This window comes from Parabacteroides caecihominis (assembly GCF_023656785.1).
GTDB classification, from domain to species: domain Bacteria; phylum Bacteroidota; class Bacteroidia; order Bacteroidales; family Tannerellaceae; genus Parabacteroides; species Parabacteroides segnis.
This window is the reverse complement of record NZ_JAMOKS010000004.1, coordinates 57672-173014: the sequence shown is the minus strand read 5'-3', so window position 1 is coordinate 173014 and position 115343 is coordinate 57672. Positions and strand designations below refer to the sequence as shown.

Sequence of the window (115343 nt, the reverse complement as noted above, 5' to 3'; positions counted from 1 at the left end):
GTCTCTTTCATTGCCATCCGGCAGGGGCCGCACCAGGTTGCCCAAAAGTCAACGAAGACAACTTTGCCGCGGTAAGGTGTTGTGATTGCATTGAATAGTTCTTCGGATGGGATATCCGCAATGTTCACACGGTTGACGGTATAGCCGGATTTCTTTTTGTTTTCCTCTATCGTCAGTTTCAGTTTGTCATTCATTTTGATAAGTTCCTCTTTGAGTGCCGGATTCAATGTATTGGCCTTTGCCAACTCTTGTTCATCTAAAGGACGGAACTCGCTGATAGAAGCTGCCAGTTTTTGTGCGGCTAACATATCGAAAAGAAATCCTTTATCGGTTCCCATAATCCGGGCAATATCAGCTGTATTGTCTGGGAATTTTTCGTCTTTCTCTAGTTTGATCTCTTTTCCGGTAAAGTTAGTAAACTGAAGGCTTCTTAGTAAATAAGCCGCATTACCATTATAAATAAAGTAAGGATCATTGGACAACAGTTCCGGCAAGAAATTGAAATAATCCTGGGTAGCAATCGGCTTTACATAATTGGCCAGAACAGAATCTTTAGGGATTTTGTTCGTTTGCCGGTAAGCATATTCAATTGCTCTGTAACCAAGCAATTGATCAGCCAGTTCATGCTTTAGTTTCATGGCAATCAATTGACGATGTGCATCGCTGATTCCTGTCAGTTGATTTAGCTGATCGACGGCTTTCTGATATTTTTCAGTCCAATATGCTTTATATTGATCAACCGTCATTGTACTGATGTCTTTCATCATCTGATCATATTCTTCCTGACTTCTGACACTGAATGAGGGTTCTTCAACCGGATTATTGGCGAGGTCGTTGTTTATATCTGCCAATGCTCCGGTGAAATAGAACTTGTTTCCTAATGAAGGCTTGGAAGATTGTATCTTGGATTGTGCACGACAAATTTCCGGCATATTAATTTCAACAGAAGTTGTTTCTCCCGGTTTTATATAGAAACGGGTATGAACAACAGAGTTTCCGGATAATACCACATTTGAAATATGTAACAATGGAATTTCCAGTTTAAAACTTCCATCGGGTTTAACATTTATAGTGTTCTGGTCTGCACCGGCTGTGAGAATATTGAATACCCATATAGGCAGTTCTTCATCCATCCCCGGTTTGTAGCCAATAAATTTACCGTTTAGTGTGGCAATACCCGATTTCAGTTCCGGCTTTTCCAGGACAGGCGCTTTCTCCGGTTTCTTTACGTTGGGAAAGTCTACTGTGGGTGTCTTTCCATCCAATCGTATACCCCAGATCTTGAAAGCTCCTTTGTCGTTACCTTCGATAAAATCGATTGTCTTTGTATCCTTCGGAAGGGGAGGGAAAATCAAACGGAAAGAGGCCGTACCTGATTCCGGCATCCAGAATTCCTCATTAAGCGTGATACCGTCGCCGGCTTTGATCCGGTAACTTTTACCATTGGCTTCCAACGTCGTTTCATCAACGATCTTGATCCAATATTTGGGTCGGTAATAAGCATCGACATACATGATGGTGGCTGTATCGTTCAGAATAATTTTCTGAAATTCGAGCGTATTGGTGTTGCGTACTTCAAAAGCCGGTTGCTCCACTACGCGATCCTGAGCTTGCAAACCTGTGCAACAGAGGAATAGAATGAATGAACTGATAATGTGTTTCATACGTTTATTAATTTAGATTGTTAGTCTTTTATAAAACTATTGAATTCTTCCAGAAGATCATCTTCCCTATATCCTTCTTTGATTTTCAGGATAAGACCTTCCGGCGATATATAAACAAATGTAGGAAGGGATTTTACTCCGTAGTGTGCTGCTATACCGCTCGAGCCTAATCCATCAGACAATTGAAGCCAGTAATTGCTAACGGGACTTTTAGCAACTTCTTCTTTCCAGACGGATACAGGATCTACAGATACACTGATTACGATCACTTTTCCTTTGTATTGTTCTGCTATTTTTTCTAATTCGGGTAACGCTGCGACACAGGGACCGCAAGCCCGGCTCCAGAAATCAAGAAGAATATAACTTCCTCGATAATCGGAGAGGTGGTGGGTTTTGCCTTCAACATCTTTTAATTCGGCATCATAGATTTTATCTCCTGTCTTTACTGTTGACGAAATAGATAACAAGGATATTATTTCCTGTCCTAATTGAGATTGTTTCTGTTCATCAGTCAGTTTGCTATATACGGTAATAATGAAAGTCCGGACTTTAGACCTTTCAGTCTCTTTTAAATTGTTCAGTCCTGCCAAGCTCATGGAGTTGTCCGACATTGAAACAAGTTTGTTAAACTTCCCTTCTTTGTAGCATTTGGCTGCATTTCTTAATTCTTCCAGTCCTGCAAGTGTTATGGGATTTTTCAACATTAGTTGTAATTCTTTGTATAGGATGACTTCATCATGGATACTATTTATCTTTAGGCGCAATGAATCGAACTGCTGCCGGGGATTCGGATTTTTGCCATCAGCATTAGCAAGTATTTTCATGGCTTCGGCTGTCAAATCATGAATTTGCATTGCCTCTTTTTGAGTCGCTTCTCTGAAACGGTTTAATTCTATCTGTTCCGGGATTGGAATATCGCTTTCTGCTCTCCAGGTTTGTACATAAGGAGCTTTTCCGGTAATTTTAATGTTAGCTCCCGGTTTTACCCAAAACTGATAGCCGGTGCGGTTAACAGTGAGAAACATTTTGGTAATAGTGTCGACCTCCCTGGTAATTTTGAATTTACCATTTGCCATTGTAAAAAAGTCATCGACCTGCATTCTGGCTGTATTTCCTTTCATTTCCGCACAACTGAGAGTAATACTGTCCGGCATGTTCTGGATATCACCTTCGATTGTACATGTTTTTTGTCCATAAGCGGAAAAAACGGTTAAAAAAAATACCAATAATAATAGACTTGCTGTTCTCATGGATAACTTGATTTATAGTTGATGCCGGCAATGTACAAGTTTATTTGGATTTGATATACTGGAAAATACGAATATTTCGTAGACTGCAACATCTATTAACATGTTGCAGTCTACTCTTTGACTTTTGTAACATTTGTAATTAGATTACCGTCTCCGTTACCACCTGTCCGTCGAACAGGTTGATGATGCGTGAAGCATAGCCGGCATCATGCTGGCTGTGGGTTACCATGACGATGGTTGTTCCTTCCTTATTTAGTTCGTTGAGCAGGTTCATTACTTCTTGGCCGTTTTTACTGTCCAGGTTACCGGTTGGCTCATCGGCAAGGATTAATTTGGGGTTGGCTACTACGGCACGGGCTATGGCAACGCGCTGTTGCTGACCTCCGGATAACTGTTGAGGGAAATGTTTTTCGCGATGGACGATTGCCATACGTTCCATGGCCTCTTTCACTTTCTGTTTGCGTTCGGAAGCCGAAACACCCATATAAAGCAGGGGAAGTTCTATATTTTCATATACGTTCAATTCGTCGATCAGGTTGAAACTCTGGAATACGAAGCCGATAATCCCTTTACGCAATTTTGTACGTTGTGCTTCCGTATATTTGGAAACCTCTATCCCGTTCAGGTAATATTCGCCGGAAGTCGGGTTGTCCAGTAATCCCAGGATATTCAGCAGCGTAGACTTACCGCAACCGGAAGGCCCCATTATTGCTACAAACTCTCCCTCTTTAACTTCAATGTTCACCTTGTTCAAGGCCCAAGTTTCAACTTCCTCTGTACGGAAGATTTTTTCTAATGCTACTGTCTTAATCATGAGTATAAGAATTTTAATTTACTAATGAAAGAACAAAAGCTGTGCCAATATTGTAAGTGTTTGATTTATATTGTGTTGAAATTTTAGATTCTCTTCGGCGTTGTGCATATCCGCACAGATATAGTTCGGAAACGCACTTTTAGGGAACAAGTTGTTTACAAAATATCTTCATATAGATTATATAATCTTTTCCTGAGAAACAAGACTGCATATCTTTTCCTGGAAATCAAAGTATTAACCGGTATGGCGGTCGATTCTGAAATTTCTTTGAACGGAATGCCTTCCAGTTCCGTCAGTTCAAAGACGGCCCGTTGCTCGTCCGGCAATTCCAGTAATGCGTGTTCCAACTCTTCCCAGACGGTAGAACGGATATAATCCATTTCCGGCGATTGGTCTTCGTCGGGCATGAGTTCCGCCAGTTCTTTCAGGAAAGTGCCGTCTTCTTCGTTGGCGGAGAGATAGGGCATTTCTTCTTCCCGGTGTTTGCGGCTGCGGTCGATGATCTGGCTGCGGGCCACAGAATATAACCAGGCGGCGATCTGTTCGATCGGACTGTCCTCCTGGTCATATTTCATGAACTGGTAGAATACGTTTTGCAGGATATCTTCACTATCTTCTTTGGAGGACACACGCCTGGAAATAAAACCTTTCAGCTGTGCCTGGTATTTCCGGAAGATATCCGCAACCCGTGTGTTCTGCTCCGAAGCGGAGCGGTTTTGAACTATTTCTTTCATTGGGCATTATCACCTGAAGACGGCTCCTGTGTATTAAATCTGCCATTACGGAAATCAGCCATATGTCTGCGGATATGTTCCCGGCGCTCTTCCCAGGGCATATTTCTCATCTGCTCGTGGAAGCGGTTATGCTCTTCCCTGTTACCGAAGAAAAAGCCTCCGGGATGATGACCGAAAGGACCGAAATGTCCAAACCCTCTGAACCCTCCGAATAACAGCCGGCAAAGAACCATCAAACCAAGTGCCTGCCAGTAGTTGATGACCGACCAGCCGATAACAGCCGGTATCAGCCAGTTCCACAGATACATAACTCCCAGGCTGGCTAGTGCAAACAGCCCTATAAAAAATAAAATGATGAACGCTCCTCTGAATACTCCCGGATTTCTCATTGTTATTTAATTTAATATGTTTATTACTCTGTTATTAATTCAATTGCATGGGTTTTGCAGACATCGACACAGTTACCGCAGCCTACACAGCTTTCGGGATTGACCACCGTAGCATAGCTGCAACTACCGTTATTCACCATTTTCAAAACCTCTCTCCGGCATCTCTTTACACACTGTCCGCATCCACTACACTCATAAGCAAAGACTTGTAAAGATATGACTTCTTTTCTCTTTCTTCCGAACATTTTTCGTTTCCGTTTTAATAATTAAAAATCTATTAGTAAGACATGCCTTCTATTGTTGTAGACGATTGAGCCGGAAGAATATTTTAAATAGGAATATTTTTTTGATGTATATCCTGCATTAGTCAGTATATTTGTGCCGTTCAAAAGTAAAAAGTGATGAGCAATGTAAATAATGTATACTGGTTTATTTTCTTCAACGACCAGTTGCTGCTTCAGAAAAAAGGTGAAACATATACAATTCCTTATAATATCAATCCTCCTGTGCCGGTTAAGAATGTGCTGGAAGTCAATTTGTTGGAGGATATGCCGGCTTGTACGGCCTCTGTGGATACACCACTGGAAGAAACGGCTGAATACTTTCCGATGGGTTTGCGGGCATCCTACGATTACCTCGATCCTGTCTTACATAAAATAGCCGGAAAAGCGTATGAGTTGATTTATTGGGACCAGCACAGCCGCTTTTGTCCTTCATGCGGAACGAAAACTGTCATACAGACAACTATCTCCAAACAGTGTCCAAACTGTAAATATGAAATCTATCCGGTAGTCTCTCCGGCGATATTGGTACTGATCCGCAAAGGTGATGCTATCCTGCTAGTCCATGCCCGGAATTTCAGAGGTTCTTTCTATGGTCTGGTTGCCGGTTTCCTTGAAACGGGAGAAACGCTGGAAGAATGTGTAAGACGGGAAGTTATGGAGGAAACAGGATTGGAAATTAATAATATTACCTATTTCGGGAATCAGCCCTGGCCTTATCCGAGTAACCTGATGGTCGGGTTTATAGCCGACTATGTAAGCGGCACGATCCGTTTACAGGATGAGGAATTGAGCGAAGGCGCTTTCTTTAGTAAGGATAATCTGCCTGAGTTACCTCGTAAACTCAGCCTTGCGCGGAAGATGATCGACTGGTGGCTGGAACAGTAAAGTGTAAGATCGTATAATGGCATAATATGCTTATTGAGCATTATCATATTCATATTGTGCCGTGAAGTTTGATCTTGAACTGTATAATACCAGTTCGCTCGATTCGGATCGGATAAGGTTATAATTGCTATCGTATGTATTGATCACTTTTCTCAGGGCTTCACCGGTCGGGGAGAAAGTCACTGAACGGGTATTCAATCCGTCGATAAAAGAATGCTGTGTATAGTTGATTAACTGGTTGTTTGCCATATAATGACATTCCAGAATCAGTTTGCCGACCTTATCATACGAGTGGGTCGTATAGTTTTCCAATACTCCCGAAGTCCCGTAATGCTCTTTCCGGTCAAGCATATTGTTTTTGTATTTATATAATGTATACTCCGACTGGGATATCATCGGATAATAGGTGATTTTTTTCTCCAACTTGCCATCATTCGAATAGATATATACCTGTGTCTGAAGATTGATAAATCCTGTAGAGGTATTTTTGTTCGCATTAAAATTGGTAGTCATGACCAACTGCTTGTCTACATTATATTGATAAACATTGTAGCCGAGAGTGTCGATAATTGTTTCCCCTTCAAACAGACAGTTAGAAATCCTGGATAATTGACCCTCGTCATTATATTCGTAAATCTTGCCGGAATAAGCGGAGTCGCTGGCTGGCGAGGTCATCCGTTTTAGCCGGGCATTGTTAAGCGACAATCTTTGGGGGACATCGTCATTAACGAATGCCACTTCCGGATTCTCGTTAACCGGAAGTTTGTCGAGATCGGAAGAGTCGCAACTGGTAATCCCGCTTATGAAAAACAGGAGGCAGATTAGTAAAGTCCATATATGTGTAGTTGCGATCGTCATTGAGGGGATGGTTTATATTTATTGGGTATCTAATGCATCGAGCCATATATCCAGGCATAATTGAGGATAGAGATAGAAACTTTCCTCCAAAGTGCCGGTTGCTTTCATCTGTTCCGCAATCTGATCGGCAATAGCCGGTTTGGATGATACGAGAATATCACTGATGATGTTAGAGAAAAAGCTCAGTCTGCTTTTCAGGAATTTATCCATCAGCAGATAATAGATATGGGGTGAGGAAGAAAGGAGAAAGTTTTTAAAATCCTTATATTCTTCCGTTTCCATATAAGTGTACGGAGAAGTTATGTGATCCATTTCATCACATTTCTCCTGGAATAAGTCGAATTTCTCCTTAAATGTTCTTCTCTCGGATTTGGAGGATAATTTCATCCCCTGGTTAATCCTCAACCGCAGGTCGGGAGTCACCTTATACACATCCGGCTCCTGGAAGTCTTCGCTGTCGCAGGAGGTGAAGAATAGTAGTGCCAATGAGGCAAGCAAAAGTGCCAGTATCTGTAATTTAGTCATAATTGTCCGTCTTTTTTTGTATTATTTCTTAACCTTAAGACGCAATATTTCAAGGAAATGCTGCATCTTATCCGATTAATTTATTAATAGTCTTTAATTATAAAACGGACAAATTATGAAATACTGCATGACAAATAAAAAAAATTACACTTTAATACTGCGGATCACAGTTTGTTCGGTTTCGGCAAAGAGTTCGGCGAAGGGCTTAGCCTTCACTGGAATAGGGTCGTGGATGATGAGTTCGATACGGTTGCCGATTCCCAAAGGAAAGGAACCCCATTTTGTCATCTTCCATGAGTTGTTGATCGTGACCGGTACCATGTAGGCCGATGGTGCATATTTACAGAGGATTTTCAATCCGTTTTCGGCAAAAGGACGGGGCTTGCCTGTTTTGCTTCGTGTCCCTTCCGGGAAAATTACTGCCGAGCGTTTGTTTGTTTCAATATATTCGGCCATTACACGGATGGCTGTCAATGCCTGTTTCGGGTCTTTCCGGTCAATAAGGACGGAGCCGCCATGTCTAAGGTTGTACGAAATACTGGGAATACCTTTGCCCAGTTCGATTTTACTGATAAACTTGGGATGAACTTTGCGCATGAACCAGCAGATAGAGGTTATATCGTAGAGGCTCTGATGGTTCGAAGCAATTATCAGGGGCGAGTCGGTCGGGAGTTTCTCCAACCCGCTTATTTTGTATCTTGTTCCCAGAATATAGGTGTTGAAAACCAGGAAAAAACTCAAGACATCCACGCTCTTTTTATGTGCTTTGTAACCGAACAGGTTAAAGCATATCCACTGTACCACATGGAAGAACACCAGTGTAATCCCAAATAACAAATAATAGATGACTGAAAGCGGATACGAAATGATTTTTTCCATTTTATCCTTTAAATTGTATATTTATAAATTTGACTTTACCTTTATTAATAGGGTAACAAAAGTATAAAAAAATATTCTACTACTGTGATTACGGATAATTATTATAATATTTCTGAGTCCGCCAGCGTTGCGCATTTTTCCTTTTATAACGTGCACTGGGCATAAAAACCTGTTGTAACATATCGTCGAACGAGATGCCGGACGGCTTTCGGGCTTCAGCACGGATTCCCGGTGAGACCTGGAAAGATCCCAGCATTTTCACTTTGGGTAATGGCTTATTCATTCCGTATAACATGAATACGGCGGGAGGAAGGTCTTTCGGGTCCACTTTACGGTTAGGGTTATAGTCGGTATCTTTGGGACGAACGTATTCCGTGAAATCTTTTTGTATGGATTGTGCGGGTGATAGTTCGGGTGACATGATCATATTTGAAGCCGGTTCTTCCGTATTGATCAGCGTACCTGACCGGATAGCTTTCAACGCTTCGGGATTCAGTTCCAGCTTCTCCTTGCCGGAGAGTATATTCCGGAGCCATACCGAGTCCTTTTCTGTCCATTGGGCATATAGGTATCCCGTATTGCTCAGGCAGATTAATAGTAATGTAATTATTCGTTTACTCATCTAAAAAGTTCAACTTCCCGTACATATTCTATTTATTGAAATGTGCGGGAAGTCGAAATACTGCATCGTATTTGGGTTTATTTAGTTTCGATGACTTCTTTTACCTTTGCTTTCATTGCATCGCCACGCAGGTCACGGGAGATAATCGTACCATCGGGACCAAAAAGAATGATATGCGGAATGCCGTTGATACCATATAGTTTGGTCGGCTTATCACCGGCGTTCAGAATCTGCGGCCAGGTGATTTTAAGTTCTTCTATTGCCTTTTGGGTATTTTCAGGACTGTCCCATACGGCTACGCCCAACACTTCAAGACCTTTGTTTTTATATTGATTGTAGATTTCTGCCAATACCGGAGTTTCGGCACGGCACGGTCCGCACCAGCTTGCCCAGAAATCAACCAGGGTATATTTGCCTTTTCCTACATAGTCGGACAGGGATACTTTGTTACCGTCTTTCGTTTCGATGGTGAAATTGACGAAGGGTTTTCCTTCGGCTGTCTGCTCCAAAGCGTTGAAACGTTGTATCGTTTCCTGCATATTCGGTGTGTTGCGTACTACTTCGCTCAGTTGAGGCAGTTTGTTTTTTATCTCGTCCGGCGAAAGATAGCCGTCCATATAATTCAGTGCGATAGCACCGATCGGGTTATCCAGATTTCTGTTGAAGAAACCGTCGAGCATAGACAGGTAAGCCGGTTTCCATTCATTCTGGAAAAAGTTCTTTTGCAATTCCATGCGTTCGGCTTTATCCTCTGTCTGTTTCATAAATTCCTGTCGTTTGGTATCGATCACGGCAGACATACTGTCCTGTGCTGCAAAGAAACGGGCAATCTCATTGTTCAGAGGGCTTCCCGACGGAGTTACCGGTTTGCTGAGGTCGAGATTGATTGTTCCGTTTTCAAGAATGAAATTGACATAATATTCACGGCTGGCATCGATACGGCAGTAAGCTGCGGTGTCCATTTTTCCGGTAAAGGTGAACGTATTTCCTGTTACAACTGTGCTGTCTACATAGACGTTATTGTTGTTACGGTTATAGATATAGATCGTTTGTCCGTCCAGCGAGTTGTCGGGGATAGTACCGTTTATGGTATAAGTCGTTGCAGGCTTTTCCGAACAGGCGGTAAAAACCAGTAGTCCGGTTAACAAAGTGAGTAAAAAGTTTGTTTTCATATGCTTGATTATTAAAATATATATTCCGGTTAAATGGATATACGAAAGTAGGAAAGATTCTTTTATATCCGGCATAATTTCCCCCGTTGAATTAAAATATTAATTCTTTTTGGGAAGTGTTAATGTAATAGTAATCTTATCCAATTCTTCCCTTTAAATGTGATCAAATATTGATCGTGATGATTTGGAGTCTTGTGGCTGATTGTTAGTTTATTACAGTTTCCTCGTAGTTCCGTGTTTAGGGAACGCTAGTTTCCTGGGCGGGGAACTGCGGTTTCCTACCGAGGGAACGCGCGTTTCCTGCTAGGGAAACTACAGTTTCCTACATAGGAAACCGGAAGCGTTTACTCGGTCTTTATTACTTCTGCCGGATTGATACGGGCTGTTCGCAGTATATCGCGCAGTTGTTCATATTTTTTGATATCATAATCTTTTTACTCCGCTTTTACCGATTCCGCCGGATTTGCCAGTGCTGCTTCCTTTACCTGACGGAAGATGGAAAGGAGGACAATCACGCAAGTAATGAAGAATACGGCGATGAAAGGCCATATCGTCAGGTGGATGTGGTTGGCATATGTTTCCAGCCAGCGATTCATCAGGATATAGCCTATCGGTAAGGCAAACAGGTTGCTGATCACGACCAATATCAGGTATTCCCTGAAGAATAATTGCAGGATATGGTAAAAAGTCGCACCGTTCACTTTGCGGATGGCAATCTCTTTTTTACGTTGTTGGGCGGAGAGGCTGACCAGGGAGTAAATACCGAAAGTGGAGATCAGGATACAAAGGATTGCAATAATACTGAATACACTGAAAATGACTTTCTCCGGCTGGTTGAACTTATCCACTAAATCCGTTAGTGGAGTACATAAACTAGTGTCTGTCACTCCGCTTACGTTGAACTTTTTGGCTACCTGCTTGATATGTTCGGTTACTTCTTTTTTATGTCCCGGGAGATAACGGACATAGAAGTATTGAACAGGCGTATAATTCTTTGCATCTTTATCGGTATAAAGACGGAAAAAGATACTTAATACAGGAAATTGCATAGGAGCATAAATGTAATCGTTTATTATGCCCGATACTTTTTGGGTAGTTGCCGAATATTGTTTTTCATCATATCTGTAAATGCTTCTTTCCAATAAGTCTTTATAACCCAACTGACGGTAACCGGTTTCATTGACGAGATAAGAACCCGGATTACTCTCGTCCAGCCATTTTCCTTCTTTCAGGCCGATATGGAACAGTGAAAAGAATTCTTTACTGACTAGCATCAGGTTATCTTCCCGGAACGGATCAGTTTCGGCCGGATCAAATGATAAATGTATAATTTCTGTTCCATACCAGTCTCCTTGTTCCGTAAATACCGGAGAGTTTACTGCTGTGTAACAGACTTCTTGTATATAAGGATGGTTTCGTAACTCCGGTTCGAGAACTCTCAGGTCATTCTCGTATGCATTTTCGTATCCCATATCCATCTGAAGCACATTTTCATACTCTACACCTTTATCTTTGTTCAGAATAAAATGCAATTGCATGAAAAGAATAATAGATGTAATGAAGAACAGCGAACCGATAAATATCTGACCGGCTATTAATCCTCTTTTCAGAGCAACGGACTGAGTGCCAGGGCTGCAAAGTATCCTGCGGATCGGCAGATAAGTAATTATCCAGAATAATAGCGTACTGGCAAGGATTGCTGTTATCGCATTAAACACTAATGCCGATTGGTCGATATGGCGGGATACGCCTTCGTACATTCCGTAACGATTCCAGGTGGTGTAACTGTCATAATAGGGATAAATGACTTCAATCAGGCAGAATGCCAATAAATAAGCGATGAACATGGGGAGGAATAATTCCGTCCAGCCTTTTTGCATCATTTCTTTGGTAGAAGCCCCGATACAAAGGTATGTCCTGTTTTTATTCTTCTTCCGTTGCTGTTGTCCGATAAAAAGGACCAGCAGGTTCATAAGGGCACTCATGAAGGCCATTAGACCGGCGAGTGCCAGGATATGAATGTTCCGTATCCTGTTATCCAGTTCGGGATGGCAATATAAATGGACTTCCGAAGGTGTTCGCAGGTTTATTTTCCATTGGTCTACATGTTCGGTTCCATAAGGATCATCAGCATGGCTTTTATAGGCTGCCAGTTTTTCTTTTACCTTTTTGATATTAGAGTCCCGGTGTAAACGTACATATGTTTTATTTCGGTTTACGTGCGTCATCGGTTTTACCCGATCGATTAAAAGGAATTCGAAGATAAAGTCTGAATTATCCGGATAATCTTTGATCACTCCGACTATGGTAGGGCGATACTGCCCTGTTAAATCAAAGACTTTTCCGATACAATCGGTAGTTCCGAAAAATCTCATAGCCGTGCTTTGGGTGAGAACAACCGATTGGCCGTCGAGGACAGTCCCTTTGTATGTCCCGGCGACAAAGTCGGAACGGAACATTTCGAAAAAGGAATGATCGCAGACAAGCCCGTAAATATATTTGCTGCTATTATTTTCTTTTATCGTGAAATTGCAGTTTGCGAATTTGCATACTTGTTCGATCTCAGGCAATAGTTTTGTTAGTTCGGCCAGATCGTTCATATGTAACTGGTCCAGGTCGGCATCCGCTCCGGTTGCTTTTTTCACCAGTCCGGTGGTGGTCAGGCAATAAAGCCGGTCGCCGTTCGGATGAAAGTTATCGAAATGTGTTTCCCACCACAGCCAGTAACCGCCCAGGATAAAGGCCGTGAAGCCGATTGCCAGTCCGATAATGCTGACCAGTGATTGGGTTTTATATTTGGCAAATTCCCTGAAAGTGACTTTTAAATAATGACGTATCATAAGATTAATTTTTTATTCGCTTTTTATGACTTCGGCCGGATTCGTTTCAGACGCTTTCAGTGTCTGGTAAAGGACGGTACAGATAATCAAAGCGCTTGTTGCTAACAATACTATGGCATACATCCATAAACCGATACTGATGCGATAAGGATATTGTTCCAGCCATCCGTGCATAAACAACCAGGCTAGTGGAAGGGCAACCGCATTGGCAATGACTACGATTGTCAGATATTCTTTGAAGAACATGCTGATAATTGTTTTCGACGAGGCGCCCATCACCTTGCGTACGGCTACTTCTTTCCGACGTTGTGCAATGTTGCTGGATGAAACGGAATAGATTCCGAAGATCGAGATCAAAGTACAGAGTATGGCCAGCAGGGAGAAGAGTTGCAGGCTGGCATCCTCCGATTTGTTCAACTGGTTGAAAACATCTGTCATTGTCTGTATTTTGGGAGTTGTATCTCCTTCTTCCTTGTGCTTCTCAAAGACTGTCCGTATTGTTTTGATGGCAGCCTGTTCATTTTCGGGTTTCACACGGGCATAATAGCAGTAACTGTTCCATTTACTCCCGTCGAGCGTGATAATCGCCGGGAGTATAGGGTTACGGAGGCTGGCCGCCTGGAAGTCTTTGACGATGCCTACTATCTCCAGCTCTTTTTGTCCTCGTTTTCCGTCTCCGTAAATAACACCGTTCCATACGCTGATCTTTTTTCCGATCGGGTTGTCTATTCCCATGATCCGGGCGGCTTCTTCATTGATGACGGCTGTGTTACCCGGCGTGGTCCAGTCTTCCGGATCTGAGTCGCCTTCATTTATAAAATTACCTTTTAATAAGGTTATTTTGAATGCATCCAGAAATTTACCGCCTACCTTGATTACCTGGAAATTCGGATTGAAATCGTCCGGCTTTCCTTCCCAGTGTACTTCATTTTGTGTATGAGGTTCGTGGGTGATGGAGAAGATGCTACATTCTACAAACTCATCGATTATAGAAAGGGTTGCCAGTTCGTGGGTGATTCCGGACCGGTCATGGTAATCCATTGTGATATGAATCAGCCCCTCTTTCTGGAATCCCAGGTCCTTATGTTTCATTAATGAAATCTGTCGGAGCATGATGAAGGTGCTCATCAGGAAGAATACGCAAATACCGAGTTGAATAGTCATGCTGACCTTGCGGAACGAACCCTTCCGGTTAGCAGAAATACCTCCGGACAACATCAGTGAAGATGTTCGTATGAAACGCAGTAATAAGGGGAATGAGACAACTATCAATACCCCCCAACTGACTAAAGTGATTATAATCAAACTCGTATAAAAATCAGGGTCGGCTATCTTCGTATCGAAGGTTTTACAGAACAGCGAAGAAGTGAGTTCCAGCAGACAAAAGGCCAGAACAAAGGCTATGCTGGTTTGTAATGTGAGTTCGGTCAATAGCTGTATGATCAGCTCCCGTTTACCGGCACCGATCGAATTTCGGAGCCTTATCTCTTTTATGCGCTGGTAGATACGGTTTAGAAGGAGATTGATGAAATTGAAGAATACGCACAGTAATAGCAAAATGGTTGTTATGGCAAAAGTGCGGATATAGGATAAGTTGAACGATAATTCGCTTCCAAAAGTATGCCGCATATCTGTTAACGGAATCATCTTTACCGCAAGTGTATTCAGGTAGTTGTTTTTCTCCAGATAGGTTTGCAACTTTTTTCTGAATACATCTGCACTGGCTTTGTCTTCCAACAGCAGATAAATTTCATTTTCAAATTGACTCCATTGTCTGTCTTCCGATATCCTGTCCGTCATTTCAGTAGTGAACTTATCCAACTCGAAGACATCCTGTTTGAATGCGGAGTTAGCAGGTGCATCTTCCACTACCGCCACGATGGTGAGTGTTTCCCGGTATCCGTTTTTCATTACTTTCCCGATCGCATCTTCCGGGCTTTTGAAATATTTGAGAGCAAAAGATCGGGTTATGACAATTTCATCCAGCGAATGTAACAGATTTGTTTGCCGGCCGCTGAGAACTTTCCTGGGGAAAAGGGTAAAGAAGTTGTTGTCGATAAATATTTCTTCCGGGTCTTCCAGTATCTGATCGTTATATTTAAAGGTAGAACCGAAATTTCCGTATACCAGTGCCGTTTCTTTTATTTCCGGAAAATCTTGTTTGAGTTTACGGGCCAGAACGAGTGGTAATTTTCTCTCTTTTTTTCCGGTTTGTTTGTTGATGCCGTAGAGTGTGTACATTTGTTCGGACTTCGGATAAAAACCGTCGTACGAGGTTTCGTATTCCAGCCATTTCATCCCGTAGGTGAAACAGACGAGTCCGATGGCCAGTCCGATAACGCTGATAAGTGTTTGCAATTTGTATTTGATAAAATTGCGTGAAGCGATAGTGATATAGTGTCGTATCATGATTCTCTTTTAATGGTAATTTGTTTTGATCTTAATACAAAATATGTGCCAATGTTATAATGATATGATAACTAACGATTTGTAATTCGTTGTTTTTCTTTGGGTAAGTGCGTATACGCACAGTGATTGTTCGTATATGCACTTTTTATTCAGATTTTATCGATACAGCCGGATTCGCTTTTGCTGCTTTTAAAGTTTGGTAAAGAACAGTGCAAATGATCAGTATGCTTGTGAACAACAGGATGGTCAGATACATCCAGGCACTGATATTGATCCGGTATGGATATTGTTCCAGCCATCCGCGCATGAATAACCAGGCTAAAGGCAAAGCGATCAAATTGGCTACTATTACAATAGATACATATTCGCGAATAAACATGCCGATAATCGTTCGGGAGGATGCCCCCGTCACTTTCCGGATAGCTACTTCTTTCCGCCGTTGGGTGATATTGCTGGAGGATACGGAGTATAGTCCGAAGACCGAGATGAGTGTGCAAAGTATCGCCAGCAGTGAGAAAAGTTGCAGGCTGGCATCTTCCGACCGGCTTAACTCTTTCAAGACATCGTTGACCGTCGTTATTTCCGGTTGCTGGTCGTATGGGAAAGTATGTTTTTTGTAAACGTTCCGGATCGCTTTGATGGCGGTTTGTTCATCCCCCGGATTTACTTTGACATAGTAAAAGTAACTACGCCACTGGGAAGGATTTAATATAATGACAACAGGGAGAATCGGATTTCTCAGGCTGGTGGATTGGAAATTCTTTACTAAGCCGACTATTTCTACGTCCTGTTGTTCGTTGTTCCAAAAGCTGATCTTTTTCCCGATCGGATCTTGATATCCCATGATGCGTGCAGCCTCTTCGTTAATAAGTGCTTTGGAACCCACCAACCGTCTTCTTTTTCCTTTGGCCAGATCTGTGTCTTCAAGCTCCCGTCCTTTTAATAAAGGTATCTGGAATACGGACCGGAAGTTTTTACTGACTTCCAGCATATGAAAATTCACTTTAGTATCCGGGCTTTTTTCTTCCCACTCTACTTCTGTTAATGAATAAGGTTCGTGCATGATAGAGAAAAATGATGCAACCACCAGTTCTTTTACGATGGGAAGGGATGCGATCTCACGTGCGGTACCTTCTCTGTCATCATTCAGCATGGTAATCTGTATCAAGCCTTCTTTTTCGAATCCTAGATTTTTGTTTTTCATCAGAGAGGTTTGTTTAAGCAGGATGAAAGCGCACATCAGAAAAAATACGCAGATACCCAGTTGGATTGTCATCGCTATTTTGCGAAACCCGCTTTTCCGGTGAGGTGCAACACCACCGGATACCAGTAGTTGAGAGGTTCGGATAAACCGGAATGATATAGGGAGCGAGATCGAAAGAGTGATTATCCAACTGAATAATGAGATTTTGATCATATCGACATACAACTCTTTACTATCAATTGTCGTATGGAAAATATGCTTGAACAGGGGAAATGTAATTTCCATTAAACTCCAAGCAAATAAAGTAGCTATAAATATCATCAATGAATATTCCAGTAATAGCTGGCTGATCATTTCTTTTTTACTGGCTCCGATAGCGTTGCGCAGTTTCATTTCTTTGATTCGTATATAGGTCCGGTTGATTTGCAGATTGATAAAGTTGAAAAATACGCATAGAAGCAATAATAATCCGGTTATAGCAAAAGTTTGGATATAAGTAAGATTAAAGGACAATTCGCTGCCGAATGTATGCCGGACGGCTGTGACGGGTATCAGCTTCAAAAAGATGGTCTCATTGTATTTGTGGATAGAGGTGTAGTCTGTTATCTTTTTTTCGAATGCGTCGATATGCGTGTTTTTATCCAGCAACAGATATATTTTAGCATTCAGATACATCCACTGGTTTGCCTCCGGTATCTCTTGTTCTGCCATTCGTGCGTGTCGATCCAGTTCGAAGGCATCTCCTTTAAACTGGGAATTATCAGGTGTATCTTCCAACACGGAAACAATCCTGATATTTTTTTCGTAAGCACTGCTTATTATTTTATCCAGTGCTTTTTCGGGAGTGCCAAACAGTTTAACGGCAAAAGAACGGGTTATCGCGATGTCGCTTAATGATTGTAAGATATTGTCTTTTCTCCCGCAAATCACTTTTGGGGGGAAGAAGGAGAAGAAATTTTCGTCGATAAATACTTCGTCGGGATTCGATATACGTTTCTCGTTGTAGGAAAAATCAGATGCAAAATTCCCGTATATTTGTGTCGTTTCTATTACTTCCGGGAAATCCTGTTTTAATCTTCTTGCCAATATCAGGGGTAGTTCTTCCGTTTTCTTGCCGGTCTGTTTGTCTACCCCGTAGAGCATGTATATCTGTTTGGATTGCGGATAGAAGCCATCGTATGAGGTTTCATATTTCAGCCAGTTGATGCCGTATGCAAAACATACCAATCCGATAGCCAGACCGGCAATGCTGATGACGGTCTGCAATTTGTATTTGAAGAAATTACGTATGGCTATGATAAGATAGTGTTGCAACATGCCTGGTGAATGTTTATCAGTTATTTATTTCGTTATTCGCTTTTTATGACTTCGACCGGATGCAGAGTCAGATTTTGTTCTTTAAGCTGTATTTAATAACATCTCTGCCTCCTTGCCCGTTGGGAGACAAAGCTAATAAATACTCGCCGGATTTCTCTGTGGCTATTTTCCGTAAATTGCGGTCTGCTTGTAATACGGCTTGTTGTTTGCCGTCCCAATCGAATACGTAAATAACCGAATTACCGGTAAAGTTTGTCGATCCGTCGAACAGACAGAATACATATTGTTCTGAACTGCAAATGTCGATGAAACATTTCTTGCTCTGCTCTGCATCCAAGTATTTATTGGAAATATCGGGAACCGGTATGGTATAATAATCAGCAAAAGAAACCGATGCAGTCATATCACAATTCATATCGTAGAAGTTGACACAGTCGATAAATCGCAGGGCGGCGACGATCACTCCTTTTTCCTCGTTGAGTGTCAGGTCGCTGGCATACCCCTTTTGAAGGACTGTTGCCGGTATCGGAACCGTGATCTGAGGATAACCCGGAACAGCATATTGTCCGTTTGTTTTATTGGACGAAAAGAATACCTGTGGTTTGCGGGGATTGAACTGAACGGCATATAATTCCTTGGAAGTGATACAACAGTTCGTGCAAGCGTCTTCCAAGCCATAATCGGACATATACTCTAATTCCGCAGAAAGAGCCGGAGGTGTTTGATCCAGATCCATGCGTTTCAATTTACGTGAATCGTTGTCCCAGACAGATACCTTGTTTTTATTATTCTTGTTGATATAATCATATTTAGTAAAAGACGGATAGGCGATTATAAAAGTGTCTTTTTCTCTTTCTCCTATTCCGTGAAGCGATAAATCTTTTTTACTTCTTATTTGCAGAAGCGTGTCGCTATAATAGTCCATAAACGCGTAGTAATCGTTGGTAATCGCTACATCGTAATAGTTATGTATCCCTTGTCCGGCGAAAATAACTTCGCCGGATAGTTTGCCTGTAATATCCGTAGTCGCTTTATACGTTTTTACACTGTCTTTGCTGTTAGGGGTGGAACAGGCAAAGAATACGGAAAGACTGGTGAGTAGACATAGTAACTGTTTCATATTTGTCATGTATTTATTATTCGGAACGTATGATTTCTACCGGATTTGTACGGGCTGCCTTTCGTATTTGCCAGGTTAGCGTGAAGAACGAGATTCCACCGGTCAATAAAATTGCGATTGCAAATATCCACCAGGTTAGATTTACTTTATAGACAAAATGCTCCATATATAGAGTAATGGCCAGCCACGCCAATGGCAATGCAACCAGACAGGCCATCCCATATAATTTGCCATAATTGAAAAATAACATATTCCTGATCGTTGAAGCTGTAGCCCCGTTTATTTTCCGGATAGATATTTCATGGAACCTTTGTTGTATATCGAATAGGGAGAGGCTGAACAATCCCATAGATGAAATCAAGATGGCTATGGCTGCAAAGAAAGAAGCGATACGAACCAGCTGCTTGTCTTCATCATAGACAGATAATACCTCGTCTTTTAGAAATGAATAATGAAATTCATCTCCGCACGATTCGTGATACAGTTCTTGAATATAATTGATCGCCTCCTGTTTCTTATCCGGCTGGATACTGATCAAAAGACCTGATTGCGGAGATCCCTCATAATTAAAGAAAATGATCGGTTCGTATCCTTTGGATAAATGTCTTGTGCTGAAATCTTTGATGACTCCAATGATCTTGTATCTGGGAACAGGCTCCCCTTCCATTAATGAGCTGTAGAGAAGTAAATGATCCATGATAACCGGAGTTTTGTCGATATCGGAAATACCCAATTCTTTTTTGGCAGATTCATTGATAATGACGGATAAATCCAATTCATTATCAATGGAATCATTCCATAATCTACCTTCGATGGCTTCTATCCCCAGCATGCGGAAATAACTTTCATTACTCATCTTGCTACCGATCTTTTTCCTTTCTCCTCCGGGAATATGTCCCCAGTTATTTTGTCCCGGGTGGCTAATGGGGGAGGGACAAAAACTGTATTGTTTTATAAGCAAAGGATTATTTTTCAGATTTCTTGCCAGTTGAGTCGTTATCTGATTATATTTATTCCACATCCCCATATTACCTCCATTAGGGGCCTTGATGGGGGACACTTTTATGATATTTTCCGTTTGGTATCCCGGGTCGGTAGTCAACATGAAATTCAGTTGACGGATGGAGTAAATAGATATGACCGTTAAAGATAATGTTATTATATATTGTAAGCAAAGGAATATTTTTCTGGAAACAGTGGATGCACCGCTTCTCCCGATCATGTTTAATGATTGGACCGGAGCCGAATAATTGTACCTGATAAAAGGATATATAGCCGTGATGAATGGTAACAAAAGCAATATGCTTACAGAAACAACTAAATCAAATAACAGATATGAAGAACTCTGTATCATAAGATATGTTTCAGCTGCTGTAATTCCTATTTCTATGAATACCCATGCCAGAAGTAAAGCGACAGTGGTCATACATACATTTTCTGTGTATAGTTGAATGGCTACTTGCCGGATATTTGCCCCGAATACTTTTTTCATCCCGAATTCGCGTGCTCGTTTTTGGATTAGCACTGTATATACATTGATGAAATTGAATAATCCGATCAGCATGATTAACAGGGCGATTGCAGAAAGAATAAGTATGTGCATATAATTCCCTTGCAGGCGGTTGTCCTGGTATGTTATAACCTCTTGGTCGAAATATAACTCCTGTAACGGATAGAAACAGATACGTATGCGGTTGGGAAAATTAGCGACTTTCCGGAATGGTTTATATTTTTTATTAACCGAGGCGGCGGAATTGCCTTTATGTAATTTTACTAATGAATTTGGTACTTGATATTTTCTGTAGTTGGCTGATTCATTCGATATTAACAAGTCGAATGGCATTGAAAACCGGGTTGCCGGTTTTCCCATGACGGCAACAATAGTCACGATTTCTCCCATGGAAGTCGTTATTTGTTTACCGATTGGTTCTTCTTTCCCGAATAACAACTGTGCCAGATTTTCAGTGATAACGGCATCTTTAGGGTTATCCAGCAATTTGTTTTTGGATGATTTCAAGATGGGAATCGGCACTATTTTCAGATAGTTGGTATCTGTTGCTAAGGATGCGACATTATATATTTTGTTATTGAGTGTCACCGGATCTCCCGGTCTTAGGTATAATGTAGAACTAATTTCAACTGCCGGATCTTCCAGCGGATTAGGGGTGTATCCATATTCAGGTAACAGACCGAAAAATGTTTTCTGGTGAGATATCTCGTCTTCCATTACAGTGTAGCAGACTCTATCTACATCCGGAATAAAATGGTCGGTGGTCATTTCACTGTAGACATACCGGAATATCAATATACAGCAGGCCAGGCTGAGTGCCAGCCCCAGTATGTTGATTACCGTATAAAGCCGGAATCGTAGGAGAGTTCGTATGGCTAACAGGAGTACCTTCATTTCTTTTACTTGTTTTTATTCCGATTTAATAACTTCCGCCGGATTCTGATTGGCTGCCCTCCATATTCTCCAACCTGTACATAAGGTGATGAGTGCTGCTAATACCAGCCATATTGCCGGATAAATCCAGAAGTCAATGTTGGTCTGAAGTACATAACTTTCCACCCACGGTTTCATGATGAGGTAACCGGTCGGGAAAGCAATGGCAGAGGCGACCAGTAACAAAAGCATGTATTTCAGCAGGAAAGACTGCATGATATGAGGTGTTACTGCGCCGTTCACTTTACGGATGGCAATCTCTTTGCGGCGTTTCTCACAGTCGAGGGTGACGAGTGAGAAGACTCCGAACAAGGAGATCAATACACAGACCAGCGTCACGAAATCCAGCATCATCAGCAAAGCGTTTTCCGATTTCAGGAATTTCCCGTATTCTTCTTCCATATTATTGATCCGGCAATTTCTGACGTCCGGATTTAGCTTTCTCACTAATGCGTCCAGCCGTTGTTTGCAGTTAGTCCAGGTCCCTTCCTGATATTTGAACAGGATGGAACTGTCGTTAAATTCGGTTTTTTTCTTGAATACCATAAAGCCAGGCTTGCATGGTACTGTCGGAGGTGCAATATAGAAATCTTTAATGACACCGGAGATTATCCAGGGATTGTCGCCTCCGATTGTTTTCCCGATCGGGTGATCCATATTCAACTCTTTGATTCCGGCTTGGTTGATTAATATATGATCGCTGTTCCCATCAGCAGGGATCTCTCCTTCAAGAAGTTGGAATCCATAAAATTTGAAGTATGCCTGATTGCAGTCGAACTGTTCTAAGCTGACGGAAGCAGTGGAATCCTGGCGTCCATCCCATCTGTCTATTGTACTATAAGAACGGGCATAGCGGGGGAAGATGGCTGATATGCTATCGGGAAATATTTCGGTTATAAATGGGACTTTCGCCATTTCTTCTCTTAATCCGTCGATGGGCGGATATGTATTAATACAGGCCCGGTTTGTCCGTTCGAATCCAAAGTCAGCCTGGTTCAGATGGTGGATTTGTTTCATCAGGATTACCGAGCAGAAGATAAAACAGATACTGATCACGAATTGTGCTACCATGCTGACTTTCTGGAATATATTTTTGCTTTTGCTTCCGGTTGAACCTTTTAGCATGGCATTCAGTGTCTTTTGCCTGAAATAATAGATCGGGTATAAGGATAATAAGAAAGAAAGGGAGGCTACGATTGCGGCATATTTAATGGCAGCCAGGTAGATATCCATATTATCCAGTTTTATTTCTGATAACTCCCTGAATGTCGGCAATGCTAATTCTATCAGGATTAAACCGGTGAATAAAGCGAGCAATAAGGTGATCGAATATTCGACTCCAAATAAAACCATCTGGTTTTTATCTGACGATCCGCAAACTTTCCGTAAGGCAATTTCGCGGCTACGCATCCGGATCCGTGTAATAAATAGAGTCAGATAATTGAATAAGGCACATAATATGACCAATCCGCCTGCCGAGGCAAACAGGAGGATATGTTCGTATTTGACTGTTACCACCCGATTGGGACGGTCATAGCGCATGGAGGTAATAGGTGTCAGTACGATCTTATCGACAGAAAATGTTTGGTCGGGCTTCGTCTTATATTCATCGAGCTTTTTTCTGAATGCCTGAATATCGGTACCTTCCCGCAGTCTGATAAATGTTTGCCAGGCAGAGGCATTCCATTCTTTTCCGAAACTGTTTGATTCAAGAAAATCGAACGGCAGATTACTATGCGTATCCCAGGGCTTAACGACTGCACAGATGACCTTATCTCCATAGATATCTATTTCTTTTCCGATAGGATCTTCTGCGCCGAACAATTGTTTGGCAAACCGGTCGGTGATAGCCAGTTTATTGTTATTCTGTAGCATAAAATCCCGACTACCGCTGATTAGCTGAAAATCGAACATGTTTACTGTCGCAGAATCGACTCCGATCTTAAATGAAGTATATTCTTTTCCTTTATATTTGAATGCCATCCCCCAGGCTTGCATATTGCAGGCATCTTCCACTTCCGGAAATGTCGCTTTCAGGAAACCGGCTAACGGATAAGGCGTGATTTCCGATATGCCACTGCTGGACATATATGATTCAACGCGTACCTGATAAATCCGGTCGGCCCCCTTATGGAAGGTGTCGTAAGTCTGTTCGTATCGTATCCACAATGTTGACAGTGCAAAACAAGTAAAGCCGATAGCCAGTCCGATAATACTGATAATGGATTGTGATTTGTACTTTATCAGATTACGGAATGCGAGTTTGATATAGTGTTGTAACATGCTCATAATATAATCGTTGAATTTATTCGGATTTAATCACTTCTGCCGGATTCCTGCCTGCGGCTTTCCATATGCGCCAACTTATGCACAAGGTAATAATAAATATGAGACAGATCAAAAGAACCGGATAAATCCAGGCGCTTATCTCTGTTTGTATCACATAATTCTCCAGCCAGGGCTTCATGATGAGGTAACCGACAGGCAAGGCGATGCATGCTGCCAAGCAAAGCAGCAACATGTATTCCTTAAAGAACATGCGTATAATCATTCGGGCAGTAGCACCATTTACTTTGCGGACGGCTATTTCTCTCCGGCGTTGTTCGCAGTTGAGGGTTACCAGGGAGAAAATACCGAACACAGAGATGAGGATGCAGACTACCGTAACGAAGTCGAGCAACTTGATCAGGGCATTTTCCGATTGGAGGAATTTGTTATACTCTTCTTCGGCACTGTCTAATCTGTAGAAGGTAAACTCCGGGTGCTTTTCTTTGATCAATGCGTCGATCCGTCGTTTGCATTCCGGCCATTGTCCTTCATGAAATTTGAAAAGCAGCACTCCGCTGGAACTGATCGAATAATAGTATTCCTGAACGGTGAACACAATCGGTTTCACCGGTATAGTAGGCGATTCTTTACAGAAGTCGCGTATAACACCGATAACCTGTAAACGGGTTGAATCGAACTTTTGGAAATATTTGCCGATCGGGTCCCGCCATCCGAACTCCCGGACTGCTGCTTCGTTGATCATCACTTTGTCCTTTTGATCGTCGTCCTTTAGCATTTTACCACTCAGAAGTTTCAGGTTATAGTAATTGCATATTTGTTCGCCACTGGGAATAAGTTCCAAGCGTATTTCATTTGCTGATGCCGGTTTTTCATCCCATTCCTTCGTTGTCATATATTGTTTTCCTGTGAAAGGAATGAAAGCATTATGATTGCCCGGAAGAATTGTTGTAATCATAGGTCTTTGTTTCAGTTCTTCCCGCAGACTGGCTTCGGACGATTTGGTACTGAATACGAGAGATGCCCTTCCGGCCCGTTCCACGACACGGTCGGAATGTGAAAGGAAGTGTATCTGTTTAATCATTACGACCGTACAGAAGATAAATCCGATACTGATGATAAACTGGAATACCAGGAAGAACTTCTGGAAATAATTCTTTCCGTTCCCTTTCTCCGTCCCCTTGATTGCAGCGTTCAACGACTGGCGGCGGAAATATTGGATCGGGAATAAAGAGATAAAGAATGACAGTACTGCCACAAAAAGCGAATAAAAGATAGCTTCCAGGTAGATTCCGTTGGTGGCCGTATGGATTTCGGATAATTCCCGGAAAGTCGGTAATACCAGTTCGATCAGCAACATGCCGATGAAAATGGCGGCCAGCAAGGTCAGTAAATACTCTATGGAGAATAAACCCATCAGATGCTGGTCTGAGGAGCCGCACACTTTACGTAAGGCAATCTCTTTTCCGCGCATTCGTATCCGGCTGACGAACAATGTCAGATAGTTGAACAGCGAACAGAGGATAACCAGGCCGCCCGATAATGCAAACAGCAGGATATGATTGAATTTAACGGTCGCTTCCTCTATCGGATGATCGTAACGCAGCCGGGTGATCGGTGTCAATACAAAATGTTCCAGTAGCGTATGATCCTGTTTAATCGTATGTTCATATAGCTTTTTGCTGAAAGCCTTGATGTCTGTCCCTTCCCTGACTTTGATATAAGTAGACCAGTTGAAAGCGCCCCAATATGCATATTGATGATTGGCTTCTATTATATCGAAGGGGATATTGGTATGTGTTCCCCATGATTGGACGACTGCACAGACCGGTCTTTTCTCATTATAAATCATCAGTTCTTTTCCGATCGGATTCTCTTTACCGAATAGTTTTTCGGCAAGTTCTTCGGTGATAGCTATTTCTTTATTATCAGGTAACAGGAAATTGGTGTTTCCGCTTATCAACCGGACCGGAAATGTTTTCATCAGGGCGGAGTCCATATCTATTATACTGGATTGATGGGTAATTCCCTCATATTTGAATTCAGAATCGCCACCCCGTGTATTGCCGGCCTGTTCTATCTCAGGAAATGTTTCTTGCAGGTAAGCCGCCAGCGGGGAGGGGGTGACTGTCGATAAACCGTCTTTGCTGTTTTTGTCTTCGTTCCTGACAAGGAAGATACGTTCGGCTCCTTCACGGAAGTTGTCGTAAGTCATTTCATATCGTATCCATAATGTTGCCAGGGCAAAACAGGTAAATCCCATTGCCAGGCCGATGATGCTGACAATCGATTGTGTTTTGTATTTTAATAGGTTGCGTATAGCAATCAGTAAGTAATGTTTTAACATGGTTTCAATTGTAATTGTACATTGAAAAATACAAAAGATGTGCCAAATAGATAACTACTTGGTGGATATGTTGTTATCGGCTGTATGGTGTTGGAGTCTGTGTGTGTATCCGCACGAATTACGTTCGTTTGCGCACGGTGCTGTGCGGATGGTACGGAATAATTAACGTATTCTTCCTTCTACTTTGCCGTAGAAAATGTAAAGCGGATTGGTTATATTTTATAGTTTTGCGGTTTATAACTCTATAAGTATGCAGATACCCGTATCACGATATATCTTTTTAGTGGCGATTTCTCTGTTTGTTAGTCTTCATATGCAGGCTCAGTTTCTGGATTACGGCTCCGATCCGGCACGGTTCAAATGGAACATTGTCAAGTTGCCCCATTATAACCTGGTGTATCCGCAGGGTAATGATTCGATGGCTTATAACTACGCCCTTTATCTGGAAAATGCTTATCCACATTTGCAGAAGACGATCGGGACAGGGATGCAGAAGAAATTTCCGGTGATTCTCCATCCGGCCAATATGTCGTCCAACGGATTGGTATCATGGGCGCCACGCCGTATGGAACTGATCACGACGCCTTCCTCCAAACTCGATGGGGTGAGTTGGGACAAACATCTGGTGCTGCACGAGTCGCGGCATGTCCTCCAGACAAGCAAGGTGATGCGTGGCTGGTTCAAACCTTTATATTATATAATCGGTGAGCAGGCGGCGGGTGTTGCTGCCTTTTTCATGCCGAGCTGGTTCCTGGAAGGCGATGCAGTGGGAACCGAGACTTCCATGTCAAACGGCGGTAGAGGGCGGTTGCCGGAATTCAGTATGCCTTACCGTGCCCAGATGCTGGGAGAAGGAAAGAATTACTCGTTCGATAAATGGTATCTAGGTTCTTATAAAGATTATACGGGCGATTATTATGCATTGGGTTATAACCTGACTTCTTTTGCCCGCCACCGTTTCGGACCGGATATATGGGATAAGACGACCACCCGGTATGTGAACCGCTTCTTTGCGATTCCGATGTTCAGCAATGCCTTTAAACATAATGCCGGGATAAGTATCGACGGACTGTATAATGAGACGTTCGACTTTTTGCGCGACGAATGGAGGAAGATGGACACTGTCGCTGTTATTCCTGATTATCTTTCGCCGAAACCCGGAAAATATACTTCTTACCGTTATCCGCAGGCGGTGAACGACTCGACGGTTATTGCCGTTAAATCAGGTTTGCAGGATATCAATTCGCTGGTTTCGGTAACGAACGGAAAGGAAAAGCGATTGTGTTATCTCGGAACGATCAACAGCCGTTTGAACCTGGCCGGCAACAAGGTGTACTGGACAGAGATTGTTCCGGGCCTGCGTTGGACACATGAAAATTATTCCGTTATAAAACAATATGATTTAGAAACGGGAAAGGTGACGATGCTTACTCCCCGCGGGCGTTATCTGGCTCCGGCTATCGACAAGGACAACCGGACGGCAGCCGTTTCCCGTTTTACGGTAAGCGGTGAAAACCAGTTGGTGCTGGTCGACCTGGCAACGGGAAAGGAACAGCGTTATTTTACTGTTCCGGATAATGCCTTCATCAAAGAGCTAACTTACGATGATAATGGAATGATTACTGCCGTAGCCGTAACCGCTACCGGCATAAGTCTGCTGCAACTGGATACGCAGACCGGTGCATGGAGTGAATTGCTGGCAACCACTTCCGTAAATATTACCGCCCCGCTTTGGAGCAACGGCAAACTGTTTTTTGAATCGGGAGCCAACGGAACCAATAATATCTATTATCTGAATCCGTCGGATACGGCCACTTACCGGTTGACATCTGCCCGTTTCGGGGCTTTCGATCCGGCTTTTACTCCCGGTAAAGACAAACTGCTTTATTCGGATTACCAGGCAGATGGATATCGTATCGGTTCTTTGGCGGTGGATAGCCTGGAAGCAGAAAAGGCGGACTTGGGCGATCCTTATCATTCTTCGCTGGTTACTTCGCTGGTTGAACAGGAGCAGTTCAATCTGGATTCAGCCAAACTGACTCCTGTCGAGTTTAATCCGCGGCCTTACCGCAAAGGAGCGCATACGTTTAAGTTGCATAGTTGGGCCCCCTTCTATTATGATGTGGCGGAAGCGATGAATACGGGGGCTGACGATCTGAGTACGATCGTGAAACCGGGTGTTATGGTCCTTTCGCAAAATACGTTGAACACGGCTATCATGCAGGCAGGATGGTATTATCGTAAGGGTGAACATCATGGCAAATTATCATTTACCTATAAAGGTTGGTTTCCGGTCATCGATATCGCTGCCGATTATGGCGGTAAAGCATTCGATGTGACCTGGGTGACCAACGACAAGGATAAGGAAGTGGCACAGGCGGCAACCGTAAGACGCACCTTGCTGGAGGCTGAGGCGCGTGTCTACCTTCCTTTCAATCTTACCCGCAACCATTATATCCGGGGAATACAACCGGCGGTTGCCTATTATTTTACCAACGACAGGTATCAGCAATATGAAAGCCGTACATACAGCAATTTCCAGTATATCCTGCCGGAAGTATTGTTTTACAGTTACCGCCGGAAAGCCCAGCGTGATATCCTGCCCCGCTGGGGATATCAGTTGCGGTTGCAGTATCTCCAGTCTCCTTTCAATAAGGAAAACTACGGAAGCCTGTATGCCGGACGCCTGACGACTTATTGGCCGGGTATCCTGCGTAATCACGGATTGATGTTGCGTATGGGATACCAATACCAGAGTGTGGACAATAAAACCCTGTATTTACCCAAACATTTGATAGATAAGCCTCGCGGATATAATTTCATGTATCAGACCCGTCAGCAGATAGCCTTTAAGGCTGATTATGCTTTTTCAGTCTTTTCACCGGATCTCAGCCTCGGGCAACTGGCTTATATCCGCCGCCTGCGTGCCAACCTATTTTACGACCTGAACCGTAATCAGGCTGCCAAAGGCCGTGACTGGACAACACAAAGTTCATTCGGTACCGACCTGATTTTCGACTGGAATGTCTTCCGGATGAGTTTCCCGCTGACAACCGGCGTACGGTTGATACAACCGATCGATTATGGCAAGTTCCAGGTCGAGGCACTGTTTTCTATCACATTTTAGGAAATTAATAAGTGCTCATCTATCCGGTCTGTGTCATCAACGTACCATAGCGAAGTGATGTTATGGCCATATCTGACAAGGAGTGAAACAATGGCTATCACCAACAAAAGTTTTCTATTTTTTTTCCTTCATTCCTTCATGTCTGTATTTATATATTTGTAAATCAGCTAATAGAAGATGAAGGCGATGAAGACAATGAGGGTTGCCACATGATGAATTTCATATTTTATCGTCACGCAGCGAACGACGTGCGGATATAAGTTACCCCCAAAATCCATCCAATGTACCTGGTGGCATAGTGGTATAAAAGGTATATCCTATCTACTTACTGGTAGATATCTAAGAAGTAACAGATATACTTCTATACCCAAAGTCCCGTATTCTTTCTTGTTTGTCAGCTGTCAAACGCTTGTTCAGTATCTGTCGTACGCTTATTTGACAGCTGTCAAACAAGCGTACGACAGATGCAAATAAAGAAAAGAGTTCCGACTAAAGATTTAAATATTAGTAGGATACATGCTTGCGGCATACTACTTGCCCTCTTGTAGATAGGCAGATAAATCCCCTTTACCCATATTTGCGATGGGAAATTTGAATTATGGTAAGATATTGGATGCTAATCTTCATTGCCTTCATTTGTAATAGGCTTTTTATCAGTATTATACCATGTGAGATGAAGGAATGAAGGAAAAATATTAGAAAACTTTTATTAGGAGTAGTGCTCATGACGGAAGAACTGAACCATCCTGGTATCCTCATAGGCAGCTATTTATTTAACGGAAAATAAATAGCTGCCAAAGACTATCTTAACATGATCTTTTGAGTTCCGCTTAACCCATACTGGTCTGTAAAGCGTACTATAACAGTACCTTTATTATTCGTATGAATTGTATTTACATTAGAGGCAGATCGGATAAGCCTGCCATCCATCGTAAATAGATCTACTTTTCTGACTGTCTCAGAGAAAATAAGATTGTTGGAAACTAAATCGAAATAGACAGAAGTTTCCGGCTGTTTAGCTATTCTGTCATTGCCGGTTGCTTTCAGTGAGTTTAATTTCCATGCAGCAAAACCGTTATTTGCTGAAAGGACGTATAGGATAGGAGAATTATCTGCAGCTATTCCGATCTCTATATCTCCGGCTATGCTTGGTTTATTTCCTAAAACGGGAGAAGAAGCCCATAATGTTTTTGTATCTGGTTTGCCTGGCTCCAATGTGTAAACATCTACTTTGTTTTCATTTAAAACGGCCAGATAGTCCAATCCATCCTGAGTGAGAATATACCGGATAGCTGTACCTTCCAATGTGGATTGCGATTCACTTATTTGTTTCCCGTCACAATACAGGAACTTTCCTCCGTTTGCGTTCCAGTAAAACGATTTATCAGGTTTCACGGCCAGATGCCCTTTGCCGGATGAAGGGATTGTAAATTCTTCCTCCGTGTAAAAGCCATCCCATTTATTGGGAGCACCCATGCCAAACGTATAGACATAGTTTTCCGTTTCTGATTCAGTTGTTGCATATATTTGGGCTGTACCTTGATTCACACTGCCTGAGGCAAAGATGTTTCCTCCTAAAAATGCGGGACATTCAGAATCATAGGAAAAAGTAATGTCATTGAGACTTCCCTGATGTGTATTGTCCGGGAATGAAAAAGCATTCATGGTTTCTGTCTCTTCTACGACAAAAGTGGTCATTAGTATTCCATCTTCTGTAACAGTAGCATCATGCATTTCCCTACCCCAGATGCCGCTTATTGAAAGTTCCCCTTTTATGTGCCCTTTTTCGGCATCATATATGAATATATTTTTCCGGTATTCTCCGCTTGGTCCCCAGGTGTCTTCCCAATCTTTAGGCTGGTCCGGGTCGATATAAAGATTCTTGACAATATAAATGCACTTCTCTCCGCCCACTGTTCCATAAGCCATTCCTGTTGTTTTATCCTGGTCGGATTCAAGGTCTGAATAGAAACCGGGAAGATTGTTCCCTTCTATTGAATTTTCCCATAACAGAGTAAAATGATCGTTCGAGCGATTGGCTGGTGCGTCGTATAATCCCGTTACTTTAAATGCGGCAAAACCGTTGTTTGAAGATAAGCAATAAATATACAAGTCATTCTCTTTCCATTTGAAATCGATATCCCCCATGTTCCCGCTCAGATCACCTAAAGTAGGGCATTGGGCAACACAATTGAATGAATGTAAATTCCCCGGAAGCATGGAATAGATTTTAGTCACGATGCCATTGCCCGGAAAAATACCTGAGGCATTGCTATAGGAGTTTAAGAGGTAATAATACCGTCCGTTATGAGGATTTGTTCCTATATATCGGATTGTCTGGGAAAGGGTTAACTCCGGAGTCATGTTCTGTGTATTGCCGGCATAAGAGCCATCGGGTGTAAGCATATGCAATGCTTTGTGGCTCCCTTTTACTAAAATGCTGCCATCCGGGTTGACAGTGCAGTTGTAAAGTGTGTTATTGTCGGGAACTTGTCCGAAGTCGGTTGCTGAAGTAGAAATTGATCCGTCTTTCCCCAAAGCGAAATGACGGATATATACCGGTTTGTCCGGATTGGGATTTCCCAGGCCTTCTGTTGATCCGGCTATCCAGAGTTTGGCAGTCCCGTCAGCGATATTCCCGGCAATACTTAGTTTTTCCACACGTATGTCGGTCGTTTCAGGAAGCGAAGTAATAACAGGTGTTGCATTGAGTCCGTCCCACATACAGAAATCAAGGCTGTTTCCGATAACCGACAGACTTACGGTATATATTTTCCCCTCTGCGATTTCAATATCGGCAATCTTATGGATGGAACCTAATGTGGAGGAATTAACCGGGTCCATATTCAGCCTGCCTGCCCAGTCACCTGTTCCGGCATCATAATAATTGATAGCATTGCCGTCGGTATTGCTGCCTGTCGTTATAAAGACATACTCTTTGTCTCCGAATTTCCCATAAGCCAGCCCTCTGTTGAGGTTTTCCCCTAAGCCGTCAACTCCTGAAAAGTCTTTTGCCTTGTCTAACGTGTTTTGAACATGGGATATCTGCCAGATACTGGTGATATCAACAGTCGCATACGATGCGCTCCCCAAAAGGAGCGTTGCCATAATAAAAGTAATTTTCTTATTCATAAACGATAATAATTAGGTAAAATATGAAAGTATTTCAATAATCAGGAATCAGTAGAAGGGCATCGGCAAAGAATGGTCCGACCGATCGCTCTCCTACTAATTTTAGTTGAGTTTCAGAATCTTTATCCAGCCAGTAAGAACCCAAGAGAGCCCAGTCCCCTGCTTTCTCCGTTGGATTGACAGTTGCTGTATATATATTCCGGTTAGCCGTTATCTCAAAGGAAATACAGGAACTCATCTCTTCCGGACTCATGGGCGTACAGTAATAATAAACAGAATAATTCCCAGACTCCCTGATCACAGGAAAAAAGGAAAAGAAGCAATCGTTCGGGGCGGCCCATGAAAACATAAAGCTGTTTTTATAATGATCGCCAAAACGTTTGAACCAATTATCCGAGTATTTTATTTTATCGATATCTGTATCGTCTACGAGTATGTCTGGTTTTGAGCCATCCAGATAAGGGTCTTCCCTTAACTTTTCTCTCAGTTCTTTTGAACTTACTTTTTGTATGGCGCAACCTGTCTCTGCGGCGATGGATGCAGCCATGCCTGCAACTTGTCCGAGCATCATAAACACTGGTTCCATTCTTATGGAGCCATACGCTATATGTGATGCCGAAAGACAGACGGGAACCAGTAAATTCTGACATTCATTATACCGTGGAAAGAGGCTACGGTATGAAATAGGGTAGGGAGGGAAGCCATGGTATTGCACATCTCCTTCATTCTTTACCATTCCGTTCACGACTATTCTCCGGCAGTTATGAGAATCCATACCATAGGCAGCCAGTGCTATGCCGTCTTCTACAATTTCATTTCCCTGGCAATTATGTTGTGTCATTACATATTCACCTTTCAGCCTCCGGCCTTCCCTGATATATAGTTGGGGTGGAAAATTGTCATTGGCTGTGAATTCATCTTTTGCCCATCCCCATTCAGAGGCTTCTTTCCGTAATTTGGCCGGTACTTTTTCTTCATTTGCCAGGAAGTATAATAATCCTTTGATGTAAAGTTCGTGTTCATAGGCTATCTTTTTACGTTCTTCCGGACTGCCTTCTATATAAGAGTGATTCATGCCGATCAGGTCCGTAGAAAAAGGACCGTTGTTATTTATGTCGTATTTCTTATCCGGCATGTCCCGGTTGATCGAAAGTATCTCTCCCAATTTATATTCCTTTTTCTCCAGCATACGAAGGAGTAATTCATATTGATCCGGGTTATACGTTTCCGGTTTTTCAAAAGGACGCCGGAGTTGTTGGTCATTTGTCAGGCACAGCCGGTAATTGTATGCCTGTACACTACTGTCTCCTGTCCCTTTGGAAGCTAAAGGATGATCGCTGATTCCCCAGCACAATCCGGAAGGAGGATTTCCTTTCTCTTTATATGGATCGATACTGTCGGGAAACTGGTGCTTGTCAAGTAACTGAACCCCGTTTAATGTTTCGTTGTATATTGAATTATCCTCTCTGCCGACGGTATATGAAATACCTGCCGCAGCCATAAGATCTCCTTCATAAGAACAATCGATGAATTGCTTCGCTCTGATGGTGATGAATTCGGGAGTGCCTTCTTCTCCTATCCGTTGTAAACGGACGTATCTTATCCGTTTACCTGATTTCATAGCCGATATAAGCCGGTGGTTCTTTAAAACAGGAAATTCAGAACTGTCGATGTATTCGTCGAGTACCTTTTGAGCGACACTAGGCGGGAAAGACCATTGTTCGAATTTCTTATAATGTTGCCCTATTTTCCTGTAAAATAAGCGGGATAGACCTGTAATGGTATATTTATTGCCGATGTCCGTATAACCCAGTCCACCCGTAGTCATACCTCCCAGATGATCGGATGGCTCAATCAACAGTGCTGATTTTCCCATCTTTTCAACTGAATAGGCTGCTATGACGCCGGATGCGGTTCCTCCATATATACAGACATCCACTTCTGTTTGTTTATCCTGACAGGAAAAACAGAAAACCAGAAATAATATGGATACAATATAGTGTTTCATCGTATTTCAATATCCTGGATTTTGTTTTAATATCCCTTTATATTCAATGATATATTGGGTTGGTATCGGGAACAGTATCTGTTCCGGGCGTAAAACGCTGTTGGGCATCTTGCTGGCTACTTCATAAAATTTGCCGTGACGGACCAGATCCTGATAGCGGTGTCCTTCCAGATAAAATTCATGTGCACGCTCCATAAGTACTGCATCTCTGAATTCCTGCTGTGAAAGTCCGTTGGGTAAATTGGCCAGTCCCGTCCGTGGGCGTACTTTATTAAAATAGGCCCTTGCTTTATTGGTTGGCCCGTTCAGTTCGTTTTCTGCTTCAGCCATGGAAAGCCATACGTCTGCATATCGTTGACGCACAATGATATGGTTTGAGTTATGTCCGACCATTGCTGGATCTTCATCATATTTCATCGCAATAGCACCGATCATATTACTCCGGTTATATTGTTTCCCGTCTGTTCCAATATAAGATTGGGGTAATCCTGAAAGGCGACTGTCTGCCGGATCAAATGTGTCTATGAAAGACCATCTTACATAATAGACCCCCCATTTTGTCCCTTTCCAGGGATAAGATGAAGGAAGGGATATGGCATGCCAGGTGTTGCCGTTATTAGGGATACTCTGTTTACGCGGCACTCCGTAAATAACTTCCTTGTTCCGTTGATTATTAATGCTGAAAATACTTAAATAGTCATCTTGCAGTTCATAATAGTTCAGGTCGATGATCTCCTGCCCATACTTTGACACCTTTTCCCAGTCTTTTTCGATCATATAAAGCTGCATCAGGATCATATAAGCTATTCCTTTGTTCATGCGGCCGTATTCTTCCTCGGGTGATTGATCTTTCGGATGTTTCAAATAAGGTAATGCCTGGTTTATCTCCTCCTGGATAATTTTGATGTATTCTTCTTTGGAGGGACGGGGAGTATATTCCACGATATTAGGATTCAATACCAATTCATCCGGAACGATAGGGACCGTACCGAAATAAATATAAAAATGGTGTAGGAGATAGGCGCGTATCACTCTTGCTTCCGCAATATAGAGGTTCTTGACATCTTCGGAGATATTGTCGAGAGCCTGTAAACGGAGAACAAACGCGCGGCAAGTCGTGACTTCTTTGACTTTGGAAAATTTGTCAAGCAAGTCCATTTCAGGCCGTGCGAAATTATCCGGGGTATAGCGGTGCTCCATGAACCAATCCCATCCGTTGTTTCCTCCCAGAATGTCGGCAGCCATGTCACTGATCAGAAACGCACCTAATTGATTCCCATTAATCCATCCGCCATGGGGACCTTGCATGATTTCGTAAAGGGATGCCAGTGCCGCTTTACAATCATTCTCATTTTTAAAGAAATTCGATTCTTCCAGCTTTGAATATTCTTCCATCTCCAGTGTACAACTGAAACAGAAGAGGGATAATACTAACAGATAAATATTTTTCATATATAATAGATTTAATAGATGTAAAATCAATAACTGAATTGAAACCCTACGGAATAAGTCCGTTGATTGGGATAGGATGCTGCCCGGCTATCCGATTCAGGATCTAATCCTTTATAAGGTGTGATCAGGATCGGATTCTGTAAAGAGGCAAAAACCCTTAAACTTCCTTTCCGGAGGGGCAGCTTGTATCCGAAGTCGATGTTGCTAACCCTGGTGAACCAAGCCTTCTGCAGGTAGTAATCGCCAATGCCATATCCGCTGAACCTCTGTAAAGAGGAAGGAAGAGTTCCTTGCCTGTTATCGCTGTTCCAACGGTCTTTTACATCGACCATCTGATTCAAACCTTGTTCCAGGTTGGTGACATCTGTCAGCAATGAATAAGTCGCATTGGTCATCCATCGGTTGAAAACGCCGTACATACTGATATTCAGATCCAGGCTTTTGTATCTGAATGTGTTTGTCAAGCCTAATGTGAAAGGGGTATTGACTCCAATGCGTACCTTATCAGCGTTATCCAGGATACCGTCAGGCTTGCCGAGACGTTTGGGAATTCCGTTATCATCGAGCACCAGGTTACCGTTTTCATCTTTCAGGTAGCCATCGATGTCTTTGAATTTAATTGTTCCGGGAATAGCCCCGGTAGTATAAGGAAGAGTTTCCCCTTCCTGCACCAGTCCGTCGGATTGATGATACCATAATTCTCCGAAATATGCTTTTTCCGAATCATATATATCCGGCCGCCAGCTATCATCTCTTTTAAGCCATCTGTCCCGGTAGTAGGTGTAGGTCAAGTTGGTTTCCCATGAGAAGTTTTTACTTCGTATATTCTGGCTGTTCAATGTAAATTCAAATCCGTAGGTTTGCTTTTTTTGATCGAGATTAGCGGTGATACCGGTAGCTTCGCCTGTCGACAGAAGTGGTTTCCATCCTAAGATATCGGAGACTACCCGGTTGTAATAATCAAACGTACCCGACAATCTTCCCTGCCATAAGTCAAAGTCCAGTCCGAGATTGAAATCTGTTTGTGTCTCCCATTTTAAATCAGGATTCCCCAATCCGCCTAATTTGATGGAAGAAACGATCTGCTCTCCCCAGACAATAAGGTCACCGGGAATATAATAGTTTGAAAAGGCTGTTCCGATATTGTCATTTCCGGTTTGTCCATATCCGACACGCAGTTTCATTTGGTTAATAACGGAGCGCGTATCATCCATGAATTTTTCTTTTGCGATATCCCACCCGAGTGAGACGCCGGGAAAATATCCCCATTGGTGGTTTTTTGCGAAATTAGAGGAACCATCTACACGCAAGTTGGCTGTCAGGAAATATTTTTCATCATATGAATAATTGACTCGTCCGATATAAGCCAATGCTTCCGATTTGCTTCCGTATGAACCTATATTCGGCCGGTCGGCAGCTAACCCCAGATAGTTCCATGAGAAGTTATCAGAAGGGAAATTCCATCCGGTTGCACGGGTGCCCTGCCGGTTAGTCTGGATATACTCGGTTACAAACATGGCAGTGAGGTGATGTTTATCCACAAATGATTTGTGATAATTTGCTGTAAATTGGAACTGATAATCATTCTTTTCTCCGACAGCCTTGTCTGCACGGCCACGGGTCTTTTCCCCTACGATTGTTGTTGTGGGAATATATGAAAATCCCTGGCTTATGTATATATCCGTGCCTCCTCTGATTTTCAGGTCGAGTCCCGGGAGCAAATTATATGAGAAGTAGATATTCCCTATTATACGGTCATTCTTGGTTTTATTCGACATTTCAAGTATTGAAACCGGATTCGATAGAAAAGAAGCATATTGGTTGATCGTGTAGGTGCCATTGTTGTCTTTGACCTCAAGGTTAGGAGGAAACTGATAGGCTGTCCGCAACAGATCGGATGCTTCGGCAAATCCGTCCTGCAGAGGTACATTATCCATATTGGTGCGGTTGGCATGGAGGGTTATTCCCAGGGTCGCTTTATTACCAAACTTCTGGTCGATATTAATCTGGGCAGTGAACTTCTTATAATTATTGTTTTTTATCACTCCTTCCTGATTAAAATAGCCGAATGAGGCATAATACTTTGAAGACTGGCTTCCTCCCTGTATGTTTGCCCCGTAATTTTGAATCATGCCGACCCGGGATATTTCTTTAAACCAGTCAGTTCCTTGCCGTCCTTTCCATGTGTCAAAATCGTCCGCAAGATACCGGTCCCTGTATTCCGGCAATCCCGCATCGCCCCACTGCCTGTTGCCGTAAGGGACTATTTGGTTGTCGTACATGAAGCGTTCTTTTATTGCACGGTTCGTTTCAGACATAAAATCGGACGCATTCAATAAATCCGGAGTGTTGTAAGCATGTGACCATCCTATATTTGCCACTCCTTCTACACGCGGCTCGATGCTTGTTCCCCGTTTGGTGGTTATGAGGATAACACCTCCTGCCGCTTTAGATCCGTAGATGGAAGTGGCAGAGGCATCTTTCAGTATATCGATACTCAATATATCATTCGGGTTGATTGAGGCAAGTGCGGCATCCGTGTCTCCTGTGCTGTATTCTCCGGTGGATACATTCGAAAAGGAAGAAGTGATCGGGAATCCGTCGACGATAATCAACGGCTGACGGTTAGAGGCTCCTCCCCTGATCTGAAGATTCACCCTTCCTCCCGGTTGGGCGGAGGCCAACGTTGTGGTTAACCCTGCTGCTTTTCCTCCGAGAAATTGGGTGACGGTTGCTCCTCCTATAGGTGGTATGGTGTTCATTTTTACACTGGTATGGGAACCTGTGATTTCTTTTCTTTTCAATGTCCCGTATCCGATAACGACAACTTCCTCCAGTGTTTTCTGATCTTCCTTAAGAACGACTTTGATGTTTGTCTTATTCCGGACAGGGATCTCTTGGGAGATGTATCCCAAGTAAGATACAACTAAAACTGCATCAGGCCGGGTATTCAGTATGAATTCGCCATTCGCATTGGTTATCACTCCTTGTGTAGAACCTTTAACAGATACACTGGCTCCTATCAGAAGTTCTCCGGTCTCATCCGTTACAACTCCTGAAACCAATATTGTCTGTTTTTCTTCCAGGTGTTTCCGGGTGTTGAGAATGATATTTTTATTCTCAACCAGGTAATGGATGGGGGTATTTACAAGTGCGGAATGCAACAGGCTTTTTACATCGTCGGTTTTTAAAGGGACGGACGATAGCATCATTTTTATATCTATCTCTGTCTCATTATAAACAAATAAATAATCGGATTGTCTTTCAATCTGCTGAATCAGTTCGCCTAAAGTTATTTTACTTTTGGGCAATTGGATAGGTTGTGCACAGATGTTGGTGTGAATAAAAAGGAACGTCACTGCCAACAAATAGAAAAACAAACTAAAAGTGTTACAACGGGTTGATTTTTTCATCTTGTATTTTCTTTTTATGGTTTTTATTATCATTGTCAATAGATTATGTATGTATGGGTGTCTTCTTCTTTCGTGAAAGAGAACTGATAGTTTTTCTGCAATGTCAGGAGTATATGTTCGATGCCATCCTTATTCCTGAATTTGCCGGTACACATTTGTGCTCCTATCTGCGGATTTTTCAATTCTATACTGACTTCATGTAATAGGGACAGATGGGCAAAAACATCTGATAACGGCTGGTTTTTGAAAGAATAGATACCGACCTTCCATAAGAAATTTTCATCCGGATCAATGGAAGAACGGATAAGGGTTCCATTGGACAGCCGTACTTTCTCGTTGGGTTGAAGACGCATATCTACTGTCTGGCTTTTATCCTGAAGACTGACAGCTCCTTCTATTAAGGAACATTCAAATAATCCGGACTTCTGATAAGAGAACACATTGAAGGAGGTACCCAATACCGTAATATCATACATTTCTGTTTGAACGATAAAAGGATTCTTTTTATCGGGAGTAACCTCGAAATAAGCCTCTCCGTCTAATTCCACTATCCGGGTATTTTCTTTTTTATTGTTCTGAAATGACAGTATCGAATTAGAGTTCAGCCAGACTTTAGTCCCGTCCGATAAAACCAGTTCCAGCCGTTGTCCCTGCGGACAGGTAATGGTCTTTACTGCCATTTGCGATTCTTTATCCGATACCAGGAGGTAACTTAATCCCAAACTTAATAAGACCAGAAATACTGCGGCTACTCTCCATAATACATTAACCGTTGAATGTCTCTTGATTTTCTTATCAGGAATGTATTCCGTATTCCAAATGGAGATGTCATGAAGTTTTCTAAGTTCCAGAAAGTCCTTTTTATTCTTCTCTTCTTTCTCTATCCACGCCATGACGTCTTCTCTTTCACGGGTGGATATTGTTCCTTTAAGATATTTCTCAATTGTTTTTTGATCCATCTTTGTAGCTTTTATATAATTAATACGGATGAAATGAGCCTATCCCTAAAAGGGTGTATATAATTTCTCCCTTATTATTTGAAATAATCAGGGGTGTTTGGATGTAAATCCTTTAAACTTAAAGGGTGATTTATTCTTGGGGGGGCGGTTTTTCAGAAATAAAATAGTATATATGTTGTTTCCCTGTAAGTATTAAGCATACAAGAATAGTATTACAGGTAAATAATCTTTCAGTTTTTTTCTCAGTAAAGACAATGATTTCGTTATATGGTATTCTACGGACTTTATACTTATTCCCAATTCGCCGGCTATTTCGTTAGCCGATTTATTATCAATGCGGCTGAGTTTAAATATTAGTCGTGTCTGTTCCGGTAATTGTTTCAGTGTATTATCTACTATCTTTTGGATATCAGATATAAATAGTTCCTGAGGTACTGTCGATTCGAGTAATGAAATCCGGAAGACCAGTTCGCGTTGTGAGATTTCCGTTAATTCTTCATGTGTTTTTGTGTTGACTTGTATCTTTCTTAAATGATCCAGACATTTGTTCCGGATAATAGTTAAAAGGAAAGCTTTACGTTGGACTGTGGTGTATGATTCATCCCAGTTTTCCCACAGTTTTATGAGTGCTTCGGATGCAATATCCTCTGACAAATGTTGGTCATGCAAATAGGATTGTGCATATACAAAGCTGCGGTGAAAATAATCAGGGTAATTTTCACTAAAAGTGATTGTTTTGGAAAGGGTATCTTTGTGTAATTCCATTCTCCTTATAACTCTTTATGTACAAATTTAGCATTTTGGACTAAATAAAAAAAGTTATCTTTACTTTTAACTAAATTGGTCTGAAGTAAAGAAATGTCCGGATTTCTTTCGCTTTATATAAATACGAATTAGAAGGAGTGTACCCTAATTGAACGGGTGTTTTTTTGTATAGCCGGTCTGTTTTAACCGGCTATTCCGTCTTGATAGCTTTTGCCGGGTTTGTCCGTGCCGCTTTTCGGATTTGCCAGATTAGGGTGAGCAGGGAAATACCTGCGGTGATCAGGAAAGCAATAGCGAAAATCCACCAGGATAATGGAGCTTTATTGGCAAAGTTTTCCAGATATCTCGTGATTGCCAACCAGGAAAGAGGAGTGGCTATCAGGAAAGAGAATCCGAGTAACTTGTAATATTTCCGCAATAACAAATTCATGATGGCTCCTGTGGTTGCCCCGTTCACTTTGCGGATCGCTATCTCCTTGTAACGCTGTTGAATATCGAAAAGGGAAAGGCTGAATAATCCCATAGAAGAGATCAGGATGGAGACGAGGGTAAAAACGGAATAGATCCGGGCAACCAACCGGTCTTTTTCGTACATGGCACTGATCTCGTCTTCTACAAAAGTGTATTCAAATTCTCCTCCGATAGTCTTGTCATGGAGTTCTTTCAGAAGTTTGATCGCTTCCGGCCGGCGTCCGGGGACAATGGATGCCATGAGTTTCCCCGGCCAAAACAGTTCATCTTCTATATCTTTGAATGTCATGATGACGGGAAGATTACGCTGGGAGAGATGCACTACCTGAAATTCGGGAGTAAAACCTTTTACCAGAAGCGAACTGATACCATCATATGACTCTTTTTCCAGCTCTGTAGGAGGGATTCCTCCTTTACTGAATAATTTTTTAGCCGTTTCATTCATCAAGATTTCTTTTTCGCTCTTCGGAAAGCCGTCTGCGGAAACTGGTATTTGGTATAAATCAAAGAAACTTTTATATAGTCTGACATGAAGTACCTCCAGCCATTCTCCTCCGGGGATGCGCATACTGACCTTGCCGTAGTTATCAGTTGGTAATTCATACGGACTTTCTCCATAGGAGAACGACTGGAACAGAGGGGATGCTTTGAGTGTTTCCTGTATGGCGGAGGAAACGCTTTCAGTCTGTTTCTGATCTTCTTCACCATAAGTCATCTTTGAAGAAGGACGTATAAACCAGGCTTTTATAATGTCTTTAGTCCGGTATCCCAGGTCAGCATGCAACATGAAGTGCAGTTGCTTCATAAAGAAAATGGATGATATGATTAGGCAACAAGTGATAACATACTGCACGACCAGAAACAACGAACGGGTAGCCATCTTGTTTTTTCCGGGGGTGGCTCCCTGAAGTGAACGGATGGTTTGCCGGAAGCTATAGTTGAAAAATGGATATAACGTAATAATCAGTGGAAGCCCCAGCAAAAGAATAACGGTTAATATCATATTGAAAGAAGAACCGACGATGGCAGTGATACCTAACTGGTTTTCTTGTATCGGCAGGGTGATTTCGATAATCATCCAACTGAGAAAAAGGGAGATAGTTGTCAGTACCAGATTCTCTGCGTATAGCTGGATGAATAATTGTGCTGGCCTTGCCCCGAATACCTTTTTCATTCCCAGTTCCCGGCCTCGTTTAATGATAACGACCGAACTGATATGGATAAAGTTGAACAGTCCGATCAATAAAAGCAGGATCGCAACGAATGAGAGGATTTTCAGGCTGTCCGGGTTTCCTTGGTGGAACGTATTTACTCCTTTATCGACAGCTTTATCCATGTATAGTTTATCCAGCGGAATAACCTGGAAAGAGAACGTTTTTTGGGCGGCTTTATGGTTTTCTGCCTTGAGTTTGTCGTTAATGCGATCCGCATCGATACCGGGATAGGCTAAAGCAACACTAAAGTAATTAACCGGCGGCCAACGCCATTGCAGTTCTTTAGATATCAGCAGGTCGAAGGTCAAAGAACTGGGTGTCTCCGTTTCTCCGATAATTCCCTGGATAGTCAGTATATTTCCGTTATAGTCGACGTTCTTACCGATCGGATTTTCTTTACCGAACAGTTTCCGGGCGAATCGGTTTGTGATAACGGCTCCTTTAGGGTCGGCTAACAGTTGGGCACGGTTCCCTTCTACCAGCGGAAAATCCAGTATTTGAAGGAAAGCGGTGTCTGTAGCTAATACATGTGCTTTGAATTTGTTCTCATCTACCTGTATTTCGACATTACTGAGGGAGACAAAGGAGGTTCTTTTCTCTATTTCCGGTATATCCAGCGGATTGATATAGTTCTTTTTCAGGAGTATATTATCTGTTGTAAACAAAAGAGGTATCCGTTCACCGCTTTCCCACTGACGTACACTCAGATATATCCGCTCATGATTGGTATTGAAATGGTCTGTTGTAGCTTCGCTGTAAACATACCGGCTGATAATGATCACACAGGCCAGGCTTAACGCCAAGCCAAGGACGTTAATAACAGTGTATAAACGGAAACGCATCAGTGAGCGTATGGATAGTAGGATGATTTTCATAGGAATATATTAATCAATAGTTACGTATTCTTATTATTTGAATTTAATAATCCTTACTACCGGATTATCATCTTCGTTAAGTGTCTTTATAAACTTTTCAACATTGCCTTTCAATTGCTTTTTCTTATATGCGTTTATTATTGACGATGGCTGAATCAGATTAGCATTCATATTCTTTCCCATGGCAGGGGGATTGCCTGGACTCCATGTGTCTTTAAACTCAGCATCGGAAAATGACACTTTACTTATTTCACCGGTTTCAAATTCATACATAAATCTTGGAATCTTTCCACCCTTGTTGAAATCTAAAAGAATTGTACCGATAACAATAAATTTATCTGTCGTTAAAAGAGTTGCCCATACATTTCTTGGCTCAGATGCATGGACAGATGGTTTGCGGGTTAAGACAGGAATTAACTTCTTGTTGGGTGGACTTAACTGATATAATGTGTCAGACGATATATCTGCAATCATTAAATCTTGACCATGGTACATACTTTCGGTATAAAACATATAAGTAGGTCGCCAACCTTTCTCCACTATTTCGGCAAAACGGATTGAATATCTTTTAGGGAAATAAAAGTCCAAAACGGAAATCAAACTTCCATCTTTTTTTGACACAAGGCGGTAAGGAGCTTTTTTTGTTTTGTATTCAAGACCAGGATCTATAACTACATCATCATATACAAGCAGTGCTTCATCACCAAAATCGAAAACTTTAGAATAACTTTCAACCGTATTTATTTTCAAAGTTCGTTTGTATTCTCCTTTCAGCGAATAAACCAGAATGGATTGGTTACATACAAATATTTCTTCATTCTTTTCATCCAAAATTGTACCGGCGTCTCCAATCCATGCATATTCCCGGCCGCTTTGTCCTTTATGGTTGAAATGAGAATATATTTTACCGTTTCTATTGAAAACAAATATATTACCTCGCCAAGGTTCATGTATAAGAATATATTTGTCGGAAATACCAGAAAGCACAAGTCTGTCACCCAATAAAACATCATCTGTTGTCTCAAGCGGAATATATTCACTCTCAGCGATATCTTGAAGAAGTATCTCTTTCTTTGGATATTGTTTTGAAAAATCAATTACTGGCAAGTCCCCTTTTTTTGATTGGGGACTTACTGTCTGACTTCCAGTAAAGAAGAACAATATCAATAAGATAAGATTATAAATCTTCATAATATTTGATTTATCAGTTAGTTATATGATTATCCTTATTTTTATTCTGCTTTCATTGCTTTAGCCGGATCTGTTTCTGCCGCTTTCCGTATTTGCCAGATCAAGGTTGCCAGCGATATTCCGGCAGTTATGAGCAGGGCGACGGCGAATATCCACCAGGATATAGGGGCTTTGTTGGCGAAGTTTTCCAGGTATTTGAAAATAGCCAGTAATGAAACCGGAAGAGAAATGACGAAAGCTAATCCCAATAGTTTGAAATATTTGCGTAGCATCATTTGCATGACTGTACGGGTGGTTGCTCCGTTCACTTTGCGTATGGCAATCTCACGGTATCGCTGCTGAACATCAAATAGAGACAGACTGAATAACCCCAATGAAGAGATCAGAATGGCTATGACTGTAAATAAGGAATAGATGTAAGCCGCCTTTTTATCATCTTTGTAAAGAGCGCTGACTTCGTCTTCGACAAATGAATACTCGAATTCGCCACTTACCGTGTCGTCATGAAGTTTCTTTAAAAAGGCAATGGCTTCCTGTTTCTTACCCGGTACGATCAACGCCATTAGTTTTTGAGTATTGAACCCTTCGAAGTTGGAGATAACCAGCGGAGGAGTTGGTTTGGATAGGTGCGTGAACTTGAAATCCTTTACTACTCCGATAATATGGTAAGGAGGATTTGTTTCCATGTCGGCCCGGCTGGTAGACCATAGACGACTATCCGGCTGTAATAATGTAGTTTCTATATCAGTGATGCCAAATAGCTTTTGTGCCGTCTCGTTGATAATGAATTTGTAATCGTTTGTATTATCAATGGAGTCATTCCAGAATCTTCCTTCTTTTAGTTGCAAACCATACATTTGTATATTTTTTGCAGACATGAATTCTGAGCAGACCTCTTTATATTCCCCTTCCGCAGTTTTCAGACGGATACCGCTTTCCTGTATCGTGTGAGGGCTGTCGCCATATACCCATTGAAGGAAAAGGGGACTGGCATTCATTTTCTGCTTTATCTCACCATCCAGTCGGTTAATGTTATTGAAGTATTTGGTTCGGTCTTCATCCGGCATACTCCATACGTTGCTGGGGTGCTTGATGAACTGGGCTTTTATAATATCTTTGGTTTTATATCCCAAGTCTGTATTCAGCATAAAATGAAGCTGTTTCATAAAGAACAAAGAAACAATTATCAGGCAGCAGGTGATAATATACTGAAAAACGATGAAAACAGCACGTGAGACCACTGAATTACCGCTGGTATTTACAGAGCGAAGCGAGGTTATGGGCGGTGTGTAATTATATTTGATAAAAGGATACACGGAGGTTATGGCCGGTAACAGCAACAGGATACCTATTGAAAGCAAAAGATCGAATGTCAGATTATTTACCTGCGAGATACCCAGGGGCGATTCGATAGCTCCTCCGCTTATCTCGATTAATATCCAGGCAATAAAGAGGGCACAGCCTATCATTACAATGTTTTCACCGACGAGTTGAACCAGCATTTGGAAGGCTCTTGCTCCAAATACTTTTTTCATCCCCAGTTCGCGTGCCCGTTTCAGCATCAGGACGGTGTAGATATTGATAAAATTGAAGATGCCGATAAGTAAAATTAAAAAAGCGACACCGGAGAGTACCAGGACATTATTATAGTTTCCTCGCAGGTAAGTATCATCGAACATATTGACGGTCTTGTCGAAGTACGATTTACCGAGAGGAAGCAGTTGGTTCGGTATTTCCTTACTTCCTCCTTTTTTGCTATTGATAAATTCCTTATTCAGTTTATCGATATCAGTACCGGGAGCCAGTAATACGAGAGCGTGGAAAGCACGTCCCCATCTTTCTTGCAGTTGCAAGGAAACGAGCAGGTCAAACTGGATAGAACTTTTATCGACAGGTTCGTCGAGAACTGTGGTGATCGTAATAGTTTTACCGTTGGAATGCTGTATGCTTTTTCCGACTATATCTTTGTCTGTGCCGAACAGTTTACGGGCAAAGTTCCGCGTAATAACAGCTCCTTGCGGGTCTTGCAGCGGGATTTGTTTATTGTCGGATACTACCGGATAATCCAGAATCTGCAAAAAGGCAGTATCGGCAACCAGGATACGTGCATTGTATTTTTTATCATTGACTGTTATATAGTCTTCTGTAAAAGAAGAGAACGGGGCTACTTTCTCGACAGACGGATTATTTACCAACCGGGCGTCTCCTATGCCTGTTCCGGGATTGAAATTGTAATAAAAACGAGGCATTATTTCTTGTTCGAAATGCTGTGTGACCAGACATATACGATCCAGGTTTTTATTGAAATGGTCTACTGTCAATTCCCTGTACACGTGCCGTGATATGATCATGACACATGTCAGGCTCATTGCCAGCCCTAATATGTTGATGACTGTATAGAGCCGGAAGCGTGAGAGGGACCGGATAGCAAGTAGTAATATTTTCATGGTAGTTCTTCTTCTGTCTCTTTTATTTCAATATCAATTCTTCCGCGTCGCCAAAAGTACTGTATCCGGTGACAATAACCTTATCGCCGGCTTGCAATCCGCCGGTAATCTCATATTGCTGCGGGTTCTGTCGGCCGATGCTGATGTTTACTTTGCGGGCTTTTGTCCCGGCCTCGTTCAGCTTATAGATCCATTGGCCGCCGGTCGTCTGGAAGAAGTCGCCGCGTGGGATGACCAGCGCCTCTTCGGGTTGTCCCAGTTCGACCTGTACACGGAAACTCTTTCCGATGCGGACATTCTCGGGTGACTCTTCGGTAAAGACAAGATCCACGTCGAAATTACGATCTTTTACTTCCGGTACGACCTTGGTGATGCGTAGCGGATATTTTTTTCCCTGCCAGGTGATGGTGGCGGGAAGGCCGGTTGTGATACGGTCGATATAGTATTCGCTGAGTGACGTATGTATTTTGAACTGATCCAGAACCTTGATCTCGGCAATGGCTTCGGTGCTTTGTACCTGCTGGCCCGGAGTTACCTTGACAAAACTGAGTTGTCCAGCCAATGGGGCGCGGACGATCAGGTTCTCCATGCGTTCCTGGGCACGGTCGTATTTCTTCCGTTCACGTTCCAGGTCATTCTTCATTAACTCACGACGGAGGATGGTGGCTGCGCTGTCGTGGCGAAGACCTTCCAGTTGCAGGGCGGTGCTTTGCGTTTTATATTCAAATTCATCCCGTTGTACTTCCAGCTGCGCTTTACTTTTTACACCCATGCGGAACTCTTCTTCATCGAGGGCGAAGCTCTTTTTCAGGCGGTTGAGTTCATAGGTTGTCTGCAATGTTTGTTTTTGCAGGTCCAGGCTTTTCTGTTCCATTTCAATCTCTTTTTCCTGGAAGGAGATCAACTGCTTTTCCCATTCGTCGCGCTGGTCGTCGATGGTACGTATCAGGTCCGGATTAGTCAGGGTAAGGATGGTGTCGCCCTTCTCCATCATCGTACCTTCTTCAGCTACGATGCGTTCGACGCTACCGGCTTCGCGGGCGTTTATCTTAATGGTGAGGATGGGTTGAACCACGCCTTCCACATCCACATATTCCATGAATTTATCGGCCTGTGCTTCGCCAATGATGAGGTTGTCCGCTTCGGTGCGCAGTTTTCGTCCGCCTGATGCCACGATCGATACATACACCAGAAGGATGACAAAAGCGACACATCCGGCGATATGCCAGCGGTAACGGTAATATACGGGTTTCTTTTCAATAGGTTTGTCCATTATCTTATTTCATTAATTGTTCATAATCGAATGTCAGTTCACGGTTCCGTTCGAAGTCGTAGCCGGTCATGCTGCGCAGCCCGTAGTACAGGTTCCAATAATTATATAAGGCTGTAATATATTCTCTTCGTGCCCGGTCCTTTTCGCTGATGGAAGCATTGAGGTCGAGGATAGTCGATTTACCCAGCAGGTACAGTTTTTGGGCAACATCGTTCCTGCGTTGGGCGGTCTGGTCGGTTTTTTGTGCGATCATCACTTTATCAGCCTGTAGGTTGAACTGTTTGACCATTTTGATGACATTCAGTTCGAAGTCGTTGCGTGACTGCTCTACCTCGGTATATACTTTGTCGCGGTTGCTGAGGGCAACTTTTACCTTTCCTTTACCGACACCCCAGTCCAGGATCGGGATGCGTATGCCAAGGCTGACTAATTGTTGATCCAAAGGGTCCCGATAAGCCTCTTTCAGTTTTTCGTTTGTCTGCGTCAAGCCGAATTGCATATAGAGGTCGGCTTTGAAGCCGCGGGATGCTTTTGCCTGTGCTACGGCACTTTCGCTCTCCAACCGGCGGCGCTGGAGGTATTCCGGTTCCGGATTATTCTCGTAAGCCAGTTCGAGCGCTTGCTTTACTTCCACATTGAAACGGGGGATTTCTTCGTTTAAACTGGCAACCAGTTCCGACGCATTGGTGATACCCAGGTAGCTGCGCAATGATTGGATGCAGTCATCTACTTCGATACGCGCGTTCATCATATTAGTCTGTTCGGTCAGGAGGTTCAGTTCCAGTTGTAACATTTCATTTTCGGTGATCGTCCCGATATTGTACCGTCCCTGAGCATATTGATAGAGGGTATCGGCATTTGCGTAATTATATTGTGCGATTTCCCAGTTGGTCTGTGCGGTGGCCAATTGGAAAAACTGTCGGGTTGCCTGTGCGGCGACCAGTTCGAGTGTTTCTGTCAGGTTCTTTTTTGATTCGGTATAACGGATAGGTTCGATTTTCCGATCCCATTTGAACTGGTTATATCCGAACAGGTTTTGTTCGTAGCCGAGCACGATGGGAGTGGTGTTATACGAACTTGTCTTTTCCGAAAACAGATCGAGTCTTTGCAAGGCTGTTTTCACGAAAAGGCTTCCTCCGGTGAATGGTATATTCTGATTGATCGTGAGTCCGGCATCCACCATCAACTGGTTGCGGTGTACGAAACTTTCGCCTCCGTCGGGTAAGGTTACCGAACTGATCGACCGGTTCAGTGAAGGACTGGAGGTGAAGGTCAGACTGGGTAGCATGTTGGCACGATAGGAACGCCAGTTCCAGTAAGCCGCCCTGAAAGTGTGTCGGGCGGCGATGGCCTGTGGAGATTGTTCCTGGGCCATGCGTACGGTCTCAGATAAAGTGAGGCGTAACGTATCCTGCGAGTAAGCCGGGAAAGCGGCCAGTGCAGCAAGGATTATTGATAATATATGACTTCTCGTATGTTTCATATATTATTAAAAACAAATAGTATGCCATGTTTTTAATGTCTTGAATATTAGATAGTAAGTAGTGTGTTTGTTTTTGTGGTTAGTGCGTCAGCGCACAAAAAACGTTCGTATTCGCACATCCTGTTTATTGTTTTAATGCTTATCTTTACCCCCACATATTTAATATACGCATACGATATGAAACAAGGGAAAATACTGATCATCGACGATAATGAAGATGTGCTTTTTGCACTGAATCTGCTGTTGGAACCTTATGTGGAGCAAATCCGTGTGACCACACAGCCGGAGCGTATCGAGCATTTTATGGAAAGCTATGTGCCGGATGTGATCCTGCTGGATATGAATTTCCGAAGGGATGCCATTAGCGGGCAGGAAGGTTTTTTCTGGTTGGAGAAGATAAAGAAGGCGGATCCGGATGCCGTCGTCCTTTTTATAACAGCTTATGCTGATACGGAAAAAGCTGTGCGTGCCATCAAAGCCGGAGCGACGGATTTTATCCCTAAACCCTGGGAGAAAGAGAAGTTGCTGGCCACCTTATCCGCCGCCTTGAAACTTCGTGAAAGCCGTACGGAAGTGCGGTCGCTAAAACGCCAGGTAGCGGCTTTGGAGAGTTCGGATGAGGAAGGTTTCGAGATTATCGGTGAGAGTAATGCCATGCAGGAAATCTTTGTGACAATCGAGAAGTTACGTCATACGGATGCCAATATCCTGATTCTGGGGGAGAACGGAACAGGCAAGGATCTTGTTGCCCGTGCCCTGTATCATCATTCGCCGCGTAACGGACAGGTCTTTGTGGGTATCGACCTGGGAAGCATCCCCGAATCGCTTTTTGAAAGTGAACTGTTCGGTTATGAAAAGGGAGCCTTTACAGATGCCCGTCGTGATAAGCCGGGGCGTATGGAGGTGGCAACCGGCGGGACTTTGTTTCTGGATGAGATAGGGAACCTGAGCATGCCGATGCAGGCCAAACTGCTTACTGCGATAGAGAAGCAGCAGATCACCCGGCTGGGGGCTACCCGTCCGGTTTCGATAGATGTCCGCCTGATCTCCGCTACCAATATGAATATTCGTGCAATGGTGGAGGAGGGAACTTTCCGCCAGGACTTGCTTTACCGTATCAATACCATCGAACTGCATATTCCTCCTCTTCGGGAACGTGGTAATGATATCCAGTTGCTGGCGGATTATTTCCTGATACGCTATGCCCGTAAATATAAGAAAGAGATAAAAGGTTTATCCCGCGAAGCCCGGAGCAAACTGCAAAACTATAACTGGCCGGGGAATGTCAGGGAGTTGCAACATGCCATCGAGCGGGCTGTGATCCTTTCTGACGGGCTGATGCTGAAACCGGAGAATTTTATGCTCCAGCCTTCTGTTACCAAAAAGAAGGCGGAACTGGAAGAACTGAATCTCAGCATTCTGGAGAAAGAAGCGATCGAACGTGCTTTGCGGCGTGCCGACGGGAATGTGACCCGTGCCGCCGAGTTACTGGGGATTACTCGTTTTGCCCTTTACCGGAAACTGGATAAGCTGGGCCTATGAAACGGTATACCATTTTGATAAAGATCGTCCTGATCGTCCTATTGTCGCTGACAATCGCGTTCCTGATATTGAAAAGCCTCTATTTTACTTCGGTAATGATGAGCGCTATCCTGATCGTATTGGCTTTCTCATTGTATCTGGACCAACGGAAAACGATTCGCCGGATGGAACATCTGATTGCGAATATTCATTACGGAGACCTGAATCTGTCTTTTCCGGTTCCTACTTCCGGAGGGGCGGAAGCCGAGTTAACCCGTTCGATGAATGAGGCCCTGAATGCTTTCCGTTCCCGGCTTTATAATTCGGTGGTGGCGGAGGCTGAGACAGAAGCCTGGCAGAAGCTGATCCGCGTATTGACGCATGAGATTATGAACTCGATCGCTCCTATTATTTCCCTGTCGGAAACGGTGACGGAGCGTGCCGCTCTGAATGGTATGAATGAGCGCGATTATGCGATTATGCTGCAAGCGATACAAACGATTCACCGTCGGAGTAAGGGATTGCTCGACTTTGTGGAGAATTACCGCAAACTGACGCGTATACCGACTCCGACCATGCAAATATTCCCGATATCTGTTTTATTCAGCGATTTGCAGAAGCTGGTCCCGGCTGACGGTATACACGTTGTCTATTCTATCCGCCCGGCAGAATTACGGTTGTATGCAGACCGGAGCATGATCGAGCAGGTTCTGATCAATTTGCTGAAAAATGCCGTTGAGGCGTGTTGCGACAGTGAATCCCCTGAGATTCGTGTAGAGGCTTTCCGGCAGGATGGGATGCCTGTGATAACGGTTTCGGATAATGGCAGCGGGATTGTCCCGGAGGCTTTGGATAAAGTCTTTGTTCCTTTCTTTACCACGAAACAAGGAGGATCGGGTATTGGATTAAGCGTTTGCCGTCAGATATTGAATCGTCATGGGGGAAATATAACCGTTACTTCGGAAATGGAGAAAGGGACGGTGTTTACCCTGCAATTTCCGGGTACACGTTCCATATAACAATAGTCTACAGAAGTTCTGTTATCTTCTTTTTCAGATCGTTGGGTTTGATCGGTTTGGCTACGTAATCGCTGAAACCGCTTTGTTTCACCCGTTGTTCGTCTTCGGCAAAGGCAAAAGCGGTCACGGCGATGATAGGGATAACGGTATTGTCTTTGCGTATCTCTTTTGTTGCCTGGTATCCGTCCATAAGCGGCATTTTTAGATCCATGAGGATCATGTCCGGATGATATTTTCTGTATAAGTCTACTGCTTCCTGACCGTTCCAGGCATGTACCAGATTATATTCCTTGAGGATTGCTTTTATATATGTGTAGTTGCTTTCGTTGTCTTCGGCAATCAGTAAGGTTGACTTTTTATTGTTATTCTCAATAAGGGTATTATTCTGTATTTCTATTTGTACAGGTTCTGCCGCAGCAACGTGCGATTCTTCGATCACTGTATCAGGCAGGGTAAACCAGAAAGTCGAACCTTGCCCCAGTTCAGATTCCACGCCGATCTCTCCTCCCAGCTTCTGTACGATCATCTGGCTGATAGACAGTCCGAGCCCGGTTCCCTGAGCGAAACTGTCTAACTTGACAAAGCGCTGGAAAACGCTGTCTTTGATCTTTTTATCGATACCGCATCCTGTATCGGAGACAAAGAATAGTAATTTGCCGTCCTTATGTTTATAGCCGAAACGTATTCCGCCTTCTTTGGTGAACTTGATGGCATTGTTAATAAAGTTGGTTATTACCTGCGACAGGCGGTTCTTGTCTGTCCGGATGATGCAATGGGACATCTTTTCGACAAATGAAACCTGTACGCCTTCTGCCGCTTTCAGGCGGGAGGTCTGCTCTATATCACATAATAACTGATTGATATCGACATCTGAATAAACAAATTCGAGCGTATTGGCTTCGATCTTGGACAGGTCCAGAATATCATTGATCAATTGCAACAGGAGTTCATTATTGTTATTGATAATATTGATGTATTCTTCGCGTTCCTCCAATTCTTCGGTCATGGCAAGCAGGCCGGAGAAACCGACAATCGCATTAAGGGGCGTACGTATCTCATGGCTCATATTTGCAAGGAAGGCCGATTTCAGGTGATCCGATTCTTCCGCTTTTTCCTTAGCCAGTCTCAATTCGTTCTCAGCTAGTTTCTGCTTGGTGACATTTTCTTTCTTGAATACTACACCCAAAAGATTTTCCTTTGCATCGAGTATGGGGTTGGCAAATACATGTGTATATTCACCTGGGGCACATTGCTTGACAAGCTCGAAAGGCTTCCGGCTTTCCATGGCGGAAATCAGTGCACATTCATCGCAAAATGGTTTTTGCCCGTCTTTAACCAGGCAACAGTTTCTTGGACCATATTGTGGCGCGCATGGCATCTTTATCTGATTCTCCCATTTGACCGAATAATCCGGTTTGATGAAACGGATAGAAGACTGTATGTTATTCATAATAATAACATTGTCTTTCTGCAAATCCATCAGTTCGTCTTTCAACCGGTTGGTTCTGAACAGGAAGAACAGGATCATTATCAGGAAAAGCAACAATACGCATGCAACGATCAGCAGGATCTCAAATCTGTATTTGATAAACAGATTCCCCTCCACATTGATCAGCGTGGAATCGGCAGGCAGACGGTCTCTTTCTATATTGAACTCTCTTAGTTTTTTGGCATCGAAAGTATATCCGTTGGGAATACTTACTGCCTTCATCTCTTTTTGGAGTACTTTCTTTGTTTGGATATCGATAGCCTGTTTGGCAAGATCTTTACCGATGGAACGGTATTTAGGCATGTAACCGCCTATTGCCCAATGGCTAAGCCCGATAGAAGTCAGTGTGATAGCCGGAAGATTCGGGTTACCTGCCATCATGGTGTAGGTTGCGTTACCTACATAATACCCGTCGTTTACATCTACACGCCAGGTTCCCAGTAGGATTACGGTTTCCTTTGGAAGTTTCTTTATTTGTTCGACAATGGTGTAGATATTATTTTTCCGGCCGTCCAGCAGTATGAGATTCTGGTCCGGGAACTTCTTCATTTCCTTTTTTACCAGTGCTTGCAAGGAGATACCTCCGTAGCTGTTATCCGTTATTAAAGCAAAATGCTTTGTTGTGGGATAAAGATTCAAAGCCAGTTCTATATTCTTTTTTATATCATAATTATAGATAAAACCAGATAGGTAGAATCCGTTGTCTATGTAACTTTGGATATCGATACTCTCCGGGTCCCAGTCTGCCATTACGGTATTGGAGTCCGGCAGAATAACTGCATTTCGGCTAACCATTCCACACAGGATAGGAATATCTTTTAGGATCGGTTCATCCTGCGACAGGTAAGAAGACCATCCTTCCTGGCCTAGAATGACTATGGCCTGCGGAGTGTTCTCGTTGTTATATTTTTTTAGCAAGGTTGCCATTTTTCCTTTCCATAAAGGAGCCTCCGGCAAACTTTTACAGTTCATGTTTTCTATGATGACCGGAGCTGTACCTCCCAGACGTTTGTACTCCTCCATGAATTCGGAGATATTTTGCGTGGTATTACGGGTATCCGGGTTATAGGAACTGATAATAAGGATCGGATGGGTATCTTCGGCATGAACAGGAACGACCATAATGAGACATACAAGTATAAGTAGTATTTGTATGTGGCATATAATATTTCTTAGAATCACTTTCAACATTGATATCTTCTCTGTTACTGTCCGTTTCCCGGCTACAAAAATAGGAATTATTTGTGATCTATATAGAACTATGGTCAATAAAAACAGAAGAAAATCAAGGGTATTATATTTCTATCATGATTCCTATACTGGGCAACATCGTTCCTGTCATGCGTTCTACCGGTTTCAATTCATATCGTTGTTCTCCTTTAGGGGCATCGGGGTTCAGTATTTTACCTGTTTTTATATAGACGTCCTGTTCTTTGTACTTCGAATTAAGTACGTTCTGAAGATCGATATAGAACCCGAGCATTACTTTTTTCAGATAAAATGTTTTATCTATGCGCAGGTCCAGCTGGGTGAATGGTTTCAGGCGTTCGCTGTTGAAACGGCTGTAGTCGTAATAGAGACTGCCGCTGGCATCCCAGGCTTCCACATAACTGCTTTTCTCCACATCGTAAGGCGTGTATGGCGCGCCGCCTACTACCCGGAGTTTGGCGCCTATGTCCCAGTTTTTGGGGAGTGAATAGGTACCGCTGAAGGTGAACAGATGTTTGTTATCCCAGGCAGAAGGAAGGTAGATGCCTGTATTTCTTCCGTCTTTATATTCACTGCGGACATAGGTGTAGGAAGCGATGAAAGTGAGTCCTTTGTAATTATACCAGCGTCCCATCAGTTCCATACCGTAGGCACGTCCGGTAGCGGTGGATGTAACGGCTTCATTTCCCAGAACACCGTAGTCGGTTCCTTTCGAGGCCAAAGGAATGCTGTCGATGACCGACATCGGATAGCGGTTATAATGTTTGTAGAACCCTTCGGCTGTGAATTTAAGGAAAGAGGAGGGACGATATTCCAGTCCCAGTCCGGCCTGGTCGCTGCGGATATATTGAAGGTCGTTCCCTTTGTTGACATAATTCCCGTCGTTGTCCTTAAATCCCATAACGGTGTACGGAGGTAACTCATAGTAACGCCCGGCGTTGGCATTCAGGTAGATATCGCCGGCTATCCGGTAAGACAATGAAAGGCGTGGCGACAATTGGTCAAGCATATTCTTCATTTTAGAAGAATAATTGTTGGCGTCGGCACGAAGTCCCAGCGAGGCGGTAAAACGCTCATTGTCGCTTTCGTAGATGGCGGTGGCATACAATCCCCATTTCCAGATTCCCAGGTCGGTCTGATAGGTGATCTCACGGGGAATAGTGGTAAATTGCTTCTGGAATGTATGGTTTGTATACTCCGAATAATCGATGTTGCCACCTGCCTGGAGTTGTATGTAAGGGAGGCGGAAGATATTTTCGCTACGGAGTTTGTTCTCTATTTCGTCCGAGCGGTAATTGAGCGTAAGATTTTCCGGCATGCTTTCGTCGTTATCCCGGTATTTGATGTTTTTGTTGTTCATCTGGCTACGGCTGACGATAACTGAATAGATGTTTTTCCCGGTATAATGCTTGTAGACGGCTCCCAGGGTATAGGTCTTTTGTTTTACAACCGGCAGGTAAGCCAGGATATATTGGTTCTTTTCGCTCATATCTTTCATTCCGGTATTCAGTTTCATATCATCTATGGCTCCTAATCCGAGAAAAGTAAGTTCGTTTTTCTTGTTGAAAGCATGTTTGATCTTGAATTGGGCATCGGTGAAAGTCGGCAGGAACGGCAGTCCGATCATATCGAATAGAAATTGCAGATATGAACGCCTGACAGAGACCTGGTAGGTTGTTTTGTCGTCTATCGGCCCATTAACCGACAGTCCGACATCGGAGGCTCCGACCACCCCGCGCAGGGAGAACTTTTCTTTATTCCCGTCCTGTAGTTTGAAATCCAGCACGGAGCTTAATGCATTCCCTCTGGCAGCGGGAAATGCTGCCGAATAGAAGTTTACTTCGCGTATGAAATCAGGATTAATGATTCCGACCGGTCCGCCCGAAGCGCCTTGTGTAGAAAAGTGATTGATATTCGGAATTTCTACTCCATCCAGGAAGAAACGGTTCTCGGAAGGACCGCCACCTCTTACCATCAGGTCGTTCCGGAATGCAGCCGTAGAAGCGACTCCGGGAAAAGATTGTACGACACGCGATATATCACGGTTACCTCCGGCACTCTTTTCTATCTCTTTGAAGCCTATAACGCGCAGTCCGAGCGGACTTTCGGCTGTTTTACGAAACGGAGAAGCCACAACACTGACTTCTTGCAGGTTTTCGCTACCCGGCTCCAACTCGATCGGAAAAAAGATATCTTTATTGGCAACGCGGAACTCGGCGGTTACTTCCGGCTTATATCCCAGGAAGGAGGCCTGAAGACGATAACTGCCGGGGGCGACTCCGGTGATCTCAAAATTACCGACGGAATCGGTTGCTGTTCCTTGTGTTGTGTTCCAGATCACCACTGTTGCATAAGGCACCGGTTCACCACTTGCAGCTTCCTTTACGATCCCTTTTATGGAATAGCTTTTCTGGGCCTGCATGAACTGGATGCAAATAATAAATAATACCAGGAAGAGATATGCTCTTTTATACATCGCTATCGGTTTTTTGGCAAAGATACTATAATATTAGGGAAGGATTGGTTCTAATAGGATATGAACTGTAATTATTGCATCATTACCGGGCGCATACTAGGATTCCCCAAGTTCTTATCCGGTGAAGGATGGAAATATCATATATTATGATACTGTATTTTCATATATTATGCGAATTAAGTATTATAATATATGAGAAAGTAATATCATATATTATGATACTAATGTTCTCAGTATAGGGTTGACTTTGCCTGAAATAGGGTTAATGCATGCCTCTGCCTAACTCTGTTTAATTTTCCTTACCTTTGCAGTCAAATGCAAGTATAGTAGTGCAGAATCAGATGAAACGAGAATTACAGCAGACGGCTGACGGCAGTCATACATTATTTATTCCGGAGATGGATGAACATTACCATTCGGTAAATGGGGCGGTGCAGGAATCGCGTCATGTATTTATTGAAGCCGGATTGCATCATCAGGCTAAAAAGGATATCACTGTTTTTGAGGTTGGTTTTGGGACAGGGTTGAATGCTTTCCTCACTTTATTAGATGCAGAAGAGAATAATCGTTCTGTGAACTATTATTCCATAGAACTTTATCCGCTTGGAGCCGAACTGGTCCGGGCGCTGAATTACGGCGATGTGATCTGTCCGGAAAAGAAAGAATGGTTTGAGGCCCTGCATGTTGCCATCTGGAATGAAGCTGTAAAAATAACCGATCGTTTCATTTTGCATAAAATACAGGGAGACAGTAATCTCTGTGAATTGCCGGAAGGAATAGACCTCGTTTATTTCGATGCTTTTGCTCCGGATAAGCAACCGGAGATGTGGAGTCAGGAGATATTCGATAAATTATATGCGCATATGGCGGAAGGAGGAATCCTTACCACCTATTGTGCCAAAGGAGTAGTCCGCCGTATGATGCAGAAAGCCGGGTATTCCGTTGAAAGAATACCCGGCCCTCCGGGAAAACGCGAAATGCTTCGCGCTATAAAGTCTTACTTATAGAAGTGCGTCGATTTTAGCAACGAAAGCCGATTTCTGTGCAGCGCCTACCTGTTTGTCCACTAATTTCCCTTCTTTAAAGAAAAGAACGGTAGGAATATTGCGGATACCGAACTGGGCAACGACATCGTTGTTGTTGTCTACGTCCATTTTACCGATAGTGACCTTACCTTCGTATTCGGTTGCCAGTTCGTCGATGATCGGGCTCACCATGCGGCAAGGGCCACACCATTCTGCCCAAAAGTCAAGGACCATAGGCTTGCCTGCGTTTACTAACTCTTCAAAATTTGCATCTGTAACTTCTAGTGCCATAATTATATATCTAATTTAAATTGTTCCCTTTTGAGGTGCCAAAAGTAGTAATTCTTTCTACACCGTACAACTTTACCCGTTAATTTTGAAATCAATATTTTCGTTCTCCTGTAGGAACTCGACCAGCTTGCCTGTTACGTTTAACCGGATATTCTGGGAGAAGAAATTTTGTGAAATATTATGTTCGCCATCAACCACTCTGAAATATAACAAACTCTGTCCCGGATTGTTTTTGATGAGCACAGATAATTCATTGACTGTAGGCTCGTCGAGATCGTGGATCGGCAGAGTGATACTGATTTTTTCGATCAGCTTATCCTTTTCGTCCTGCAACAGGCGGATGGAACCGATATTGAAATCAAGTTCGTTTTCGTTCCAGCGGCGAGGCTCTACACGGGCTGTGATGAGCAGGTACATCCCGGGTTTGCAATATTTGCTATATTCGATATAGTTGTTACCGAACAGGGCAATTTCACCACTACCACTGAAATCTTCGATTTTAACCACTCCGTAAGGTTTCCCCGTCTTGGTCATTCCCTCACGGAAATCGGTTACGATTCCTCCTAACAGCATTTCACGCCCTTTCAGGCTTTCCCGGTCGCTGATTTCTGCCATACCCGTATTACATACATATGTTAGAATAATACGGTATTCGTCTAGCGGATGCGCAGAAAGGTAAATACCTATCAGTTCCTTTTCTTTATTCAGGCGTTCGAGGTCACTCCAACGCTGACAAACCGGAACTTCCGGTTTTGCGATGGCTACAAGCAGATCGTCGCCGCCGAACAGGGAGTTGACTGCTGAGTTTTTATCCATCTGGAACTTATTGCCATAACGCACCAGCGTATCCAGAAAGACTTCGCCTTTGCCTGTTTCTGCAAAGAATTGTTCGCGCTGGATACCGAAATTATCGAAGGCACCGGCCAACGCAAGCGATTCGATATTTTTCTTATTGCATGATGTCAGGTTGACGCGTTCCACAAAGTCGAAGATATTTTTATACGGACCGTTTTTCTTTCGTTCCTCGATGATATTCAATACGGCCGATTCGCCTACGCCTTTCACGGCTCCCAGCCCGAAACGGATGTTCTTGTTTTTATCTACGCTGAACTTCAGGATAGATTCGTTGACGTCCGGTCCTAATACCTGCATACCCATCGCTTTGCATTCATCCATAAACTTCGTGATATCGACGATGTTGGACAAACTTCGGCTCAGAACGGCTGCCATATATTCGGACGGATAGTTCGCTTTCAGGAAGGCCGTCTGATAAGCAACCCACGAATAGCAGGTAGCGTGGCTCTTGTTGAAGGCATAGGAAGCAAACTTTTCCCAGTCGGACCAAATCTTTTCAAGTGTTTTTGCCTCGTAACCGTTCGCCTGGCCTCCGGCCATGAACTTCGACTTCAGGTGATTCATCTTGTCGATCAGCTTCTTACCCATCGCTTTACGCAGAGCGTCACTCTCACCACGGGTGAAGTTTGCCAGCAAACGCGACAGAAGCATGACCTGTTCCTGGTAGACGGTAATACCGTAGGTGTCTTTCAGGTATTTCTCCATGACCGGTATATCATATTCGATCGGCTTGCGTCCGTGTTTACGGTCGATAAAGTCGGGGATATAGTCCATTGGTCCCGGACGATACAGGGCATTCATGGCAATCAGGTCTTCGAACTTGGAGGGTTGAAGCTCCTTCAGGTATTTTTGCATACCTGCCGATTCAAACTGGAATGTACCGGTCGTTTTACCGTCGCAATATAATTTATAGGTTGCCGGATCTTCCAGGCTGATATGGTCGATATCGAGTTCGCGTCCGGTAGTCAGGCGGATGTTTTCAATAGCCTCTTTGATGATGGACAACGTTTTCAGTCCCAAAAAGTCCATTTTGATCAATCCGGTTTCTTCGATCACCGAACCTTCGTATTGAGTAACCAGCATTTCCTCGCCGGTTTCTTTATCTTTTGCCGTACTGACAGGTACGACGTCCGAAATATCATATCGTCCGATAATAACACCACAGGCATGTACACCGGTGTTACGCACGTTGCCTTCCAGCATTTGTGCATATTTTAATGTATCGCGAGCAAGCGGATCATTTCCGGTAGCTGCTTCTTTCAGCTCGGGCACATAGTTGATCGCATCTTTCAGTTTGAACTTCTTCATATCCGGTATCTTATCCGGTACCAGCTTAGCCAGACGGTTCGACTCGGAAAGCGGAAGTTTCTGTACACGGGCAACGTCCTTGATAGCCGATTTCGTAGCCATCGTACCGTAGGTAATGATATGTGCCACACGGTCTGCTCCGTATTTTTCCGTTACCCAACGCAATACTTCGCCACGACCGTCATCGTCGAAGTCGGTATCGATATCGGGGAGGGAGATACGGTCCGGATTCAGGAAACGTTCGAACAGCAGGTCATACTTAATCGGGTCGATCTTAGTGATTCCCAGACAGTATGCAACTGCCGATCCGGCAGCCGATCCACGTCCCGGTCCCACCGATACGCCCAATTCTTCGCGGGCAGCGGCGATAAAGTCTTGCACGATAAGGAAGTATCCGGGAAAACCCATTGTCTTCATGATGTGTAACTCAAAGTCCAGACGTTCCCTGACTTCATCATTCAGGTTGTCTCCGTAACAAATCTTTGCACCGTCGTATGTCAGTTTTTTCAGATAGTCGGCTTCCAGCTTGATACGGTATAATTTATCGTATCCGCCAAGTTTCTTTATTTTGTCTTTGGCATCTTCTTCGCTCAGTACAACGTTGCCGTTTTCATCACGGGTGAACTCTTCGAACAAGTCCTGTTCCGAGAATTTTTCGCGATACGACTCTTCTGTCCCGAAATCTTCGGGGATGGCGAAGGTTGGCATGATAGGACCACTGTCGATAGAGTAGAAACCTACTTTGTCTGCTATTTCAAGCGTGTTGCTGAGCGCTTCCGGGATGTCTGCAAAGATGGCATTCATCTCGGCTGTCGTTTTCATCCATTCCTGCTTGGAATAACGCATACGTGTCGGGTCGTCCAGATCCTTTCCGGTACTGAGGCAGATCAGACGGTCGTGTGCTTCGGCATCTTCCTGATTGACGAAATGGACGTCGTTGGTAGCGATCAGCTTGACATTATGTTTGCGGGCGAGTTCGATCAGCACCTTGTTCACTTCTTGCTGTTTGGGATACGTGGTACAATCGGCATTCGGGTCGTGTGTCTCGTGCCGTTGCATTTCCAGGTAATAATCTTCTCCGAACAGTTTTTTGAACCACAGGATGGATTCTTCTGCTTTATCTATCCGATCATGCATAATATGCTGCGGTATTTCGCCACCCAAACAAGCGGAACAGATGATCAGATCTTCGTGATACTTTTCCAGTAATTCGTGGTCGATACGCGGACGGCCGTAAAAACCTTCTGTCCAGGAGATGGAAACCATCTTAATCAGATTTTTATAACCATTCAGGTTTTTGGCCAGAACGATCAGGTGATAACCGCTACGGTCTTCCTTCGCTGTTTTGTTGTGCCTTCCGTTGCGGGCGCAGTAGCACTCACAGCCGATAATCGGTTTGAATATCTTTTTCTTTTCTGCTTCTATCAGAGACGGAATCTCCTGCAGGCGTGCCTGCTCTTCGGTGGAAAGAGCTTCTTTCCCTTTGAGGGCTTTTTGTTCTTTCTCCAGGTCTTTAATGGCTCCAAGCGGTTTCCCGTTCTTTTTGGAGACCTTGTTGAAGAACTCCTTTATACCGAACATATTACCGTGATCGGTAACAGCAATGGCGTTCATGCCGTCTTTTTGTGCCTTGTCAATCAATGCATCGATCGAGGCTTGTCCGTCCAGCAGCGAGTACTGGGTGTGGACGTGTAGATGTATAAATGGTTCCATATATGATTGAAAAAACTTTTATATTTTACCAAACAAAGATACGACATTTGTTTGGTAAAATAGGTGCTGATTTTCGAAACAGATATGTCTTTAACTATCCGTCTGTCCGAAAATGTCCTCAAACTGCCGCATTAATGCGGGCGGTGTGAGTTGGTATATCATTCCACTTTTTACAAACAGGTAATTACATAGATAAATAATGTTATTGAATGAGATATCCATCCGGATATCATGTTTGATCAGTTTGTGTAAAATAACATTGCGCTCTGTTTTATAAAAAGCTTTTGCCAGGTCCTTATCGAAATTGAAAAGGGTGATGATATTCGGATCGAGTGGCTCGAGCGTAAAACGTAGCCGGAATTTATTACGTAGCATACCTGTCCAGTTTCTGCTTTTATAGTGTTGGTAGGCAATCTCTTCAAACAGTTTGAAGAGCGTACGGTCGCTGGTCTCAAGTGTCGCGTGGATGCCGTTCAGTAAGATGGATTCATCTTCCAGCGACTGCCATTCTTTCTTACATTTGTATCGCATGTTATGTTCTATCTCGTGCCATCCTTCCGAAAGGGTAGTGCGTACCTGAATCTCGAAAGTGGAATCGATATTCTTGAAGCTTTCACTGTAACGCTTTTTCCATGTGTTGAACTCCTCCAGCTGCTCATTTTGCAACCGGCAGACCATATTAATACGGACCGGATTAAAATGAGCAATGTCCATCTTGTCATGCTCCAGATCAATCACGTCAAAAATGGATGAAAAGTAGTCGATGAGCACATCGATGTCCTCACTGAAGTACGTCATTACACGTATACCAATTACATCCTGAATCAGTTTACCGCTTTCCTGATAATTTTTCCTGTTTATCTTCTCATTGATAGAATCGTTACTTTTAATTCTTGAGTAGATGCGGTACAAGAGCCCTGTGCGGCCCAGATTCGACTCTATCATTTCTTTCAAATCCTGTTCAACCAGGATCAACCCTTCATAAATCATCGTCAACCTATTAAAATGAATAAATAATCATCGAACAATCTTTTTGCGTTTTCAAAGAAACGGGATTATTTCGGTTGTATTCTTTTTCCGATCTTTCTTTTAGATAAAAATAAGAGAAAACCAATTTGGCTAACATTTGTTAGTTAGATAGTTACCTGTGATATTAATGTATATATTATTTGCTTGATTTTAGTTATTTTCTACATACGATGTCTGGAAATACGTTAAAATCATAGAATAAGTATCATCATTAGAAAAAAAAACTATCTTTGCTCATGGAAAAGAGGATATAATATGAAAAAGATAGGATTGGTAATAATATGGGTGATGTTGATGATTGTGCCGGCTACAGCACAGATCACTTGGGGTGTGCGTGGTGGTTTGGCTTATTCGTCGCTGGTGCAGAAAATTGACAACAATTATCAATCGGGCGCCCGTTTCGGATTTAGTGTGGCGGGACTGGCTCAGATACCTTTATATAAAAGATTGTCGCTTCAGCCGGAAGTCGCTTTTGTGCATCAGGGTGGTAATTACCTGTCAAAAATCTCAGAAGGAGACGGTACGGATTTAGCTTATCCGAAAACAAAATGCAACTATTATTCTATTCTTGTGCCTGTAAATCTGGTGTATACTTTTCAGTTTACCGATGTTTATTTCAGTGTGATGGCCGGTCCGGCTGTCGATTTCTCCCTGTTTGGAAAAATGCGTACTAAGAATGTGGATAGCGATATCGTTTTCGGACAATCAGGCGAAGCCGATCTTAAAACTTTCGACTTGGGGGTAAACCTTGGGTTGCAGGTAGAATATTCAAATTTCTTCTTCTCCGTATCTGCCTTGTGCGGAACACTCGACCGACGTACCACCAAACACGACGGCGAATCATCCCTTTATCAGAATAATGTGACTTTCTCGTTGGGATATTATTTCCGCCGGTAAATTTTTTCAATTAAATAGGAATTAGGGAAAAGCATAACTCTCCGGCAATTCCCTTTTGTTGTATATCTTCTGCTCATAATCGTTTGGGTGCGAAAAAGATGTACAAATGTTTTGTATTTCGAAGAAAAGCCGTACCTTTGCAAGCCGAATATTATCAAATTGTACTAAGAGTTTAGTTTCTAGCACATTATTACGTCAAGTGTCCGTAGTGATAATGACAGCGAAAAACTAGGCGCTTGTTTTTTAGAGTTATTAATTAATTAATTTATTAAGCAGTGGATACTTTAAGTTTTAAGACCATTTCTGCAAACAAAGCAACTGTAAACAAAGAGTGGGTCATCGTTGACGCTGATGGACAGACTTTGGGACGCCTTTGTGCAAAAGTAGCAAAGCTTTTGCGCGGCAAGTACAAACCCAACTTCACTCCTCATGTTGATTGTGGTGATAATGTAATCATTATCAATGCAGATAAAATCGTTCTGACAGGAAACAAATGGAACGATCGTATTTATTTGAGATATACCGGATATCCCGGTGGACAGATCGAGTACACACCTAACGACTTGATGAAGAAAGGTGCCAGCCATCTGTTCAGAAAAGTAGTAAAAGGTATGTTGCCTAAAAACCGTCTGGGTGCTAAGTTACTTGCTAACTTATATGTATATGAAGGAACAGAGCACAAACACGAAGCTCAACAGCCTAAGTCAATCGATATAAACTCACTTAAATAATAACTATGGAAGTAGTAAATGCAATAGGAAGACGTAAAGCAGCAGTTGCTCGCGTATTCGTTAGCGAAGGAACGGGAAAGATAACTATCAACAAACGTGATCTTGCAAATTACTTTCCTTCTACAATCCTTCAGTTCATTGTTAAGCAGCCGCTTGCAAAGCTGAATGTTGAAGAACAATATGATATCAAGATCAACCTTGATGGTGGTGGATTCAAAGGTCAGTCAGAAGCTGCACGTTTGGCTATCGCTCGTGCTTTGATCAAGATTAATCCGGAAGATAAGTCTGCCTTGAGAGCAGAAGGATTCGTAACTCGCGATCCTCGTTCTGTTGAACGTAAGAAACCGGGTCAGCCAAAAGCTCGTAAGAGATTCCAGTTCAGCAAACGTTAATGTTATTTGTGAGTTTCTTACAAGGACAAAGCGTTTAGTATCTAAATTGTCGGGATTTCTTTTGCATGCAGACATGCCGGGGAACTACCTGATAGTTGAAAATTAAACAGAAAGTAAACGATTTAAAAAGAAAAAAATGTCAAGAGTTAATTTTGATCAGTTATTAGAAGCTGGTGTACACTTCGGACACTTAAAAAGAAAGTGGAATCCCGCTATGGCTCCTTATATCTTTATGGAGCGCAATGGTATTCATATCATTGATTTATATAAAACAGTTGCTAAAGTAGACGAAGCAGCAGAAGTAATGAAAAACCTGGCAAAACAGGGTAAGAAAGTACTTTTCGTTGCTACTAAAAAACAAGCAAAACAAGTTGTCGCTGATAAGGCTGCTTCAGTAGGTATGCCTTACGTTATCGAACGTTGGCCGGGTGGTATGTTGACTAACTTCCCGACTATTCGTAAAGCCATCAAAAAGATGACTACTATCGATAAGATGACAAAAGACGGTACATTTGATAACCTGTCAAAAAGAGAAAAACTTCAGATCACTCGTCAGCGTGCTAAGTTGGAAAAGACATTAGGTTCTATCGTAGACCTGACTCGTCTTCCGTCTGCTTTGTTCGTTGTTGACGTGATGAAAGAACATATCGCAGTTCGCGAAGCCAACCGTCTGGGTATCCCAGTTTTCGGTATGGTTGATACTAACTCAAACCCGAACAACATCGACTACGTGATCCCGGCTAACGACGACGCTACTAAATCAGTAGAAGTTATCTTAGGCGCTATCTGCGAAGCTATGAACGAAGGTTTGCAGGAACGCAAAGCTGAAAAGATCGATACGGAAGCAGCAGGTGAAGGCGAAGGCGCTAAAAGAGAACGCAAAGCTAAAGCTGCTGTAAAGAAAGAACGTACTAAGAAGGAAGACGAAGATGCTTTGAACGCTAAAGTTGCCGACAAGTACGCTAAAGATATCGAAGAATAATTCGGTTGACAATTGCCGGTTGACAATTGACAATTAGAATATAAATACAATGGGCAATTGGCTTTTGACAGTAAGAGATTGTCAATAGGTAATTGTCCATTGTTCGTTAATAAAGAAGTAGAAAGAGTATAAACATTAAATAAGAAGGAAATAAGATTATGGCTGTAACTATGGCTGATATTACCAAGCTGCGCAAGATGAGCGGAGCAGGTATGATGGACTGCAAAAAAGCGTTGACCGAATCTGATGGCGACATCGAAAAGGCAATGGAAATTATCCGTAAAAAAGGACAGGCTATCGCCGCTAAGCGTTCAGACCGTGACGCTGCAGAAGGTTGCGTGTTGGCAAAGAAAGAGGGCGGTTTTGCTGCTGTTATCGCTTTGAAATGCGAAACTGACTTTGTTGCTAAGAACGAAGACTTCGTTGCTTTGACTCAGGCTATCCTGGACGCTGCTGTGGCTAACAAATGTCAGACTTTGGATGAAGTAAAGGCTTTGCCTATGGGTAAAGGTACTATCCAGGACGCTGTTACTGACCGTAGCGGTATCACTGGCGAAAAGATGGAACTGGACGGTTATAATGTGGTAGAAGGTGCTTACACTACTGTTTATAACCATATGGGTAAAAACCAGCTTTGTACGATCGTTGCTTTCAACAAAGAATCAGAAGAAGCTGCTCACAACATCGCTATGCAGATCGCTGCCATGAATCCTATCGCTATCGATGAAGCAGGTGTTCCTGAATCAGTAAAAGAAGCTGAAATACAGGTGGCAATTGAAAAGACAAAGGCTGAACAGGTACAGAAGGCTGTTGAAGTTGCTTTGAAGAAGGCAGGTATCAATCCTTCACATGTAGATAGCGAAGACCATATGGAAAGCAATATGGCTAAGGGCTGGATTACTGCTGAAGACGTAGCTAAGGCTAAGGAAATTATCGCAACTGTTTCTGCTGAAAAAGCTGCTAATTTACCGGAACAAATGATCCAGAACATCGCTAAAGGTCGTCTTAGCAAATTCTTGAAAGAAGTTTGCTTGCTGAACCAGGAAGATATCATGGATGGCAAAAAGACTGTAAAAGAAACAATGAAGGAAGCAGATCCTGAATTGCAGATTCTTGCATTCAAACGCTTCACTTTGCGTGCTGAATAATTTTGCGTTAGCAGAATAAAATAAAAAAGGGGCTTCGATTATTTCGGAGTCCCTTTTTCTATATATAAAAGTTTACTTTCTCTTATTTCAGTTTAGCCAAAGCCTCTTTGATACGTTTGATGGCTTCTACGATGTTTTCATCGCTGGTAGCATAACTCATACGGATACATTCGGGAGCACCGAATGAAGTACCGCCTACGCAGGCAACGTGTGCCTTTTCCAGCAAATACATAGCCAGGTCGTCAGCATCTTTGATTGTGTTGTTTCCGTCAGCTTTACCATAATAGTAGCTACATTTCGGGAACAGGTAGAAAGCGCCTTCCGGCTTATTTACTTCGAATCCCGGAACTTCTTTAGCCAGATTAACGATCAGGTCACGACGGCGTTCGAATGCTTTACGCATTTCTTCAACCGGTTCCTGTGAACCTGTGTAAGCAGCTTCGGCAGCTTTCTGGGAGACAGAGCAAGGACCTGAGGTGTATTGACCTTGTAATTTGTTTACAGCCTTCACGATCCATTCCGGTCCGGCAATGAAACCGATACGCCAGCCTGTCATTGCATATGCTTTGGATACGCCGTTTACAATAACGGTGCGATCTTTCATGCCGTCGACAGAAGCGATACTGTGATGTTTGCCGATATAGTTGATATGTTCGTAGATCTCGTCAGCAATAACGATGATATCCGGATGTTTTTTCAATACTTCAGCCAAACCTGCCAGTTCTTCTGCACTGTAAACAGAACCAGTCGGATTGGACGGAGAGCAGAGGATCAACGCCTTTGTCTTCGGTGTGATAGCTGCTTCCAGCTGTGCCGGAGTGATCTTGAAATCCTGTTCGATACCTGCTGTAACGATTACCGGTTTACCTTCAGCCAGTTTGACCATTTCAGGATAGCTTACCCAGAACGGTGCCGGAATGATAACTTCGTCTCCGGGATTAACCAACACTAGAATTGTGTTACAAACGGATTGTTTAGCTCCGTTCGCGCAGGAAATCTGTGTAGCTGCGTATTCCAACCCGTTTTCATTCTTCAGCTTGGTAACGATAGCATTGCGTAATGCCGGATAACCGGGAACCGGAGAGTAGCGAGAGAAATTGTCGTCTACCGCTTGCTTGGCTGCTTCCTTGATGTGATCAGGTGTGTTGAAATCAGGTTCTCCCACACTCAGGTTGATAACATCGATACCTTGTGCTTTGAGCTCATTGCTCTTCTGAGACATCGCCAACGTAGCGGAAGGCGATAAACTTGCTAAACGATCTGAAACTTGTGTCATGACACTGCTGTTTGTATAGGTTATTTTAAATAGTTGCGACAAAAGTAATTAATAATCGGATTCTTTGCAACAAATTGCTAATTATTTGATGTTGTGGAGAACATGTCCCATACGCTCCTTTTTTGTCTTCATATAAAATTCATTATATTTGTTCGGAGTGACTTCGATAGGAACGTTTTCCACAATTGTTAAACCATAAGCTTCCAGGCCTACACGCTTGATCGGGTTGTTTGTCATCAGGCGCATTTTGGTGATGCCGATGTGCTTCAGGATCTGTGCTCCGACGCCATAATCGCGTTCATCAGCCTGGTGTCCCAGATGCAGGTTGGCGTCTACCGTATCCAATCCCTCTTCCTGAAGTTTATAGGCTTTCATTTTATCCATCAGGCCGATGCCGCGTCCTTCCTGGTTCAGGTAGACGATAGCTCCGCGTCCTTCTTTTTCAATCATTTGCATGGCTTTGTGCAACTGTTCGCCGCATTCGCAACGCATAGAACCGAAGATATCGCCGGTTGCACAAGATGAATGTACGCGAACCAAGACCGGTTCTTCTCCGGATATATCACCTTTTATCAAAGCGATATGCTCCAATCCGTTACTTTTCTGCCGGAAAGGGATCAGGTGGAAATGACCGTACTGGGTTGGCATATCGACTTCTACACCTTTGTCAACAATGGATTCTGTTTTCAGGCGGTAGGCAATCAGGTCCTTAATACAAATGATCTTGATATCGAACTTTTTAGCTACTTCCACTAATTGCGGCAGACGTGCCATTGTTCCGTCTTCATTGATGATCTCGATCAATGCCCCGGCAGGATAGAGACCGGCCAGGCGGGCCAGGTCGACAGCTGCTTCGGTATGACCGGCACGGCGGAGCACACCGCGTGAACGGGCTCGCAGCGGGTTCACATGTCCCGGACGTCCCAGGTCAGACGGCTTTGTCTGTGTATCAGCCAGTGCACGGATCGTTTCGGCACGGTCGAACATGGATACACCGGTCGTGCAACCGCCACCCAGTTTGTCGACAGTTACGGTGAACGGTGTCTCAAGCATAGAGGTGTTTCTGGCAACCTGCATATCCAGGTCCAGTTCCTGGCAACGTTCTTCGGTGATCGGGGCGCATAATACACCACGACCGTATGTCATCATGAAATTTACTTTTTCGGGCGTTATCTTTTCCGCAGCAACAATGAAGTCCCCTTCGTTTTCACGATCTTCGTCGTCAACAACGATCAGGAATTTACCTTCACGAAAATCTTCGATTGCTTCTTCGATGGTGTTTAATTTGATCTCACTCATATCTTTTTTAATTTTTAATTTCTAAGTTCCGGATCATATCTTCCAATTCGCGGCTTGTTTTTTGTACTACTTGTATATCATGGCGTAATAATTTACGCTGGTATGTAGCAAGCAAATAGACCGGAAGCCCGACTGGGAAAAATATTCCGAATGCCAGTCCGATCTTTCCGTTGATATTTGCATTCAGTTGGTTGTATCCGCCGATAACGGGATAATCCATCAGTTTGTTCAGTACCAGATTCTGATCGGAGTTACCCAGTTCTTCAATGATACCTTCCATTTCTGTAGCCAGCTGTTCTGCCGTATGATCCTTTCCGCCTTGTTTCCAGAAAGTGAAATAGTTCAACCAGCGTTTATGGCTTTTGAGATATTCGGCACAGTTTTCCGCCAGCTTATCCAGGCGTGGCAACATGGCTGCATAGTCCGGATTAAAAATGATTACCTCTTTTTTCTCCACTTTACGTCCGGCCCGTTTACCTATAAAATTCTTTATGGCATTCAGATAAGTGTCCGCATTCAATATGACACTGTCATTAACAGCCTTATAAGTCAGGAAAATCCCTAGTGGTGCCAGAATAGCGGAACTCAGCCACATTCCTTCCCTGGCTTCCCATATACCGTCGCGTGCCATTTTAAATCCGATATTGTCTATAATATAATAGAATATAAACAGGATTACGGAAATAACAACCGGCATTCCCAGTCCTCCCTTACGGATAATCGCTCCCAGTGGAGCACCGATAAAGAAGAAGACCATACAAGCGAAAGATAAGGTGAATTTCTTATGCCATTCAGTCAGGTGGCGGCGTACTTTGTAAGCCTCGTCTCCTAATGTTGCAGCTTTGAAATAATAATCGGCCTTTACACTTTCAATGTTTGATTTGGCACGGACCAATAAGGCGGCTTGCCCGCTTGGTGCTTCGGCTTTATACAAACTGTCGAAATTGATTATTTTGACCGGTTCGTTTGATATTTTGGTCAGGGAATCAGTATCGTTTACTGTTGCAGTATTGCCGGTTCCCATTTCTGCTTGTTGGGATAATTCCCTTTTTGGTTTGGAGAATGTCTTTTTATAAGACATGTCATACACATTTTTGGAATTGATCGCCTTGATACTGTCGAGCCGTACGGTCATGGAGTCAATAGAAGTCTGTAAATCCTTCAGTTGCTTACCCATATATTGGTTTTGCATAAAAGATTCATCCGTGCGGGTGAAGTTTGCATCGAAATCTATCAGAATATCTTTGGTGCTGAATGTCTCCCTGCGGTAGGGAACAGCTGTTTTCCGGTTGTTACTGCCTGTCTGGCCTTCGGACAGGTTTTCAAACGACTCCCCATTAAAAAGGGATAAGACCAGAAACAGCTTGTCCGCAGATGTTTTCAGTCTGCCGGAGTCTGCAAGGATCACACGTGCGTTATTGAAACCTTTCGAATAGTCATAGATCATGACATCTTTCAGCAATCCGGTCTGATTGTTTTTTTCTTTTACATATACATTATATCCTGTGATTTCCCCATAAAATACACCTTCCGGAATATCCAGCTCCGGCGACTTCTGGCGCATGGAGTAGAGAAGGGAATATAGTTTCACCTGTACGACAGGCATTGCATTGTTCTGGAAAAAGAAAGCGCCGATACTGATAATCCCGATTGTGATGATCAGTGGCCGCATGATATGTATCAGCGATACTCCGGCAGATTTCATCGCCAGCAATTCCAGGCGTTCGCCCAGATTACCGAAAGTCATCAGAGATGCAAGCAAAATGGCCAAAGGTAAAGCCATGGGGAGGAGGAATAAAGCAGCATAAAAAAACATTTCGCCGAGCACAGGAATCCCCAGTCCCTTTCCCACCATGTCGTCTATGTACCTCCAAAGGAACTGCATGAGTACAATAAACAGACAGATACCGAAGGTCATAATGAACAACGGCAGGAAAGTCTGCAGCATAAATGTATATAATCGTTTTATCTTCAACATTGCCTATCCGGGTTGACGGGGCAAAAGTAGTGTAAAAAACGATAAGAACATTACATTATTCTCTAAAACAACCTAAATCCCGAGTGTACGTTTCAATTCATAGACTTGCGAGTCCCATAAATTGATTGAATCTTTCTTTTCATCCGGCTCGGCAAAGTCGGTTATTTCAAGAGCAGTTGCTCCGGTAAGTTCAACCGTGTGAATTAAAAATTCGAAGTAGACATTATCTTCTTCCTCATCTGTCCACCGGTAACGGATACTAATTTCCGGTTTTACCGACAAAACTTCTGCCTCCTGTTCATCCCTGTTCCACTTAAAAACATACGTGTTGTCATTGATCGTTACGTCATCAGCAAACCAGGCAGACAATCCTGGAGGGGTAGTGAGGTGATTCCATAAACTTCGTCGCGAAACTTTATCGAAAATGTATTCGATATGAAACTTCTCTTTTTTCATCTTTCATACAATTATTTGCGCAGCAAGTTACTCAAAAGATTCATATTTCCCAATATTATTAGAGTAAAAAAGCTTCTAATTTTTAACGCCTTAGCTGAAAGCCCTGAAAAATAAAAGATTTTTTTTCGCAAAAGTGTTGCATAATATAAAAATAACCTCTACTTTTGCAGCGTCAATAAGAAAAGTTGACGACATGATGGCGAGATAGCTCAGCTGGTTAGAGCGCATGATTCATAATCATGAGGTCCCCGGTTCAATCCCGGGTCTCGCTACTGAAAGGTTTACAAGAAATTGTAAACCTTTTTTGTTTGTATCTCCTCTGTTTCTTATCTCTCCATTTAAGCTATTATTCGGATAAATCCTGCGAAATGTACTTTTTTTGAAAAAATATTGCTAAAAAGTTTGGCGGAGTGATTTTTCTTGTATCTTTGTCATATAATAATAGTACAATGTTTCTATAATATAATATACATCTATATGATTAAGTTTTTATTGGATTATTCCAGCGGCGTACCGGTGTACCGTCAGATTATCGACCAGATCATATTTGGCATAGCATCCGGACAACTTAAATTGGGTGAACAGCTTCCTACAGTCAGAGCGCTTGCTGTGGAGCTGAAGGTAAACCTGAATACGGTATCCAAAGCGTATAAAGAATTGGAGATCAAAAATATTCTGGAGACTCAGCAAGGTACCGGCACTTTTATCAACAAAACAGAAAATGTGGTGTCGGAAAAGGAAAGGGAAGATAAGCTGAAAGAGATTTGCATGCAGTTTTCTTCCGTGGCGTTTAGTTATGGCTTTAATCTGGATGAAGTCATGCGGGAATTGAAAGACATTGAAACCTCTAAAAAATAATAGATATGACAACAAATGTAATTAACAAGGGATGGTTTAATCCAATTTCTCTTACAGTATTGCTGGTATTGATTTCTGTATCGATCATTCTGTCTGTTTTACAGATTGTAAATGTTCAGGTCTTTGTGCTCTTAATCCTCTTTTCCGGATTATTTGCTACTTCTATCCGCATTGCCGACCAGTGGGAGCGGGCAGTGGTGTTGCGAATGGGTAAATTCAAAGGTTTAAGAGGCCCTGGCCCATTCATGATTATTCCTATTATAGATAGTGTCTCTGCTTATATCGACCAACGTGTGAGGGTAAGCGCTTTTAAAGCAGAGCAGACCCTGACCAAAGATACGGTACCGGTGAATGTGGATGCTGTTGTGTACTGGACGGTTTGGGACGTTGAAAAAGCTGCTTTGGAAGTTCAGGAATATCAAAAAGCCATCGAGCATATCGCACAGACCGGTTTAAGAGACACGATCGGTAAACACGAATTATCCACTCTCTTGCAGGAACGTGATAAAATAGCTGAGGACCTGCAACATGTCCTGGACCGGAATACAAATCCCTGGGGAATCACTTGTCAAACCGTTGGTATTAACGACATCGCCATACCTCAGGACCTGGCCGACGCCATGAGTAAAGAGGCACAGGCCGAGCGTGAAAGAAGAGCACGCGTCATCCTGGGAACGGCCGAGACTGAAATTGCCGAAAAGTTTGAACTGGCTAGTCGGAAGTACACGGATAACCCGGTAGCCCTGCATCTCAGGGGAATGAATATGTTGTTTGAAGGCTTGAAAGAAAAAGGCTCTATGGTTATTGTCCCCAGTTCGGCGCTCGATTCCATGAACCTGGGTGCCATGGGAGGTTTGGTTTCGTTGGCAAAAAGCAACGAGGCGTTTGCACACGAATGATATAATGTATGAATTAAAAGGACTTTTATAACTTATGAACAGACATAAGCACGAAATCTCTTTGATCCTTCTGTTTTTTATCTTTATAGGTTGTTCACAAAAACAATCTTTGGATTGGGTTCCATTCAATTGGGAGGGTGATACTATTTCCGGGAAATATATTGAAAAAGCATATATATATGTACCTGTAAAAATAGATGGTTTGCCATATGATTTTACGATGCAGTTTGATCTGGGAACGTATCAATCCGTATTTTATGGAAATTCATTAGAGCCATATTTTGCAGAATGCCCTTTTTTAATGGATAATCTGGATTCGACCGGAATGTTTAGAAATCTAAGCCTACAAATGGGAGTGATTGATTTTGACAGCATTAATATCGGCTATAAAAAAGACTTTGGTGATAAAATTCCTGAAGATTCGCTTCACTCTAAAACCCCGAAACATATTGGAACAATTGCTGCCGATATATTCCAGGACAAATTTCTAATAATCGATTATAAATTAAACAGATTTGCTATATCTGATTTTTTGCCGGCTGAATATAACGATTTACCGGCAGAAAAATTTGAATTGACAGCTGGTATTATACGACTTCCGTTTTGTATTAATGGCAAAGATTATAAGTTAATGTTCGATACCGGGTCAAGTCCCTTTCAGTTGGTAACAACGAAAGAGAGAGCGTTGGATATATCCGGTTCGGTAATTGTCGATTCTTTGAGTGGTCCTTTATGGTGGGGAAAGGAAATAACTTTCTATGGGCTTGAAGTCAACAAGCCCATAGAGTTTGCTGGGAAAGCTTTGGGAAACTCACGGGTCTATTATGATAAAGAAGGACTCTGGAATGGTATTTATGATTCTTTTAATGTGTGGGGAATAACCGGAAATGCCTATTTCTTCAATAATACTATAATAATAGATTATAAGAATAAGTTGTTCAGGGTGAAATAAGAGCTTTTTCTAATTCTGTTCCCTTGTAAACCATATTTTAAAAGCGGGAACCCGGCCTCTGCTGACAAATATCTTGTCGGAAAACGGGATATTGAGGTTGATGGCCAGTTTCCCCATAAACCAGACTGACAGGTCTTTTATGGCCTTGTGGGATACTATATATTGTCTGTTTACCCGGAAAAAATATTCTTCATTGAGATTCCTCATTAGTTCATCCAGTGAATAATCCAGCAAATAGCTTTGACCTTCAAAAGTTACAGCTTTCGCAACCTTCATTTCGGCGTACAAATAGGCGATGTCGTCGATTGCCAAAGGCAGTAATTTGTCTTTGTGAGGTACCAGAAAATGTGTTTTTCTACGGTTTTGCTTCTCATCCAGTGACCTGACCAGTTTCTCGATCAGCTGTAGATTATCTTTCCTGAAGCTGATATTCCCAAACTTCATGATTGCTTTTGTCAGCCTGGCTTTATTGATCGGTTTCAATAAATAATCGATGCCGTTCACTTCGAAAGCCTCCAGTGCGTATTCGTTATAAGCAGTAGTGAATATAATGGGTGAATCTATATCGACTTTGTCAAAGATGGAAAAAGAAGAACCGTCCGCCAGATGAATATCCATAAACACCAGGTCGGGCGCAGAATTGGAACTGAACCATTCGATACAGTCCTCCACCGTTTGTAAAATTGTTTCTATCTGGAAATCACTGCGTATTTCCATAATAAGTCTTTGTAGAGTCTGGGCAGCAATAATCTCGTCTTCAACAATCACAACTTTCATATATTCGTTATTTTATCGGTTTCATTGAGCAAAGGAATTTCCACACTGAAAAATCCATTGGCATTTTTTATTTCTATGTCTTTTTTGAACAAGAGCTTGTATCTCTCGGATAAATTGACCAAACCAACCCCTCCGATGTTCTTTTCCGGTCTCAGGTTGACCAGGTTGCTGACTGTCAGGTTTCCCCTGGCATTCGTCTCGATCAATATCAATAACGGGCTTTTATTATGGATGATATTGTGTTTCACTGCATTTTCGACCAGTAATTGTATGCTGACAGGCATGATATAATAATTACGGAATTTATTGTCGATCTCGTACCTGACCTTCATATTCTGGCCGAACCGGATTTTAAGAAGCGAAATGTAAGCATTGACGAACTCCATCTCCTCTTCCAGTTTTACAATTGTTTTGCTATGCAAGGTGTAGCGGAATACAGAAGATAGATTATCTACATATTCATGTGCCTTTTCTTCGTCCATACCGATCAGCCCGTTAAGCGTATTCAGTGAATTGAAAAGAAAATGAGGGTCCAGCTGGTTTTTCAGTGCTTCGTATTTAACCTTGATATTTTCAACGAGCAATTGCTGGTTCATGATGTTGGCCTGTTCCTGTTTATAAGCCTGGTTCATTGTTTCGGTAAGTAAAATGACGACAAGACCGGCAATTAGGTCTTTCACCAGATTGAAAATAGTGAACTGGGCGATGCCGCTTTCACTGATGTCTTCAAATACATATAATTGAAATCTGGACAGGAGAGGACTTACCAACAGGCAGATAACAACTATTCCCGTAAATGCTTTCAGCGCAGCATATTTGATTTCCTGTTTTCGTCCGGTAAGCCGGAAGCAGAACAGAAAAAGCAGGAAGAACAACAGAAGATTGCATGCGAACTGTAATGAGAAAAATAATACATAATTGATTCCGTCTTTTCTCAAAACCGAGATCAGATTGGCAGAATCATCATATATCATTCCCATTATCAGAATGATGTTGATGGTCAAACTAACCCAGATAGCCGCTTTGAGGGCTTGAATCCTGGTGAACGGGTTGGTACGTGTCAGATTTTTTCTCATCAGAATCGCTGTAATAGATTGAATAAAAATAGTTGTTTTTAGATATAACTGCGTAATAATCACTGTTTTTATCTTTTATTTGCCTTCTTTTTATGCGTAGTGGCGACGCTGTATTGTTCGGGTTAAAACTAAGGTCAACGACAGAAAAACTGTGCCGACCTTAGCTCTTCAACATCTCCCTGAACAAATTCCGGATTTTCTACTCGATTTATTTAGAACCTATAACCAATACCTAAAGAAACTACCTCCGGACGCATCTTGCCATTGCCTTTGTCAACTGCATTAATAATACCTATCTTATATCCTGCATTCACCTGTATTTTGTTGGTGAATTCATAACCGACCATCACCTTGAAGCCGAAATCCCAGTGTTGAAGCGTATCATCTTTATACAGTTTCTGCTTCGGTTTGTCGAATTTGGCATTGAACCCGTATCCGACATAGGGTCCCAAACCTGCATAAAAACGGTCTCCTTTACCTGTATACCATTGTCCCACTGCATATACCGGAATTTCTACACCCCAATATTCAAAATCTCTTTTCTTTCCGTTCTTTTGTTCCATTTTAGAGTTTTGGAAATGGAATAATAGTTCCGGTTGCAGGGCAAAATTGCGGACAATATCCACTTTCCCGAAACCTCCGACGCTGACACCGAATCCCATTTTACTTTTTGCCCCGCTCATGTCTGAAAGAAGAAAATTCGACATGTTTGCTTCTACTTTAACACCTCCGCTGATACTCTGGGCACTCACTTGTGCACTGCCGATACCTATGAGCAACATAACTCCTAAAACAATCTTTTTCATAACGCTTCATTTTTAGAGATTAATAATACCTATTTATCTGTTTGTACTTTTTATTCTTTTCGATGAGACAAATGTAGGCAGGAGAATCGCTTTGCGTTTCCATAAAATGACCGGGAGGATTATTTTGGATACCGAATGTGCTCAGATGAATACTGAGTTTTTGTGTTTGTGTATGAGTTGGTTAGTTATCGATATCTGTGGGAAAGAATATTTTAAACCGGGTATATCCCTCTTCTGTCGACAGGCTGAATCGACATCGATGGTTTGTCAGTACCTCTCTGACAAACATCAGGCCGATCCCCTGTCCGGAAGATTTGGTGGTGAAGAAGGGGGTGAAAAGTTTTTGTTTGGCCTCCTCGCTTATTCCGGGACCATTGTCTTCTATAATAATGGATAAGGGGGAATGGCGGGTACTGATTTTTATCCTGCCGTTTTCCCCGATTGCCTCGTAAGCATTTTTGATGATATTGACCAGAACCAGTTCAAACTGGATGCCGTCTACGTGGATATATTGATCATTATCGGTCAGGGATAAAGACAATTCTATATTTCTTTGCCGGCATTCGATGCTGGTCAGTGAATACACCGAACGGGCCTGCTCATTCAGGGAGATCAGGGAAAAAGTCGGTTCGGGAATGCGGATAACCTGCGCCAGGTTGCTGATAAAACTGGCCAGATGCCCGCAACGGTCGAAAGAGGCCTCGATAGCCGGCAACACATATTCCCATTTGTTGCTCCCGTCCTGCTTGAAAATATCGGCGACAACATTCAGCGTGGAACCGATCGCCCCGACCGAATTATTCACCTCGTGAGACATCATACGGATGATGCGTTCGTATGAATCTTTCTCTATTTTAAGCAGTTCATGTGTAATCTCTTCAATCAATATAAAAGGATGGTTGAATCCCTGGTCGATAAAAGACGAACGGATACAGCGGTACACTTTGTTTACCGAATTGCGGACCATCACATCGTCACCCTGCTTTAATTGCCCTAAAGCGGGGGCCAGTTCGAATGTGGAATCGTTGAAAGTCTTCCCTTTGATTTCTGAAATATCGGAAATGTTTAATAGTTTCAACCCCGAAGGGTTTACTTCTACGATCTGTTTATCAAAGTTTAGAATAATGATCCCCTGTGGCGATGCGTGGATAAGCAGATCAAGGAACTGGTTTTTTTCGCGCACTGCCAGTCGTTCACTCCGTAGCTGTGAGATCATCCGGTTGAAAATCCCGATCAGTTCGTTGGCATCTTTATTTTTGACCAGACGTAAATGGGTTGAGAAATCCTGGTCTTTGAGTAATTGCATTCCGCTAAGCAGAATGTGATAGGGCTTGACCAGTTTATGATAGATAAAGGTCGCCAGCAGGAGCGATAAAATGGCAATGCACTGTATTACCCAGAAAGGAATCGGTTCATTCCGGAACAAAACGAACCCTATACCGCTCGATATACAAGCGATAAAGGCCGCGATCGTCCAGAATATCCATTTCGATTTCATTCGGGGAGTTTAATGTCGTATTTTTCGAGGCGGCGGTATAAAGTCTGTCTGCTCAGTCCCAATGCCGCAGCTATCCTGGAATGATTGCAACCATACAATTCGACCGCTTTTTGTATCATGTTCCTTTCCACCATTTCGAGGGAGAGGATCGTGTTTCCGCCGGCAGGTTGGCTGGCAGGAACTTCAATATATTGCTGTTTGAAATCAATATCTGTGATGACATCCTTTCCCGAGATAAGAATTGTCCGTTCCACCAGGTTTTTCAGTTCGCGGATATTTCCGTGGAAAGGCAGTTTTTTCAGATATCCGAATGCTTCCTGCGATATTTCCGCTTCAGGCAGATTGTTCTGTTCCGCCTGTTTGCGGGCAAAATATTCAACCAGCAGGGGAATGTCTTCAGGGCGTTCGCGTAAAGCCGGCATCTGTATGGTGATCAGGTTGATCCGGTAGAACAGGTCTTCGCGGAATGTACCTTGCGCCACCATCTCCGGGAGATTCTTGTTTGTCGCACAGATGATACGGGTATCCACCTGCCTGGGCTTGCTTTCGCCCAGCGGTTCGAATGTCTGGTCTTGTAAAACTCTCAATAGTTTTACCTGGCAAACCAGATCCAGTTCCCCGATCTCATCCAGAAAGATCGTCCCTTTGTCCGCCAGTTCGAACCGTCCGGTCCGGTCGTGGCGGGCGTCGGTGAAGGCACCCTGTTTATGGCCGAACATTTCACTTTCGAACAGCGACTGAGAAATGCCTCCCAGATTGACTTTGACAAACGGCTTGCCCTGCCGGTTGCTGTTTTCGTGGATTGCTTCGGCAATCAGTTCCTTACCTGTGCCGCTTTCGCCGGTGATCAGCACAGGGGCATTCGTCTGGCTGATACGTGAGATCGTATTTAAAACCTGTTGCAGAAGAGGAGATCTGCCGATGATCTTGTCAAAACGGTCCGTTCTTTCCGTTTTCCCGTTTTTCGGGTCCGGATTTTTTTCTTCGCTGTCCCTGAGTTGTATGGCTGTTTCTATTGTTTTCAGCAAAGCCAGGTTGTTCCAGGGTTTCGTGATAAAATCGAAAGCACCGGCACGTATGCCCTGGACAGCGAGGTTGATGGAACCCCAGGCCGTGATCAGGATAACCGGGACTGCCGGGCAAAATACCCGTACTTTGGCAAGCAGTTTCAGTCCTTCCTCCCCGGTCGTTGTGTTGCTATAATTCATATCCATCAATATCAATTGCGGACAGGTATGGCGCACGAAATCAATGGCCTCCTGCTGGTTTGCTGCCGTAGCCACTTCATATCCGGCCCGTTTCAGGACCAGGGTAAGCGAAGTCCGTACCGTTGTATCATCGTCACAGATAAGTATCATAACTTTTGTCTTTTTTGTTGATAGTTGTCAACTGTATTTTGTAAAGTTATAAATTTTATTCATCCCGTAAAGCCTCTGCCGGGGGAATCTTTGCGGCTTGCCGGGCCGGGTACCATACGGCTATCAGGGATATCGTTGCCAACAGACCGAAAGTCAATACATAGTTGATAAACTCCTGTTCCATTCCTATGCCTGCCTCCATTCTGTTGGAGATAGGGATGTCCAGCAATTCCAGTAATTCCGTCTGATTGATGTTAAGGCAGATATTTACACCCACCACACTGGCGATAAATAATATCAGCAATGTCTCCCCGAAAATCATTCGTTTTACTCCCTGCCGGGTTGCCCCGAGTGCCAGCCGCAGGCCTACTTCGCTCCGGCGTGTCTGCGTCCGGTACCAGAATGTCCCGATAATCCCCAGGAATATATTCAGGATCAGAAAAGCTGTGATGGCATATATCCCGTTCAGGTCGCCTGTCGGCCAGTTCATTTCTCTTGCATTTTTCGTCGATGAAAAGACGGAAGCCAGAAAATAAGGCCCCAGCATCAGTTGGTCACGCATCTCCCGGGTAAACTGTTCCGCAAAATCCTTGTCGGCTCCCGGACTTACACGGATATATATCTGCATATCCGCCAGGTCATATTCTTTTTTATCCAGCGGTTGTATCATATTGCTGTAAAAAGAATCGAAATAACCGTCTTTCATTTTATCGGCAGTTCCGATAATAGTGTAGACCGCCTTGTCATAGGTGGCGGTTAATTGTTTTGCGTCGGATAGCGGTACAGCATATTCCGAAGAACCGAACTCCCCGTTCCGACCGGGGCTGATCACGATCTTTCTTGTTCCTGGTATCCCCCAATCGCTAAGGTTTTTGACCGTGTTTTTTATTTTGAACACATCGAAGAAACTGTCGCTGACCCATCTCATCCGTAGGGTTACCATATTGGCTGTGTCTTCATTAATATAATAACTGCTCATATAATTCGACCAGGCAAAAGGAGCGCCCCATTTCGAAAAACTCACACTTTCCACTCCCGGATAGTTGTTTACACGATTCAGAAAAGTCATAGCTAGCGTTTGTTTGTCCGTCTCTTTCGTCTGCCCGTCTTCTGTAGGGAATGCGGCACTGTCTGCCGGCTTTCTCTGCATATTGATCTGATAGGTATGTTCTATGTCGAAACCATTCGGTTCAAAATAACATTTTCCCATATAGAAAAGATAATCGACGCAAAACCAGAGTACACAGAATACAAGTACATACTCTAGGGTGATCCACGCATTCGTTTTACGTTCGTTCCAGATGATTTTAAATATGTGGCGTATCATAATCAGTTATCATTTTGATTGAGTGAATTAATAATTTTCATCCGTGAAGCCCGGTAGGCCGGTATTCCCGCAGAAAGCAGGTTGATGACCAGGCAGACGGCAAATACCGCCAGCAGGACCGGGATGGAAATCAGCGTATTGACCGGTATCGTACTGCCGGACGGAATATCGAGCAACCAGTCCCGCATCCGGAATACTACAACGTACGACAAGATCAGACCGATCACCCCGCCGATCAGCGAAGTAATCAGATTTTCAAAAAGCACCTGTATCAGGATCGTGTATCTTTTTGCACCGAACGCTTTCCGTATCCCGATTTCTTCCGTCCGTTTTTTCATGCGCGAAAGACTCAGTCCTGAGAGGTTGATAGCCGGTATCAGCAAAAGTATCAGCAGGATGAAGATCATTTTCCTGTTCTGGATGGTGATCGATTTCGTAATATCCTCGACGCTGTTCCCCCAGATGTCTTTCTGATAGAATTGGTTGTCCAGCGGTCCTTTCATAAAAAGCGTCCAGGGTACATTTTCTATGTTGTATTTTTTCTCCATATTTCTCACCTCTGCGGTTATTGCCGCAAAATCACTGGTTTTTTCAGCCATTATAACCACATCGAAATATAGGTTTTCTTTTTTCAGGGATGAATAGGGGACCCATAGATCTCCGTAAGCCCGTTTGAATACCGGCGACACATCCTTCACGATTCCTATGATCCGGTATGGTTTGAAGTTGACCAGAATCGTTTGTCCGAGTGCTGTTTCTCCTTTGAATGCTTTTTTTGCCAGCGTTTCAGAAACGACAGCGACGGATATTCCGGAATTAAATTCCCCTTCGTTGAACGGACGTCCTTTTATAAAAGAAAAAGAAAATATTTTCCAGTAAGTGGCATCGGTGAGCCTTTGGCCTGCATTTATAATCTCGCTGGACCCTTCCCGGCTGACCAGTGTGGACGGGCGTTTGGGATCTACCGAATTAACGGCCGAAACATAGCGCGGAGTTATCAACGGATACAGGTAATCTTTTACGACATCATACGATAGAGTGCCCGATTGCCAGCTGTTTTTTGTCGTGTCTTTTTTTACCTGGTAGTTGATATGTAAGGTTCGCTCCCTGTTTATTTCCGGTGTTGAACTGATGCCTTTTATTTCGTTGGCCACAATGATTGTCATAATCATCATGATTGCAAGTGCCGTTCCTATGATTGCGATGGCGCTGATAAACTTGTTTTGTTTCAGCATCAGCAGCGACTGTTTGAAATATATCCTGTACATAGTGGTTCCTTTATAAAATTATTCAACTCGTCTTCCGTCGAAAAAACGGACAATGCGTTGCGTCGACTCGGCAATATGCTCGTCATGCGTGACCATTACTATGGTTGTACCATCCTCATTCAACTGAAACAGAAGTTCCATAATCTCCGAACCCATTTTGCTATCCAGGTTTCCGGTTGGCTCATCCGCCAGAATGATCTGCGGATTCCCGACAATGGCCCGTGCCAAAGCTACACGCTGGCATTGTCCACCCGATAACTGTGTAGGTAAATGTCTCATCCGATGTGATAGTCCTACCTTCTCCAATACTTTTTCAGCAGCTTCCCGTCGGCTTTTAGCCGTTGAATTACGGTAGAGCAGGGGCAGTTCTACGTTATCCAGTACATTCAGTGAATTGATCAGGTGAAAACTCTGAAAAACGAATCCCAGCATTTTGTTCCTGAACTCAGCCATTTCTCCGTCTTTCATCTGTGTGGTTTCCGTCTCGTTGATCAGGATTTTTCCCTGATCCGGCAGATCCAGCAATCCCATTAGATTGAGCAGGGTACTCTTTCCGCATCCCGATGGCCCCATAATAGAAAGAAACTCACCTTTTCTGATTGTGAGATTCACATTTTCAAGTGCAGTGGTTTCTACTTCCGTTGTGCGGTATACTTTTGTTATACCTTCCAGTTTGATTATTTCCATATTATCCTCAGTTTATCTATCTCTATAGTAACAATGTATATGCCAAAAACCTATTGTGTTGAAAATGAGTGTTTGCTTTATGGGAAGGGTGTCCGAATACGGACAAATTTGTCCATAAACCGGAATAAAAAAAGCCCGCATTCTCAGATTGTCGTTTATAAACAACTTGAGAATGCGGGCTTATTAATTATGTAACCTCACGGTTATATTAATTAAGGTTTGCTTGCGGAATTAAGGGTTCACACAAGCAGAGTATAGGGTAAAATTTCACAAATTGTATTGTGTCTACAAATGTACTATGTTTGGTTGTATTTGTAGCACGTGTATTTCTATCATACGTGAGAGGTGTACCTGTCAATCTTTGTTTTGATTTATTGTGTGGGTGGTAAACATCTCAATTGTGATCTGTTTGCCTATGTTGTAAATGTAGACGTTGTAAATCAACGCTTATATTGTAAAAATTAACACATGTGTTACTATCATAAAGGGCGGTAAAGCTATCACGGAGAATCGCATATATGAAAAAAAACGGCGCACACGCGGAACAATCCGAATGTGCGCCTTTATGCATATAAAAAATTGAGGGTCAAATTTTAACCAATTGTAACATGTTGAATAACTGTACCCCAGTCTGTTACAACAATATTGCAATTATTTTTTGAGAGGTCAAAAGTAATTTCTGACTGTTCTCCTTCGTTTACAGACACTTTCTCTGAATTTTTGACATTTTTTGAAGAAAGGATCATGCTATCGTCTTTGTAAAGCTCTATAGTCACGTCGGAAGCCGGTAAAATAGCAGTGTTGTCAGCAACAACATTACCTTTTGCGTCCATGGTTGCAGGGATGATATATTCAATTTCTTCGCCTGTCAATTCACCGTTGTGATCAAAAGAAGCTTTTGTTTTCTTTACTTTATAATAAAAATTACCTTCTCTGGAGTCAAGGACTTTAATAACGCCTTTTGTGATCAGAGAAATAGAAGACACTTTGCGTTCGATCTTTAAAGTTTCAGCACTCGCCTTGGTGGAAGTGCTCTTTAAAGTAACCTGTCCGTAGAATAAATCTCCCGGTAAAGCGGCTGCAACGCCGTTGTTCTGCTTCAGGCTAACCTGTAGGTCAGAAATAATATTCGCTTTGCTCATGACGCTGATATTTTCGCTATCGGAAGAAAGACCTGCCCATGCAACAACTGTGATCTGTTTTGAACCCGGACAGCTGATCTCAACCGGTTTTGCCTGTAGCAAATAAGTTTTGTCAAGAGACACTTGTGTGTAGTAGTCACCATTCTGATCAAAAACGAACAGAGTAGTCTGGTCTACGTCACCCTTAACAGTAATATCTTTGTTATCGGAATAAGCTTTCAGTACAACAGAGAAAGGAGCCTCAGTCTGAGAATCAGCGTTTTCAATTACGCCTTCGTCAATACCTGAGTAAGAAGAATCGCTATCAGCGGAACAGCTAGTGAAAGAAATTGCTGCAATCAGTGTGCAAACAATAAACAAACAATTTGTGAAAATTCTACCCTTTTTCATGACCTTAATTTTTTATATGCTTAAATTACCCTATACTGTCCGAGAGATTTTCTATCCGGTTAAGACCCTCATCAAAACCTTTTGTCTCTCGTTGACATTGCAAATATAGATACAAAAATGATATGATTATCAAATATATTGACAATAAAAGTTAAAACAATCAAGAAGGTTGCTGAAAGTATCACGTCGGGTGATGTAAAGCTCTCAAAAGGTGGTAAAAGAGTCATTTTGTACTCTTAAAATGAAAATGTATTAGATTAAAATATATTGGATGGCATGATATGAATACATATTATATGATAGAAGTACAACCTGTGTAGGCGGGGATTTGTTGATTTGGCGATGGCGTTGTTGGTTTTTCTATATAATAATGTGTACATCTGTTTTTTTGTGGGGAAGATATTTCTATTATTATCAGTTTTGAATGTTACTTTTCTCTTGATAGAAAAGTAACCAAAAGATCAAGGCTGCATCTGGTTCGCTACTCAGCATCCTGCGTTCGCTGTCGTCTGTGAACTCGCTACGCTCAAACAGCACAGCCTCCGGGCGCTCACTCCGGACGCTTCGCTTTACGCTCACCAGATGAGGCCTTTCATAGAACGCTTTGCGTTCTCTTAAGATTGCCGATACTACCTGTTAAATCCGAAAGTTTTTGTTTTATAAGTACCAGTATCGGCCATCCTAAGAGGAAGCACAGCTTCCTTGAAAAGGCCTAAGCGGGTGAACGTCCGCGTAGGGGGAAGACGAAGCGGTTAAAAAAATCCGTTGTCTGAGCGAAGCGAGTTTCGGATTTTTCAGCGAAGTCTTTCACCGGAGCAGTGAAGCCGGTTAAGCCTTGATCTTTTGACTACTTTTCCATCAAGGGAAAAGTAGGTTCAAATATTTCTAATATCTCTTCTTTTGGTGGGGATGGATTGAATGATATGGATTGGTTATTTTACGAAGGGTGGTAAATGTGTCATATATGATGTATTTGCCGCTGGTATTGATGCGGGTGTTGTAAATCAACGCTTTAGACATATAAATTAACATATGTATTACTCTCATAAGCGGTGGTAAAACTATCACGGAGAATCGCATATATGAAAAAAAACGGCGCACACGCGGAACAATCCGGATGTACGCCTTTATGCATATAAAAAATTGAGGGTCAAATTTTAACCAATTGTAACATGTGTGATAACTGTACCCCAGTCAGCAACAACAATATTGCAATTATTTTTTGAGAGGTCAAAAGTAATTTCTGACTGTTCTCCTTCGTTTACAGACACTTTCTCTGAATTTTTGACATTTTTTGAAGAAAGGATCATGTTATCGTCTTTGTAAAGCTCTATAGTCACGTCGGAAGCTGGTAAAATAGCTGTGTTGTCAGCAATAACATTACCTTTTGCATCCATGGTTGCAGGGATGATATATTCAATTTCTTCGCCTGTCAATTCACCGTTGTGATCAAAAGAAGCTTTTGTTTTCTTTACTTTATAATAAAAATTACCTTCTCTGGAATCAAGCACTTTAATAACGCCTTTTGTGATCAGAGAAATAGAAGACACTTTACGTTCGATCTTTAAAGTTTCAGCACTCGCCTTGGTGGAAGTACTCTTTAAAGTAACCTGTCCGTAAAATAAATCTCCCGGTAAAGCGGCTGCAACACCATTGTTCTGCTTCAGGCTAACCTGCAAATCAGAAATAATATTCGCTTTGCTCATGGCACTGATATTTTCGCTGTCGGAAGAAAGACCTGCCCATGCAACAACTGTGATCTGTTTTGAACCCGGACAGCTGATTTCAACCGGTTTAGCCTGTAGCAAATAAGTTTTGTCAAGAGACACTTGTGTGTAGTAGTCACCATTCTGATCAAAAACGAACAGAGTAGTCTGGTCTACGTCACCCTTAACAGTAATATCTTTGTTATCGGAATAAGCTTTCAGTACAACAGAGAAAGGAGCCTCGGTCTGAGAATCAGCGTTTTCAATTACGCCTTCGTCAATACCTGAGTAAGAAGAATCGCTATCAGCGGAACAGCTAGTGAAAGAAATTGCTGCAATCAGTGTGCAAACAATAAACAAACAATTTGTGAAAATTCTACCCTTTTTCATGACCTTAATTTTTTATATGCTTAATTACCCTATACTTTCGAGAGATTCTATCCGGTTAAGACCCTCATCAAAACCTTTTCTCTCATCTTGATGTTGCAAATATAGAGACTAAAATGATATGTGTATCAAATATGGTGGTAATAAAAGTTAAAACGATCAAAATAATTGCCGAAAATATCAAAATAGGTGGTGTAAATGTCTCAAATGAGTGGTATAAGTGTTATTTTAGCCCTTGAATCTGGTTCTGGTATTGATGTGTTTATCTCTTATTTGATAGAAATGACTTGTGTGAGTGATACGAATACACCTGTTTTTGTTCTGCCGGTTAATAATAGTGCTTATTTCTGCTCCGGTCAATCCCTTTATTATTCTAAATATCACTGACAGATTGGTTTGAATATCGGAAATTGTGCGAAAAAAATATGATAATCATTTCTTTTTACGCAAATAATCTTGCATTGATGTTCGCTAAACGAAAATTTATTATCATCTTTGCATAGATGATTATACACAGTTGTGAGGAGATTTTACTGTTGGTTCTGAAATACTCGGGAAAAAATTATCTTAGAAATTAAAATATATATATCATTATGAATAATAGAACTTTGTTCAGGAAGTGGTCTGTCTTTCTTGCATGCTTTGCTTTTTGCGGTCAGCAGGCATTTGCCGTAGGAGACTCCGCCAACCCTTTGGAGATAACTGTTCTTGTAGTGGTCATTCTTTTGGCATTGTTGTTTGTCCTGGCGGCTTTTTATTTAAGAAAGATGTATGCCGGTTTTTCAAGCCAGTCCCAGAAGGCGGTAAAGGAAAAGGAGTTGCTTGCCCTGAGCCAGATTGAAACTGAGCAAAAAAATAATGAGTTGGAAGCTGCTAAGAAGGAGTTGGAGGAGCAGAAGGAGGCTATTGAGTCCAAAGCGGCAGAACTCGAATCTGAGAGAAATGAACTGGAATCTCAATATAATGTATTGTCAACGGCGAACAAAGAGCTGGTTCAGAAACTTTCCACGCAGGAGACGATGATCTCTACGCTGAACAGCAATAAAAAAGACCTGGAGCAGTTGCTCGTCACCAAGATCAAGGAGAGCGATGCCATGCAGCGGGAGGTTGCCGACAGGCTTTCGGAAGCCGAATCCCGTTTGAAGGATGCCGAAATGATCCACGATAACTTCTTTATCGAGACAATCCACGAAATGCGTACGCCTCTTTCACTGGTGCTCGGTTCATTGGCGTTGGTGGTGCAGAATAAGGACGACGAAAAGGATATGTCCACCCAATTACTTTCGGCTTATCGTAACACACTTGCTTTGCAGGACCTTGCCGACCAGTTGATCGGGACCCGCCGGGCAAATGATGTTGCCAATTATCTGCGCATCGCCCGTTACGACCTGGTGGAAATATCTCGGCAGATATGCGACCTGTTCGTCGACTGGGTTGCGATGAATAATGTCGATTTCCAGGTCAACACCCAGACAGCCATGTTATGGATCTGGCTCGACCGCCGTAAAATGGAATATGCTTTACGTACATTATTATCTAATGCATTTAAGAATACATTCGTTTATGGTAAAGTCACGCTGGATATTTCCGTCGTGAGGAAAGACGGGAAAGCATATTGCTCGCTGTCCGTACAGGATGAAGGGTTGGACGAGAATGAAAGCGCTCGCCGCGGTTTGAGGCAGGTGCACGATATGGTGGATGATATCGGCGGATTTTATAGCAACGAAACGACTTCGTCGGGCACTGTCTATACATTATTAATACCGTTAGGCAAACAGCACCTGATGGAACGTCGGGTGGAATTTGTAGAACCCGAAGCCGACCTGGTGAGATTGAACGACCGTCAGAAGGAAGAGATCGCCGAATTTATCCAGGTTGTCCCGCAGAAAAAGCTCACCGGCAAGAAAATCCTTGTCATTGACGACAGCGACCAGATCCGTTGGTTCCTGAAACATGTCTTTGCCAAGGAATATGAGATACTCGAGGCCCGTAATGGGGAGGAGGGAATAAAAGTTGCCTTTGCCAACAATCCGGACCTGATCCTTTGTGACGTGATGATGCCTGTCAAAGACGGTTTTGAGACCTGTAAGGTTTTGAAGGCTGATCCGCGCACTTCGCAGACGCCGGTTGTCATGCTGACGGCAAAGGTGGAGAGCGAAGACATCATCGTCGGTCTCGAAGCCGGGGCGGACGATTATATCACTAAGCCGTTCGATGTGGAGATTCTTCGCAGCAAACTGAACAACCTGGTGAAACGCCGCGAACAATTGAAGCAGTTCTTCACCAAGTCGCTGGCAGGAACAAGCGCACCGGATACGGATGAAAGCGATTCCGCCATACCGAGCAATCCGTTTATGGACCTGGTTGTTAAAAATATCGAGATGCATCTTGACGATTCCACCTTTGAGGCAAAGGTGCTCGCAGACTCATTAAACATGAGTCTGCCGACATTGTATCGTAAAATTAAGCAATTCTCTGATTGCAGTATCCTGGAACTGACCCGTACGATTCGTTTGAAAAAGGCAGCCGAGTTGATCCAGACGCAGCAGTATTCGGTGCAGGAAGTCGCAGAAATGGTCGGCTTCAACGACACGGCCACTTTCCGCAAACGTTTCACGGAACAATACGGAACGACGCCTTCGCAATATGGGCAGCCGTAAGATTTTATATTGTGCAGATTTTAAATCTGTCGAAATGTTTTGAATAATTTGATTTATGTATCAATATGCTGCATAAATACTTTATGTGGTAACTAGAGAATCTTCCGGAATTGGTCTTTCGGAAGATTTTTTGTTACAATAATTAACGATTTGATTCTGCTATAGCCCGCTTCCAGTTCGTTTAAGAGAAATTGCCATCTCGTTTAAAACGAATTTTTTTTCGTTTTAAATGGATTGACGGTTTATTTAAAGCAAAAATCAATGTGAATATAAGTTAATCGGTGGATTTCGGGAAGATTTTTTACCCTCAAATTCTATGTTTTACGACATTTTATTCTTCTGGAATGTTCGAAAAACAAGTTGTGATGTGAGTGATATAATTGGGGGTATTTTCTGTATTTATCAGAAAAAAAGTTTCGAATAGCCTGTTTTTTAGTTTTAAGTAATATTACAGTCCTGCTATTTGCTGTCAATCTGATAAAATTAAACTCTTTGAGAGTTGCATAAAAAACGCTATCTCTGCCGTATGTCGATATAATCTCTTCAATAACCACTTAAAATAGCATTTTGATATTCTGCGAACCGCTTTCCGTCATGATGGTTTGTCGGGTGAAAATGTGTCAATATGGTAATCTATAAATGATGTGCATTTAGAAAGATTTAAACTATCAGTTTAGTGACTGGTTGTACCTGGCTCCCCTCTTGAGAGGGGGTAGGGTGTGTGTTAAAGCCAGTCAATAAATCTGTAATAGTCAAGTGACTCTGATTAGGATGGTTGTATAGGTGGGAATAAGATCCCAGGACTTTTTTTGCTTTTTGTTTACTCAATCCGGACTTTTCAGCTAAAACCACAATGAGTTCTGCTCTGTTCATAGGTATTTTTTTATGATTAATAATTCTGCAAAGCTAATGAAAACAAGCCGTATAATAGAATGGATTATAATTCGTTTATCTCTTCTATGGACAGACCGGTACATTGGGCTATCGTTTCGATGCAGATTCCTTGCTTTTTAAAATTGGTTGCGATCAGACGTTGCCCTTCGGCAAGACCTTCTGCTTTTCCTTCCGCTTTCCCTTCGATCCAGCCAGTTTTGATCACGCTGCGCTGATAACGCAGTGCTTCCATATCTGCATAATATTGTCGCCGGTCTTTCTCATTTAACTGGTCTATGCGCAAGCGTTCGCGAGCTTCCTGTAGGCCATGAGCCGTGCTGTTTTGGTCGATCTCGCCTGTTTTCAGGAAAGCTATCCATTCATCGAGCGGGGTTTTGGCCTGCTGGTTGAAGCCGTCCACGCGTAATACGTAATATTCAGGAAAGATATCGCCGGCTTCGTGGCGGACAAACTGCTCTTTCTGCCGGACAGAGAGTTGAAGAACGTCATTGTAATGGATACCTTTAAAGGTTGTTTTTCCATGATAGACATAATCTTTTCCCTGGCCTAACTCAAAATAAACGATGTTGATTGAATATACTTTACGGATAATACCATATTCCTGTCCTTCGTTGATATAATCGGTGATGGCCTTGGATGCTCCGTAGAGCATACGGTGGAAATAATCCAGTTCGCGGTTATTCTGAACTTCAATGATGATAAGTTCGCCTTTGCTGTCTTCAGCAAGCATGTCCACGCGGTTGAACTTATCCTCCGAGGTTTCTTTATTGCCTTCGCTTTCCAGCATTTTGACAATACGTATCTCTTGCCCCAGTAAAGTGGACAAAAAACCTTCCAGCACAACAAAGTTTGACTTATTACGCAAAAGGCGCTTGACGGCCCAATCAAAATGAACCAATGCAGAATGATTTTTCATAGTTACTTTTATTTTATATGTTACTCAGGCAAAGATAAGTGATTTTCTCATGCCAGAGTCCTCTTTCTCATTTAAAATCAATTTATTTCTGCGGCTGCTAAAAATTCCTTGTCCTTCCACCCTCAAAAGAGATTTTTACCCCTTTTTTGAGAGTCTTGCAGTTGTGTCAAAAAGTCTCAAAAGACCCGTTGAAAAACATTTAGAGTTTTACCGCTGATAATTGAGACTGATACCTATTTAGAGTTTTTTAGGACCACCATACCTTTGCAATGTCATCAGGAAACGAATTATCGTATAGGGTAAAAATGATAATCCTCTTATGGCTTAAACTAGTATTTATTAAACGTATTATATAACTTCTAAATTTATAAAGAATATGAAACTAAGAAATTTGTTATTCGGTACAATGATCGCATGTGCTTTCGTTGCTTGTTCAAATGATGACGATCCTATTGATAATGGGGGAGGAAATACAGATGGGAAGACTTTATTGCAGGTTAGTCCGAATGTTATAAAAACAAAAGCTGCTATTGCTGGAAAGGATTTTAAAGTTTATGTAATAGACAATGCAGGAAATGTTGTAGCAGAAGGTAAAGCTAATGAGGCATTTGCGGTTCCGACAGAGGCTGAAGGAAATGTCGAAATAGTTGTTTTGAAAAATATGCCGGAAACTTTTGGTTCAGGTACAGATGCAGATAAGAAAATAACGAAAAAAAGCGATCTTTTAGCTGCGATTGATTTTTCTGAAACAGAAGAGTCTTTTGCCTCTGATCCAACATCTTCACAAAATACAGCTTTTTATAAAGTATCTATTTTGCGCGGAGAGAAAAATATGTTGGGATATTCGACTGCCGAGGTTGAAAAGGAAAGTGGTAATAATTTGGATGCAGCTATAACGACTTCGATTCCTGCTTATCGAAATGTTTCGTGGATAGACTTGGAGAGGGTTACTCTTGTTGAAAATCCGAAGTATCCAAACGCTAAGTTTGAAATTGATGAGGCATTTATTTTGAATGCTAGACGTTATTCTCATATGGCAGCGGATTCTTATACTATTTGGCCTGTAACAGAATTTGTAGATGATAATTACCTGTGTGGCGTTGATTATGATACGTATGCCAATTGGGATGAGGAAGCAAATGAAATTGCACCGGGTGAAAAATATATCACAACAATTGCTGAAGGAAACTTTAAAGACTATGTTCGTGATGCAAATGTAGTTCCAGCCGAAGCTAAGGGTTATAAGAAACCTATAGGTAAGGTTATAGATGGAAAGTTTGTAAAAGTGACTTTACCTCGGGAGGATGCTAATAATTCACGCACTTTTAAACCGGAATGGGCTGCATCATTTTTCACTTATGAAAATACAGACAAATCAAATCCAACTTTGTTAGTTGTAAAAGGAATCTATACTTATACAAACGCTGAAGGTAATAGAATACCTGCAAATCCAGAGCCAAGATATTATACTATTGAAGTTGGTAAGTTGATTACAAGCGGAATTATAGATTTGAGTCAGTTTGGTATAAAAGACATAAGTGAAATAGTAGGAGTACGTAGAAATATTCAATATAATGTGTCTCTGAATGTTTCAGGACCTGGTTCGAAGAATCCTTTAATACCTGGTACAGAGGAGATAACTTATATGGATGCTTCTGTGACATTGGTTCCTTGGGGAAGAGTTAGTCAGGAAGAGACAATCGAATAATTTCTTTTAAATAGTAAAGTAAAAGCCCTTCTTTGGAGGGCTTTTCTTTTTTTCTTAATATGATATGTAAATCTATCAATTTATTCTTTGATACTTTTGTCTATCAATATAGATAGCCTCACCTATACCCCTTGTTTTCCATATAATATACCTTTGTAACACCTAAGGGTAAAATAAATATTTAAATACATATGAAACCAATTAATTATATCTTGTCATTAGCTTCAGTCTGCGTTCTGTTTGCTTGTGGAAATGAAGATACTCCAGGTACTGTTTTGCCTCCTGTTGTAGAGCCTGATGCAGCATTGTCATTGCTGGTGAATACGGGTGAAAAAGCTCCGCTTAAGGCGTTGACAAAGGCTGATAGTCGCGATTTCTCGGTAGATGATAATCGAATTGCCCGATTGACTGTGGCTGTATTTAATGCAGGTGCTTATGAAGGACATGATACAGATGCGTTGGAAGCTATTAAAACTGAAACAGCAGCCGACGGCTTATCTATAAGTAAGGTTGAAGATATTGAAGTGAAATCAGGACCGGTCAAAGTTTTGATTTTGGCGAATGTCCCGGAAAATGTGCTGAGTGAATTTAAAACAGTTTCTGAGGGAAATGGGGCTTTTTCTACGATTAATGATTTTTTAGGAAGTAAAGCCAAAACGACTAGTTTAGAAAAAGAAATAAATGTCACAGCAAGTAGTGAGTTGTATGTTATAACAGCTCAACGCGGGATGGTCAATTTACTTGGTTATACAAAGACTGAAGTTGAGGAGGTAACGAATGGGGTCTCTGTCTCTCCTTTTGCATTGGGGGAAAAAGCAATTCCTTTATATCGTAATATATCCCGTGTTCTTTTAAATAAAATCATTTTTACACCTAAAAGTGAGTATATCGACGCCTCTTTGGAGTTGGAGGGAGTTTATGTGGCAAACGTCAAATCAAAATCATATCTCGCTTCGGAAACAGAAGGAAGAGGATCTGCAGAAGTTGCAGATATGGATGATAAAGACTTTTATTGGTGCGGCGCTTTCGCCGGTGCGGATGAAATCGGTGCTTTGAAAGAAGGAGAGGCTAAAGAAGAAGCCCGCTTATTTTATGCACCGGAAATGACTTTTGACAAGAAGAATATTGTACTTGAAGGGGAAGATGGTGCACCGATAGGCAAACCTTTCTATGTATATCAGAATCAAAATGGTAAGAATCATACTTTGCTGATTGTTTACGGAATATTCAAATACAAACTGAATGAAGGCGATACAGATTATCAAACACAACGAAGCTTCTATACCGTGATTGTGAATGAGCCTGGAAAAGGATCTTTTGAATCAGACTCCGAAAAGCATGAATATGTAACCCGTAATTTCAATTATAATATTGAGCTGACAATTACCGGATCCGGTTCGACGAAACCATATGATAAAGCAATCTCCTCTAATCTGAGCGCATCGGTTAAAGTGTTGCCGTGGAATGTGAAGATTATTCATGAAGACGTAGAATAAATAGGGTAAATAAACAGAATACATCCAACAGGAAAAAATTAAACATTATGAAACGCGTATCATTAATAAAAAAACTTTTGTTTCCGGCACTTTGTCTATGTGTCCTGGTAACTGGTTGTGTCAATGAGGATTTGGAAGAATGTTATAAACTTCGGCTGAGAGCAGAGAATATAAAGGGAGAAGATGTTACGGGATTAGGATATGTATCAGCAGCCTCTCTCTATATCTTTGATGAAAATCAGAACTATTTGGAAACTCGTGTGTTGGATAAGGATTTTATTATTTCACATGATGAGATCGTGTTGGATAATTATCCGGCTAACCGAAAACTGAATATTGTAGCTTGGGGAAATGTGAATGTGTTGGGAGACAAGCAGGAGGTTTCCGAGAGCAAACGAATCGAAGAATTGAAAGTTATGCTGAAAAGTCAGAATAGCTTGGCTGTATTGCCGGACAGTTTGTATTTTGGAATCCAACAGGTACAAACAAAAGCTAGTGGAGGAATTACTGAAAATAAAGAAATTGTAGTTCACCCGAAAGTTGGCTCTGTAACAATCGAAACTAGAAACCTGGAGTATGGTTTGAGAAGTAAGGGAATATCTTCTGTTAAGGAATGTGATTTTTATCTGAACCGTACACTGAGTGGCTTCGATTTCCAGGGAGAACAGATTGGGGACAGTGTCTATTACAATCCGGCCAGTGTGGCTAGTGATGAGAAAATAGGTGAGTGGAAAACTCCGAATCTGCAAACAGCTTGTCCGGGTGACAGCCTGGGAGTGTCTCTTGATATCAATGGTATTAATCTGGGCAGTGCTACGCTTGACCAGGATAACAAGCCGATTGCCACTAAAGCCGGTGAAAATACCCATATCGTACTTGAATTTGCAGAAGACGGAACTTTATCAGCCCGTGTACAGGTACGTCCTTGGGGCGAAGTAAACGATCATATTGAATTTTAATAGGACAGATCATGAAAATAAAACAACTTAAATATCTTTTTTTGACAGGTGCTTGTTTGCTTGCTTGCTTGGCTTGTTCAAAAGACGATGATTCTAAAATTGATATGACGGCTGATGCTAAACTGACTGTCACTATCAAAGCTGCCGGAGTAAAGACAAAAGCATACAATCCGGACGACAAGAATGAATTGCAAGGTGAAGCTAATATAAACAATTTGGCTGTGATAGTGTTTAGTGCTGACGGTTCGGAGGTATATGGTTCGAAATGGGAACCTGTGAAGACTGAATATACGGCAACATTAACGGATGTTCCTGCTAAAGCGAATAATGCCCGTATTGTGATAGTTGCTAATATTCCTGAAAGTGTAGTAAACAGTATTACTTCTTATGATGGCTTTCAATCTGCACTGGTTGGTTTGGAATCGCAATCACAGACTAGTCTGGCAATGAGTAGCCGGGTGATTGATACGGATAAACCATTGGCAAAAGATGATAACTATTTGGGTTATACTTCTATGGGAGATAAAAATGTTAACGGAATATCTTCTCCTATTTATTTAACCCGTGTTGCTTCCCGAATAGATTTAATTAGCGTAGATACGAAATTTGCCGGAACGAAGCTAAATGGTAATTCTGTAAGAGTTGAACAAGTTTCGGTGATTAATCGTAAAACACAGGCACATTATTTCAGTGAAGCCGAATGGGGTATGGTAGAAGTGGATGGGAATTTGGATAATTCTCCAGCTGCTTCCCTGAATTCTATAATTAACGATGCAAACTCATTAACGGAGACAAGCTATGTTTCTTATGTAATGGAAAATTCAGATACAACGGCTCCGACCAGTATTCAGATTAGAGCCAGCTTGATGAATGCTTCAGGCAATGTTGCACAGACAAAGACATTTTCTTCACCGATTAATCTGAACGGTGTAAACTTAGGATATGGTCATAACCTGATCAAACGTAACTACGTTTATCGTGTATGGGTTACTTTCGGTGAAAACAGCTTTGACCCGGAAGACCCGGAGGATCCAGAAAACCCAGAAGATCCAGAAAACCCAACTTCTTTGATCGTTCGCGTGGTAGTGGTTGACTGGGGACCGGTTTATCAAGATGTAGTGATCGATTAACAATATACCAACGAATAAATAAAAAATTAAAGATATGAAACTCAAACATTTATTTTTAACCGCATTAGTTGTCGGCTCATTGGCTTCTTGCTCGAAAGATGATGACGGTCCAAATGAACCGGTCTATAAGCAGTTTGATACGAATTTATCTATCTTGGCAACTTCGAATACCAACAAACTCACAAAGTCGTCTGTAGCATCCGGAGATCCGGAGGAAGGGTTGGATAATGAGGCTGATATCAATACGTTGACGGCATATGTGTTTTATGCAGATGGAGGAGAACAGAAGTTGGCAGCGAAACAAACAATTACATCTTCAGATGAAGGTTCGATAGACCGCATTGAAGACATTATTGTTAAAGTGGATGCAACAGAGGCTGGTCAAATATCAAAAACATCTTTGAAAGTAGTACTGTTGGCTAATGTGAAGTTAACAAAAGAACCCACAACGTTTTCTGAACTGGAAAATGGTTTGATATCTGGGATTGATGGCTATTCTGTTGATGGAGTTAAAAGTGGCACTACTTATTTACCAATGGGAAGCAAAGTGATAGTTATTCCAGCTGAAAAATTGATTGCGGGTACTGACTATGACAATTGGATTACATTAGAATCGTCTGATGTGAAAGTTACTAATGTAGAACAACAAGCTAAAGATACAGATAAACAGCCTATTGTGGGTGGTAGTGGTGATTTGGAGATATCAAAACTTCAGGATCAACAAAAAATTGCTTTGACCCGTTATGTGGCTCGTATCCAGTTAGAAGGATTAGATTGTAATTTTGCAGGAAATTATGAAGATGCAACTTTTACTGTAAAAACTGTTTCGATTGCAAATGCAAGTAATACTTCTAAATTATTAGGAGAAGATCTTTTCGCGTTGCAGAATGTATTAGGCCAAACGAATATTTCTGGAGAATATGATCAGACAAATGCTTTCTTTCGCGGATATCCGGAAACAATTGATCGCGTTGATTATTATTTAGCTGCGGGTACACAAAAAAATGTATTAAAGAAAGAATACGAAAATGGGGTTGTTATAAATAATGAACATTCTGTTTTATTTAAAGGCGCAGATAATGCTTCGGAAGATGCTCCGGAAATGGCAAGATTCTATGTTTTTGAATTTCAAAATTATGCAATAGGACAGGATTTAAATCCGAAGGATGGTGATAAATTAGGTTCGAGTGGTACAAATGAAATCTATACGACATTGATTATTACTGGTGAATGGAATAACGGTCCGGTTAAAGGTGTACGCAATTTCAGAATTCCTATTAAATCCACTGACAGTGCTGGAGGTGTAATGCGTAATAATGTATATAAAGTTTCAGCAACTTTGACTGGCGAAGGTACTGACAATCCGGATAAGAATATGCTGAATGCTTGCATTAGCTTTATTGTTGATGTACAGCCTTGGAAAGTGATCAAGCAGACAGAGGATGATGTGAATTAATAGATTGTATTATCATACGGCAAAAACAGAGATATGGATCTTTTCCATATCTCTGTTTTTTTATTACAATGTTATATGTTTCATTCCTGATGTGTGTGCCTCTCAAAATGAGAAATTTCTGTTTTTACGATATGGACTCCATCAAATAGATAGAAATCAATTGTTTTGTTGGTATTACTATCGTCTCGCAAAGGCACTTCTATCAATCTTGCCTATTGCGATTTTTACCCCTTAATCTTGAAAGTTTCGCCTATCGCCACTTCTTTATAATCCCCGTAATTTTGCAGTGTAAGTTAAATGAAAATGTAAACGAAATAAAGTATAGGGATATGAGACTAAGAAATATACTATCGGTTCTGTGCTTCCTGTTTGTTGCTGTCGCTTGTTCGATGGAAGATGATATATTGAATGATTTGGATACACCTACTCCTGAAAAGGCTGATTCTTATGCTGTTTTTGATATATCATTGTTAACAGGGGAGAATGTATCTACTAAGTCATCTACATCTTCTTATGAAGAGGAGGGGGAAGCTCCAACTCCAAGTGAAAACACTGTAAATAACTGTTTCATCGCAGTGATAAATGAAGCGGGAGATGTTATTGCTAATTATTATGCGAATAATTATCCTTCGGGAACTTCGGTGAGTACTGGTGAAATCCAGTCCAAAAGAATTCAAAAACATATAACAGTGAAAGTCCCTGAGGGCGAAACGCCTAATTTAAGATTTGTGGCCTTTGCTCAGATTGGTGATTATACAGAGGATGTTTCTAATTTACAGAAGTGTACTTCTTTGAAAAAATTGGAAGAGGTCGTTTTGAAAACACATCCCAATACTTATGTAAAAACTGGTTCAATTACGGTCAACGAATTAAAAGAAAATGCAAAAAAGGAAGGTAAGGAATGGACGTTGAAATTATCTTCTCAGAATCTTGTACATACGGACGACCAATGCAATGTTATCACTATTCCGGTAAAACAAAGATCTGCTCGCATTCAATTAGATAAATTCAAGATAATTGGAGTAGATGGTGAATATGATGATGTCAAAGTAACAGGGTTACAAATTCAAAATACATGTAGGTATACTTTTATGGATTCTGAATATAAAGGGAATGATCGTTTTGAGAAATCTTATATATATGTCCCTGATGGTTTAATACCTGGAACTGGCGAGAATGGAGTTGAAGCAAGATACTATGGTAAATATTTTGATGCTCGTTTTTATGTTTATGAAAATAAGGATAGCAATCAACCCACTTCATTGAGAATCTCTTATACATATAACAATGGGAAAGAAGATGGAGTTTGTGAATTTACAATTAAGTCTCCAAATGAGAATGGTTATGCGGATATGGTTTTGGCAAATCATGTATATAAGTTATCAGTGGAGATTAAGAACGCTACAGTAAATGTTGGTGTTAAGTGTGCAACATTGGATTGGCAATATAATGATGATGCCGATCATAACCTGGAATTCACGTACAATAATTAATAGGGTAATTAAATAAAAATACTGGATTATGAAATTAAGAATAAATGTATTAACATTAATGTTGGGTTTGTTAGGAGGGTTGTTCTCTTGCTCTCAAGAGGAGTTGGCGGATATTCCTGATGGTGAACAGGCCTGTGATGTTTCCTTAGTTTTATCCATAGGTGACATACAAACGAAAGCGGCTACAAATTATACTTATGCCACAGAGGATGAACTTACAATTAAAAATTGCCATGTGGCAGTTTTTGAAGTAGATGGAAGTGACAAACCTACAAATCGAATTCATTTTCAGGATTTTTCGGATGCTGCAATGGGGAGTTTGACGAATAATATTGTAGGTAATCTATCCGGATATAATTTAACATTGAATAATGTCCGTACTTTTGGAAAGGATGCTAAAAAGGTACAAGTGTTGATCGTTGCAAACGCAGATAACTCGAAATTTGATAATTGGACTACTTATGATCAGTATGTTAACGGGACATTAACCACTTCATCTTTTGAATCATCATCTTTAGTTAAGGTAGGAACATCCGTTGCAGATCTAACTTATGGTCAGGCAAATGCGGCAATATCCATTTCGCTAAATCAGTTAAGTGCAAAGATAGAGTATGAAGGGGTATTTGATGATGACGGCATTAAAGATAACAGTTTTTCTCTAGCAAAAATTTCTGGTATAAATACACTATCTCAGGTAGCAATATTTAGTGTAGAAAAAGTAGAAAATACGTTTTATTCTTCGGCTGATATTAACGGGAATGGTACATTTTACACCTATGAAACCAATGCGAGTAAAAAGATTATTTTATCTGTAAAACAGGGTAATGAGACTAAAAACTTTCCGTTCGATGCGAATAAATTTATAAAGGGTAATTTGTATAGAATCAAAGGTAAATATACTCCTTCTATTAGTGTAAATATTAAATGGGAGGTTGTAAATATGGGGACGCAGGAAGTTACAATACCGTCTTTTGAATAGTATTTGTTATGTTTAATCTCTAAATAGAATCAGAAAATGAAACAATATATATATGTAATACTAGCATTAGGGTTCTTTTTTCTTTATTCATGTGCGGATGAAACTTTTGTGAAGAACACAAAAGTAGAAGAAGGTATTCCTGTGGAGGTGAGTTTAGCTTTTACACGTGAGGATGTGCCTGAAGTTACTACAAGAGCCGCTTTACCGGAAACAGAAGAAAATAAGGTGTATGATGTTCGTGTCTTTATTTTTGATAAAGATAAAAAGTTGGAATATACAGGTATAGTAGAATATGAGGAGGGAAATACCGCTAAAAAGGGAATTATTTCTAATTGTGAGGTAACATCGGGACAAAAATATATTTATGCAATTGCAAATACAGAAGGTGGAGCTGGAAATTTTTCTAAAACACTTGGAACAGATATAAAAAAAGTGAATGATTTGAAAACACTTGTATCTGAATTGAACACAGAGACAGATCAACGATTGGGGGGACATCTATTAATGAGTGGAGCCTATGTGGAAAAAAATGCTGATGTTTTAGCAGAGGAAGCTAGTTGCCTTGTTAGTAAAGATATGAGTGGGAAATCACTTGCGGGAGAGATTAAACTTACGCATGTAGATTCGAGGGTTACTTTTAAGGTAGGAGTACAAGAGGATTCCAAAATTACATTTGTACCTAGGACTTGGAAAGTTGTGAATATTCCTAAGTATACAAATGTGTTTTCTGCCATTTTTGATTATGCCTCTATTTCTTATTTCAATACAAGTGAGAAATCATTTGATAACTCAACTATTGTGGATACAAAATATAAAGGTGGTTCATTTTCTTTTTATATGTATGAAAATAGGAAAACGGCTATAAAAACACCCGCAGATTATAATGATCGGGAAAGACAAGATAAAAATGATACAGGGTTAAACGGTGATTTCACTTATGCAGATCCGTATGCCACTTACGTGGTATTGACTGGAGATTATTCAGATGGAGATAAAACCAGTGCAGAAGTACGATATACTATTCATTTGGGATATGTGAATGATATAGCTTCTGATTTTTCTAGTTTGCGTAATACAATTTATACCTATAAAGTAACAGTTGTTGGGGTTAAAAATATTATACTGGAAGTTGAGAGTTCTCAGCCAGGTGAAGAATTTGAGGAAAAACAACCGGGTGCAGAAGGTTCTGTAGTGGTAGCAGAACAATCTATATCTGTTGATGCACATTATGAAGCAAAAAATGTAACCTTTAGAAAAAATGACTTAACAAATCTTTCAGTAATCGTTTCAACTCCATACACTATAGGGGAAGAGAAATATCTTATTAACGCTACTACAGGTGTAGTTACCTCTACAATGAAAAATGATTATAAATGGGTGAAGTTTGTGAAGAGAACAGCTGGATCAGGATTAGCTAAATATCCGGGAAATAATAAAACTGTGTCAGTGAATGGTGAGGGAGTTCCTACCAATGATGATGGAAAGCATTATTTGACTATAGATCAGGTGCTTCAACAGCTTTATAATAAAAAAGATGATGACGGATCTTCTTATTGGAAGGGAAAGAATGATGATAAATCAGTTACTTATACTGCCTTTATTGATGAATATTATTATGAAGAAGGGGATAAAAATTGGAAAGAATTTGTGAATGTCGAAGATAGGAAGATGCATATTCTTTGCAATACTAAATTTAGCCAGGACAAACAAAGTAATCTTACAACTGCGAATATAATGATTAGCCAGCGTTCCATTAAAACGATTTATAATAAATCTGCAGATGGATATAGTACAGCTTGGGGTATAGAGACGGTAGATGAGACAAAGGGGATGCCGATGGAAAATTCAGGTACTAGAGCTTCAAAAAATGGACGATACAATACATTTCAGATGTTAGACTTTTCAAAAGAAGAGGATAATGGTGGCTGGGAGAACTATTTAGATTGGACAACAGAAAGTCTTAATAAGTTAAAGGGTTCGTGGAAAAGTAAGAGATATGCAGAATATGCTTGTCTGCAAAGAAATCGTGATTTGGATGGAAATGGGAAAATAGATGCGGATGAGATACGTTGGTATCTGCCTTCTACTACCCAATATACAGGATTGTGGTTGGGTAAAGATGCACTTTATCCTGAAGCTAGATTGTTTCAAAAAGATCCAGAAAAAATAACAAATGATGGAACTGATGGTGGAACAGATGAGGATTTTAGGACTAATAATCACTTTATATCAAGTAATGGTGTACGATTTTGGGCGGAAGAAGGTGCGGCTACGGGTAATACTCTGTATAATGTGAAGAATAGTAAATTCAATTACCGCTGTGCTAGAAATTTAGGAGGATATTACACTGGGGTTCCAAAGGAAAATGAATCTGTAGATGATTACGTACAAGCAACTTTAGATAATAATGGGATTGTTACGAAGATTGTTTTAACTCGCGTGGATCCTCTTGCACTGAGAAGTACTCTTGAAACAAGTATAACTGCTGCTCCTGAACATACTGGTGCAGATTTAAATCGTCCATATACGAAATTTGAGGTAACTACAGCGGTGAAAGGAAAATGTCCTGCAGGTTATCGTAAACCAAATCAGCGTGAATTGTCTTTGATTGCAGGATATTCAACATCTTCTATAGGGAATACAGCTTCTTGTACTTATTCTGATTTAACATATAAAGAGGATGTCTATTATACCGCATTTTGGAAATCAGAGGATAAATCAAATATTGTATCATTAAATGGAAGCAGTAGCAGTTCTGTTACACGTTGTGTGAAAGATGTAGATTAAATCTGATTTATGTAAAATATAACCAGATGATATAAAACTTATCCGGCTTAAAGTTTGATAATGTCATAATGCGATAAAAATATCGTAAGAACTCCGGAAAATATCTGTAATAGGATATTTCTCGGAGTTTTTATGTTAAATTTTGCTGGATAGTTTCATCTCTTTTTATAGACTCCTTGTTTCGATATTGCCATCACTTCCAATTAACGGTACAAAAGTGCAATTAAATGAAAAAAAGTGTCGTTTCGTCACGTGAAAACACATAGGTCTTCAAGGCCGTAACCTCCCGCCGTACCTTTGTTTCATAATCATTTAAAACAAAATAGTATGGCATTAAAGAATGTAATAAAGAAAACTGTTTTCGGGTTTTTATGTCTTTTTCAAGAAAAAAGTACCCGAATGTTCCCGTATCCTTCCGTAGGGTCCCCTTGGCCCCTGATCGGTGTCCTATCTTTGTAACATAATCGAGAAACAAAGGTATGACGGTGTTTGGATGAAAAAACGGTTGCGATTAGGAACATATATGGCAGTAAACCGATTTATTCCTATTTAAACCTTCTTATTCCGCTCTAAACCGCTCTATCCCGTTTTCATCGGAACAGTCTGCTGTACTTTTGTTTCGTAATCATAAAACAATAATAGTATGGCATTAAAGTATGTAGTCAAGAAAACTGTTTTCGGGTTTGATAAAACCAAGACAGTGAAGTATGTAGCCCGCCCGTTAATGGCAGGTACAGTCGGTTATTCCGCTCTTTGCGATCAGGTAACCAAGGTTGGTATGGTGCCCCGTGGCGTAGTGAAAATGGTGACCGACGGTCTGATCGATGCGATCATGTGGAATCTGGAAAATCATTTGTCAGTGAAGCTGGGTGATTTCGGGACGTTCCGTCCTGCTTTCGGCAGTAAGAGCCAGGATACGGAAGAGGCTGTGAATGTCGAGGCTTTGCGCCATCGCAAAATCATCTTCACTCCGGGTTCTTATTTCAAGGGCATGCTGAGTGATGTGAGCATCCAGAAGTTCGAAATTCCCAAAACTGATGAAACCGGCGGTTCTATGGGGGGCGGTTCAGAAGATCATCCGGAAATCGAATAGGTTTCGCCGGAGTAAGTAACGTATTAAAGTATCTAAAATATTGCTGTTTCAGAGAAGCAGTGAGAACAGGAAAAAAGCTTCTTCTATGAGTTTTTGTTGAGATCAATGCGTTGTTTATTAGAATGTTATTGCGTTTTGATGTCCTGCTCTTACTGCTTTTTACACCTTTGAGCATAGTATACCTTTGCAGTGTAATCGATTATTTATTGAAAACAAAGAATTCATTATATCCTTTTTTATAATCATTTAAAAATAACTAGTATGGCATTAAAGTATGTAGTTAAGAAAACTGTTTTCGGGTTTGATAAAACCAAGACAGTGAAGTATGTAGCCCGTCCGTTGATGGCAGGTACAGTAGGTTATTCCGCTCTTTGCGACCAGGTAACCAAGGTTGGTATGGCGCCCCGTGGCGTAGTGAAAATGGTGACCGACGGTCTGATTGATGCGATCATGTGGAATCTGGAAAATCATTTGTCGGTGAAGCTGGGTGATTTCGGGACGTTCCGTCCAGCTTTTGGTAGTAAGAGCCAGGATACGGAAGAGGCTGTGAATGCGGAAACTTTGCGTCATCGTAAAATCATCTTTACTCCGGGTTCTTATTTCAAGGACATGCTGAGCGAAGTAAGCATCCAGAAGTTCGAAATCCCCAAAACCGATGAAACCGGCGGTTCTCAGGGCGGCGGTTCGGAAGACCGTCCGGAGATCGAATAGGTTTCGCTGGAGTAAGTGACGTATTAAAGTATCTAAAATATTGCTGTTTCAGAGAAGCAGTGAGAACAGGAAAAAAGCTTCTTCTATGAGTTTTTATTGAGATCAATGCTTTGTTTATTAGAATGTTATTGTGTTTTGATATCCTGTTCTTATTGCTTTTTACCCCTTTGAGCATAGTATATCTTTGCAGTGTAATCGATTATTTATTGAAAACAAAGAATTCATTATATCCTTTTTTATAATCATTTAATAATAACTAGTATGGCATTAAAGTATGTAGTCAAGAAAACTGTTTTCGGGTTTGATAAAACCAAGGCAGTGAAGTATGTAGCCCGTCCGTTGATGGCAGGTACAGTAGGTTATTCCGCTCTTTGCGACCAGGTAACCAAGGTTGGTATGGCGCCCCGTGGCGTAGTGAAAATGGTGACCGATGGTCTGATCGATGCGATCATGTGGAATCTGGAAAATCATTTGTCGGTGAAGCTGGGTGATTTCGGGACGTTCCGTCCTGCTTTCGGCAGCAAGAGCCAGGATACGGAAGAGGCTGTGAATGCGGAAGCTTTGCGCCATCGTAAAATCATCTTCACTCCGGGTTCTTATTTCAAGGACATGCTGAGCGAAGTAAGCATCCAGAAGTTCGAAATCCCCAAAACTGATGAAACCGGTTCGGGCAGTGGCGAAGGCGGTGGTTCCGACCGTCCGGAAATCGAATAGGCACAATTCTTTCTCTGATTAACAAAGCAGGCACGAACCGGATAACGGGGTCGTGCCTGTTTTGTTTTAGTAAATATTTATGTGTCTCATACATTCCTATTCGAAAAAAATCACCATATTTGCAGTATGAGCAATTGGGAAAAACAGCAGGAAGTAAAGAAAGAAGGACGGGAAAGGGACAGATCTCGTAGAGAGAATCTGAGTAAATTCTTCTATGACTTGGCTAAACTGACGTTTGCTGCTATTGTTTTAGGTGAAATGTTAGTTTTACAGAAAGACATGGCAGATCCTATGAGTTGGTATATGATTTGTGTAGGAATTTTGCAAACATATATATTAGCGTATATTGGAAATAAAATATTAAAGTGAAATGATATGAACGGACTAGCATTATTTTTTACAATAGGTTGTGTTGTTGCCGGTGCTTTTTTAGCTTGGCTTTATACCAAGCCCGGCAAAAAATGGCTTGAGAATTTGTAACGGAATTTTCTCTTATATAGAATAGATAAACTATAAGAAACTCCGGGAAGTATCTGTAACAGGATATTTCCCGGAGTTTTTTTATGCCTTTTTCAACTGCTATCTATCGGCAATCCTATCCGAAAATGAGAGCTCAGGTGGTGTTTCTATCAAAACCGGCTAATTTGGTAGAAACACCCTATCAACTTGAAAGACTTGCCTATTATTGGGAATAAAGTAAATAACTACTTTTGTAAACGTTGAAAATCTTTCTTTTTAATTAGATTTGCAGGGTAAATGAAATTATAATAATAATGTATATGAAAAAAGTACTTTTCCTCTTTTTGCTTTTGGCAGGTATGACGAATGTCTATGGACAGAAGTTTGCGGTGAAGTCTAACTTGCTTTACGATGCTACTGCTACCATTAACCTGGGAGTAGAGGTCGGATTGAGCAAAAAGTGGTCGCTGGATTTGTCCGGTAACTATAACGGCTGGATGCTGGGAGACGAAGCTCGTTTTAAACATTGGCTGGTACAGCCGGAAGCACGTTATTGGCTGTGCGAGAAATTTAACGGACATTTCTTCGGTGTGCATGCTCATTATGCCGATTATAATGTGGGCGGCCTGAAGATTCTGGGTGATAATATGGAAAATCACCGTTATCAGGGACATCTGTATGGGGCAGGTCTGTCGTATGGTTATCAATGGTTGCTGAGTAACCGGTGGAGTATGGAAGCTGTGATCGGTGTGGGTTGGGCGCATTTGGAGGACGACAAGTATCCGTGTGCTGTTTGCGGCTCTATCGAGAAAAGCCGTACCAAGGATTATTTCGGCGTGACAAAAGCAGCTCTTTCCTTTATTTATTTCTTTAAATGATCGGGACAATGAAAAACAGAAAGAATATCTATATAGCAGCCGCTTTGTTGGTGGCCGGTGCGGTTCCAACAGGAGCGCAAACGGGAAACAGTCCGATCAGTGTCGCTTGCAACGACCTGATGCAGAAAGGGGATTCACTTTATATCGATGCAACAATCCGGGTGAAGGGTGACCTGATCGAAGCGCGTAAGTCATTGACATTGACTCCGCTGTTGGAAAGTGCAGACCAGAAAGAAGGACTTCCTTCCATCTTGCTGAACGGGAAGAACCGTGCAAAAGTCTATAAACGCGAAGTGGCGTTGAAGAATTTGCAGGATGAACCGCGTTATCAGGTGCTTCGTGCCAGTGATGCTTCGGAACATGTGATCCCTTACAAAATGACGATCGCCTGGGAACCGTGGATGAAAGATGCCCGTTTTGTATTGGCACAGGATCTGTGCGGATGTGGAAAAGAAGAAGCAGTGGGTCCGTTGCTGATCGCCGATAAGATCCGTATGGCACCGACGGAACGATATAAAGTGCAGCCGACACTGGCATATATCTCGCCGGAGGCTGAAACAGAGAAACATCGTGCCGAAGTGGGAACGGCTTATCTGGATTTCCAGGTGGGTAAATCGCAGATCTTGCCTGACTTCCGTAATAATGCGTCTGAATTGGATAAGATCAACAGTACGATCCGTTCGGTAACGTCGGACAAGAATATCACTCCGAAGGGTATTATATTGAAAGGTTATGCTTCGCCGGAAGGTTCGTATGCTTCCAACGACCGTTTGTCGGATAATCGTGTGAAGGCATTGCGCGATTATATCCGTTCGAAGAATGATTTCCCGCAGAGTTTCTTCACGCTGGAAAACGAACCTGAAGACTGGGCCGGTTTCAAAGCGCAGGCAGAGGCAGACTATGATATGCCGGCACGCGATGAAGTGCTTAGCATTATCAATAGTGATTTGCAGCCCGACCAGAAAGAGGCTAAACTGCGTGCTTTGAAAGGCGGATCTGCTTTCAGCTATGTATTGAAAAATATCTTCCCGTCGTTGCGCCGCTCGGAATATCGTATCGACTATACGGTCCGTGAGTTTACGGTAGAAGAAGGTCGTGAGATAATCAAGACCCGTCCGCAACAATTGAGTCTGAGTGAAATGTTTGCCGTAGCCAATAGCTATGAAACGGGAAGCAAGGAATATAACGATGTATTTGAAATTGCTGTACGCATGTACAGTTCTGATCCGGTGGCTAATCTGAATGCTGCTAATATCTCTATAGGAAAAGGCGATTACGAATCCGCTAAAAAATATCTGTCGAAAGCAGGTAATTCGGCTGAAGCAATCCATGCCCGTGGCGTTATAAAATTAATTGAAGGTGATCTTGACGGGGCGGAAACTTTGCTGAAACAGGCAAAAGAAGCCGGTGTGATAGACGCAGCAGCTAATTTGAGAGAATTACAGAAGAAAAGAGATGACAATGCTTTATTTGATAGTTTCAACATGCATAATTGATATGTATACCGTGTGGAATTGTAATAAATAGAGTCTATTTTTGCATCAGAATGATTTATGGAAAAGCATAAAAATAATAATATGGAACATGCTGCACAAGTCGAATACGTTTTAGTAAACGAGATTGACAACCAGAACGGAGTGCATCTGTATCTGGAAGGAAATAAATGGTGCGCCTATGAACGTTCCGCTTATTATCTGGCTCAGTTGAAAGTGCCGGTTGTAATAAAGAAGGAAATAGTTCGTGACGGATATGACGTGGTTTTGTTGAAAGCTTTTTTTGAAGTGGACGACATGCGTTTGCCTCTTGCTCCGAAGACTATTCTGAAACAAGTGGCCGACGACAAGCTCTTATTTCAGTTGAACGATCAGATCGATGGCTTCCCCGAATGGAAGGCTTGTCAGCTGAATAAATTACCAGCATAAAAGGTGAAGCCGTGAGGCTTCAGTTAAGTATACTAAGTTGTAAAATTGAGGGTGTATTAAGTCCCCGGAAGTGAGTGGTTATCCTTCCGGGGCATTTTTTTTAATTGAAAATTGAAGATTGAAAATTATGCGGGGGACTGGAAATAGACGATTAATCGGGCATCGGGGGATAAGGTGAGGGTAAACTCGGTTTCCAGGGCTTCGTTGAGGGAGCCTTGCCACCAGGATGTCAGGCGGCGTCGGGTGATGGGCCATCGGAGGCCTTCGGTGGTTATTTCTCCGCAGGGATACATGGAAAAGATGGATATTTGCTGGCCGGGTGTGCATGGCAGCGTTGTTGTCCGGAGGACGGGGATGAAGCGACCGTAATCGGAGAGCATTTCCACGACTTCGAATAGAGGGGCAAAGTCTGTCAGCAGGGAGATGTTTCCGAGCGTATGGTCTTCGCGAAGTCCCGTAGCTCCGAGAATCAGTACTTTCCGGTAACCGGAAGCGTGGGCGAAGCGTACAGCCTTGGTTAGGTCGTTTATCTCCTGATCTTCCACGGTATGGATACGGTCGGCATATAGCCGGAGCATTTCCGGAGGAATACTGTCCAGGTCGCCGACAATGGCCGACGGGACCAATCCCCTTTCATGAAGGTTCTGCACGGCCCCGTCGCAGGCAATGATGACGGGTGTTGCTTTTAATAATTCCAACGGCCCCGCTGTTTGCGGAAAACTGCCGTTAGCCACTACTACACAATCATATAATGTTTCCATTTGTATTTATTCCTTTCTTTAAACTTTATTCTTTTAATTCAGCTTCAATTTCTTCTATTGAAGGCAGGCTTCCCTTGAAATCTTCCGGGCATAGGCGAGTTAGTTCGTATTCCGAGACGCCGATGGGCTGACTAATTCCTTTCAATGAATATTCGGCAATAAAGCTATCTTTATTTTTACATATCAGTAAACCGATTGTTGGATTATCTGTCTGATGTTTTAATAAATCATTTACAGCAGTCAGGTAAAAACTTAATTTACCGGTATATTCTGGTATGAAATCGGTTGCTTTCAACTCGATAACAATATAACACCGTAATTTCAGATGATAAAAGAGTAAATCCAGATAAAATTCTTTATTACCTACTTTTAAAGGTATCTGGCGGCCAACGTATGCAAAACCGGCTCCTAACTCAATTAAAAATTTCGTGATATTGTCGGTTAAGGCATTTTCCAGTTCGCGTTCTTTATAGCTATCTGTAAGTGTAAGAAAATCGAAATTGTAAGGATCTTTTAGTAATTCCTGGGCCAGGTCACTCTGGACTGTTGGTAATAAGCGGGAAAAATTTGATACGGAATGCCTTGTTCGTTGGTAGTCTTGTTGTTTGAGGTGTAATTCTAAAATACTGCGGCTCCAACCGTTTTCAATTGTTTTGTGTATATAAAAAAATGCTTCTTCAATGGATTTGCATTGAATGATAATACGTAAATTATGTCCCCAGGGAATTTGTGAAACTGCTTCCCGTAATTGGTCAACAACTTGTTGACCAATTGTAATGTCCTGGTTATAAAATGAATACCATCTTTTGATGTATTTGATATTGGTTGTGGAAAAACCTTTCATCTCAGGAAATTCCTGTTGCAGATCCGTACTTAATTGTTTTATCAAGCCATCCCCCCACTGTGATTGTTCCTGTTTGGAAACAATTTCCTTTCCAAGTTCCCAATATAGATTGATTAATTCTGCATTAACTTTCAGAGCCGCTTTGATTTGGCTGTTTCGTATACGGAATTTAAGATCGGTGAGCCATTGCTTGTATTCAATGTCAGATTTAAGAATTACATTCATAAGGTTTTGTTTTTAATAAGTTTGTAATACCTCACAAATGTAGAGTTTATTTTCAACATTTCATATCCGTTCTTTATTTATTCCTTTCTTTTTCCAGGTGAAATATCCGACGATGGCCAATATTGCGTAGCAAATGTACAAAAACATGGTTGGATAGAGGCCACGGAGGTAATAAAGATAAACGGATACGCAATTGACGATTACCCAGAAGATCCAGTGTTCGATGATACGGCGGGCCAGCATCCAGGTGGCTACGATGCCGACGGAGGTGGTGAAGGCGTCGCCCATCGGGATGGGGGAGTCTGTGAAGTTATGGAGTACGTAATATAATAGGGCGTATATAGCGAGGATAGCGGAAGCTATCCCTGCTAATAACGGCCAGGTGATATGACGGTAGAAAATCGGATCATCGGAGACTTTCTCTTCGGTGACGCTTTTTTTCGTACAGGTCCATTTTTTGAAACCGTAAATGCTGATGGCAACATAGTAGATATTCAGTCCCATATCGGCATATATCTTTGAGAAGAAAAAGACAAATACGTAGACCAGGGAGGTGAGGAAGCCTACCACCCACATCGCTTTATGCTGCCTGATCTCTAATAACAGGTAGATAAAACCTGTAATGACACCGAAATATTCTAATAGTTGCTCCATAATTTATATTTTTCTAGAACCTGATTGTTACTCTGGCCATAGCGTTTGTGCCGGCCTGGGTGAAATAACCGTCGTCTTTGTTGACGACACCTTTGCTGATGTAGGTATATACCCAGGCGTTTGTTTCATATTTCTCGTTGAAGAGGTTGTTGATGGTGACGTCGACGCCGATCTCCTTGACAAACTTCGGTTTGAAAACGTATCCGATACGCAGGCTGTTCACGAAATAGGGATCGATGGAACGGTCTTTGGCGGAGGTATTGTCGATGTATTGACGGCCTACAAACTGTGAGTTGAAGCTGGCGGAGAATCCTTTCAGGTTGAAATCGAACATGCTGTTGGCGATGATACCGGGAGAGAAGGCGATGTCGGTCGTTCCCAGATAGTGGCTTGCCTGGCCTCCGTTGTCGTAGTCGTCTATATAATGAGTGAAATTCTTTATTTTGTTGCGGCTCAGGGTGACGTTTCCGTTCCAGTCCAGCCAGTGGGTGATACTTACGCCTCCGGTCAGTTCAATTCCCATGCGGTAGCTGTCTTTGATATTGCTGGTCAATGCTTCACCGATTTCGCTGATTTTGCCGCTCAGGATCAATTGGTTGTTGTAGTCCATAAAATAAAGATTGGCTCCGACGCGGAAACGCTGGTTGCCGAAGCTGTAACCGGCTTCGTAGTCGTAGAGTGTTTCGTGGGTAGGACGTTCGTTGGCCGCGGCTTCCGTAAAATTGTCGCGATTGGGTTCACGGTTGGCGACGGAGAAAGAGACGAAAGCATTATGACCGCCTTTCTGGAAATTGATACCGGCTTTCGGGTTGAAGAAGTTCCAGTTTTTGTTGACGTAGATTTCCTTACCGGTATTGTCGTCGCTTCCTTTGATCGTATAGTGGATGCCGCGGTATTGTAGGTCGAGGTATCCGTTCAGGTAGGGGTGGAATCGGTAGTTGCCTTTTACGTAAAAGTTATAATCCAGTTTGTTCCCTCTGTTACGGTAATATTCGTAGTCAGGCGAGGGGAGTGCTTCTGCATTTTTGACCCACATGACACGACCGAAATGGTCGCCTACATATTTATTGACAGCTGAACCGAAGCTCATCTGGAGACGTTCGGAGCGATAGTTCGCACTGTAAACGACACCGTAAAAGTCGTTGTCCAGCCATTTGCGGCGGACGAGGTCGGACTTGACGATTGTGTCGCCTTTTCCGTTGATATAAGACTCGGGGAGTTTATATTTTGTAAATTCTTCATTAGGCTTATAGTCTTCGTAATATCCTTCTCCATGTGTGTAATGGAGAGTCAGGTTCATATTCCACAGGTCGCTCAGTCGCTGGCTTGCCATCAGGTGGTAGTTTTGCTGCCGGTAATTGTCTGTCTGGTTGTCGTAAAACTTTTTAACTCCGTTTTCTTTATATTCTCCGCAAGGGTTGTAGGTCCGGTCGCTGTCCAGATAAATGGAAGGGACACCGTTCCAGGCCTGATACGTTTTCTCTATATTGCCGAATGTCTGGAAGCGGACCAGGGTGTTGTCGCCGTAATAGGTGGCAGAACCGAAATAAGAGTGCATATTGGCTGTCGCCCGGTCGATGTATCCGTCGCTTTGGACGTTGGAGTAGCGGGCGTCGAAAACGAAATGATCCCGGAGTAACCCGGTTCCTATTTTGACTGAGTTTTTGACGGTTCCGAACGAACCTGCCGAAAGGCTGTATTCGGCATACGGTTTCAGGTCCGGCTTTTGCGTTTGCATGGCGACGGTGGCACCGAAGGCGGCGGCTCCGTTGGTCGATGTCCCGGCTCCCCGTTGTATCTGTATGTTATCGACGGAAGATGCGAAATCGGACATGTTGGCCCAGAAAACGCTGTGCGACTCGGAGTCGTTGACCGGTACGCCGTTGACCGTGATGTTGATGCGGTTGGCGTCTGTGCCGCGGATACGGAAGCCCGAATAGCCGATACCTGTCCCGGCGTCCGAAGTCATGATGACGGAGGGGGATTGGGAGATGAGGTAGGGGATACCCTGGCCGTCGTTTTTACGGCTGAGTTCGTCTTTGGATACTTCGCTGTAAGCCACCGGAGTACCTTTGGCTACTTTAGTGGCGGTGACGACTACTTCGTCCAGTGATAAGTCACGTGAAATTTTGAGAGAATCGACAGGGTCGGGACGGTTTCCCGCTGCTGCGAATGTTGCCAGAGATCCGGCACAAATAATCAATACACTTTTCATCCTTTTTACCTTAATGTTTAAAAACCTGATAAATGAATAGGAGAGGTGTGTTGTGTGAAGAAGTATACCATGTTTTACAATTCCCTTCGCCGGCATTATCCGTATCAGGTAATATGGGTATAATCTCAGCCTGCGGCACGTACTGTATCGGTACGTGGCAAGCACCCCTTTGTATTCGGGGAGCAAAGATAGGGAAAATCAGGGAATTGTACAAATGGAAAAAACCGCCGCGAATCACTTCGGGGCGGTTTCGACTCCACAATTTTCCATCAATTATGTTGTAATTATTTACTGTGGATATCTCTCTGTTTA

The 115343-nt window shown here is 42.2% G+C and carries 84 protein-coding genes, 1 tRNA gene and 1 riboswitch (1 of these 86 only partly in view); of the genes, 31 read left to right on the top strand and 54 right to left on the bottom strand.

Going from position 1 to position 115343, the window contains the following annotated elements; translation table 11 throughout:
- From NBH14_RS04510 to NBH14_RS28650, 6 genes are all read right to left on the bottom strand, one after another.
- Positions 1-1664 carry the 5' portion of a TlpA family protein disulfide reductase gene (locus NBH14_RS04510; RefSeq protein WP_186960285.1) on the bottom strand. 283 nt of this gene lie to the left of the window's left edge, so the window shows 1664 of its 1947 coding nt (coding positions 1-1664); its start codon is at positions 1662-1664; its stop codon lies beyond the left edge, outside the window.
- Positions 1665-1684: 20 nt separating this feature from the next.
- Complete coding sequence (locus NBH14_RS04505) at positions 1685-2914, bottom strand: TlpA family protein disulfide reductase (protein ID WP_186960284.1); 1230 nt, start codon at positions 2912-2914, stop codon at positions 1685-1687.
- A 139-nt stretch (positions 2915-3053) separates the two neighbouring features.
- Positions 3054-3728: an ABC transporter ATP-binding protein gene (locus NBH14_RS04500; RefSeq protein WP_007655383.1), complete on the bottom strand. Its 675-nt coding sequence runs from the start codon at positions 3726-3728 to the stop codon at positions 3054-3056.
- 155 nt (positions 3729-3883) lie between these two features.
- The gene (locus NBH14_RS04495) at positions 3884-4462 is read right to left on the bottom strand and encodes an RNA polymerase sigma factor (RefSeq protein ID WP_186960283.1); all 579 of its coding nucleotides are present in this window, start codon (positions 4460-4462) and stop codon (positions 3884-3886) included.
- Complete coding sequence (locus NBH14_RS04490) at positions 4459-4851, bottom strand: hypothetical protein (protein ID WP_186960282.1); 393 nt, start codon at positions 4849-4851, stop codon at positions 4459-4461. Before NBH14_RS04490 ends, NBH14_RS04495 begins: the two co-directional genes overlap by 4 nt.
- A 23-nt stretch (positions 4852-4874) precedes the next feature.
- Positions 4875-5096 carry a 4Fe-4S binding protein gene (locus tag NBH14_RS28650; protein WP_010801667.1) on the bottom strand — a complete coding sequence of 74 codons (222 nt, stop codon included), beginning with the start codon at positions 5094-5096 and terminating at the stop codon, positions 4875-4877.
- 156 nt (positions 5097-5252) lie between these two features.
- Between NBH14_RS28650 and nudC the strand changes: the two genes are divergently transcribed.
- Positions 5253-6020 (top strand): NAD(+) diphosphatase, encoded by a 768-nt coding sequence (nudC, locus tag NBH14_RS04480; RefSeq protein WP_186960281.1) that lies wholly within the window; start codon positions 5253-5255, stop codon positions 6018-6020.
- A 30-nt stretch (positions 6021-6050) separates the two neighbouring features.
- Here the strand turns inward: nudC and NBH14_RS04475 are convergent, their stop codons facing one another.
- The 12 genes from NBH14_RS04475 to NBH14_RS04420 form a co-directional block, all read right to left on the bottom strand.
- A complete protein-coding gene (locus NBH14_RS04475) occupies positions 6051-6878 on the bottom strand; it encodes a hypothetical protein (RefSeq protein WP_186960280.1) in 828 nt (275 codons plus the stop codon).
- Positions 6879-6896: 18 nt separating this feature from the next.
- Positions 6897-7403 carry a hypothetical protein gene (locus NBH14_RS04470; protein ID WP_128133285.1) on the bottom strand — a complete coding sequence of 169 codons (507 nt, stop codon included), beginning with the start codon at positions 7401-7403 and terminating at the stop codon, positions 6897-6899.
- Positions 7404-7547: 144 nt separating this feature from the next.
- Positions 7548-8282 carry a lysophospholipid acyltransferase family protein gene (locus NBH14_RS04465; protein ID WP_186960279.1) on the bottom strand — a complete coding sequence of 245 codons (735 nt, stop codon included), beginning with the start codon at positions 8280-8282 and terminating at the stop codon, positions 7548-7550.
- Between the two features lie 88 nt (positions 8283-8370).
- Positions 8371-8904, bottom strand: coding sequence for a DUF4858 domain-containing protein (locus tag NBH14_RS04460; RefSeq protein WP_186960278.1), 534 nt, complete (start codon positions 8902-8904; stop codon positions 8371-8373).
- A 77-nt stretch (positions 8905-8981) separates the two neighbouring features.
- Positions 8982-10076 (bottom strand): redoxin domain-containing protein, encoded by a 1095-nt coding sequence (locus NBH14_RS04455; protein WP_186960277.1) that lies wholly within the window; start codon positions 10074-10076, stop codon positions 8982-8984.
- 434 nt (positions 10077-10510) lie between these two features.
- Positions 10511-12916, bottom strand: coding sequence for an FtsX-like permease family protein (locus NBH14_RS04450; RefSeq protein ID WP_186960276.1), 2406 nt, complete (start codon positions 12914-12916; stop codon positions 10511-10513).
- Positions 12917-12928: 12 nt separating this feature from the next.
- Complete coding sequence (locus NBH14_RS04445) at positions 12929-15325, bottom strand: ABC transporter permease (RefSeq protein WP_186960275.1); 2397 nt, start codon at positions 15323-15325, stop codon at positions 12929-12931.
- 145 nt (positions 15326-15470) lie between these two features.
- Positions 15471-17846, bottom strand: a complete 2376-nt coding sequence (locus NBH14_RS04440; protein ID WP_250817159.1) for an ABC transporter permease — start codon at positions 17844-17846, stop codon at positions 15471-15473.
- 67 nt (positions 17847-17913) lie between these two features.
- Positions 17914-18966 carry a BF3164 family lipoprotein gene (locus NBH14_RS04435; RefSeq protein ID WP_186959939.1) on the bottom strand — a complete coding sequence of 351 codons (1053 nt, stop codon included), beginning with the start codon at positions 18964-18966 and terminating at the stop codon, positions 17914-17916.
- Positions 18967-18982: 16 nt separating this feature from the next.
- Positions 18983-21370: an ABC transporter permease gene (locus NBH14_RS04430; protein ID WP_186959938.1), complete on the bottom strand. Its 2388-nt coding sequence runs from the start codon at positions 21368-21370 to the stop codon at positions 18983-18985.
- A gap of 15 nt (positions 21371-21385) precedes the next feature.
- Positions 21386-23698 carry an ABC transporter permease gene (locus NBH14_RS04425; protein WP_186959937.1) on the bottom strand — a complete coding sequence of 771 codons (2313 nt, stop codon included), beginning with the start codon at positions 23696-23698 and terminating at the stop codon, positions 21386-21388.
- A 16-nt stretch (positions 23699-23714) separates the two neighbouring features.
- Complete coding sequence (locus tag NBH14_RS04420) at positions 23715-26042, bottom strand: ABC transporter permease (protein ID WP_186959936.1); 2328 nt, start codon at positions 26040-26042, stop codon at positions 23715-23717.
- Positions 26043-26079: 37 nt separating this feature from the next.
- On the opposite strand from NBH14_RS04420, the gene NBH14_RS28645 reads away from it, so the two are divergent.
- Both NBH14_RS28645 and NBH14_RS04415 read left to right on the top strand, forming a co-directional pair.
- On the top strand, positions 26080-26208 hold the full coding sequence (locus tag NBH14_RS28645; protein ID WP_255502305.1) for a hypothetical protein: 129 nt from the start codon (positions 26080-26082) through the stop codon (positions 26206-26208).
- 84 nt (positions 26209-26292) lie between these two features.
- Complete coding sequence (locus tag NBH14_RS04415; RefSeq protein ID WP_222622109.1) at positions 26293-29169, top strand: TolB family protein; 2877 nt, start codon at positions 26293-26295, stop codon at positions 29167-29169.
- Between the two features lie 801 nt (positions 29170-29970).
- On the opposite strand, the gene NBH14_RS04410 is transcribed toward NBH14_RS04415, so the two are convergent.
- From NBH14_RS04410 to NBH14_RS04360, 11 genes are all read right to left on the bottom strand, one after another.
- The gene (locus tag NBH14_RS04410) at positions 29971-32301 is read right to left on the bottom strand and encodes a hypothetical protein (RefSeq protein ID WP_186959935.1); all 2331 of its coding nucleotides are present in this window, start codon (positions 32299-32301) and stop codon (positions 29971-29973) included.
- 34 nt (positions 32302-32335) lie between these two features.
- Positions 32336-34309: an FAD-dependent oxidoreductase gene (locus tag NBH14_RS04405; protein ID WP_186959934.1), complete on the bottom strand. Its 1974-nt coding sequence runs from the start codon at positions 34307-34309 to the stop codon at positions 32336-32338.
- Between the two features lie 6 nt (positions 34310-34315).
- Positions 34316-35761: a RagB/SusD family nutrient uptake outer membrane protein gene (locus NBH14_RS04400; RefSeq protein ID WP_186959933.1), complete on the bottom strand. Its 1446-nt coding sequence runs from the start codon at positions 35759-35761 to the stop codon at positions 34316-34318.
- A 26-nt stretch (positions 35762-35787) separates the two neighbouring features.
- Positions 35788-39174, bottom strand: a complete 3387-nt coding sequence (locus tag NBH14_RS04395; protein WP_186959932.1) for a SusC/RagA family TonB-linked outer membrane protein — start codon at positions 39172-39174, stop codon at positions 35788-35790.
- A gap of 35 nt (positions 39175-39209) precedes the next feature.
- Positions 39210-40133: a FecR family protein gene (locus NBH14_RS04390; protein WP_186959931.1), complete on the bottom strand. Its 924-nt coding sequence runs from the start codon at positions 40131-40133 to the stop codon at positions 39210-39212.
- A gap of 192 nt (positions 40134-40325) precedes the next feature.
- Complete coding sequence (locus NBH14_RS04385; RefSeq protein ID WP_186959930.1) at positions 40326-40898, bottom strand: RNA polymerase sigma-70 factor; 573 nt, start codon at positions 40896-40898, stop codon at positions 40326-40328.
- A gap of 190 nt (positions 40899-41088) precedes the next feature.
- Positions 41089-43458 (bottom strand): ABC transporter permease, encoded by a 2370-nt coding sequence (locus tag NBH14_RS04380; RefSeq protein WP_222622108.1) that lies wholly within the window; start codon positions 43456-43458, stop codon positions 41089-41091.
- A 33-nt stretch (positions 43459-43491) separates the two neighbouring features.
- Entirely contained in the window at positions 43492-44649 is a 1158-nt protein-coding gene (locus NBH14_RS04375) for a DUF4934 domain-containing protein (protein ID WP_186959929.1), read from the bottom strand.
- Positions 44650-44690: 41 nt separating this feature from the next.
- The gene (locus NBH14_RS04370) at positions 44691-47096 is read right to left on the bottom strand and encodes an ABC transporter permease (protein WP_250817157.1); all 2406 of its coding nucleotides are present in this window, start codon (positions 47094-47096) and stop codon (positions 44691-44693) included.
- A gap of 22 nt (positions 47097-47118) precedes the next feature.
- A complete protein-coding gene (locus NBH14_RS04365) occupies positions 47119-48369 on the bottom strand; it encodes an efflux RND transporter periplasmic adaptor subunit (protein WP_186959927.1) in 1251 nt (416 codons plus the stop codon).
- A 4-nt stretch (positions 48370-48373) separates the two neighbouring features.
- A complete protein-coding gene (locus NBH14_RS04360) occupies positions 48374-49852 on the bottom strand; it encodes a TolC family protein (protein WP_186959926.1) in 1479 nt (492 codons plus the stop codon).
- A gap of 177 nt (positions 49853-50029) precedes the next feature.
- Here NBH14_RS04360 and NBH14_RS04355 point away from each other — a divergent pair, with 177 nt between their 5' ends.
- Both NBH14_RS04355 and NBH14_RS04350 read left to right on the top strand, forming a co-directional pair.
- Positions 50030-51394, top strand: a complete 1365-nt coding sequence (locus NBH14_RS04355; RefSeq protein ID WP_186959925.1) for a sigma-54-dependent transcriptional regulator — start codon at positions 50030-50032, stop codon at positions 51392-51394.
- On the top strand, positions 51391-52392 hold the full coding sequence (locus tag NBH14_RS04350) for a sensor histidine kinase (protein ID WP_186959924.1): 1002 nt from the start codon (positions 51391-51393) through the stop codon (positions 52390-52392). Before NBH14_RS04355 ends, NBH14_RS04350 begins: the two co-directional genes overlap by 4 nt.
- A gap of 7 nt (positions 52393-52399) precedes the next feature.
- On the opposite strand, the gene NBH14_RS04345 is transcribed toward NBH14_RS04350, so the two are convergent.
- Together NBH14_RS04345 and NBH14_RS04340 are read right to left on the bottom strand one after the other, a co-directional pair.
- Positions 52400-55072, bottom strand: coding sequence for an ATP-binding protein (locus NBH14_RS04345; protein ID WP_186959923.1), 2673 nt, complete (start codon positions 55070-55072; stop codon positions 52400-52402).
- Between the two features lie 103 nt (positions 55073-55175).
- The gene (locus tag NBH14_RS04340) at positions 55176-57566 is read right to left on the bottom strand and encodes a TonB-dependent receptor (protein WP_186959922.1); all 2391 of its coding nucleotides are present in this window, start codon (positions 57564-57566) and stop codon (positions 55176-55178) included.
- A gap of 341 nt (positions 57567-57907) precedes the next feature.
- Between NBH14_RS04340 and mnmC2 the strand changes: the two genes are divergently transcribed.
- Positions 57908-58573 (top strand): tRNA (5-methylaminomethyl-2-thiouridine)(34)-methyltransferase MnmC2, encoded by a 666-nt coding sequence (mnmC2, locus tag NBH14_RS04335; protein WP_186959921.1) that lies wholly within the window; start codon positions 57908-57910, stop codon positions 58571-58573.
- On the opposite strand, the gene trxA is transcribed toward mnmC2, so the two are convergent.
- From trxA to NBH14_RS04320, 3 genes are all read right to left on the bottom strand, one after another.
- Positions 58568-58882 (bottom strand): thioredoxin, encoded by a 315-nt coding sequence (gene trxA, locus NBH14_RS04330; protein ID WP_128135421.1) that lies wholly within the window; start codon positions 58880-58882, stop codon positions 58568-58570. The two genes, mnmC2 and trxA, sit on opposite strands and share 6 nt — an antisense overlap.
- Positions 58883-58954: 72 nt before the next feature.
- The gene (dnaE, locus tag NBH14_RS04325) at positions 58955-62758 is read right to left on the bottom strand and encodes a DNA polymerase III subunit alpha (RefSeq protein ID WP_186959920.1); all 3804 of its coding nucleotides are present in this window, start codon (positions 62756-62758) and stop codon (positions 58955-58957) included.
- Between the two features lie 90 nt (positions 62759-62848).
- Positions 62849-63748: a RelA/SpoT-related domain-containing protein gene (locus NBH14_RS04320; RefSeq protein WP_186959919.1), complete on the bottom strand. Its 900-nt coding sequence runs from the start codon at positions 63746-63748 to the stop codon at positions 62849-62851.
- A gap of 294 nt (positions 63749-64042) precedes the next feature.
- Here NBH14_RS04320 and NBH14_RS04315 point away from each other — a divergent pair, with 294 nt between their 5' ends.
- From NBH14_RS04315 to tsf, 5 genes are all read left to right on the top strand, one after another.
- Positions 64043-64684, top strand: a complete 642-nt coding sequence (locus NBH14_RS04315) for a porin family protein (RefSeq protein ID WP_046145499.1) — start codon at positions 64043-64045, stop codon at positions 64682-64684.
- A 275-nt stretch (positions 64685-64959) separates the two neighbouring features.
- Positions 64960-65415 carry a 50S ribosomal protein L13 gene (gene rplM, locus NBH14_RS04310; protein WP_007655343.1) on the top strand — a complete coding sequence of 152 codons (456 nt, stop codon included), beginning with the start codon at positions 64960-64962 and terminating at the stop codon, positions 65413-65415.
- A gap of 5 nt (positions 65416-65420) precedes the next feature.
- Complete coding sequence (gene rpsI / locus NBH14_RS04305; RefSeq protein WP_007655341.1) at positions 65421-65807, top strand: 30S ribosomal protein S9; 387 nt, start codon at positions 65421-65423, stop codon at positions 65805-65807.
- A 136-nt stretch (positions 65808-65943) separates the two neighbouring features.
- Positions 65944-66789: a 30S ribosomal protein S2 gene (gene rpsB, locus NBH14_RS04300; RefSeq protein WP_128135423.1), complete on the top strand. Its 846-nt coding sequence runs from the start codon at positions 65944-65946 to the stop codon at positions 66787-66789.
- Positions 66790-66947: 158 nt separating this feature from the next.
- On the top strand, positions 66948-67937 hold the full coding sequence (gene tsf, locus NBH14_RS04295; protein ID WP_186959918.1) for a translation elongation factor Ts: 990 nt from the start codon (positions 66948-66950) through the stop codon (positions 67935-67937).
- Positions 67938-68019: 82 nt separating this feature from the next.
- Here tsf and NBH14_RS04290 read toward each other — a convergent pair whose 3' ends face one another.
- From NBH14_RS04290 to NBH14_RS04275, 4 genes are all read right to left on the bottom strand, one after another.
- On the bottom strand, positions 68020-69213 hold the full coding sequence (locus NBH14_RS04290) for a pyridoxal phosphate-dependent aminotransferase (RefSeq protein ID WP_186959917.1): 1194 nt from the start codon (positions 69211-69213) through the stop codon (positions 68020-68022).
- A gap of 81 nt (positions 69214-69294) precedes the next feature.
- Positions 69295-70512, bottom strand: a complete 1218-nt coding sequence (locus tag NBH14_RS04285) for a bifunctional 3,4-dihydroxy-2-butanone-4-phosphate synthase/GTP cyclohydrolase II (RefSeq protein WP_007655333.1) — start codon at positions 70510-70512, stop codon at positions 69295-69297.
- 7 nt (positions 70513-70519) lie between these two features.
- On the bottom strand, positions 70520-72460 hold the full coding sequence (locus NBH14_RS04280; RefSeq protein WP_186959944.1) for an LptF/LptG family permease: 1941 nt from the start codon (positions 72458-72460) through the stop codon (positions 70520-70522).
- 102 nt (positions 72461-72562) lie between these two features.
- A complete protein-coding gene (locus NBH14_RS04275) occupies positions 72563-72946 on the bottom strand; it encodes an START-like domain-containing protein (RefSeq protein WP_007655330.1) in 384 nt (127 codons plus the stop codon).
- 198 nt (positions 72947-73144) lie between these two features.
- Between NBH14_RS04275 and NBH14_RS04270 the strand changes: the two genes are divergently transcribed.
- The 4 genes from NBH14_RS04270 (at position 73145) to NBH14_RS04255 (ending at position 75655) form a co-directional block, all read left to right on the top strand.
- Positions 73145-73218: transfer RNA gene (locus NBH14_RS04270), tRNA-Met, on the top strand.
- A 205-nt stretch (positions 73219-73423) separates the two neighbouring features.
- Positions 73424-73804, top strand: a complete 381-nt coding sequence (locus NBH14_RS04265; protein ID WP_007655329.1) for a GntR family transcriptional regulator — start codon at positions 73424-73426, stop codon at positions 73802-73804.
- Between the two features lie 5 nt (positions 73805-73809).
- Positions 73810-74703 carry a slipin family protein gene (locus tag NBH14_RS04260; protein ID WP_186959916.1) on the top strand — a complete coding sequence of 298 codons (894 nt, stop codon included), beginning with the start codon at positions 73810-73812 and terminating at the stop codon, positions 74701-74703.
- 220 nt (positions 74704-74923) lie between these two features.
- Positions 74924-75655, top strand: coding sequence for a hypothetical protein (locus tag NBH14_RS04255; protein WP_250817154.1), 732 nt, complete (start codon positions 74924-74926; stop codon positions 75653-75655).
- A gap of 9 nt (positions 75656-75664) precedes the next feature.
- On the opposite strand, the gene NBH14_RS04250 is transcribed toward NBH14_RS04255, so the two are convergent.
- The 11 genes from NBH14_RS04250 to NBH14_RS04200 form a co-directional block, all read right to left on the bottom strand.
- Complete coding sequence (locus tag NBH14_RS04250) at positions 75665-76432, bottom strand: LytR/AlgR family response regulator transcription factor (protein WP_186959914.1); 768 nt, start codon at positions 76430-76432, stop codon at positions 75665-75667.
- Positions 76429-77508, bottom strand: a complete 1080-nt coding sequence (locus NBH14_RS04245) for a sensor histidine kinase (RefSeq protein WP_186959913.1) — start codon at positions 77506-77508, stop codon at positions 76429-76431. The genes NBH14_RS04250 and NBH14_RS04245 overlap by 4 nt, the downstream gene beginning before the upstream one ends.
- A 212-nt stretch (positions 77509-77720) precedes the next feature.
- The gene (locus tag NBH14_RS04240) at positions 77721-78314 is read right to left on the bottom strand and encodes an outer membrane beta-barrel protein (RefSeq protein ID WP_186959912.1); all 594 of its coding nucleotides are present in this window, start codon (positions 78312-78314) and stop codon (positions 77721-77723) included.
- Positions 78315-78495: 181 nt separating this feature from the next.
- Positions 78496-79812 carry a sensor histidine kinase gene (locus NBH14_RS04235; protein WP_186959911.1) on the bottom strand — a complete coding sequence of 439 codons (1317 nt, stop codon included), beginning with the start codon at positions 79810-79812 and terminating at the stop codon, positions 78496-78498.
- Entirely contained in the window at positions 79809-81170 is a 1362-nt protein-coding gene (locus NBH14_RS04230; protein ID WP_186959910.1) for a sigma-54-dependent transcriptional regulator, read from the bottom strand. The genes NBH14_RS04235 and NBH14_RS04230 overlap by 4 nt, the downstream gene beginning before the upstream one ends.
- Before the next feature lie 55 nt (positions 81171-81225).
- Entirely contained in the window at positions 81226-82497 is a 1272-nt protein-coding gene (locus NBH14_RS04225) for an ABC transporter permease (protein ID WP_186959909.1), read from the bottom strand.
- 2 nt (positions 82498-82499) lie between these two features.
- Complete coding sequence (locus tag NBH14_RS04220; protein ID WP_186959908.1) at positions 82500-83765, bottom strand: ABC transporter permease; 1266 nt, start codon at positions 83763-83765, stop codon at positions 82500-82502.
- An 18-nt stretch (positions 83766-83783) separates the two neighbouring features.
- The gene (locus NBH14_RS04215; RefSeq protein ID WP_128135417.1) at positions 83784-84452 is read right to left on the bottom strand and encodes an ABC transporter ATP-binding protein; all 669 of its coding nucleotides are present in this window, start codon (positions 84450-84452) and stop codon (positions 83784-83786) included.
- Positions 84453-85045: 593 nt separating this feature from the next.
- The gene (locus NBH14_RS04210) at positions 85046-85984 is read right to left on the bottom strand and encodes a FimB/Mfa2 family fimbrial subunit (RefSeq protein WP_186959907.1); all 939 of its coding nucleotides are present in this window, start codon (positions 85982-85984) and stop codon (positions 85046-85048) included.
- Positions 85985-86398: 414 nt separating this feature from the next.
- Positions 86399-86563, bottom strand: coding sequence for a hypothetical protein (locus NBH14_RS04205; RefSeq protein WP_186959906.1), 165 nt, complete (start codon positions 86561-86563; stop codon positions 86399-86401).
- A gap of 578 nt (positions 86564-87141) precedes the next feature.
- Positions 87142-88080, bottom strand: coding sequence for a FimB/Mfa2 family fimbrial subunit (locus NBH14_RS04200; protein WP_186959905.1), 939 nt, complete (start codon positions 88078-88080; stop codon positions 87142-87144).
- 590 nt (positions 88081-88670) lie between these two features.
- On the opposite strand from NBH14_RS04200, the gene NBH14_RS04195 reads away from it, so the two are divergent.
- Positions 88671-90737: a response regulator gene (locus NBH14_RS04195; protein WP_186959904.1), complete on the top strand. Its 2067-nt coding sequence runs from the start codon at positions 88671-88673 to the stop codon at positions 90735-90737.
- A gap of 937 nt (positions 90738-91674) precedes the next feature.
- Here the strand turns inward: NBH14_RS04195 and NBH14_RS04190 are convergent.
- Positions 91675-92547: an Rpn family recombination-promoting nuclease/putative transposase gene (locus NBH14_RS04190; RefSeq protein WP_186959903.1), complete on the bottom strand. Its 873-nt coding sequence runs from the start codon at positions 92545-92547 to the stop codon at positions 91675-91677.
- Between the two features lie 376 nt (positions 92548-92923).
- Here NBH14_RS04190 and NBH14_RS04185 point away from each other — a divergent pair, with 376 nt between their 5' ends.
- The 15 genes from NBH14_RS04185 (at position 92924) to NBH14_RS04115 (ending at position 110332) form a co-directional block, all read left to right on the top strand.
- Complete coding sequence (locus NBH14_RS04185) at positions 92924-94255, top strand: hypothetical protein (protein ID WP_186959902.1); 1332 nt, start codon at positions 92924-92926, stop codon at positions 94253-94255.
- A gap of 191 nt (positions 94256-94446) precedes the next feature.
- Positions 94447-95751 (top strand): fimbrial protein, encoded by a 1305-nt coding sequence (locus NBH14_RS04180; RefSeq protein WP_186959901.1) that lies wholly within the window; start codon positions 94447-94449, stop codon positions 95749-95751.
- Positions 95752-95798: 47 nt separating this feature from the next.
- Complete coding sequence (locus tag NBH14_RS04175; protein WP_186959900.1) at positions 95799-96710, top strand: FimB/Mfa2 family fimbrial subunit; 912 nt, start codon at positions 95799-95801, stop codon at positions 96708-96710.
- An 11-nt stretch (positions 96711-96721) separates the two neighbouring features.
- Positions 96722-97840 (top strand): fimbrial protein, encoded by a 1119-nt coding sequence (locus NBH14_RS04170; protein WP_186959899.1) that lies wholly within the window; start codon positions 96722-96724, stop codon positions 97838-97840.
- Between the two features lie 34 nt (positions 97841-97874).
- Entirely contained in the window at positions 97875-99296 is a 1422-nt protein-coding gene (locus NBH14_RS04165) for a fimbrial protein (RefSeq protein WP_186959898.1), read from the top strand.
- Positions 99297-99625: 329 nt separating this feature from the next.
- A complete protein-coding gene (locus NBH14_RS04160) occupies positions 99626-100789 on the top strand; it encodes a hypothetical protein (protein ID WP_186959897.1) in 1164 nt (387 codons plus the stop codon).
- 28 nt (positions 100790-100817) lie between these two features.
- Positions 100818-101768, top strand: coding sequence for a hypothetical protein (locus tag NBH14_RS04155; RefSeq protein WP_186959896.1), 951 nt, complete (start codon positions 100818-100820; stop codon positions 101766-101768).
- Positions 101769-101804: 36 nt separating this feature from the next.
- A complete protein-coding gene (locus NBH14_RS04150; RefSeq protein ID WP_186959895.1) occupies positions 101805-104555 on the top strand; it encodes a DUF4906 domain-containing protein in 2751 nt (916 codons plus the stop codon).
- Between the two features lie 643 nt (positions 104556-105198).
- Positions 105199-105648, top strand: coding sequence for an HU family DNA-binding protein (locus NBH14_RS04145; protein ID WP_186959894.1), 450 nt, complete (start codon positions 105199-105201; stop codon positions 105646-105648).
- Between the two features lie 261 nt (positions 105649-105909).
- Positions 105910-106359, top strand: a complete 450-nt coding sequence (locus NBH14_RS04140) for an HU family DNA-binding protein (RefSeq protein WP_186959893.1) — start codon at positions 105910-105912, stop codon at positions 106357-106359.
- A 261-nt stretch (positions 106360-106620) separates the two neighbouring features.
- Positions 106621-107073, top strand: a complete 453-nt coding sequence (locus NBH14_RS04135) for an HU family DNA-binding protein (protein WP_007655285.1) — start codon at positions 106621-106623, stop codon at positions 107071-107073.
- Between the two features lie 126 nt (positions 107074-107199).
- Positions 107200-107442: a DUF6722 family protein gene (locus NBH14_RS04130; RefSeq protein ID WP_128134716.1), complete on the top strand. Its 243-nt coding sequence runs from the start codon at positions 107200-107202 to the stop codon at positions 107440-107442.
- A 410-nt stretch (positions 107443-107852) separates the two neighbouring features.
- The gene (locus NBH14_RS04125; RefSeq protein ID WP_007655282.1) at positions 107853-108410 is read left to right on the top strand and encodes a DUF3575 domain-containing protein; all 558 of its coding nucleotides are present in this window, start codon (positions 107853-107855) and stop codon (positions 108408-108410) included.
- Positions 108411-108418: 8 nt separating this feature from the next.
- Positions 108419-109906, top strand: coding sequence for a DUF3868 domain-containing protein (locus NBH14_RS04120; RefSeq protein ID WP_186959892.1), 1488 nt, complete (start codon positions 108419-108421; stop codon positions 109904-109906).
- A gap of 57 nt (positions 109907-109963) precedes the next feature.
- Positions 109964-110332: a hypothetical protein gene (locus NBH14_RS04115; protein ID WP_250817152.1), complete on the top strand. Its 369-nt coding sequence runs from the start codon at positions 109964-109966 to the stop codon at positions 110330-110332.
- A gap of 125 nt (positions 110333-110457) precedes the next feature.
- Here the strand turns inward: NBH14_RS04115 and NBH14_RS04110 are convergent, their stop codons facing one another.
- From NBH14_RS04110 to NBH14_RS04095, 4 genes are read right to left on the bottom strand one after another with little or no spacing between them, the layout of a single operon-like run.
- Positions 110458-111093 carry a thiamine diphosphokinase gene (locus tag NBH14_RS04110; RefSeq protein ID WP_186959891.1) on the bottom strand — a complete coding sequence of 212 codons (636 nt, stop codon included), beginning with the start codon at positions 111091-111093 and terminating at the stop codon, positions 110458-110460.
- A gap of 25 nt (positions 111094-111118) precedes the next feature.
- Positions 111119-112162, bottom strand: a complete 1044-nt coding sequence (locus NBH14_RS04105; RefSeq protein ID WP_186959890.1) for a PDDEXK nuclease domain-containing protein — start codon at positions 112160-112162, stop codon at positions 111119-111121.
- A 60-nt stretch (positions 112163-112222) separates the two neighbouring features.
- A complete protein-coding gene (gene pnuC, locus NBH14_RS04100; RefSeq protein ID WP_186959889.1) occupies positions 112223-112816 on the bottom strand; it encodes a nicotinamide riboside transporter PnuC in 594 nt (197 codons plus the stop codon).
- A gap of 13 nt (positions 112817-112829) precedes the next feature.
- Entirely contained in the window at positions 112830-115031 is a 2202-nt protein-coding gene (locus NBH14_RS04095) for a TonB-dependent receptor (RefSeq protein ID WP_186959888.1), read from the bottom strand.
- Between the two features lie 63 nt (positions 115032-115094).
- Positions 115095-115210, bottom strand: a riboswitch (TPP riboswitch).
- Positions 115211-115343 lie beyond the last annotated feature (133 nt).

Excerpts from the sequence above, each read along its gene's own strand:
- NBH14_RS04505 (WP_186960284.1), bottom strand. The coding sequence starts at position 2,914 with ATGAGAACAGCAAGTCTATTATTATTGGTATTTTTTTTAACCGTTTTT.
- NBH14_RS04500 (WP_007655383.1), bottom strand. The coding sequence starts at position 3,728 with ATGATTAAGACAGTAGCATTAGAAAAAATCTTCCGTACAGAGGAAGTT.
- NBH14_RS04495 (WP_186960283.1), bottom strand. The coding sequence starts at position 4,462 with ATGAAAGAAATAGTTCAAAACCGCTCCGCTTCGGAGCAGAACACACGG.
- NBH14_RS04490 (WP_186960282.1), bottom strand. The coding sequence starts at position 4,851 with ATGAGAAATCCGGGAGTATTCAGAGGAGCGTTCATCATTTTATTTTTT.
- NBH14_RS28650 (WP_010801667.1), bottom strand. The coding sequence starts at position 5,096 with ATGTTCGGAAGAAAGAGAAAAGAAGTCATATCTTTACAAGTCTTTGCT.
- nudC (WP_186960281.1), top strand. The coding sequence starts at position 5,253 with ATGAGCAATGTAAATAATGTATACTGGTTTATTTTCTTCAACGACCAG.
- NBH14_RS04475 (WP_186960280.1), bottom strand. The coding sequence starts at position 6,878 with ATGACGATCGCAACTACACATATATGGACTTTACTAATCTGCCTCCTG.
- NBH14_RS04470 (WP_128133285.1), bottom strand. The coding sequence starts at position 7,403 with ATGACTAAATTACAGATACTGGCACTTTTGCTTGCCTCATTGGCACTA.
- NBH14_RS04465 (WP_186960279.1), bottom strand. The coding sequence starts at position 8,282 with ATGGAAAAAATCATTTCGTATCCGCTTTCAGTCATCTATTATTTGTTA.
- NBH14_RS04460 (WP_186960278.1), bottom strand. The coding sequence starts at position 8,904 with ATGAGTAAACGAATAATTACATTACTATTAATCTGCCTGAGCAATACG.
- NBH14_RS04455 (WP_186960277.1), bottom strand. The coding sequence starts at position 10,076 with ATGAAAACAAACTTTTTACTCACTTTGTTAACCGGACTACTGGTTTTT.
- NBH14_RS04450 (WP_186960276.1), bottom strand. The coding sequence starts at position 12,916 with ATGATACGTCATTATTTAAAAGTCACTTTCAGGGAATTTGCCAAATAT.
- NBH14_RS04445 (WP_186960275.1), bottom strand. The coding sequence starts at position 15,325 with ATGATACGACACTATATCACTATCGCTTCACGCAATTTTATCAAATAC.
- NBH14_RS04440 (WP_250817159.1), bottom strand. The coding sequence starts at position 17,846 with ATGTTGCAACACTATCTTATCATAGCCATACGTAATTTCTTCAAATAC.
- NBH14_RS04435 (WP_186959939.1), bottom strand. The coding sequence starts at position 18,966 with ATGAAACAGTTACTATGTCTACTCACCAGTCTTTCCGTATTCTTTGCC.
- NBH14_RS04430 (WP_186959938.1), bottom strand. The coding sequence starts at position 21,370 with ATGAAGGTACTCCTGTTAGCCATACGAACTCTCCTACGATTCCGGCTT.
- NBH14_RS04425 (WP_186959937.1), bottom strand. The coding sequence starts at position 23,698 with ATGAGCATGTTACAACACTATATCAAACTCGCATTCCGTAATCTGATA.
- NBH14_RS04420 (WP_186959936.1), bottom strand. The coding sequence starts at position 26,042 with ATGTTAAAACATTACTTACTGATTGCTATACGCAACCTATTAAAATAC.
- NBH14_RS28645 (WP_255502305.1), top strand. The coding sequence starts at position 26,080 with ATGTGCCAAATAGATAACTACTTGGTGGATATGTTGTTATCGGCTGTA.
- NBH14_RS04415 (WP_222622109.1), top strand. The coding sequence starts at position 26,293 with ATGCAGATACCCGTATCACGATATATCTTTTTAGTGGCGATTTCTCTG.
- NBH14_RS04410 (WP_186959935.1), bottom strand. The coding sequence starts at position 32,301 with ATGAATAAGAAAATTACTTTTATTATGGCAACGCTCCTTTTGGGGAGC.
- NBH14_RS04405 (WP_186959934.1), bottom strand. The coding sequence starts at position 34,309 with ATGAAACACTATATTGTATCCATATTATTTCTGGTTTTCTGTTTTTCC.
- NBH14_RS04400 (WP_186959933.1), bottom strand. The coding sequence starts at position 35,761 with ATGAAAAATATTTATCTGTTAGTATTATCCCTCTTCTGTTTCAGTTGT.
- NBH14_RS04395 (WP_186959932.1), bottom strand. The coding sequence starts at position 39,174 with ATGAAAAAATCAACCCGTTGTAACACTTTTAGTTTGTTTTTCTATTTG.
- NBH14_RS04390 (WP_186959931.1), bottom strand. The coding sequence starts at position 40,133 with ATGGATCAAAAAACAATTGAGAAATATCTTAAAGGAACAATATCCACC.
- NBH14_RS04385 (WP_186959930.1), bottom strand. The coding sequence starts at position 40,898 with ATGGAATTACACAAAGATACCCTTTCCAAAACAATCACTTTTAGTGAA.
- NBH14_RS04380 (WP_222622108.1), bottom strand. The coding sequence starts at position 43,458 with ATGAAAATCATCCTACTATCCATACGCTCACTGATGCGTTTCCGTTTA.
- NBH14_RS04375 (WP_186959929.1), bottom strand. The coding sequence starts at position 44,649 with ATGAAGATTTATAATCTTATCTTATTGATATTGTTCTTCTTTACTGGA.
- NBH14_RS04370 (WP_250817157.1), bottom strand. The coding sequence starts at position 47,096 with ATGAAAATATTACTACTTGCTATCCGGTCCCTCTCACGCTTCCGGCTC.
- NBH14_RS04365 (WP_186959927.1), bottom strand. The coding sequence starts at position 48,369 with ATGGACAAACCTATTGAAAAGAAACCCGTATATTACCGTTACCGCTGG.
- NBH14_RS04360 (WP_186959926.1), bottom strand. The coding sequence starts at position 49,852 with ATGAAACATACGAGAAGTCATATATTATCAATAATCCTTGCTGCACTG.
- NBH14_RS04355 (WP_186959925.1), top strand. The coding sequence starts at position 50,030 with ATGAAACAAGGGAAAATACTGATCATCGACGATAATGAAGATGTGCTT.
- NBH14_RS04350 (WP_186959924.1), top strand. The coding sequence starts at position 51,391 with ATGAAACGGTATACCATTTTGATAAAGATCGTCCTGATCGTCCTATTG.
- NBH14_RS04345 (WP_186959923.1), bottom strand. The coding sequence starts at position 55,072 with ATGTTGAAAGTGATTCTAAGAAATATTATATGCCACATACAAATACTA.
- NBH14_RS04340 (WP_186959922.1), bottom strand. The coding sequence starts at position 57,566 with ATGTATAAAAGAGCATATCTCTTCCTGGTATTATTTATTATTTGCATC.
- mnmC2 (WP_186959921.1), top strand. The coding sequence starts at position 57,908 with ATGAAACGAGAATTACAGCAGACGGCTGACGGCAGTCATACATTATTT.
- trxA (WP_128135421.1), bottom strand. The coding sequence starts at position 58,882 with ATGGCACTAGAAGTTACAGATGCAAATTTTGAAGAGTTAGTAAACGCA.
- dnaE (WP_186959920.1), bottom strand. The coding sequence starts at position 62,758 with ATGGAACCATTTATACATCTACACGTCCACACCCAGTACTCGCTGCTG.
- NBH14_RS04320 (WP_186959919.1), bottom strand. The coding sequence starts at position 63,748 with ATGATTTATGAAGGGTTGATCCTGGTTGAACAGGATTTGAAAGAAATG.
- NBH14_RS04315 (WP_046145499.1), top strand. The coding sequence starts at position 64,043 with ATGAAAAAGATAGGATTGGTAATAATATGGGTGATGTTGATGATTGTG.
- rpsI (WP_007655341.1), top strand. The coding sequence starts at position 65,421 with ATGGAAGTAGTAAATGCAATAGGAAGACGTAAAGCAGCAGTTGCTCGC.
- rpsB (WP_128135423.1), top strand. The coding sequence starts at position 65,944 with ATGTCAAGAGTTAATTTTGATCAGTTATTAGAAGCTGGTGTACACTTC.
- tsf (WP_186959918.1), top strand. The coding sequence starts at position 66,948 with ATGGCTGTAACTATGGCTGATATTACCAAGCTGCGCAAGATGAGCGGA.
- NBH14_RS04290 (WP_186959917.1), bottom strand. The coding sequence starts at position 69,213 with ATGACACAAGTTTCAGATCGTTTAGCAAGTTTATCGCCTTCCGCTACG.
- NBH14_RS04285 (WP_007655333.1), bottom strand. The coding sequence starts at position 70,512 with ATGAGTGAGATCAAATTAAACACCATCGAAGAAGCAATCGAAGATTTT.
- NBH14_RS04280 (WP_186959944.1), bottom strand. The coding sequence starts at position 72,460 with ATGCTGCAGACTTTCCTGCCGTTGTTCATTATGACCTTCGGTATCTGT.
- NBH14_RS04275 (WP_007655330.1), bottom strand. The coding sequence starts at position 72,946 with ATGAAAAAAGAGAAGTTTCATATCGAATACATTTTCGATAAAGTTTCG.
- NBH14_RS04265 (WP_007655329.1), top strand. The coding sequence starts at position 73,424 with ATGATTAAGTTTTTATTGGATTATTCCAGCGGCGTACCGGTGTACCGT.
- NBH14_RS04260 (WP_186959916.1), top strand. The coding sequence starts at position 73,810 with ATGACAACAAATGTAATTAACAAGGGATGGTTTAATCCAATTTCTCTT.
- NBH14_RS04255 (WP_250817154.1), top strand. The coding sequence starts at position 74,924 with ATGCAGTTTGATCTGGGAACGTATCAATCCGTATTTTATGGAAATTCA.
- NBH14_RS04250 (WP_186959914.1), bottom strand. The coding sequence starts at position 76,432 with ATGAAAGTTGTGATTGTTGAAGACGAGATTATTGCTGCCCAGACTCTA.
- NBH14_RS04245 (WP_186959913.1), bottom strand. The coding sequence starts at position 77,508 with ATGAGAAAAAATCTGACACGTACCAACCCGTTCACCAGGATTCAAGCC.
- NBH14_RS04240 (WP_186959912.1), bottom strand. The coding sequence starts at position 78,314 with ATGAAAAAGATTGTTTTAGGAGTTATGTTGCTCATAGGTATCGGCAGT.
- NBH14_RS04235 (WP_186959911.1), bottom strand. The coding sequence starts at position 79,812 with ATGAAATCGAAATGGATATTCTGGACGATCGCGGCCTTTATCGCTTGT.
- NBH14_RS04230 (WP_186959910.1), bottom strand. The coding sequence starts at position 81,170 with ATGATACTTATCTGTGACGATGATACAACGGTACGGACTTCGCTTACC.
- NBH14_RS04225 (WP_186959909.1), bottom strand. The coding sequence starts at position 82,497 with ATGATACGCCACATATTTAAAATCATCTGGAACGAACGTAAAACGAAT.
- NBH14_RS04220 (WP_186959908.1), bottom strand. The coding sequence starts at position 83,765 with ATGTACAGGATATATTTCAAACAGTCGCTGCTGATGCTGAAACAAAAC.
- NBH14_RS04215 (WP_128135417.1), bottom strand. The coding sequence starts at position 84,452 with ATGGAAATAATCAAACTGGAAGGTATAACAAAAGTATACCGCACAACG.
- NBH14_RS04210 (WP_186959907.1), bottom strand. The coding sequence starts at position 85,984 with ATGAAAAAGGGTAGAATTTTCACAAATTGTTTGTTTATTGTTTGCACA.
- NBH14_RS04200 (WP_186959905.1), bottom strand. The coding sequence starts at position 88,080 with ATGAAAAAGGGTAGAATTTTCACAAATTGTTTGTTTATTGTTTGCACA.
- NBH14_RS04195 (WP_186959904.1), top strand. The coding sequence starts at position 88,671 with ATGAATAATAGAACTTTGTTCAGGAAGTGGTCTGTCTTTCTTGCATGC.
- NBH14_RS04190 (WP_186959903.1), bottom strand. The coding sequence starts at position 92,547 with ATGAAAAATCATTCTGCATTGGTTCATTTTGATTGGGCCGTCAAGCGC.
- NBH14_RS04185 (WP_186959902.1), top strand. The coding sequence starts at position 92,924 with ATGAAACTAAGAAATTTGTTATTCGGTACAATGATCGCATGTGCTTTC.
- NBH14_RS04180 (WP_186959901.1), top strand. The coding sequence starts at position 94,447 with ATGAAACCAATTAATTATATCTTGTCATTAGCTTCAGTCTGCGTTCTG.
- NBH14_RS04175 (WP_186959900.1), top strand. The coding sequence starts at position 95,799 with ATGAAACGCGTATCATTAATAAAAAAACTTTTGTTTCCGGCACTTTGT.
- NBH14_RS04170 (WP_186959899.1), top strand. The coding sequence starts at position 96,722 with ATGAAAATAAAACAACTTAAATATCTTTTTTTGACAGGTGCTTGTTTG.
- NBH14_RS04165 (WP_186959898.1), top strand. The coding sequence starts at position 97,875 with ATGAAACTCAAACATTTATTTTTAACCGCATTAGTTGTCGGCTCATTG.
- NBH14_RS04160 (WP_186959897.1), top strand. The coding sequence starts at position 99,626 with ATGAGACTAAGAAATATACTATCGGTTCTGTGCTTCCTGTTTGTTGCT.
- NBH14_RS04155 (WP_186959896.1), top strand. The coding sequence starts at position 100,818 with ATGAAATTAAGAATAAATGTATTAACATTAATGTTGGGTTTGTTAGGA.
- NBH14_RS04150 (WP_186959895.1), top strand. The coding sequence starts at position 101,805 with ATGAAACAATATATATATGTAATACTAGCATTAGGGTTCTTTTTTCTT.
- NBH14_RS04145 (WP_186959894.1), top strand. The coding sequence starts at position 105,199 with ATGGCATTAAAGTATGTAGTCAAGAAAACTGTTTTCGGGTTTGATAAA.
- NBH14_RS04140 (WP_186959893.1), top strand. The coding sequence starts at position 105,910 with ATGGCATTAAAGTATGTAGTTAAGAAAACTGTTTTCGGGTTTGATAAA.
- NBH14_RS04135 (WP_007655285.1), top strand. The coding sequence starts at position 106,621 with ATGGCATTAAAGTATGTAGTCAAGAAAACTGTTTTCGGGTTTGATAAA.
- NBH14_RS04130 (WP_128134716.1), top strand. The coding sequence starts at position 107,200 with ATGAGCAATTGGGAAAAACAGCAGGAAGTAAAGAAAGAAGGACGGGAA.
- NBH14_RS04125 (WP_007655282.1), top strand. The coding sequence starts at position 107,853 with ATGAAAAAAGTACTTTTCCTCTTTTTGCTTTTGGCAGGTATGACGAAT.
- NBH14_RS04120 (WP_186959892.1), top strand. The coding sequence starts at position 108,419 with ATGAAAAACAGAAAGAATATCTATATAGCAGCCGCTTTGTTGGTGGCC.
- NBH14_RS04115 (WP_250817152.1), top strand. The coding sequence starts at position 109,964 with ATGGAAAAGCATAAAAATAATAATATGGAACATGCTGCACAAGTCGAA.
- NBH14_RS04110 (WP_186959891.1), bottom strand. The coding sequence starts at position 111,093 with ATGGAAACATTATATGATTGTGTAGTAGTGGCTAACGGCAGTTTTCCG.
- NBH14_RS04105 (WP_186959890.1), bottom strand. The coding sequence starts at position 112,162 with ATGAATGTAATTCTTAAATCTGACATTGAATACAAGCAATGGCTCACC.
- pnuC (WP_186959889.1), bottom strand. The coding sequence starts at position 112,816 with ATGGAGCAACTATTAGAATATTTCGGTGTCATTACAGGTTTTATCTAC.
- NBH14_RS04095 (WP_186959888.1), bottom strand. The coding sequence starts at position 115,031 with ATGAAAAGTGTATTGATTATTTGTGCCGGATCTCTGGCAACATTCGCA.